This is a genomic window from Streptomyces californicus (assembly GCF_000717645.1).
GTDB classification, from domain to species: Bacteria; Actinomycetota; Actinomycetes; order Streptomycetales; family Streptomycetaceae; genus Streptomyces; species Streptomyces californicus.
Window position 1 is genome coordinate 112,226 of sequence record NZ_JNZZ01000016.1, and the last position, 115,343, is coordinate 227,568.

Annotated in this window: 88 protein-coding genes, 2 pseudogenes and 1 riboswitch (1 of these 91 cut by a window edge); of the genes and pseudogenes, 44 read left to right on the forward strand and 46 right to left on the reverse strand. The window is 73.4% G+C overall.

The window, feature by feature from the left end; all coding sequences use genetic code 11:
• Together IF19_RS0120970 and IF19_RS0120975 are read left to right on the forward strand one after the other, a co-directional pair.
• Positions 1-414, forward strand: partial view of a transglycosylase SLT domain-containing protein gene (locus IF19_RS0120970; protein ID WP_030276690.1) — the 3' portion only. It extends 222 nt beyond the left edge of the window; 414 of the gene's 636 nt are visible here — the last part of the coding sequence; its start codon lies off the left edge, out of view; its stop codon occupies positions 412-414.
• A 180-nt stretch (positions 415-594) separates the two neighbouring features.
• On the forward strand, positions 595-2,829 hold the full coding sequence (locus tag IF19_RS0120975; protein ID WP_030276691.1) for a terpene synthase family protein: 2,235 nt from the start codon (positions 595-597) through the stop codon (positions 2,827-2,829).
• A gap of 80 nt (positions 2,830-2,909) precedes the next feature.
• Here the strand turns inward: IF19_RS0120975 and IF19_RS0120980 are convergent, their stop codons facing one another.
• The 5 genes from IF19_RS0120980 to IF19_RS0121000 form a co-directional block, all read right to left on the reverse strand.
• Positions 2,910-3,410: a hypothetical protein gene (locus tag IF19_RS0120980; RefSeq protein ID WP_030116957.1), complete on the reverse strand. Its 501-nt coding sequence runs from the start codon at positions 3,408-3,410 to the stop codon at positions 2,910-2,912.
• 76 nt (positions 3,411-3,486) lie between these two features.
• Positions 3,487-4,653, reverse strand: a complete 1,167-nt coding sequence (locus IF19_RS0120985; RefSeq protein WP_030276692.1) for a thiolase domain-containing protein — start codon at positions 4,651-4,653, stop codon at positions 3,487-3,489.
• Positions 4,646-5,698: a thiolase domain-containing protein gene (locus tag IF19_RS0120990; protein WP_030121526.1), complete on the reverse strand. Its 1,053-nt coding sequence runs from the start codon at positions 5,696-5,698 to the stop codon at positions 4,646-4,648. Before IF19_RS0120990 ends, IF19_RS0120985 begins: the two co-directional genes overlap by 8 nt.
• Positions 5,699-6,646, reverse strand: coding sequence for a Zn-ribbon domain-containing OB-fold protein (locus IF19_RS0120995; RefSeq protein ID WP_030116952.1), 948 nt, complete (start codon positions 6,644-6,646; stop codon positions 5,699-5,701). It lies immediately after the preceding gene.
• Between the two features lie 37 nt (positions 6,647-6,683).
• Positions 6,684-7,484, reverse strand: coding sequence for a crotonase/enoyl-CoA hydratase family protein (locus IF19_RS0121000; RefSeq protein WP_030276693.1), 801 nt, complete (start codon positions 7,482-7,484; stop codon positions 6,684-6,686).
• A gap of 166 nt (positions 7,485-7,650) precedes the next feature.
• Here IF19_RS0121000 and IF19_RS0121005 point away from each other — a divergent pair, with 166 nt between their 5' ends.
• Positions 7,651-9,297 carry an acyl-CoA synthetase gene (locus tag IF19_RS0121005; RefSeq protein WP_030121523.1) on the forward strand — a complete coding sequence of 549 codons (1,647 nt, stop codon included), beginning with the start codon at positions 7,651-7,653 and terminating at the stop codon, positions 9,295-9,297.
• Between the two features lie 125 nt (positions 9,298-9,422).
• Here the strand turns inward: IF19_RS0121005 and IF19_RS0121010 are convergent, their stop codons facing one another.
• Entirely contained in the window at positions 9,423-10,967 is a 1,545-nt protein-coding gene (locus IF19_RS0121010) for an alpha/beta fold hydrolase (RefSeq protein ID WP_030276694.1), read from the reverse strand.
• A gap of 199 nt (positions 10,968-11,166) precedes the next feature.
• On the opposite strand from IF19_RS0121010, the gene paaK reads away from it, so the two are divergent.
• The 5 genes and pseudogenes from paaK to IF19_RS1000000138370 form a co-directional block, all read left to right on the forward strand.
• Positions 11,167-12,462 carry a phenylacetate--CoA ligase PaaK gene (gene paaK / locus IF19_RS0121015; protein ID WP_030116946.1) on the forward strand — a complete coding sequence of 432 codons (1,296 nt, stop codon included), beginning with the start codon at positions 11,167-11,169 and terminating at the stop codon, positions 12,460-12,462.
• 414 nt (positions 12,463-12,876) lie between these two features.
• Positions 12,877-14,880, forward strand: a complete 2,004-nt coding sequence (locus IF19_RS0121020; protein ID WP_030116945.1) for an ABC transporter ATP-binding protein — start codon at positions 12,877-12,879, stop codon at positions 14,878-14,880.
• A 769-nt stretch (positions 14,881-15,649) separates the two neighbouring features.
• Positions 15,650-16,471 carry a PIG-L deacetylase family protein gene (locus IF19_RS0121030; protein WP_030116944.1) on the forward strand — a complete coding sequence of 274 codons (822 nt, stop codon included), beginning with the start codon at positions 15,650-15,652 and terminating at the stop codon, positions 16,469-16,471.
• Between the two features lie 94 nt (positions 16,472-16,565).
• Entirely contained in the window at positions 16,566-17,306 is a 741-nt protein-coding gene (locus IF19_RS0121035; RefSeq protein WP_030276696.1) for a DUF6193 family natural product biosynthesis protein, read from the forward strand.
• 13 nt (positions 17,307-17,319) lie between these two features.
• Positions 17,320-17,528, forward strand: a pseudogene (locus IF19_RS1000000138370) (IS5/IS1182 family transposase); the annotation flags it as partial.
• 130 nt (positions 17,529-17,658) lie between these two features.
• Here IF19_RS1000000138370 and IF19_RS0121040 read toward each other — a convergent pair.
• Positions 17,659-18,324, reverse strand: a complete 666-nt coding sequence (locus IF19_RS0121040) for a TetR/AcrR family transcriptional regulator (RefSeq protein WP_030276698.1) — start codon at positions 18,322-18,324, stop codon at positions 17,659-17,661.
• An 87-nt stretch (positions 18,325-18,411) separates the two neighbouring features.
• Here IF19_RS0121040 and IF19_RS0121045 point away from each other — a divergent pair, with 87 nt between their 5' ends.
• From IF19_RS0121045 to IF19_RS0121065, 5 genes are all read left to right on the forward strand, one after another.
• The gene (locus IF19_RS0121045) at positions 18,412-19,896 is read left to right on the forward strand and encodes a purine-cytosine permease family protein (protein ID WP_050493850.1); all 1,485 of its coding nucleotides are present in this window, start codon (positions 18,412-18,414) and stop codon (positions 19,894-19,896) included.
• 90 nt (positions 19,897-19,986) lie between these two features.
• Positions 19,987-21,618, forward strand: coding sequence for an amidohydrolase (locus tag IF19_RS0121050; RefSeq protein ID WP_030116940.1), 1,632 nt, complete (start codon positions 19,987-19,989; stop codon positions 21,616-21,618).
• Complete coding sequence (locus IF19_RS0121055; RefSeq protein ID WP_030276705.1) at positions 21,615-22,718, forward strand: C45 family autoproteolytic acyltransferase/hydrolase; 1,104 nt, start codon at positions 21,615-21,617, stop codon at positions 22,716-22,718. The genes IF19_RS0121050 and IF19_RS0121055 overlap by 4 nt, the downstream gene beginning before the upstream one ends.
• A gap of 113 nt (positions 22,719-22,831) precedes the next feature.
• Positions 22,832-23,260 (forward strand): hypothetical protein, encoded by a 429-nt coding sequence (locus tag IF19_RS0121060; protein WP_418952721.1) that lies wholly within the window; start codon positions 22,832-22,834, stop codon positions 23,258-23,260.
• 130 nt (positions 23,261-23,390) lie between these two features.
• Positions 23,391-23,807, forward strand: a complete 417-nt coding sequence (locus IF19_RS0121065; RefSeq protein WP_030116936.1) for a hypothetical protein — start codon at positions 23,391-23,393, stop codon at positions 23,805-23,807.
• 173 nt (positions 23,808-23,980) lie between these two features.
• Here the strand turns inward: IF19_RS0121065 and IF19_RS0121070 are convergent, their stop codons facing one another.
• Positions 23,981-25,531, reverse strand: a complete 1,551-nt coding sequence (locus IF19_RS0121070) for an acyl-CoA synthetase (RefSeq protein ID WP_030276706.1) — start codon at positions 25,529-25,531, stop codon at positions 23,981-23,983.
• Complete coding sequence (locus tag IF19_RS0121075; protein ID WP_030116933.1) at positions 25,528-26,637, reverse strand: NAD(P)H-dependent flavin oxidoreductase; 1,110 nt, start codon at positions 26,635-26,637, stop codon at positions 25,528-25,530. The genes IF19_RS0121070 and IF19_RS0121075 overlap by 4 nt, the downstream gene beginning before the upstream one ends.
• Positions 26,638-26,861: 224 nt before the next feature.
• Between IF19_RS0121075 and IF19_RS0121080 the strand changes: the two genes are divergently transcribed.
• The gene (locus IF19_RS0121080) at positions 26,862-28,754 is read left to right on the forward strand and encodes a serine hydrolase domain-containing protein (protein WP_030116932.1); all 1,893 of its coding nucleotides are present in this window, start codon (positions 26,862-26,864) and stop codon (positions 28,752-28,754) included.
• Positions 28,755-28,829: 75 nt separating this feature from the next.
• On the opposite strand, the gene IF19_RS0121085 is transcribed toward IF19_RS0121080, so the two are convergent.
• From IF19_RS0121085 to IF19_RS0121095, 3 genes are all read right to left on the reverse strand, one after another.
• Positions 28,830-30,467 carry a phytoene desaturase family protein gene (locus tag IF19_RS0121085; RefSeq protein WP_199807298.1) on the reverse strand — a complete coding sequence of 546 codons (1,638 nt, stop codon included), beginning with the start codon at positions 30,465-30,467 and terminating at the stop codon, positions 28,830-28,832.
• Positions 30,468-30,594: 127 nt separating this feature from the next.
• Positions 30,595-32,772, reverse strand: coding sequence for a serine/threonine-protein kinase (locus IF19_RS0121090; protein ID WP_030276710.1), 2,178 nt, complete (start codon positions 32,770-32,772; stop codon positions 30,595-30,597).
• A 317-nt stretch (positions 32,773-33,089) separates the two neighbouring features.
• A complete protein-coding gene (locus IF19_RS0121095) occupies positions 33,090-34,604 on the reverse strand; it encodes a SulP family inorganic anion transporter (protein ID WP_030116928.1) in 1,515 nt (504 codons plus the stop codon).
• 475 nt (positions 34,605-35,079) lie between these two features.
• On the opposite strand from IF19_RS0121095, the gene IF19_RS0121100 reads away from it, so the two are divergent.
• Together IF19_RS0121100 and IF19_RS0121105 are read left to right on the forward strand one after the other, a co-directional pair.
• Positions 35,080-35,493 (forward strand): MerR family transcriptional regulator, encoded by a 414-nt coding sequence (locus IF19_RS0121100; RefSeq protein WP_030116927.1) that lies wholly within the window; start codon positions 35,080-35,082, stop codon positions 35,491-35,493.
• A gap of 149 nt (positions 35,494-35,642) precedes the next feature.
• Positions 35,643-36,638, forward strand: a complete 996-nt coding sequence (locus IF19_RS0121105) for an Acg family FMN-binding oxidoreductase (RefSeq protein WP_030116926.1) — start codon at positions 35,643-35,645, stop codon at positions 36,636-36,638.
• Between the two features lie 97 nt (positions 36,639-36,735).
• Here IF19_RS0121105 and IF19_RS0121110 read toward each other — a convergent pair whose 3' ends face one another.
• The 4 genes from IF19_RS0121110 to IF19_RS0121125 all read right to left on the reverse strand — a co-directional run bounded on the left by IF19_RS0121110 (position 36,736) and on the right by IF19_RS0121125 (position 40,320).
• Positions 36,736-37,419 carry a helix-turn-helix domain-containing protein gene (locus IF19_RS0121110; protein ID WP_030116925.1) on the reverse strand — a complete coding sequence of 228 codons (684 nt, stop codon included), beginning with the start codon at positions 37,417-37,419 and terminating at the stop codon, positions 36,736-36,738.
• 129 nt (positions 37,420-37,548) lie between these two features.
• The gene (locus IF19_RS0121115; RefSeq protein ID WP_030116924.1) at positions 37,549-38,727 is read right to left on the reverse strand and encodes an acyl-CoA dehydrogenase family protein; all 1,179 of its coding nucleotides are present in this window, start codon (positions 38,725-38,727) and stop codon (positions 37,549-37,551) included.
• 100 nt (positions 38,728-38,827) lie between these two features.
• On the reverse strand, positions 38,828-39,982 hold the full coding sequence (locus tag IF19_RS0121120; RefSeq protein ID WP_030116923.1) for a methyltransferase: 1,155 nt from the start codon (positions 39,980-39,982) through the stop codon (positions 38,828-38,830).
• 125 nt (positions 39,983-40,107) lie between these two features.
• Entirely contained in the window at positions 40,108-40,320 is a 213-nt protein-coding gene (locus tag IF19_RS0121125) for a hypothetical protein (RefSeq protein WP_030116922.1), read from the reverse strand.
• 159 nt (positions 40,321-40,479) lie between these two features.
• On the opposite strand from IF19_RS0121125, the gene IF19_RS0121130 reads away from it, so the two are divergent.
• Positions 40,480-41,031: a GH25 family lysozyme gene (locus IF19_RS0121130; RefSeq protein ID WP_030116921.1), complete on the forward strand. Its 552-nt coding sequence runs from the start codon at positions 40,480-40,482 to the stop codon at positions 41,029-41,031.
• A 264-nt stretch (positions 41,032-41,295) separates the two neighbouring features.
• On the forward strand, positions 41,296-42,117 hold the full coding sequence (locus IF19_RS0121135; RefSeq protein WP_030116920.1) for an endonuclease I family protein: 822 nt from the start codon (positions 41,296-41,298) through the stop codon (positions 42,115-42,117).
• Between the two features lie 3 nt (positions 42,118-42,120).
• On the opposite strand, the gene glsA is transcribed toward IF19_RS0121135, so the two are convergent.
• The 10 genes from glsA to IF19_RS0121185 all read right to left on the reverse strand — a co-directional run bounded on the left by glsA (position 42,121) and on the right by IF19_RS0121185 (position 54,067).
• On the reverse strand, positions 42,121-43,464 hold the full coding sequence (glsA, locus tag IF19_RS0121140; protein WP_030116919.1) for a glutaminase A: 1,344 nt from the start codon (positions 43,462-43,464) through the stop codon (positions 42,121-42,123).
• 34 nt (positions 43,465-43,498) lie between these two features.
• On the reverse strand, positions 43,499-43,993 hold the full coding sequence (locus IF19_RS0121145; protein WP_030116918.1) for a DUF1269 domain-containing protein: 495 nt from the start codon (positions 43,991-43,993) through the stop codon (positions 43,499-43,501).
• 147 nt (positions 43,994-44,140) lie between these two features.
• A complete protein-coding gene (locus tag IF19_RS0121150; RefSeq protein ID WP_030116917.1) occupies positions 44,141-45,100 on the reverse strand; it encodes a D-2-hydroxyacid dehydrogenase family protein in 960 nt (319 codons plus the stop codon).
• A 79-nt stretch (positions 45,101-45,179) separates the two neighbouring features.
• Complete coding sequence (locus IF19_RS0121155) at positions 45,180-47,567, reverse strand: phosphoketolase family protein (protein WP_030276713.1); 2,388 nt, start codon at positions 47,565-47,567, stop codon at positions 45,180-45,182.
• 43 nt (positions 47,568-47,610) lie between these two features.
• Positions 47,611-49,023: an NADP-dependent succinic semialdehyde dehydrogenase gene (locus IF19_RS0121160; RefSeq protein ID WP_030276715.1), complete on the reverse strand. Its 1,413-nt coding sequence runs from the start codon at positions 49,021-49,023 to the stop codon at positions 47,611-47,613.
• 191 nt (positions 49,024-49,214) lie between these two features.
• Complete coding sequence (locus IF19_RS0121165) at positions 49,215-49,673, reverse strand: ATP-binding protein (protein WP_030116912.1); 459 nt, start codon at positions 49,671-49,673, stop codon at positions 49,215-49,217.
• A gap of 178 nt (positions 49,674-49,851) precedes the next feature.
• A complete protein-coding gene (locus IF19_RS0121170; RefSeq protein ID WP_030116911.1) occupies positions 49,852-51,951 on the reverse strand; it encodes a xanthine dehydrogenase family protein molybdopterin-binding subunit in 2,100 nt (699 codons plus the stop codon).
• Positions 51,952-52,038: 87 nt separating this feature from the next.
• On the reverse strand, positions 52,039-53,040 hold the full coding sequence (locus IF19_RS0121175; protein ID WP_030116910.1) for an FAD binding domain-containing protein: 1,002 nt from the start codon (positions 53,038-53,040) through the stop codon (positions 52,039-52,041).
• On the reverse strand, positions 53,037-53,600 hold the full coding sequence (locus tag IF19_RS0121180; protein ID WP_030116909.1) for a (2Fe-2S)-binding protein: 564 nt from the start codon (positions 53,598-53,600) through the stop codon (positions 53,037-53,039). The genes IF19_RS0121175 and IF19_RS0121180 overlap by 4 nt, the downstream gene beginning before the upstream one ends.
• 77 nt (positions 53,601-53,677) lie before the next feature.
• A complete protein-coding gene (locus IF19_RS0121185) occupies positions 53,678-54,067 on the reverse strand; it encodes a hypothetical protein (protein WP_030116908.1) in 390 nt (129 codons plus the stop codon).
• 229 nt (positions 54,068-54,296) lie between these two features.
• On the opposite strand from IF19_RS0121185, the gene IF19_RS0121190 reads away from it, so the two are divergent.
• Together IF19_RS0121190 and IF19_RS0121195 are read left to right on the forward strand one after the other, a co-directional pair.
• Complete coding sequence (locus IF19_RS0121190; protein WP_030116907.1) at positions 54,297-54,638, forward strand: DUF6479 family protein; 342 nt, start codon at positions 54,297-54,299, stop codon at positions 54,636-54,638.
• A 194-nt stretch (positions 54,639-54,832) separates the two neighbouring features.
• Complete coding sequence (locus IF19_RS0121195; protein ID WP_030116906.1) at positions 54,833-55,645, forward strand: VOC family protein; 813 nt, start codon at positions 54,833-54,835, stop codon at positions 55,643-55,645.
• Between the two features lie 15 nt (positions 55,646-55,660).
• On the opposite strand, the gene IF19_RS0121200 is transcribed toward IF19_RS0121195, so the two are convergent.
• Positions 55,661-56,200, reverse strand: coding sequence for a DUF6328 family protein (locus IF19_RS0121200; protein ID WP_030116905.1), 540 nt, complete (start codon positions 56,198-56,200; stop codon positions 55,661-55,663).
• A gap of 274 nt (positions 56,201-56,474) precedes the next feature.
• On the opposite strand from IF19_RS0121200, the gene IF19_RS0121205 reads away from it, so the two are divergent.
• A complete protein-coding gene (locus IF19_RS0121205; RefSeq protein ID WP_030116904.1) occupies positions 56,475-56,855 on the forward strand; it encodes a VOC family protein in 381 nt (126 codons plus the stop codon).
• A gap of 76 nt (positions 56,856-56,931) precedes the next feature.
• Here the strand turns inward: IF19_RS0121205 and IF19_RS0121210 are convergent, their stop codons facing one another.
• On the reverse strand, positions 56,932-57,429 hold the full coding sequence (locus IF19_RS0121210) for a GNAT family N-acetyltransferase (protein ID WP_030116903.1): 498 nt from the start codon (positions 57,427-57,429) through the stop codon (positions 56,932-56,934).
• A 231-nt stretch (positions 57,430-57,660) separates the two neighbouring features.
• On the opposite strand from IF19_RS0121210, the gene IF19_RS0121215 reads away from it, so the two are divergent.
• Entirely contained in the window at positions 57,661-58,236 is a 576-nt protein-coding gene (locus IF19_RS0121215) for a hypothetical protein (RefSeq protein ID WP_030116902.1), read from the forward strand.
• 317 nt (positions 58,237-58,553) lie between these two features.
• Positions 58,554-58,967 (forward strand): hypothetical protein, encoded by a 414-nt coding sequence (locus IF19_RS1000000138385; protein WP_223857839.1) that lies wholly within the window; start codon positions 58,554-58,556, stop codon positions 58,965-58,967.
• Between the two features lie 103 nt (positions 58,968-59,070).
• Here IF19_RS1000000138385 and IF19_RS0121225 read toward each other — a convergent pair whose 3' ends face one another.
• Positions 59,071-59,868 carry a tyrosine-protein phosphatase gene (locus tag IF19_RS0121225; RefSeq protein WP_030276717.1) on the reverse strand — a complete coding sequence of 266 codons (798 nt, stop codon included), beginning with the start codon at positions 59,866-59,868 and terminating at the stop codon, positions 59,071-59,073.
• Positions 59,869-59,991: 123 nt separating this feature from the next.
• Positions 59,992-60,504, reverse strand: coding sequence for an SHOCT domain-containing protein (locus IF19_RS0121230; RefSeq protein WP_030116898.1), 513 nt, complete (start codon positions 60,502-60,504; stop codon positions 59,992-59,994).
• A gap of 269 nt (positions 60,505-60,773) precedes the next feature.
• On the opposite strand from IF19_RS0121230, the gene IF19_RS0121235 reads away from it, so the two are divergent.
• The 3 genes from IF19_RS0121235 to meaB are packed head-to-tail and all read left to right on the forward strand — an operon-like array spanning position 60,774 to position 65,884.
• A complete protein-coding gene (locus tag IF19_RS0121235) occupies positions 60,774-62,636 on the forward strand; it encodes a methylmalonyl-CoA mutase family protein (RefSeq protein WP_030121188.1) in 1,863 nt (620 codons plus the stop codon).
• Positions 62,636-64,861 (forward strand): methylmalonyl-CoA mutase, encoded by a 2,226-nt coding sequence (gene scpA / locus IF19_RS0121240; protein WP_030121187.1) that lies wholly within the window; start codon positions 62,636-62,638, stop codon positions 64,859-64,861. The genes IF19_RS0121235 and scpA overlap by 1 nt, the downstream gene beginning before the upstream one ends.
• A 12-nt stretch (positions 64,862-64,873) precedes the next feature.
• The gene (meaB, locus tag IF19_RS0121245; protein ID WP_030116895.1) at positions 64,874-65,884 is read left to right on the forward strand and encodes a methylmalonyl Co-A mutase-associated GTPase MeaB; all 1,011 of its coding nucleotides are present in this window, start codon (positions 64,874-64,876) and stop codon (positions 65,882-65,884) included.
• A 171-nt stretch (positions 65,885-66,055) separates the two neighbouring features.
• Here meaB and IF19_RS0121250 read toward each other — a convergent pair whose 3' ends face one another.
• From IF19_RS0121250 to IF19_RS0121260, 3 genes are all read right to left on the reverse strand, one after another.
• Complete coding sequence (locus tag IF19_RS0121250; protein ID WP_030116894.1) at positions 66,056-67,813, reverse strand: immunity 49 family protein; 1,758 nt, start codon at positions 67,811-67,813, stop codon at positions 66,056-66,058.
• Between the two features lie 139 nt (positions 67,814-67,952).
• On the reverse strand, positions 67,953-68,612 hold the full coding sequence (locus IF19_RS0121255; protein ID WP_030190088.1) for an MSMEG_1061 family FMN-dependent PPOX-type flavoprotein: 660 nt from the start codon (positions 68,610-68,612) through the stop codon (positions 67,953-67,955).
• A 44-nt stretch (positions 68,613-68,656) separates the two neighbouring features.
• Entirely contained in the window at positions 68,657-69,448 is a 792-nt protein-coding gene (locus IF19_RS0121260; RefSeq protein ID WP_030116892.1) for an ABC transporter ATP-binding protein, read from the reverse strand.
• 149 nt (positions 69,449-69,597) lie between these two features.
• Between IF19_RS0121260 and IF19_RS0121265 the strand changes: the two genes are divergently transcribed.
• Positions 69,598-70,605: an ABC transporter substrate-binding protein gene (locus IF19_RS0121265; RefSeq protein WP_030116891.1), complete on the forward strand. Its 1,008-nt coding sequence runs from the start codon at positions 69,598-69,600 to the stop codon at positions 70,603-70,605.
• A gap of 75 nt (positions 70,606-70,680) precedes the next feature.
• Here IF19_RS0121265 and IF19_RS0121270 read toward each other — a convergent pair whose 3' ends face one another.
• Positions 70,681-71,850 (reverse strand): M20 family metallopeptidase, encoded by a 1,170-nt coding sequence (locus tag IF19_RS0121270; RefSeq protein WP_030116890.1) that lies wholly within the window; start codon positions 71,848-71,850, stop codon positions 70,681-70,683.
• Between the two features lie 137 nt (positions 71,851-71,987).
• On the opposite strand from IF19_RS0121270, the gene IF19_RS0121275 reads away from it, so the two are divergent.
• From IF19_RS0121275 to IF19_RS0121285, 3 genes are read left to right on the forward strand one after another with little or no spacing between them, the layout of a single operon-like run.
• Positions 71,988-79,406, forward strand: a complete 7,419-nt coding sequence (locus IF19_RS0121275; RefSeq protein ID WP_030276719.1) for an amino acid adenylation domain-containing protein — start codon at positions 71,988-71,990, stop codon at positions 79,404-79,406.
• 5 nt (positions 79,407-79,411) lie between these two features.
• Positions 79,412-79,615 (forward strand): MbtH family protein, encoded by a 204-nt coding sequence (locus IF19_RS0121280; protein ID WP_030116885.1) that lies wholly within the window; start codon positions 79,412-79,414, stop codon positions 79,613-79,615.
• Positions 79,612-81,072 (forward strand): DHA2 family efflux MFS transporter permease subunit, encoded by a 1,461-nt coding sequence (locus IF19_RS0121285; RefSeq protein WP_030276721.1) that lies wholly within the window; start codon positions 79,612-79,614, stop codon positions 81,070-81,072. The genes IF19_RS0121280 and IF19_RS0121285 overlap by 4 nt, the downstream gene beginning before the upstream one ends.
• Positions 81,073-81,196: 124 nt before the next feature.
• On the opposite strand, the gene fes is transcribed toward IF19_RS0121285, so the two are convergent.
• Positions 81,197-82,495, reverse strand: coding sequence for an enterochelin esterase (gene fes, locus IF19_RS0121290; protein ID WP_030116883.1), 1,299 nt, complete (start codon positions 82,493-82,495; stop codon positions 81,197-81,199).
• Between the two features lie 51 nt (positions 82,496-82,546).
• The gene (fhuB, locus tag IF19_RS0121295) at positions 82,547-84,988 is read right to left on the reverse strand and encodes a Fe(3+)-hydroxamate ABC transporter permease FhuB (RefSeq protein WP_030276722.1); all 2,442 of its coding nucleotides are present in this window, start codon (positions 84,986-84,988) and stop codon (positions 82,547-82,549) included.
• A 99-nt stretch (positions 84,989-85,087) separates the two neighbouring features.
• On the opposite strand from fhuB, the gene IF19_RS0121300 reads away from it, so the two are divergent.
• The 6 genes from IF19_RS0121300 (at position 85,088) to rho (ending at position 91,314) form a co-directional block, all read left to right on the forward strand.
• A complete protein-coding gene (locus IF19_RS0121300) occupies positions 85,088-85,918 on the forward strand; it encodes a 2,3-dihydro-2,3-dihydroxybenzoate dehydrogenase (RefSeq protein WP_030116880.1) in 831 nt (276 codons plus the stop codon).
• Positions 85,919-86,014: 96 nt separating this feature from the next.
• Positions 86,015-87,220, forward strand: coding sequence for an isochorismate synthase DhbC (gene dhbC, locus IF19_RS0121305; protein ID WP_030116879.1), 1,206 nt, complete (start codon positions 86,015-86,017; stop codon positions 87,218-87,220).
• The gene (locus IF19_RS0121310) at positions 87,217-88,899 is read left to right on the forward strand and encodes a (2,3-dihydroxybenzoyl)adenylate synthase (protein WP_030116878.1); all 1,683 of its coding nucleotides are present in this window, start codon (positions 87,217-87,219) and stop codon (positions 88,897-88,899) included. Before dhbC ends, IF19_RS0121310 begins: the two co-directional genes overlap by 4 nt.
• A gap of 29 nt (positions 88,900-88,928) precedes the next feature.
• Complete coding sequence (locus IF19_RS0121315; RefSeq protein WP_030116877.1) at positions 88,929-89,561, forward strand: isochorismatase family protein; 633 nt, start codon at positions 88,929-88,931, stop codon at positions 89,559-89,561.
• On the forward strand, positions 89,558-89,797 hold the full coding sequence (locus tag IF19_RS0121320; protein WP_030727591.1) for a phosphopantetheine-binding protein: 240 nt from the start codon (positions 89,558-89,560) through the stop codon (positions 89,795-89,797). Before IF19_RS0121315 ends, IF19_RS0121320 begins: the two co-directional genes overlap by 4 nt.
• A 377-nt stretch (positions 89,798-90,174) precedes the next feature.
• Positions 90,175-91,314, forward strand: coding sequence for a transcription termination factor Rho (rho, locus tag IF19_RS0121325; protein WP_030116875.1), 1,140 nt, complete (start codon positions 90,175-90,177; stop codon positions 91,312-91,314).
• Positions 91,315-91,378: 64 nt separating this feature from the next.
• Here the strand turns inward: rho and pgm are convergent, their stop codons facing one another.
• The 5 genes from pgm to aceA all read right to left on the reverse strand — a co-directional run bounded on the left by pgm (position 91,379) and on the right by aceA (position 98,369).
• Positions 91,379-93,022, reverse strand: coding sequence for a phosphoglucomutase (alpha-D-glucose-1,6-bisphosphate-dependent) (gene pgm / locus IF19_RS0121330; RefSeq protein WP_030116874.1), 1,644 nt, complete (start codon positions 93,020-93,022; stop codon positions 91,379-91,381).
• Positions 93,023-93,238: 216 nt separating this feature from the next.
• Positions 93,239-94,306 carry a chitinase gene (locus tag IF19_RS0121335; RefSeq protein WP_030116873.1) on the reverse strand — a complete coding sequence of 356 codons (1,068 nt, stop codon included), beginning with the start codon at positions 94,304-94,306 and terminating at the stop codon, positions 93,239-93,241.
• 242 nt (positions 94,307-94,548) lie between these two features.
• On the reverse strand, positions 94,549-95,418 hold the full coding sequence (locus IF19_RS0121340; RefSeq protein WP_030276725.1) for a 3-hydroxybutyryl-CoA dehydrogenase: 870 nt from the start codon (positions 95,416-95,418) through the stop codon (positions 94,549-94,551).
• Complete coding sequence (gene aceB / locus IF19_RS0121345) at positions 95,415-97,007, reverse strand: malate synthase A (protein WP_030276726.1); 1,593 nt, start codon at positions 97,005-97,007, stop codon at positions 95,415-95,417. The genes IF19_RS0121340 and aceB overlap by 4 nt, the downstream gene beginning before the upstream one ends.
• Before the next feature lie 81 nt (positions 97,008-97,088).
• On the reverse strand, positions 97,089-98,369 hold the full coding sequence (gene aceA / locus IF19_RS0121350) for an isocitrate lyase (protein WP_030116867.1): 1,281 nt from the start codon (positions 98,367-98,369) through the stop codon (positions 97,089-97,091).
• A 394-nt stretch (positions 98,370-98,763) separates the two neighbouring features.
• On the opposite strand from aceA, the gene IF19_RS0121355 reads away from it, so the two are divergent.
• Positions 98,764-100,254 carry a short-chain fatty acyl-CoA regulator family protein gene (locus IF19_RS0121355; protein ID WP_030116866.1) on the forward strand — a complete coding sequence of 497 codons (1,491 nt, stop codon included), beginning with the start codon at positions 98,764-98,766 and terminating at the stop codon, positions 100,252-100,254.
• A gap of 93 nt (positions 100,255-100,347) precedes the next feature.
• On the opposite strand, the gene IF19_RS0121360 is transcribed toward IF19_RS0121355, so the two are convergent.
• A complete protein-coding gene (locus IF19_RS0121360) occupies positions 100,348-101,778 on the reverse strand; it encodes a prenyltransferase/squalene oxidase repeat-containing protein (protein WP_030116865.1) in 1,431 nt (476 codons plus the stop codon).
• A gap of 129 nt (positions 101,779-101,907) precedes the next feature.
• Positions 101,908-101,984: riboswitch (cobalamin riboswitch) on the reverse strand.
• 368 nt (positions 101,985-102,352) lie between these two features.
• Between IF19_RS0121360 and IF19_RS0121365 the strand changes: the two genes are divergently transcribed.
• From IF19_RS0121365 to IF19_RS0121385, 5 genes are read left to right on the forward strand one after another with little or no spacing between them, the layout of a single operon-like run.
• Complete coding sequence (locus IF19_RS0121365; protein WP_030116864.1) at positions 102,353-105,148, forward strand: prenyltransferase/squalene oxidase repeat-containing protein; 2,796 nt, start codon at positions 102,353-102,355, stop codon at positions 105,146-105,148.
• On the forward strand, positions 105,145-106,080 hold the full coding sequence (locus IF19_RS0121370; RefSeq protein WP_030276728.1) for a hypothetical protein: 936 nt from the start codon (positions 105,145-105,147) through the stop codon (positions 106,078-106,080). The genes IF19_RS0121365 and IF19_RS0121370 overlap by 4 nt, the downstream gene beginning before the upstream one ends.
• On the forward strand, positions 106,070-107,263 hold the full coding sequence (locus tag IF19_RS0121375) for an energy-coupling factor transporter transmembrane component T (protein WP_418952720.1): 1,194 nt from the start codon (positions 106,070-106,072) through the stop codon (positions 107,261-107,263). Before IF19_RS0121370 ends, IF19_RS0121375 begins: the two co-directional genes overlap by 11 nt.
• Positions 107,260-108,957, forward strand: a complete 1,698-nt coding sequence (locus IF19_RS0121380) for an ABC transporter ATP-binding protein (protein ID WP_030116861.1) — start codon at positions 107,260-107,262, stop codon at positions 108,955-108,957. The genes IF19_RS0121375 and IF19_RS0121380 overlap by 4 nt, the downstream gene beginning before the upstream one ends.
• Complete coding sequence (locus tag IF19_RS0121385) at positions 108,954-109,832, forward strand: ECF transporter S component family protein (RefSeq protein ID WP_050493852.1); 879 nt, start codon at positions 108,954-108,956, stop codon at positions 109,830-109,832. Before IF19_RS0121380 ends, IF19_RS0121385 begins: the two co-directional genes overlap by 4 nt.
• Before the next feature lie 131 nt (positions 109,833-109,963).
• Here IF19_RS0121385 and IF19_RS0121390 read toward each other — a convergent pair whose 3' ends face one another.
• Positions 109,964-110,407: a hypothetical protein gene (locus tag IF19_RS0121390; RefSeq protein WP_030116859.1), complete on the reverse strand. Its 444-nt coding sequence runs from the start codon at positions 110,405-110,407 to the stop codon at positions 109,964-109,966.
• Between the two features lie 304 nt (positions 110,408-110,711).
• On the opposite strand from IF19_RS0121390, the gene IF19_RS0121395 reads away from it, so the two are divergent.
• A complete protein-coding gene (locus IF19_RS0121395; protein WP_030116858.1) occupies positions 110,712-111,668 on the forward strand; it encodes a DUF3048 domain-containing protein in 957 nt (318 codons plus the stop codon).
• A gap of 81 nt (positions 111,669-111,749) precedes the next feature.
• Here IF19_RS0121395 and eno read toward each other — a convergent pair whose 3' ends face one another.
• Positions 111,750-113,051 carry a phosphopyruvate hydratase gene (eno, locus tag IF19_RS0121400; RefSeq protein ID WP_030276732.1) on the reverse strand — a complete coding sequence of 434 codons (1,302 nt, stop codon included), beginning with the start codon at positions 113,049-113,051 and terminating at the stop codon, positions 111,750-111,752.
• Positions 113,052-113,253: 202 nt separating this feature from the next.
• Here eno and IF19_RS0121405 point away from each other — a divergent pair.
• Positions 113,254-113,673, forward strand: a pseudogene (locus IF19_RS0121405) (MarR family winged helix-turn-helix transcriptional regulator); the annotation flags it as partial.
• 390 nt (positions 113,674-114,063) lie between these two features.
• On the opposite strand, the gene IF19_RS0121410 reads toward IF19_RS0121405, so the two are convergent.
• Both IF19_RS0121410 and IF19_RS1000000136350 read right to left on the reverse strand, forming a co-directional pair.
• Positions 114,064-114,402 carry a hypothetical protein gene (locus IF19_RS0121410; RefSeq protein ID WP_128647680.1) on the reverse strand — a complete coding sequence of 113 codons (339 nt, stop codon included), beginning with the start codon at positions 114,400-114,402 and terminating at the stop codon, positions 114,064-114,066.
• A gap of 54 nt (positions 114,403-114,456) precedes the next feature.
• Entirely contained in the window at positions 114,457-114,870 is a 414-nt protein-coding gene (locus tag IF19_RS1000000136350; protein WP_032747791.1) for a hypothetical protein, read from the reverse strand.
• Positions 114,871-115,343: the final 473 nt, after the last annotated feature.

Below are 115,343 nucleotides of genomic sequence, written 5' to 3' on the forward strand. Positions count from 1 at the left end.
AGCGCCGCCGCGAAGAAGGCCGCCGAGGCGCGCTCCGACAAGCAGGCCGCCAACCGCTCCACCGAGCGCAAGGCCGTCACGCCGAAGAAGTTCTCGAACAACCTCGACGGCTGGATCCGCGAGTCGCTCGACATCATGAAGAAGAAGAACATCCCCGGTTCCTACGAGGGACTGCACCGCAACATCATGCGCGAGTCCAGCGGCAACCCGAACGCCGTCAACGACTGGGACATCAACGCGCGCAACGGCATCCCCTCCAAGGGACTCCTCCAGGTCATCCAGCCCACCTTCGACGCCTACCACGTCAAGGGCACCCCGAAGAAGCTGACCGACCCGGTCGCCAACATCACGGCCGCCGCGAACTACGCCGCCGACCGGTACGGCTCGATCGACAACGTCGACTCGGCCTACTGAGCCACCGCGGGCCGCTCCCGGCGGCCCCCGCCGACCGCCTTCCGAGCACGCGCCGCCGCAGAGCGATCATGTGACTAATCGCCGCCGTGCGTGCTCCGTATGGCCGAAGGGTAGTGCTGCGCGGACACCACCGTTCCGCGCGTTCCCCCGCGCGGAGGCTTCTGGAAAGGCCCGACGCACATGGCACAGCCCTTCTCACTGCCGGACTTCTACGTCCCGTATCCGGCCCGGCTCAACCCGCACCTGGAGACGGCACGCACGCACACCCGGGAGTGGGCCCGCTCCATGGGAATGCTGGAGGGGTCCGGTATCTGGGAGGAGAAGGACCTGGAGGCGCACGACTACGCCCTCCTGTGCGCGTACACCCATCCCGACTGCTCGGCCGAGGCGCTGAGCCTGGTCACCGACTGGTACGTGTGGGTCTTCTTCTTCGACGACCACTTCCTGGAACTGTTCAAGCGCACGCCCGACCGCGAGGGCGCCAAGCGGTACCTGGACCGGCTGCCGGCCTTCATGCCGATGGAGCGCGGGGCGGCGCTCCCGGAGCCGGAGAACCCCGTGGAGGCGGGGCTCGCCGATCTGTGGACCCGGACGATCCCCGCGATGACGGACGGCTGGCGGGCCCGGTTCGCGGAGTCCACGGAGAACCTCCTCAACGAGTCCCTCTGGGAGCTGTCCAACATCCACGAGGGCCGCATCGCCAACCCGGTCGAGTACATCGAGATGCGCCGGAAGGTGGGCGGCGCGCCCTGGTCGGCGGGTCTGGTGGAGTACGCGGCCGGGGCCGAGGTGCCGGACCGGGTCGCCGCGTCCCGGCCGCTGCGGGTCCTGCGGGACGCCTTCTCCGACGCGGTGCACCTGCGCAACGACCTCTTCTCCTACCAGCGGGAGGTGGAGGACGAGGGGGAGAACAGCAACGGCGTGCTGGTGCTGGAGACCTTCCTCGGCTGCTCCACGCAGGAGGCCGCCGAAGCCGTCAACGATCTGCTGACCTCACGGCTGCAGCAGTTCGAGAACACCGTTCTCACCGAGCTCGGCCCGCTCTGCGCCGAGAAGGGGCTGGGCCCGGAGGAGACCGCGGCCGTGCTGGCGTACGCCAAGGGGCTCCAGGACTGGCAGTCCGGCGGGCATGAGTGGCACATGCGCTCCAGCCGCTACATGAACGGCGGCGGCGCGGGCGAGGCCGTGCCCGGCTTCGGCATGTCCGCCGCCTCGCTGCGGTTCACCCTCCGCTCGGAGACCGCGCGGGCCCGCAGCCACAGCCATGTGCCGTACCGGCATGTGGGTCCCTCGATCCTCCCGGACTTCGACCTGCCCTACACCACCACGCTCAGCCCCCACCTGGAGGGGGCCCGCGTCCGGGTCGTCGGCTGGGCGCGGCGGATGGGCATCCTCCAGGCGCAGCCGGGCGTCCCGGGTTCGCACATCTGGGACGAGGACCGGATCCGCGCGATCGACCTGCCGCTGTGCGCGGCGGGCATCCATCCGGACGCGACGCCGGACGGGCTGGACCTGTCCTCGGCGTGGCTGGCCTGGGGGACGTACGGGGACGACTGGTTCCCGGTGGTGCACGGACGCACCAGGGACCTGGCGGGGGCGCGGCTCGCGAACGAGCGGTTGTCGCTGTTCATGCCGCTGGACGGCGAAGGGACCCCGGAGCCGGTGAACGCCCTGGAGCGGAGCCTCGGCGATCTCTGGGACAGGACGGCGGGCCCGATGGACGCGGGTGCGCGGCGCGCCTTCCGTACCGCGATCGAGACCATGACCGCGAGCTGGCTGTGGGAGCTGTCCAACCAGGCTCAGAACCGCGTCCCCGACCCGGTCGACTACGTGGAGATGCGGCGGGCGACGTTCGGCTCGGACCTGACGATGAGCCTGTGCCGGCTCGGACACGGCAAGCGGGTTCCCGAGGAGGTCTACCGCAGCGGCCCCCTGCGGTCCCTGGAGAACGCGGCCGCGGACTACGCGTGCCTGCTCAACGACCTGTTCTCGTACCAGAAGGAGATCGAGTACGAGGGCGAGGTGCACAACGGAGCCCTGGTCGTGCAGAACTTCTTCGGCGTCGACTATCCGACGGGCGTGGCGATCGTGCACGACCTGATGAACTCGCGGCTGCGCCAGTTCCGTCATGTCGCCGACGTCGAACTGCCCGCGCTGTACGACGACTTCGACCTGGATGCCGAGGCGCGGGAGGTGCTGGCGGGCTATGTGCGGGAGCTGGAGCACTGGCTCGCGGGCATCCTGATCTGGCACCGGGGATGCCGCCGCTACCGCGAGGAGGACCTGCGCCGGGTCCACGGTGCGCCGTGGCACCTCGGCGGGCCGGTGGGGCTCGGTACGTCGGCGGCGCAGGTGGCCCGGCTGATGGTCCGGGAGACGGTCGGCACGGCCTCGGGCGCGTCCGGCGGATCCTGACCGGGTCCGCCACGCCTGCCGCGGCCACGGTGTGCGTGAGGCCGCCCGGAGGGGTCCGGGCGGCCTCGGGCGCGGAGGTGTCAGCCCTGCTGGAAGAGCTCCGCGGGCAGCGGCTTGAGCAGGGTGTACAGGTCGTCGGTGATCGGCCGGTCCCAGCTGGCGATGGTCACGAGGACGCCGTCGCTGCGGTCGAACTGGACGCAGGAGATACGGCTCTCGGAGAGCTTGACGCGGCGGACGATCAGCAGGTTGTCGCCCTGCATGACGGGGACGTCCTCGGTGCTGACGACCTCGATCGGCTCGTCGTTCTCCAGGGCGAGCAGCAGCTGGGCCACCTCGAAGGGGACCTGGCCCTCCTCGGTCTCGCGGGCGGGCGAGCCCTCCGGGAGGTTGCCGATGATCATCGCCGGGCCCCGGCCGCCGTACAGGTCGTACCGGAGGAAGACGCCCTGGCAGCTGCCGTCGGGGGCGGGGAGCAGACCGGCGCCGAGGTTGCCGGGCCAGTCCCCGGGGTCCATGGCCAGGACGTCGAAGTCCGGGCCCGCGGGTGTTGCGGCGCTACGGCGGCGGAGGAAGGACATGCCGCCCATGGTACGTGTCCCGGCTCACGTCGTGGAGCCGGGCCCGGCCCTCCGGAGCCGGGCCCGCCGCCTCTCCTCAGCCGGGCGGGGGCTGGGATCCCACCAGCCACATGGCGAAGAACTGCGCGCCCCCGCCGTAGGCGTGGCCGAGCGCTCGGGCCGTCCCGTCGACCTGGTGCTCCCCCGCCCGGCCCCGTACCTGGAGGGCCGCCTCGGCGAAGCGGATCATGCCGGAGGCGCCGATGGGGTTGGTGGACAGGACGCCGCCCGACGGGTTGACGGGGAGGTCGCCGTCGAGTTCGGTGACGCCCGCCTCGGTGAGCTTCCAGCCCTCGCCCTCGTCCGCGAAGCCGAGGTTCTCCAGCCACATCGGCTCGTACCAGGAGAACGGCACGTACATCTCGACGGCGTCGATCTCCCTGCGCGGGTCGGTGATGCCCGCCTGGCGGTAGACGTCGGCGGCGCAGTCCCGGCCGGCCCTCGGTGAGACGAAGTCCTTGCCGGCGAACAGGGTCGGTTCGCTGCGCATCGCCCCGCCGTGCACCCAGGCGGGCGGGTGGGGCGAGCGTGTGGCGCCGTCGCGGTCGGTGAGGACCATGGCGCAGGCGCCGTCGGAGGACGGGCAGGTCTCGGAGTAGCGGACCGGGTCCCAGAGCATGGGCGAGCTCTGGACCTGTTCCAGGGTGATGCCGTGGTCGTGGAGGTGTGCGTACGGGTTCTTCAGCGCGTTGCGGCGGTCCTTGTACGCCACGAGCGAGCCGACCGTGTCGGGGGCCCCGCTCCGCCGCATGTACGCGCGCACGTGCGGGGCGAAGAAGCCGCCCGCGCCGGCCAGCAGCGGCTGCTGGAAGGGGACGGGCAGCGAGAGACCCCACATGGCGTTGGACTCGGACTGCTTCTCGAAGGCGAGGGTGAGCACGGTGCGGTGCACGCGGGCGGCGACGAGGTTGGCGGCGACCAGCGCGGTCGATCCGCCGACCGAGCCCGCCGTGTGGACGCGGAGCATGGGTTTGCCGACGGCTCCGAGGGCGTCGGCGAGGTAGAGCTCCGGCATCATGACGCCCTCGAAGAAGTCGGGGGCCTTGCCGATCACGACGGCGTCGATGTCGCTCCAGGCCAGCCCCGCGTCCTCCAGCGCGCGGACGGCGGCCTCGCGGACCAGTCCGGCGATGGACACGTCGTGCCGGGCGGCGACGTGCTTGGTCTGGCCGACGCCGACGACCGCGACGGGCTCCTTACGCATGAGCGCTCTCCCCTTCCAGGACGGCGACCAGGTTCTGTTGCAGGCAGGGTCCCGAGGTGGCGTGGGCGAGCGCCCGGTCGGACTCGCCGCGGTGGACGCGGGCGGCGGCCTCCCCGAGCCTGATGAGCCCGGCGGCCATGACCGGGTTGGCGGCGAGCGCGCCGCCGGAGGGGTTTACGCGGACCTCGTCGCCCAGCCGCAGCGCCTTGCGCAGCACGACTTCCTGCGAGGTGAAGGGGGCGTGCACCTCGGCGGTGTCGACCGGCCGTTCGAAGGCTCCGGCACGTTCGGCGGCCAGCCGGGTGGACGGGGAGTCGGTCAGGTCGCGTACGCCGAGGGCGTGGGCCTCGATGCGGTGGTCGATGCCGCGGATCCAGGCGGGCCGCGCGCACAGGGCGCGGGCGGTGTCGCCGGCGGCGAGGATCACGGCGGCGGCCCCGTCCCCGACGGGCGGGCAGTCGCCGGTGCGCAGCGGCCGCACCAGGTGGTCGCCGGCGGGGACGTCGCCGGTGAGCTGGGCGTACGGGTTGTCGACGGCGGCGGCGCGGTTGCGGGCGGCGATCCGGGCGAGGGCGGGCTCGTCGGTGTCGCCCGCGTCGATGAGCGCCTGGGCCTGGAGGGCGGCGAGCGCGACGGAGTCCGGCCAGAGGGGGGCGAGGTAGTAGGGGTCGAGCTGCCGGGTGAGGACGTCGCGGACCCGGCCGGGCGAGGACTTGCCGTAGGAGTAGACGAGCGCGGTGTCCGCCTCGCCGGTCATGATCTTCACCCACGCCTCGTACAGCGCCCACGCCCCGTCCATCTCGACGTGCGACTCGGAGATGGGCGGGTGGGCGCCGACGCCGTCGAGCGCCATGGTGAAGGAGAAGGCACGCCCGGCGAGGTAGTCGGCCGAGCCGGAGCAGGTGAACCCGATCTCGTTGGCCCTGAGGCCGGTGGCGCCCAGGACCTCGTGGAGGACGGGCATCAGCAGGTCCACCTCGGAGAGTTCGTCGGTGCGCCGCCGGTGGGCGCTCTGGGCGAAGGCGACGATGGCGACGTCCCGCATCTACACCAGCTCCTTGTACGTGTCGTAGTCGGCGTCGGGCTCGCCGGTGGGCCGGTAGTGGTCGGGGTGGCGGACGCCGTCCACCCAGACGGGTTCGACGCGCAGGCCCATGCGCACCTGGTCGTACGGGATGCCGGCGATGCGTCCGTGCAGGGCGAGGTCGGCGCCGTCGAGGGCGATGTGGGCGTAGACGTACGGGACTTCGATGTCGAGGTTCTTCGCCTTGATGTTGACGATGCAGAACGTGGTGACCGTGCCGCGCGGCCCGACCTCGACCTGTTCGGCGGTGGCGACTCCGCAGGTGGGGCAGGCTCCGCGCGGCGGTACGTAGACCTTGCGGCAGGCGGGGCAGCGTTCGCCGACGGTGCGGCGGCCTTCGAGGGCGGCCAGGTAGGCGCTCTGGGCGCGGCCCGGTGTGTGGGTGTAGTCGAGGCGGGCCGGGGCGACGATGCCGGTGACGGGGTCGGCGAACTCCCCTGTGTGCGGTGCCGGTTCGCCGCCGGCCGCTGCGCCCTCGTACGGTTCGAAGCAGGCGATGTCGGTGATCGCCCCGGTGCGCGCGGCGGCCCAGCGGACGCGGACGCGCATGCCGGTGCGGACGCTCTCGGGCCCGGGGGCGTCGAGGGCGTGCAGGAGTGCGGTGGAGGCGCCGTCCAGGCGGACCAGCACCCAGGCGAACGGGGTGTCCAGCGGCTGATCACGGCGCGGGGAAGGGTTCCAGGCCCAGGTGGTGACGGTGCCGGTGGGGGCCACCTCGACCAGGTCGCGCAGCTCGTTCGCGGTGACGGGGTCGTACTCCACGGGCGGCACCAGCACCGTGCCGTCGTCCGTGCGGACACCGAGGACGGTGCGCTCGCGGAGCCCGGTGAGGAAGGCGCTCTGGACGGGGCCGAGGGAGCGGGTGAAGGGGAACTCGACCACCAACGGGGCGCTGAGGACGTCGGACATGGCTCTCTCCTGGTATCGGGCGCGCCGGGTCCTGGGATCAGGCGCGCCGGTAGACGGGCGAACGCTTCTCGGCGAAGGCGCGGGCGCCCTCCTTGGCGTCCTCGGTGGCGAACACCGGCCAGCCGCGCCTCAGTTCGGCGGCCAGGGCCTCGCTCTCGGTCAGGTCGGCGCCCTCGTAGACCGAGGCTTTGACGGCCTCGACGGCGAGCGGGCCGCAGGCGTTGACGCGGTCGGCGACGGCGAGGGCCTCCTCCAGTGCGGCTCCGTCGGGCACGACTCTGCCGACGAGTCCGATGGCGGCGGCCTCGTCGGCGGTGTACGAGCGGCCGGTGAGGAGCATTTCGAGGGCGTGGGTGCGGGGGATCTGGCGGGGCAGGCGGACGGTGGAGCCGCCGATCGGGAAGAGGCCCCGGCGCACCTCGAAGAGCCCGAACACGGCTCCGGCTCCGGCGATGCGGATGTCGGTGCCCTGGAGGATCTCGGTGCCGCCCGCGACACAGGGGCCCTCCACCGCGGCGATGACCGGCTTGCGGGGGCGGTGGTGGCGCAGCATCGCCTTCCAGTGGAGGTCGGGGTCGGCGGTCATCCGCTCGCGGTACTCCTCCCCCTCCATGCCGTCGCCCGCCAGCGCCTTGAGGTCCATGCCCGCGCAGAACGCCCCGCCCGCGCCGGTGAGGACGACGGAGCGGACCGTGTCGTCCGCGTCGGCCGCGAGCCATCCGTCGTACAGGCCCACGAGCATCGGCAGCGACAGCGCGTTCTTCGCCTGCGGCCTGTTCAACATGAGGACCAGCGTGGCGCCTTCGCGCCGCACGGTGAGGTGTTCCGTACCGCCCATGACCGACTCCTGTCTGCGGAGGGGAACAGGTTGCAGGAGGAGAGGACACAGTTCAATAGTTTTCTGACAGCTCGTCAGATTCTTTCGCCGCCACCCCTTCCCACTTGTGCCGCCCGGCGCTCTAATGACGCCCGTGCCGCCAGTCGCCCCGGGACCAGGAGGAACGGTGGAGTACAACCTTGCCGACCTGTTCGAGTCGGTCGTGGACGTGGTGCCGGACCGTGAGGCGCTCCTCTACGTCGACCACCCCGGTACGGGAGCGGAGCGACGGCTCACCTACGCGGAGCTGGACGCCTCGGCCAACCGGATCGCCCACCATCTCATCGACGCGGGCATCCGGCCGGGCGAGCATCTGGGGCTGCACCTCTACAACGGGGTGGAGTACCTCCAGACGGTGCTGGGCGCCCTCAAGGCCCGCATCGTCCCGGTGAACGTCAACTACCGCTACGTGGAAGAGGAACTGGTCTACCTCTACCGGGACGCGGACCTGGCGGCGCTGGTCTTCGACGGGGAGTTCGACGAGCGGGTCGCGGCGGCGGCGCCGCAGGCCACGGGGCTGCGGCATCTGATCCGGGTGGGGCCCGCGCCGACGGCCCGTACGGGACCTTCACCGGCCGCTCCCCCGGGCCCGCCGGTCGTGCCGTTCGGTGAGGCGGAGAGGTCGGGTTCGGCCGGCCGGGGATTCGCGTCCCGGTCCGGCGACGACCAGTTCATCATCTACACCGGGGGCACCACCGGCATGCCCAAGGGGGTGATGTGGCGCCAGGAGGACCTGTTCTTCTCCGGTCTGGGCGGCGGGGCGCCGACCGGTGATCCGGTGAAGTCGCCCGGCGAGCTGGCCCGGCGGGTCGCGGCGGGCGGCGAGGGGATCACCTTCTTCCCCACTCCGCCGCTGATGCACGGGACCTCCACGCTGACCGCGTTCATCGGCTTCAACTTCGGTCAACGCGTGGTCGTGCACCGCAAGTTCGTCCCCGAGGAAGTACTGCGGACGATCGAGAGGGAGAAGGTCACCAGTGTGTCGCTGGTGGGCGACGCGATGCTGCGTCCGCTGATCGACTGCCTGAAGGGGCCCTGCCGCGGCACGGACTGCTCGTCGCTGTTCTCGGTCTCCAGCTCCGGGGCCGTCATGTCGGACTCGGTGCGGGCGGAGTTCCAGGCGCTCGTGCCGACGGTGATGCTGCTGAACAACTTCGGCTCGTCCGAGTCCGGGTTCAACGGAACGGCGACCGCCGACTCGGGGCCCGAGAACGGTTTCCGGGTGCGGGTCAACGCCCGTACGGCGGTGGTCGATCCGGCGACGCACGAGCCGGTGGCTCCCGGCGAGCCGGGCCGCATCGCCCAGCGCGGGCACGTGCCGCTCGGCTACTACAACGACCCGGCCAAGACCGCCGACACCTTCTTCCACCGGGGCGGTGAACGGTGGGTGCTGCTGGGCGACATGGCGACGGTGGACGCGGACGGCATCGTCACCGTCCTCGGCCGGGGCTCCCAGTGCATCAACACCGGGGGCGAGAAGGTCTATCCGGAGGAGGTCGAGCAGGCGCTCAAGTCCCATCCGGACGTGTACGACGCCCTGGTCGCGGGCGTCCCCGACGAGCGGTGGGGCAACCGGGTCGCCGCCGTGATCCAACTGCGCGACAGCACCGGGACGTTGAGCCTGGCGGCAGTGCAGGAGCACTGCCGGAGCAGGCTCGCCGGATACAAGATCCCGCGGGCCCTGGTGCTGGCCGACCGCATCCGGCGTTCGCCGAGCGGCAAGGCAGACTACCGGTGGGCGAAGGCGGTGGCGGCGGAGGACGGACCGGCCTGAGGACCCGCGCCGTCATACGTCCGGCCCGCGATCGATGTGATCGTCGGACCCCGTGGCGCGCCGGGAACGGGACGCGGAGCGTCGAGAACGGCCCGCCGGGCGGTCCGGGGCCGACGCCCACCCGGTCAGCGCACGCCCCCGGGCCGGTCCGTGAGGCCGAACTCCCTGATCGCCGCGAGGAATTCCTCCGGCCGGTCGGTGTGGACCAGGTGTCCGGCGTCGATGGTGACCGACGTGGCGCCCGGGATGGCGCGGGTCATCCGCGCGAGCTGTTCCTGGTCGATGTGGCTGGTGGGGCCGCCGCCGATGACGAGGGTCGGCGCGGTGATCTCCGGGAGGCGCAGCGGGACGTCCGGGTCGGGGTCGTTGATCTGGGCGTCGGTGTCGGGGACGACGGGCCAGTCGAAGTCGAGGGCGCCCTCGGGGCGGACGGCGGGCGGCCTGGGCGGGTCGAGCGGGAGGAGGGGCGGGGCGTCCTCGATGACGAGCCGCCCGATCAGGTCGGGTTCGCGCTGGGCCAGGAGGTAGGCGGCGACCCCGCCCATGGAGTGCCCGACGACGGTCGCGCCGGCCAGGTTGCGGGCCTCCAGGAAGGCGTGCAGATCGTCGCGGAACGTCTCGAAGGAGTAGCGGCCGGGCCAGTCGCTCAGCCCGTGGCCGCGGAAGTCGGGGGCGTACACGTGGTGGTCGACGGCGAGGTCCCGGGCGATCCGGGCCCATCCGGCGGACGAGCCGGACCTGCCGTGCAGCAGGACGACGGGCGGGGCTCCCTCCTCGCCCCACTCGCGGTACGCCAGCCGGATTCCGCCCGCCTGGACCGTGCGGATCTCCGGGTCCAGGAACGCCGCCACCGTGCGGGCGAAGGCCCCGGGGTCGTCCAGCCAGGGGAAGTGCCCGGCGCCGCGCTGGACGGCGAACTCGGCGTACGGGAAGAGCGCGGCCAGCTCCGTGGCCCGGTCGGGGCGCGGATGGCCGTCGTACTCCCCGGCGAGGACCAGGACGGGGACGGCCGTCCCGCGCAGGGCGGCGGCCGTCGCCGCGGGGTCGAAGGCCCCTTCCTCGGAGTAGCGTGCGCGGGCCTCGGCGTTGGTCTGCCCGGCGGACGCCCCGGCGTGGGCGCGGGCCGCCTCGTCCCAGCGGCCGTAGGTGAGGGGGCGGACGGCGGGCCACAGTTCGGCGAAGGGACCGCCGGCGAGCAGGGCGTCCTGGGCGGCCCGGGCCTCGGGGTACCAGGGTTCGTCGCGGCGCAGTTCGGCGGCCTCGCGCAGGTCCTGGCCGGTCACCTCGATGCCCACGGCCCTGGTGCTCGGCGTCACGAGGGTCAGGGTCCGCAGCCGCTCGGGGTGCCGGGCGGCGTACAGCAGGGCCAGGTCCGTCCCGGCGGAGTGCGCCAGTACGTCGATCCGGTCGAGGCCGAGATGCTCGCGCAGGGCCTCCACGTCGTCGACGAGGCGGTCGCAGCGGTAGGTCGCGGGGTCCTCGGGCACGGCGGAGTCCCCGGTGCCGCGCAGGTCCAGCAGGACGAGCCGCCGACGGGCCGCGAGCCCGCCGAGGTCGCCCAGATACGCGCTCGCCCGCATGGGCCCGCCGGGAAGGCAGATGAGCGGCTCCCCCTCCCCCACCAGGCGGTAGGCGAGCGGGGTCGTGTCGTACGCGGCGAAGATCGGCATGCCCGCCATCCAAACAGGAACCCGCGGGCGCGCGCAGCGGGGTTCGCGGCGGGCTGATCGTCCGCGACCGCCGCGCGCCTCTTGCCAGCCCCCCGGGCCGCCTGAATTACTGCTTCCGGGCGGTCGACCGAATGATCGGTCGCCCCGGGCGGCCTGCGGGCCGTCCCGTCTGTCTCCCGCGCTGGAAGGAAGGGTCTCGATGACGGACATGCTGGACGCGGCGGAAAGGCTGGGCCGGGGCGAGCTGGAAGCCCTGCAACGGGAGCGGCTGCTGTCCACGCTGCACCACGCGTACACCCGTGTCCCCTTCTACCGGGCGGCCTTCGACCGGGCCGGGGTGCGACCCGAGGACTGCGCCTCGCTCGCGGATCTGGCCCGGTTCCCGTTCACCGTGAAGGCGGATCTGCGGGACAACTACCCCTTCGGGATGTTCGCCGTGCCGGAGCGGGAGGTGCGCAGGATCCACGCCTCCAGCGGCACGACCGGGCGCCCGACGGTCGTCGGGTACACCGAACGGGACCTGGACACCTGGGCGGACCTGGTGGCCCGGTCGATCCGGGCGGCGGGCGGGCGTCCCGGACACAAGGTCCACGTGGCGTACGGCTACGGGCTGTTCACCGGCGGGCTCGGCGCGCACTACGGGGCGGAGCGGCTCGGCTGCACGGTGATCCCGGCCTCCGGGGGCATGACCGCGCGCCAGGTCCGCCTGATCCAGGACTTCCGGCCCGAGATCATCATGATCACGCCGTCGTACATGCTGACGCTCCTGGACGAGTTCGAGCGGGAGGGGGTCGATCCGCGTTCGACGTCCCTGAAGGTCGGGATCTTCGGCGCTGAGCCGTGGACCGAGGGGATGCGCCGGGAGATCGAGGACCGGTTCGCCATCGACGCGGTGGACATCTACGGGCTCTCGGAGGTGATGGGCCCGGGGGTGGCACAGGAGTGCGTGGAGACGAAGGACGGACCGCACATCTGGGAGGACCACTTCTACCCGGAGGTGGTGGACCCCTTCACCGGTGAGGTGCTGCCGGACGGCGAGGAGGGGGAGCTGGTCCTCACGTCGCTGACCAAGGAGGCGATGCCGGTGATCCGCTACCGCACCCGGGATCTGACGCGGTTGCTGCCGGGGACGGCGCGGACGTTCCGCCGGATGGAGAAGGTCACCGGCCGCAGCGACGACATGGTGATCCTGCGCGGGGTCAACCTCTTCCCCACCCAGATCGAGGAGATCGTGCTCCGTACGCCCGCCGTCGCCCCGCACTTCCAGCTGCGGCTGACCCGGCACGGACGGCTCGACGCGCTGACGGTGTTCGCGGAGGCGCGGGCGGACGCGACGACCGACGAACGGGAGCGGGCCGCCCGGTCCATCGTGGCGGCGGTGAAGGACGGCATCGGGGTGTCGGTGAGCGTCGAGATCGTGGACCCGGAGTCGCTGGAGCGCTCGGTGGGCAAGATCCGGCGGATCGTGGACCTGCGGGACTCCGGCACGGAGTAGAGGCCCGGCGGCACGCGCGGCCGGCCGTGACCCGCGGGGGCAGGCCGGCCGCGCGGTCCCGCCCCGGTTCCTCCCACAGCGCCCTGCCGGGGTTCCGAACACCGCCGACCACTCGAACGTGTGGATTGAAGGACGCCCGGCCAAGCGGCCCTTGCCCCACCCGCCCCAACCGCATCGATGTTCGAGATATTCACCCGTACTGAGCCGTTACGGCCCCGGATCCGGCGCGTTCTTGGAGCACCAGTACCAACCGGCCGCCCAGACGGAGGACATCATGAACAGGGAGTCGGCCCCCGCGCGTCGCCCCGGATTCGAACAGCGGCGGCGGTCTTCGCCCGCCACCCCGACCTGCGGGGATCGGCGGTTCGACCTCCGCACGCGCCGCCCCGCACGACGGGACGCGGGGTGGAGTTCATGAGCGGCCTCGGCGATGCGGACGGTCTCCCGCCGGCTTCGCTGCCGGGGCCGCGCGGTGCGCGACTTCCGCTGCCGTCCGCCGTCGTGCCGGGCGGGCCGCAGCACGACGGCGACATCACCGACGGCCTGGAGGAAGCGTACTGGTCCGTCTACGACGGCGCCGCCGCCAAGGCGACGGTGCGGCAGCTCCTCGCACGCCTGCCCCGCATCGTGCGCCGGATCGGCCGGCTGGCCTGGAACACCGACCGGCCCGCGACGCTCGCGGTCGTGCTCCTGCAGCTCGCGTCGGCCGCGATGACGGCGTTCGGGCTGATGGCCTCGGTGGCGGTCCTGCGGGAACTCTTCGCCGAGGGGCCCACGCCGGACCGGGTGCGCGCGGCCGTCCCCCAACTCCTGGTCGTCGTCGGCTTCCTGGCCGCCCGGGCGCTCCTGGAGGCGGGCGTCGCCGTCGCGCAGGCCCGCGTGACACCGAAGATCCGTGCCGCGCTGGAGACGGAGTTCCTCACGCTGACCGCCCACGTGCGGCTGGAGATCGTCGACGACGCGGACTGGCACGACGAGGCGTACCGCGCCAACGACCGCGGACTGTTCTACGCGAGGCAGATCGTCAGCCAGGTCGTCTCCCTGGCCGCGGCCCTCCTCGGACTGGTGGGCACCGCGGGTGTCCTGGGCGTCCTCCACCCCGCGCTGCTGCCGCTGCTCCTGCTGTCCGTGCTGCCGGTCGGCGCGGCGGCCGTCCGCAGCGCCCGGGCGCGCTTCCACTCCTTCAAGCGGTGGAACGCGCTGCAGCGCAGGGTGCGGGTCTTCTCCTGGCTGCTGCTGGAGAGGGACGCCGCCGCCGAACTCCGCTCGGACACCGCCCAGGGCGCGCTGCTGGAGGAGCACCACCGGCTGACGACACGGATCGCCGAGGAGGACACCCGGCTCGGCGTGAGCTCGGCGAAGCTGTCGCTGGCGGGCCGGGCGGTCGGCGGGATCGGCACCGGCACCACCTACACGGCGCTCGGCGCCATGCTGATCGCGGGCTGGCTGCCGCTGGCCGCCGGCGCGGGCGCGGTGCTGGCCATTCAGGCCGCCCAGACCTCGCTGACCCGGCTGGTCGACGTCTCCCACCTGGTCTACGAGCACGCCATGTGGGTGGACGACCTCCTGGCCTTCCAGGAACGCTGCCGTGCGCTCCAGCCGCGCCGCAGCGGCCTGCCCGCCCCCGGGACGGTGCGGACCATCACGTTGGACGACGTGACCTTCACCTACCCGGGCAAGGACACCCCGGCGCTCAACGGCATCTCCATGACGCTGCACGCCGGACAGACGGTCGCGTTCGTCGGGGTCAACGGCAGCGGCAAGTCCACCTGCGCCCGGCTCCTGGCCGGGCTGTACGAGCCCCAGGAAGGCGGCACGGTCACCTGGGACGGTGTGAACGTCCTGGACCTGGACGCCGAGTCGCTGCAGGCCCGGGTGGGTTGCGTGCTCCAGGACCCGGTGCGCTTCCCGTTCAGCGCGCTGGCCAACCTGACGGTCTCCCGGGGCACCCTCACCGAGGCGGACCCGCGACGGGCGCTGGAGGCCGCACGGGCCTCCGGCGCCGAACAGGTCATCGCCGCCCTGCCCGGCGGCTGGGAGGCGCTGTTGTCCAAGCGGTTCCGCGGCGGCCACGAGCTGTCCGCCGGCCAGTGGGCGAAGATCGCCGTCGCCCGCGGCCTGTACAAGAACGCCCCCGTCCTGCTGCTGGACGAGCCGACCGCCAGCATGGACCCCCGCGCCGAGCACGCCGTGTACGAGGCGGTCCTGCGGGACAACCCCCGCTCGGATCAGATCACCGTGCTGATCTCGCACCGCCTGGCGAGCGTCGTCTCCTGCGACCGCGTCTTCGTCTTCGACGGCGGCCGCGTCATCGAGAGCGGCACCCACCAGGAGCTGATGAACCTCGGTGGCGAGTACGCCGCCATGTTCACGCTCCAGGCCGACGGCTACCGTGCCGAGGCCGGGGAGACGGCATGAGGCCCGGCCCCGTGGACCAGGCCGCTCCCCCGTCCCCAGCCCTCGCACCACCGACACACCGGTCATCGGCGCCGGGCCGGGAGCCGCACGGCAGTCCCGCCCGTCCGGATCTCCGCCCACCCCTGGAAAGGGCACAGCCCCTGCCGCCGCCCCGAGCGCACATCCATGGACTCGTCACCGTCCGCCTCGGCCGTCACCCCGGCGAGCGCCCCGCGTCCTGAAACCGCTGCTGGAGACACTCGCCGCCCCCTCACGGACAACGTCCCCGGCGGCGCTTCCCGGCCGCGTCACGTGTAGCGCCACCGTGCTCGACCATGAAGGACACGTGCCGCACGCACGGCACGAGGCCCCACTCCTGGACAAGGTCAACTGCCGGCTGGTGTCCCCCGACCGGGGCGCGACGTGGCGCTCCCCCGCCCCGTTGAGCCTCCTGTGGCCGATGTCCTGGTGGAGGAGCGGGTCCGATGGCGGAACAGACCGCAGGGCAGGCGGTGTTCGTCTCTCCGGCGGAACGCGGCGCACTCGATTCTCCATGGGGAACGATCGCCCTGCCGGGGAAGCGGCTGCCGGTGCGGCCCTCCGTGCCCGGAGCGGCGTCGACGTGCGGGTGGTGGCGGTCGGGCACCGGTCGCGGTCCCGCGACGGTCCCGGCCGGTGCGGTCACCGTGTGCCGCCCCGAGAACATCGGCGGCCGCGACGCGCACCGCCGACCCGGGACGGCCTCTGCCCTCCGCGTCCCGTCAGCCCAGCCTGAGGAGCCCCGTTCACCATGAGCCAACCGTCGTTGCCCTCGTTGATGGGGGTGTTCGCCCATCCCGACGACGAAAGCCTGCTGGCCGGTGGCGTGCTCGCCCGGCACCACGCCGCCGGCGCCCGCACCTGCGTCGTCACCGCCACCTGGACCCGAGCGAGCCACCGAGCCCCCGAACTCGCCGACGCCCTGGCCGTCCTGGGCGCCGGCGCCCCGCGCCTGCTCGGCTACGCCGATGCCCGCAACCCCGCCTCGGCCCCCGAGGGCGCCGTACGTCTCGTCGACGCGCCCCTGGACGAAGCCGTCGGCCGCCTGGTCGCACACATCCGCGCCCTCCTGCCGGACATCGTCATCGGTCACGACGCCTTGGGCCAGCTCACCGGGCACCCCGACCACCGGCGCGCCCACCAGGTCACCCTCCTCGCCGTCGAGGCCGCCGCCCTGCCGCACCTGTATCCCGAAGCCGGTGAGCCCTGGCAGCCGGCGGCCCTGTACGCGGCCACGCACTCGCCGTCCGGTGTGGGCCGGCTCGGCCCGCTCCTGCGGAGCGTCGGCAAGACCCTCCTCACGGTGCCGGACACGTACGTGACCACCACCGTCGACGTCTCCCCGTGGGCCGCGACGAAAATGGAGGCGATCCTCGCCCACCGCAGCGAAGCCGCCCGCGAGCGGCCCCTGCCCGGTCTGCTCGCACGCCTGCCGGAACCGGAACGCGCCGAGATCATCCGCACCGAGCAGTTCACCCGGCTCACCCCCGGGCCCGCCCCGGGCGACCCTGACCGGCTCAGTTGGCCTCTGGAGCACCTCAGCCGGCACCGGGCGGTTCCTGCACGGCCTTGACCGGGTGCTTCCGCACCTTGAATGGAGCCGCCCAGGCCGCTCGCGCGCCATCCGCCCGCCCTGGGGATCGGCGACTCGGGCACAATCAGGGACCATGCCCGCCCCTCCCGATCCCTCCGTCCTGTACCCCGACGTCGCGGCCTGCGGCAGCCTCGCCACAGCGCTCCGGGCCGAGGCGGACGGCTGCCTCGGCGCCGTCCCCGTTACGTCCCCGGACTTCGCTCCGCTGCGCCACGCGGCCGTCGCGAGCACCCTGCCGCACCGCGAGCCGCTGGCGATCAACGCCTGGTCGCACGAACGGGGGTGGTCGATCCGCGGCGAGGAGCCGTTCCAGAGCCTGGCCCTCATCGACGGCAGGACGGACGACCTGGCGGAGGTCGCGAGGGCCGCCCGAGCGTGGCACGACGGGGCGCCCCTGGACGCCATCCGACAGGCGGCGCCCTTCGTTCACCTGACCGGCCGGTTCGAGGTGCCCGACAACGATCCCGCGCGCTTGACGGAATCCGAATGGCAGGGCAAGCGCCAGGAGGCAGCCGAACTGGAGTACGCCTGGCGGGAGACGTACCAGGAGCTGGTCGAGGCCGCGCACGCCGAGCCGACGCTGCGCGTCCTCTACCCGTTCACAAGTCACTGGGCACTGCGCTTCTCGACCACCACCCGCCCGATCCTGACCGTCGTCGGACCATGCCTGAGCGCCAACGGCGACGGCACGTACGGAGTGGGCAGGGGCTTCATCAGCCAGGACCTCGGCCGATTCGCCACGGCGCAGGAGGCCGTGGCGGTCGCGGTGCGCCAACTGCCGTCCGGCCTCGGCCCGACCACGCTCGGCGGATGATCCCGACCGGCGAACGGCTCGGACCGGCGGCCCGTGCTACCGCCACCGCGAACAACCCGCTCGCTACCAGCAGTTCAACCGCGAGCACGCCCACTTCAGAGCACCCGGCGAACGTGCAGTCGCGCAGCTGAGGTCCTGGCGACGCTCCGCCGGGCCAGACGCACCACCCGACGCGTCAGCGCCATCGTCCACACTCTGTCGACCTGCGGCTGTTCAGGATGAAAGGGGCTCACCGGACGGTCCCGCCCCCTCCACCGACCGACGCTCGCTCCCCTCTCGCGTCCTGCCCACGACCGCCCCCTCGGCGCGCCGAGGCCGTGCCGCCGCACCGCGGGCCCGGCGGCACCACGCGTCACCGAGGGGTGGCTGCCGCCGGGTCGGCCGACCGGGCGAGGGCACGGAGCGTGCCGGGGGCCAGGCCGAGTCGGGTCTCGGCCGTCTCTATCGCCGCGTCGCGGATGTCCAGGCCCTCCTGCGACACATCGGCGTTCGCGTACGATCCCAGCCCGTCGACGGTGATGAGGATGTGCAGGGCCGTCCTGAGCGCGTCGTCGGTCGTGAACTCTCCGGCCCGGACGCCGTCGGCGACGAGGGTGACGAACGCGGTGCGCGTCACCGACTCCTGCGTGCTCACGGCCTGGCGCAGCGTGTCCTTGAATCTGCTGAGGTGCCGTGCGTTGAGCCACAGCCGGCTGAGGTCGAGGTAGTCCTCGTCCGCCAGGCGCACGAGGAAGCGCGCGAGCCGGTCGAGGGAGGAGAGCCCCTCCTCGTCCGACGGCAGGAGCGACTCGCGTTCCTTCGTCGTGGCGAAGGTGAACGCCTCGCTCACGAGAGCGTCCGCGACCGGGAAGTAGTGGCTGATGAGACCGGGTCGCACGCCCAGTGTGTCGGCGACACGGCGCAGCGTGACCAGCTCCAGTCCCTCCTCCAACGCGATGCGGGCGGCCGTCTGCACGATCTCCGCGCGGCGCTCCTCGGGCAGCATCCGCACTCGCTTCGACTGAGCTCTTGACGTCATGGGCCAAAGGATATTGGATCGGTGACCAATAACCTGTTGGTCGTTCGCCCAATAGCGGCAGCGTCGCCGGTATACCGAGAGGTCTCGATGACGACACACCCCACCACCTCCGCGGGAGATCTCGACGGGCACGTTTCCGAGCGTGCGGGGCATCCGGAGACCCGAGGGATCGACCTGGTCCCCGACAGCGACCGCACAGGCCACCCTCGCCAGCTCTTCGCCGTGTGGGCGGCGCCGAACGTCAGCTACCTGAGCTTCGCGGTCGGGGCCACGCTGGTCCTCACGGGGCTCTCGCTCCCGCAGGCGGTCGGGGTGATCCTCGCCGGGAACCTGCTGTGGATCTTCACCGGGACCATCGCGGCGAGCGGTCCGGTCGCCGGCACGAGCGGGTCGGTCATCTCACGTGCGTTCCACGGGGTCCTGGGCAACAAGGCGGTACTCGTCCTGACCGGCTGGCTGATCGCCGCCGCCTACCTCGCCCTGAACTGGTCGGCCGCCTCGGTCGCCGGCATCGGTCTGGCGGTCCGGATGGGTCTGCCGGACACCCCTGCCGTCGATGCGACCGTCATCTGCCTCATCGCGGGGGCGACCCTGCTGATCGCGATCTACGGGTACGCCACGATCGTCCGTCTGTACGCCGCGCTCAGCATCCTGCTGGCCCTGGTGTTCCTGGTCGTGACGGGATACGTGCTCGCCGAGGCCGACTGGTCCTACACCCCGGCGGAGCCGCTCAAGGGCACCGGGCTCGCCGTCGCGCTCGGCATCGGCTTCACGATCGTCGCCTCCACACCGCTCTCGTACAGCAACAGCCCCGATCTGGCCCGCTACCTGCCCCGCGGCAGCAGTCCGGTCGCCATCGCCGGCTGGACGGCCCTGGGCGCGTACCTGCCGAGCGTCGTCTTCACCAGCGTCGGCGCGCTCGCGGCCACCAGCCTCGACATGACCGACCCGCAAGCCGCGCTGGAGAGCATCCTGCCGGGGTGGTTCGTCCCCGTCTTCGTCATCGCGGTCGTCGTCAACACCATGGCCAACAACGGCATGACGGCCTACAGCGCCAGCCTGTCCATCCAATCGGTCGGGGTCCGCCTCGCGCGCATCCCGGCGGTGTTGACCATCGGCGTCCTCGGCACGGCCATGACGCTGTACGCGATCCTCGTCTGGGACTTCCTGACGAGCGTCAACACCATGCTTCAGCTCGTGGTCGTCGTGACCGGCCCGGCCATGGCGGTGGCCGTCACCGACCTCGTCATGCGGCGCAACCGCTACAACGGGGCGGACCTGCTCGAGCAGGAGCGCGGCGGGCCGTTCTGGTACCACCGCGGTGTCCACTGGTCCGGCATCCTCGCGCTGGTCACGGGCGGTCTCACGTCCCTGATGTGGGTGAACACCAGCTTCTGGATCGGCCCGATCGCGAAGGTCATGGGCGACTTCGACCTGGCGATCCCGTCCGGCATGGGCGTCGCCGCCGCCGTCTACTGGGCGTCGTCCCGGATCCTGCGGACCGTCCCCCGCCGCGGTGGAGCCTTCTCCGGCACCGACGTACGCCCCTCGGGTGTGTCCGGCGGCTCCTGACCCGGCCCGCCGGACACACCCCGGCCCCCGGGCCCGCCGGCCCGGGGGCGCCCCGCCACCCCCACGCAGCACGACCAGAAGGGAAGCCCCGTGTACGCCGACACCATCGTGCTGGCCGGTCACATAGAGACGCTGTCCGAGGACGCCGCCGGGACTGCGGCGAACGCGGTCGCCGTCACCGACGGCCGCATCACCGCGGTCGGCACCGCCTCGGACCTCGAACCACTGCGCGGTCCCGGAACGATCGTCCACACCTTCGAGGGCGCCACGGTCCTGCCCGGCCTCATCGACGTCCACGCCCACCCCGTATGGGGATCGATCGAGATCGGCAGGGGCGTGGACCTCTCCGGCACCGCCACGCTCGACCAGGTGTTCACGCTCCTGGCCGACGCCGCGGACCGGCAGCCGGACGACGTGTGGATCACCGGCTTCGACCTCGACGTCAACGTCTTCGACGGCGAGCCGGCCGGTGCCGTGTTCGCGGAGCGGTTCCCCGGGCGGCCGATCTCGCTGATGACGCGTGACGCGCATGCGCTCGTCGTGAGTCCCCGTGTGATCGAGCTCATCGGGCTGACCGGCCGCGAGACGTTCACCGACGCCTCGTCGGTCGCGGTCGGACCGGACGGGCGCCCGACCGGATTCGTGGTCGAGCTCCAAGCGATGGACCTGGTGTTCGACCACTACCCCGACGTGCCCGTGGCCACCGCCGCCGGATACGTACTCCATGAGCTCGACGGGCTCGCGAGCAGCGGGCTGACCGGTCTGCACGCGCTCGACTTCACCGACCCGTCCGAGGCCGTGTACCGGCACATCGAGGAGCACGGCGAACTGCCCCTGCGCATCCGCTGCTCGCCCCTGGTGCCGGCCGACTCGGCTCCCGAGGTGTGGCAGGAGATCGCCGACCTCCAGGACCGCCGCGGGCGGCTCTGGCACGTCGAAGGCGCGAAGTTCATGCTCGACGGCACGGCCGACAACGGCACCGCGTGGTTCGACCGGCCGGACATTCACGGCGAGAACCGCGAGCCCCTGTGGCGCGACCTCGACGCCTACCGGGCCGCCGTGCGGTTCTTCACCGACCGCGGCATACCGACCGCGACCCACGCCATCGGCGATCAGGCCGTCCGGTTCGCGCTCGACGTCATCGAGGAGGTCGGCCCGGCCGGCGGCGCCCCGCACCGCATCGAGCACATCGAGTCCATCCCCGACGACCTGCTGGGGCGGTTCGCCGAACTCGACGTCGTGGCGAGTCTCCAGCCCGTGCACGGAACCCGGCACACGCGCGCCGACGCCACGGACAACTGGTCGCGGCGCATCGGGCCCGACCGCGTCGCCCACGGCTGGCGCACCCGCGACCTGCTGGACCACGGCGCCGTCGTGGCACTCGGCTCCGACTGGCCCATCGGCCCCGGCGACCCGCGCACCGGCCTCGCCGACTGCCAGCTGCGGCGTCCGGTCGAGGAACCGGAGACGGCCCCCGTACAGCCGGGGCAGGCGATCTCCGCCCGCGAGGCGTACCTCGGCATGACAGCGGCGGCCGCCTACGCCGCCGGCGCGTCGGACGAACTCGGGAAGATCGCACCGGGCCGTCTCGCCGATCTCACCGTGTTCGCCACGAACCCTCTCGGCCTCGCCCCCGACGCACAGCCCGACAACGCCGTCCTCGCGACGGTGGTCGGCGGCGCGGTACGGCTCCACACGAACTGCGCGGAAGGAAACCTGTGACCCCGACGCTCATCCCCCGCCCCGAACACCGCCCGCACGTCGAGGCCGCCGCCACCGACCCGCACGACCGCGGTGTCACCCGGGGCGAGCGACTCCGTGACGGCATCCCCGCCGCGATCGAGGTGTACGACCGGCTCTTCGCGCTCGGCGGCATCAGCACCGCCCAGGTTCGACAGGACGCCGAGCGCGCCCTCGACACGATCGGGGCCTTCCGCCCCGCGGCCCACGCCGAGATCGAGGGCATCGCCCGCGGAGCCGGCGTCGAGCAGTGGCGGGTCGCCGCCCTGAACGCCCGTACGGAGATCCTGGCTCGCAGCGCCGCCGTGCCCCCGGGCGAATGCACCACGATCGTGCGCCACGGCCCCGGCTGCGAGGGTGCGCCGCGCACGTTCGGCGTCCAGACGTGGGACTGGCACGTCGAACTGAGCGCTCTGTGGCACACGCTGGAGTCGCGCGGTGGCGCCCATGACTTCGTCGGCCTGACCGAGAACGGCATCCTCGGCAAGATGGGCGTCAACAGCGCCGGTCTCGCCCTGCACTTCAACATCCTCGGACACGTCCGCGACGGCATCGGGGGCATCCCCATGCACGTGCTCGCCGCCATCGTCCTCGAAGAAGCGGGGTGCGTCGCCGAGGCCGTCGAGATCGTCCGCGGCGCGCCCCTCGCCTCGTCCGGCTCGTTCGCGCTGTTCGACGAGACCGACGCCGTTCTCCTCGACATGAGCCCCGTCGGCGTCTTCGAGACGCGCCCGGAGCACGGCACGCTCCTGCGTACCAACCACTTCCTGACTCCGGTGCCCGGCGAAGGCGAGAAGACCTGGCTCTACCAGCCGGATTCGGGTCAGCGCTACGACTTCGTGCGTGCGCGGCTGGCGTCCCGGCAGCCGCCGGCCACGGTCGACGACCTCGCGGCCTGTCTCGTGACCGGGGAGGACGAGCCGCCGGTGACCTGCCTGCCCGACCCGGACAAGCCGCTCGGCCAGCGGTGGGCCAGCCTCGCGACCATCGCCCTCGAACCCGCGACACGCACCGCCAGGATCCTCGACGGCACACCCGCCGACATCGGCTCACGCGACTGGCGGGTCCTCACGGCCGGCTGATCCACTCGCCCGGCCCGGGGACGTCGCCGCCGGAGGCCCGCGAGGTGAGGGGCCTCCCGACCTCACGAACCGGATCGGGCGCGGAGGCCAGGGGGGATGATGGTCGCGTGAGCATGATCGTGAAGTTCTTCGTGGCGCCGGACGCCACGGCAGCGGGCCTGGCCCTCGCGACCGGGCCGGGGCGGGCCTTCGAGTCGCTGTCCCTCGGCAACTTCGATCCCGAGGAAGCCGTGGTCGAGTGGGAGTGCCTCCTGGCCGGCGGCAGCTTCGAGGAGCTCGTAAAAACCGGTGAGCCCCGCATCGTCGCCGGTCAGGACAGCGACGGGTGCGTCGTCTTCGCGCTCTCGCCTCGCCTGACCACCGCACTCGCGGACGCGGGGCCCACCAGGTTGCGTGACGTCGCCGCCTCGTGGGCCCGGCTGCGTGCGGAGGACGGCGAGGCCGTCGAAACCGGGATCGCCGAGGGGATCGTGGGCGATGTGGCCGCTCTCGCCGGTAGCGCCCGGCGCCAGGACCAGAGCGTCTACTGCTGGGTCGCGTAGGAGTTCGGGTTCGGAGCCCCGCAGGAACGCCTCGGGCCGGACGCAGACCCCCGACCGGCGCCATCGGGCTGGAGCGCGGGCTGCCTGCCCGCGCTCCGCAGCCGATGAGCAGGGGCATAGCATCGCGGGCATGGGCATGCGAGAGGCCGTCGAAGGACTGGCGGAGGAAGCCGAATGGCAGATCCGCGAGCACAAATGGGTCCCGTCAGCCAACGACCGGACCGTCGCGGCGAGTGTCGCCGCAGATCTGTGCGCCGCCGCGGGCACCCCTCAGTCCCAGCGGGAACTGCCCGCGGTCACTCGGCTGGGCCACCTGCGGGAAGCACTTGCCGCCGTGGCCATCGCCCTCGCCCGCGTACACGGCCCCATGGCCTGGTTCCTCGGTGCGGCTGCCACCGCCCTCACGCCCGTCCTGCGCTGGCGTGCCGTTCCCGCCCCGCACGGTCACACCTTCGGCGCCGTCCCGCCGTCCCTCCGGCACTACGCGGAAGCCGAAGAAGCGGTCCGCCGGCTCCAGGACACCCTCACCCGCCTCGCCACCGCCTGAACCCGTCGGAGAGCACCCTGCACTCCCGGACACGCTCCGCGAACGCCGCACGGTGCCACGGAACCACGGCTCGTGCTCCCGCGCGCACGTCCCCGGAACTTCATGACGCCCGCCTGACGAGGTCGGCCCCACGCCCAGCCGCGCCCGGTCGCCCGTCCTTGGTCGCCCCCGCCTCACAGCGGTCGTTCGCGGCCCTCCCAGTACGGTGCGCGCAGCCGCCGTTTGTAGAGCTTGCCGTTGGGGTCGCGGGGCATGGCGGCGATGAAGTCGAGGGACCGGGGCCGTTTGTAACCGGCTAGCCGCTCCTCGCAGTGGGCGAGGATCGCGGCGGCGAGAGCGTCCGACGGCTCGTGGCCCTCGGCCGGTTCGACGACGGCTTTGACCTCCTCGCCCCGGTCGGGGTGCGGGATGCCGAAGGCGGCGGCGTCCGCGACGGCGGGATGGGTGAGCAGGGCGGACTCGATCTCGGCGGGGTAGATGTTGACGCCGCCCGCGATGATCAGGTCGATCTTGCGGTCCCGGAGGAAGAGGTAGCCGTCCTCGTCCAGCACGCCGAGGTCGCCGACGGTGAAGAAGTCGCCGATCCGGTGCGTACGGGTCTTGGTCTCGTCCTTGTGGTAGGTGAAGCCGCCCGTGCTCATCTTCATGTAGACGGTGCCCTGTTCACCGGGCGGGAGCCGGTTGCCGTCGTCGTCGAAGACGGCCAGTTCGCTGATGGGCCACGCCTTGCCGACCGTGCCGGGCTTCTTGAGCCAGTCCTCGGCGGTGGCGAACGCGCCGCCGCCCTCGCTGGCCGCGTAGTACTCCTCGACGCAGCTCCCCCACCAGTCGATCATGGCGCGTTTCACGTGGTCGGGGCAGGGGGCCGCACCATGGATGGCGTGCCGCAGGGAGGAGACGTCGTACCGGGCTTTCACCTGCTCGGGCAGGGCGAGCAGCCGGTGGAACTGGGTGGGCACCATGTGGGTGTGGGTACAGCGGTGCGCGTCGACGAGGCGCAGCATCTCCGTCGGGTCCCAGCCGTCCATCAGGACGAGCGGGTGGCCGATGTGCAGGGCCGCGGCCGCGAACTGGAGCACCGCGGTGTGGTAGAGCGGCGAGCAGACCAGGTGCACGTTGTCGTCGAAGGGGCGGATGCCGAAGATGCCGAGGAACCCGCCGAGGTGGGTCTCCTCGGGCTTCTTCCCGGGCAGGGGCCGGCGGATGCCGCGGGGACGGCCGGTGGTGCCCGAGGTGTAGTTCATGACCCAGCCCAGGGTGCGGTCCTCGGGCGGGGAGGCGGGGTGGCCGGCGAGCAGGTCGGCGTACGGGCGGGCGCCGGAGACGTCTCCGACGCCGAAGCGGTGGGTGGCCGGCAGCCCCGCCTCGTCGGCGGCGGCCGTCGCGGTGGCCGCGAAACGTTCGTGGGCGATGAGGACGCGGGCGCCCGAGTCGGCGACGATCCAGGCGATCTCGGGTCCGACCAGATGGTGGTTGACCGGGACGAGGTAGAGGCCGGCCTGGGCCGCGGCCAGGTAGGCGGTGAGCAGTTCGACGCCGTTGGGCAGGACGACGGCGAACGCGTCGCCCTCGCGCAGCCCGGCCGCGCGCAGGCCGTGGACCATGCGGTTGGCCTCGGCGTGCAGGCGGCCCGCGCGCCACGCCTCGCCGCCGGGGGTGACGAGGACGGTGCGGTCGGGGTCGACCGCGGCCTGGGCCCAGAAGCCGTTCGGCGGCTGGTTCATGTGTCGCTCCTTCCGGCGATGCGGTTCATGCGGGTGACGGCCCGTTCGAAGCCGCGGGTGAGGTCGTCGACGACGGCCCGGACGCTGCGTCGGCCGGTCATCCGGCCGACGATCTGCCCCACGGGTGTGCCGAGCAGCGCGCCGACCTCGTACGTCTGGATCCGGGAGACGGCCTCGGCGACCAGCAGCCCCTGCAGCGGCATGGGCAGGGCGCCCGGTCCCGCCGGGTCGTCCCAGGCGTCGGTCCATTCGGTACGGAGCTGGCGCGCGGGCTTGCCCGTGAGGGCCCGGGAGCGGACGGTGTCCCCGGAGCCGGCGGCGAGCAGTTTGGCGGTGAGCGCCTCGGAGTGCAGGTCGGCCTCCTCGGTGGTGAGCCAGAGGGAGCCGAGCCAGACGCCCTGCGCGCCGAGGGCGAGCCCGGCGGCGGCCTGTTCGCCGCTGCCGATGCCGCCGGCGGCGAGGACGGGCAGCGGGGCGACGGCCTCGACGACTTCGGGGACCAGCACCATCGTGCCGATCTCACCGGTGTGGCCGCCCGCCTCGTACCCCTGGGCGACGACGACGTCGATGCCCGCCTCCGCGTGGTGCCGGGCGTGCCGGGCGCTCCCGGCCAGGGCGGCGACGAGAACGCCGTGGTCGTGGGCGCGGGCGATGACGTCGGCGGGCGGGGAGCCGAGCGCGTTGGCGAGGAGCTTGACCGGGTAGTCGAAGGCCACGTCGAGCTGGCCGCGTGCCACCTCCTCCATCCAGCCGGTGATCCGCCAGCCGGACGTCTCCCCCTCGGCCAGCTCGGGCACCCCGTGGCGGGCCAGCAGGTCTCGGACGAACCCTCGGTGCCCTTCCGGGATCATCGCCTCGACGTCCGCCTCGGTGACGCCCTCGACCTTCTTGGCGGGCATGACGACATCGAGGCCGTAGGGCTTGCCGTCGGCGTGCCGGTGCAGGAGGTCGAGGTCGCGTTCGAGGTCGTCGGGGTCGGTGTAGCGGACGGCCCCGAGCACGCCGAAACCGCCGGCTCTGGTGATCGCCGCGGCGACCTCGGGGAACGGCGTGAAGCCGAAGATGGCGTGCTCGATTCCCAGTTGGCGGCTCAGTTCCGTCTCCATGGGCGGCAGGATGCCGCAGCGGTGCGGACGAGGGAAGAGATTTTCTGATGCTGTGTCAGATTCTTTGTGCCGCCGAACCGGCCCGGAAGGGCGGAGGCGAAAGTAGCCTCTGCGTCGGCAGGAACTTTCACTGCCCGACGAGATTTCGGAAGTTACTTTCGCGCGGCTCCGGACGTACGGGCGCGGCCCGGCGACCGGACGCCGGGCACGGGAAGGGGTTGCGGATGACCGGGGACGCGCAGGGCCGTGGACGTACGGCGGACGAGCGGGGAGGCGGAGCGGTCGCCGGGAGCGGCATCCCGCGGCGACGGCTGGGCGGCGGGATACTGGCGCTGAGCGGCGCACTCGCGCTGACGCCGATCCCGTTGGCGGGCGCGGCCCCGCGCGGCGGGCCGGACGCGGGGGCGGCGCAGGAAGCGGCCGGCACGGGAGCGGGCATGGGAACAGGGGCGCACCGGCCCACGCTGCGGCACGGGAGCGCGGCGCGCGCCGGGCTGCTCCAGGGGCCGCTGGACCAGCTCGTCCGGGACGCCGAGGCGTATCTCGCGGACTCCCCCGCGCACCCCTGGTACGCGGGCGCGGTGCTGCTCGCCGGGCGGGGCGGCACCGTGGCGCTGCACCGGCCGATCGGCAAGGCGGTGCGCTACGCGGCGTACGACGAGAAGACCGACACCGGGGTGGAGTTCCCCGCGGACCAGCAGATCCCCATGGCCGAGGACACCGTCTTCGACCTGGCGTCGATCTCCAAACTGTTCACCTCGCTGCTGGCGGTCCAGCAGATCGAGCGCGGCCGCCTGGAGCTGGAGGCGACGGTGGCCTCGTACCTCCCGGAGTTCGCCGGGGGCGGCAAGCAGGACATCACCGTCCGCCAACTCCTCACCCACACCTCGGGGTTCAGGTCCTGGATCCCGCTGTACGAGGAGCCGACCCGGGAGGGCAAGCTCCGAAGGCTCTGGGACGAGGTCCCGGCGAGCACCCCCGGCAGCGCCTACCTCTACTCCGACCTCAACCTGATCTCGCTGCAGCTGATCCTGGAGAAGATCACCGGCCGCCCGCTGGACGCCCTGCTCCGCGACGAGATCACCGTCCCGCTCGGGATGCGCCGCACCCGCTACAACCCGCCCGCCTCCTGGAAGCCGAAGATCGCGGCGACCGAGGACGCCCGGCCGCCGTGGTCCGGGATCGACCGCGGGCTGGTCTGGGGCGAGGTGCACGACGAGAACGCCTACAGCCTGGACGGGGTCGCGGGCCACGCCGGGGTGTTCTCCTGCGCCTGGGACCTCGCGGTCCTCGCCCGTACGCTCCTCAACGGCGGGGTCTACGGGCGCTCCCGCGTGCTGTCCGAGGAGTCGGTCGAGCTGCTGTTCACCGACTTCAACACCGCTTTCCCCGGCGACGAGCACGGTCTCGGCTTCGAGCTCTACCAGCACTGGTACATGGGGGCCATGGCCACACCGCGCAGTGCGGGGCACACCGGGTTCACGGGCACCAGCATGGTGCTCGACCCGACGACCGACACGTTCCTCATCGTGCTGGGCAACTCCGTTCATCCGGTGCGGAGTTGGCGCTCGGGAAGCGCACCCCGGGTGGCGACCGCCAACCAGTTGGCGCGGGCCGTCGCGGTCCGGCCGGAACGCGGGCGTACGGCCTGGTTCTCCGGGATGGCGAGCGCCACCACGGCCACGCTCACCCTGCCGGTCCTGCGGCCGCGCTCCTCCCGGGCCCGGCTGGAGTGCGCGCTGTGGTGGGACACCGAGCCCGGCTCCGACGCCCTGGTGCTGGAGGCGTCGACGGGGCAGGAGTGGCAGCCGGTGCCGTTCACCACCGTGGGCTCCGGGTCCGGCCACCACCGCCCGGCCCCGGTGCCGCACCCGACGGGCGCGGTCTCCGGCTGGTCGGGGCGGGTGTGGCACCGGCTGGACGCGGACCTGTCGGCCTGGCGCGGCGAGGACCTCCGCCTGCGGTGGCGGTACACCACGGACCGGCTGTACGTGGGGCGCGGCGCCTATGTGGACTCCGTCCGGGTGCGGGACGGGAGGGCGACGGTCTTCGACTCCGGACGGGCCCGGGACGCCGGGCGGATCGCCGCGACCGGCTGGGTGCTGTCGGCCGACTGAGCCGCGGGCGGGGCGGGGTGCCGGTGCGTTATGGGCCGGCGCCCCGTCCGCCGCCGGACGCACCCCCGGTGCCTCTCACCCTTCCAGGACCGCCATCGCCGCGTTGTGGCCGGGAACCCCGCTGACGCCCCCGCCGCGCACCGCGCCCGCCCCGCAGAGCAGCACGGTGGGGTGGGCGGTTTCCACGCCCCAGCACCCGGCGCCCTCCTCCGCGTACGGGAAGTCCTCGGCGTACGGGAAGGCGAGGTCGCGGTGGAAGATGTGGCCGCCGGGCAGCCTCAGGTCACGTTCCAGATCCAGCGGGGTCTTCGCCTCGATGCAGGGTTCGCCCCGCTCGTCGAGGGCCAGGCAGTCGGTGATCGGCTCCTCCAGATGCGCGTCCAGTTCGGCGAGGGTCGCCGTCAGCAGGGCCGCGCGGGCGGCGTCGTTGTCGGCGGCGAACAGCCGGGCGGGGGTGTGCAGGCCGAAGAGGGTGAGGGTCTGGTAGCCGCGTGCGGCGAGGTCGGGGCCGAGGATCGAGGGGTCGGTCAGCGAGTGGCAGTAGATCTCCGAGGGCGGTGCGGCGGGCATCCGCCCGGCCGACGCCTCCCGGTAGGCGTCGGCCAACTGCCCGTACCCCTCGGAGATGTGGAAGGTTCCGGCGAACGCCCGGCGGGGGTCGACGGTACGGTCGCGGAGCCTGGGCAGCCGGGTGAGCAGCATGTTCACCTTGAGCTGGGCGCCCTCGGCGGCCGGGGGCGGAGGGTCGCCGAGCAGGGCGGCGAGGGCCTGCGGTGAGGCGTTGACCAGTACGCGGCGGGCGGCGACGGTGTGTTCGGCGTCCACGGTGCGGACGGTGACCTCGGCGGTGGTCCCGTCGGTCTCGATCCGGGTCGCCTCGTGGTGGACGCGGATCTCGGCTCCGGCCGCGCGGGCGGCGGCGGCCAGCGCGTCGGTGAGCGCGCCCATGCCGCCGACGGGGACGTCCCAGTCGCCGGTGCCGCCGCCGATCACGTGGTAAAGGAAGCACCGGTTCTGTAGGAGAGAGGTGTCGTGGGCGTCGGCGAACGTGCCGATCAGGGCGTCGGTGAGGACGACCCCGCGCACGAGGTCGTCGGTGAAGGTCTCCTCGACGGCCACCCCGAGCGGTTCCTCGAACAGCATCCGCCAGGCGTCGGCGTCGCCGATCCGCTCGCGCAGCGCGCTCCGGGTGGGCAGCGGTTCGGTGAGCGTGGGGAAGACCCGGGCCGCGACCCGCCCCGTCATGGCGTAGAACCGCTGCCACGCCGCGTACTCGCGTCCGCTCCCGGTCAGCGCGGCGAAGGACTCCCGGGTGCCCTCGCCCGCGACGAGCAGCCCGGTGGGGCGGCCGTCGCGCACGGCGGGGGTGTAGGAGGAGACGGTCCGCTTGCGTACGGCAAAGTCGAGGCCGAGGTCCCGGACGATCGTGCCGGGCAGCAGGGACACCAGGTACGAGTACCGGGAGAGCCGGGCGTCCACCCCGGCGAAGGGGCGGGTCGAGACCGCCGCTCCCCCGATGGCGCCGAGCCGCTCCAGGACGAGGACGGACCGCCCGGCGCGGGCGAGGTAGGCGGCGGCGACCAGGCCGTTGTGGCCGCCGCCGACGATCACGGCGTCGTAGCGGTCCCGGGAGGGCGCCCCGGGCCCGGAGCCCGCCCGGACGGCGGGCCGGCCTGCGGGGTCGTGGGGTGCGGGGCTCTGGGGTGCGGGCATGCACCTTCGTAGCACGCCGGCCTCGGCCCCGGCCAGAGGCGACGGGCCGGGGCCCGCGCCGCCTGCTGACCGGGGCGCCTCCGGACCGTCCGGGCCCGCCTGACCCGCCGCACCTTCCCGCCCCGTCCTACGCCTGTCCGAGCCGTTCCAGGCAGTGCGCCTCGTCGTCGCGGGCGGCGAGCGTCTGGGGGTGGTCCGGGCCCAGGGTGCGGGTACGGGCCGCCGCGACCTGCCGGTACGCCCCCAGGGCCTCGCTCCACCGGCCGAGCCAGCCGAGCCCGGCCGCAACCTCCCGGCGGCTGATCACCGTGTCCGGGTGGTCGGGCCCCAGGGTGCTCTCCCGCAGCGCGCACACCGCGCGGGCCTCGGCCAGGGCCTCCTCCCAGCGGCCCAGCCGCCCGAGGTTGACGCCGAGGCCGTGGCGGGCGCGCAGCGTCTCGGGGTCGGCCTCGCCCACGGCGCGGGTGCGGTCCGCGACCAGGGAGCGGTACACCTCCAGGGCCTCCGCGTCCCGGCCGAGCCGGCCGAGGCTGATGCCCGCCTCGTAGCGGGCGGCGAACGTGTCGGGGTGGTCGGCGCCGAGGGTGGTCGCGCGGGCGCGGGCGACGTCCTGGTAGATCTCCAGCGCCTCCGCCCAGCGGCCCAGCCTGCCCAGGGTGTACGCCACCTCGTAGCGCGTGACGAGGGTGTCGGGGTGGTCCGGCCCGAGGAGGCGGGCGCGGGCGTCCGCGACCTCACGGGCGATCCGGCAGGACTCCTCCGGCCGCCCCAGCCGGCTGAGGTTGAACGCCAGGTTGTGGCGGCAGCGCAGGGTGTCGGGGTGGTCGGGGCCCATGACGCGTTCACGGACGGCGAGCACCGCTTCGTACACCTCGTGGGCCTCGGCGTGCCGGCCCAGCCGGCCCAGGGCGTGGGCCGTCGCCTGGCGGGCGGCGAGGGTCTGCGGGTGGTCGGCGCCCAGGGCGCCCTCCCGGCCGGCGGCGACCCGGGTGAACTCGCGCAGCGCCTCGTCGGCCCGGCCCGTACGGGAGAGGGTGAAGCCGATCTCGTACCGGCTGGCGAGGGTGTCGGGGTGGTCCGGACCCAGGAGGCGCAGGCGCTCGGCGGCGACCTCGCGGTGCACCTGGGCCGCCTCCGTCCAGCGGCCGAGCCGTCCGAGGTCGATCCCGGCGCTGTGCCGTTCCTCCAGCGTGGCGAGGAGGTCGGGGGCGGGCGGCCCGGCGGAGATGGAGACGAAGGTGCCGGTGTGCGGGGCGGTGGAGGCCGCGGTGGTCCACTGCCCCGTCAGACCGGCGGCCGGGTCGGGGCGTTCGGCGGGCGGGGGCGCCGAGCCGGAGGCCCGGTGGCCGGCGGTCATGGCGCGGGTCCAGGCGGGCATGGCCGTCCCGTGCGCGGCGGCCGTCTGCCCGCTCTCCGGACGGGCGACGGGCGACGGGCCGAGCGCGGGCTGTTCGCCGGTCCGGCCGAGGACGATGCGGCGGCGCAGGTCGCCCGCGTCCGCGGGCCGTTCCTCGGGCACCTTGGCGAGCAGGTCGAGGACGACGCGGTCGAAGAAGCCGGGCAGTTCGGCGCGGTGGGTGCGCAGGGGCTCCGGCGGGGTGTCGCGGTGGCCGACGAGGACGGCCCAGGCGTCCTCCTGGTCGAACGGCGGCGACCCGGTGGCGATCTCGTACAGGACGCAGCCCAGCGAGTAGAGGTCGCTCCGGTGGTCGACCTCCTGACCGCTGATCTGCTCGGGCGACATGTAGTGCGGGGTGCCCATGGCGAGGCCGGTGGTGGTGAGCCGGGAGCTCATGCCGATGTCGTGGCCGAGCCGCGCTATGCCGAAGTCGCAGATCTTCACGGTGCCGTCGGTCAGCCGCATGATGTTGGCGGGTTTGAGGTCGCGGTGGACGATGCCCCGCCGGTGGGTGTAGCCGAGGGCGTCCGCGACCTGTTCGGCGATGTCGACGACGTGCTCGACGGGGAGCGGGTGCTGCTCGTTCTCCTCCAGGAGCTGGCTCAGGTTCTGCCCGTCGAGCAGCTCCATGACGAGGTACGGGACGTCCTCGTACTCGCCGAAGTCGTGGACGACGGTGACGCCCCGGTGCTGGAGCGAGGCGGCCACCCGGGCCTCGCGCCGGAAGCGTTCGCGCAGCACGCGGGTGAACGCCTGATCGTGCTGCGGGCCCACGGGTTTGAGGCATTTGACGGCGACCTGACGGCCCAGCGACTCGTCGAGCGCGCGCCACACCTCGCCCATGCCGCCCCGCCCGATCAGCTCGATCAGCCGGTAGCGGCTCTGGATCCGCCTGGTCTCCGTCATCTCCCGCTTCCCGCCCCCGTCGTTCCCCGTCGCCCCGCCGCCCCCGCCGCGGGCACTGCGCCCTCCCCGGTCCCGTCCAGTATGGCTGCCGGTCGGCCGGGACGGTACGCGGCGGGGCGGCCGCCGGGGGGACGGAGTGGCTGGTGGGCCGCGTACCGCCCGCTCACACCGCGCCGTTGGCGGTCGGGGTCGCCGGACCTCCGGCGGCCGGGATCCGCGCGGCCCCCGCGGTCGTCACCTCCGCGCCCTGGGCCCCCGGGCCTCGCGGCTCTCGCGGCCGGGAGCGGCGCCGGACCGGGCCCCGTGCTCGCGTACGGTCAGTGCTCGGCGGCGAGTTCGCCGGTGAGACGTCCGTGGAGGCGTGCGCTCGGGTCGTTGAGACCGGTGATCTCGACGGTCTTGCCGCGCCGGGCGTACTTCGCGCCGATGGCGTCGAGGGCGGCGACGGACGAGGCGTCCCAGATGTGGGCGGCGCTGAGGTCGATGACGACGTGGTCGGGGTCGTTCGCGTAGTCGAACCGGCCGACGAGGTCGTTGGACGAGGCGAAGAAGAGCTCTCCGGTGACCCGGTGGACGACGGTGGCGCCGTCGGGTCCGGTGACGCTGGTGACGTCGGCGAAGCGCGCGACGCGCCGGGCGAAGACGACCATGGCGGTGACCGATCCGACGACGACGCCGATGGCGAGGTTGTGGGTGGCCACGACGCAGACGACGGTGATCACCATGACCGCGATCTCCCCGGCCGGCATCCGCCGGAGCGTCCCGGGCGCGACGGAGTGCCAGTCGAAGGTCGCGAAGGAGACCATGACCATCACGGCGACCAGCGCGGCCATCGGGATGTCGGAGACGATCGGGCCGAAGGCGACGCACAGCACCATGAGGAACGCGCCCGCCAGGAACGTGGAGAGGCGGGTGCGGGCGCCGGAGACCTTCACGTTGATCATGGTCTGGCCGATCATGGCGCAGCCGCCCATCCCGCCGAAGAGGCCGGTGACGATGTTGGCGATCCCCTGCCCCACGGACTCGCGGGTCTTGTTCGAGGGGGTGTCGGTGATGTCGTCGACCAGCTTGGCGGTCATCAGCGACTCCATCAGTCCGACCAGGGCCATGGCGAACGCGTACGGGGCGATCGTCGTCAACGTGTCGAGGGTGAAGGGCACATCGGGGAGTCCCGGCGCCGGAAGCGAGGACGGCAGCGCGCCCTTGTCGCCGACGGTCGGCACGGCGATGGCGGCGCCGACGGTGATCGCGGTGAGGATGACGATGGAGACGAGGGGGGCCGGCACGACGGTGGTGATCCGGGGGAAGAGCACCATGAGCGCCAGGCCGCCGGCGATCAGCGGGTAGACCGCCCAGGGGACGTCCCGCATCTCGGGGACCTGCGCCATGAAGATGAGGACGGCGAGCGAGTTGACGAAGCCGACCATCACCGATCGCGGGATGAACCGCATCAGCTTCGCCACACCGAGCACCCCCAGCACCACCTGGAAGAGGCCCGCGAGGATGACGGCGGCGACGAGGTGTCCGAGGCCGTGCTCCCGGTTGAGCGGGGCGATCACGAGCGCGACCGCCCCGGTGGCGGCGGAGATCATCGCCCGTCGGCCGCCGACGACAGCGATCGTCACGGCCATGGTGAAGGACGCGAACAGCCCGAGCGCCGGATCGACGCCCGCGATGACCGAGAACGAGATCGCCTCGGGGATCAGCGCCAGCGCGACGACCAGACCGGCCAGCACCTCGGTGCGCCAGACCTTCGGATCGGCGAGCCAGTCGGGCTTCAGTCCGCGCAGCCGCGCGGCCGGGGAGAGCGAGGGGGTGGTGAGGGACGACAAAGGAGGAGGACCTCATCCTGGGTGGGGCGCGCCCGGCCCTCGGGCGGACACGCGGAGACGGCGGGGTGCCGGACAGCCCCCGTGGGAGGGACCCCGCACTCGGAACGGAGAGCCCGGAGCGGGCGGTGGGGCCCGTACCGTCCCGGCCGCGGTCACGCGCGCGACCGGGGCGTCACGTAGCTGCGGCGGGCACGGCGGCTGCGGGGGTCACGGCGGGCAGGGGGCGGCGACGGGCGTCATGGGCTCGCGCACGCTCGTCTCCTGCGACAATCGGAAGGTCGCCGGGGGCGACACCGCGCTCCGGCACGACGGGCAGCGGTACGCCGCCTCGCCACCGGCAACTCTACCCTGACGTAAGGGTAGAGATGGACGCCGGTGCCGCGATGGGGCTCCCGTCCCGCGGCGGCGTCCCGAGGCGGCCCGAGTACGGCCCGGGGACGTTCCGGGGAGACGAAGAGAGACCAGGGGCACGGGCGTGGACGGCAAGCACATGCAGATCGGCGAGGTCGCCGCACGGACCGAGCTCTCGCTGCGCACCATCCGCCACTACGAGGAGACCGGCCTCGTGACGCCCTCCGCCCGGTCCCAGGGCGGGTTCCGCCTCTACACGGAGACCGACGTCGCCCGGCTCATGGTCATCCGGCGGATGAAGCCGCTCGGTTTCACCCTGGACCAGATGCGCGACCTGCTCGACGCCACCGACCGGCTGGACGGGCCGGGCCCGCTCCCCACGGAACAGCGCGAGGCGCTGCTGGCGCGGGTGCGCTCCTATCAGCGGGACGCCGCCGAGCAGGTCGGCAGGTTGCGCGTCCAGCTCGCCCGGGCCGAGGAGTTCGAGGCCGCCCTCCGCGCCCGCGCGGAGGGGGAGGCCCCGGCGGACCGACCCTAGACCCCGCCCCGCTCCGGGCGTGCGCGCGCCCGGAGGCTCCTGGGACAATGTCGGCAGAGGCCGCCGGGCGCGCTCACGACGGCCGGGCACGCGCGTCCGGGACCCTGCGTCGGCCCACCGCACGACGACCGGCAGGAGGCGGGAAGACGATGTCCACGACCGAAGACCGCGTCACCGCGATCGTCCCCTCGCTCGTCGAGGAGGCGGTGACCGCGCCGTCCATGCACAACGCGCAGCCGTGGCGGTTCCGCCACCGCGCCGGCACCCGCCTCCTCTCCCTGTACGGCGATCCGGAGCGCACGCTGCCGGTGGGCGACCCGGACCACCGGGCCCTGCACATCGGGTGCGGGGCGGCGTTGCTGAATCTGCGGGTGGCCGCCGCGTACCACGGGTGGCGGGCCGTCCCCGAGCTGATGCCCGATCCGCTCGACCCGTGGCGCCTCGTCGACGTCGTGCTGGAGGAGGACAGCGGGACCACCGACCCCGGGTTGGCGGATCTCCGGCCCGCCGTCGCGCGGCGGCACACCAGCCGGTTCCCCTTCTCCCCGGAACCGATCGCCCCCGAGATCCTGGACGGGCTCGGCGCCGCGGCTCTGCTGGAGGGGGGCCGGCTGATCGTGCCGGGGAGCTGGCACGCCGACGCCGTCATGGACCTCGTGCACGACGCGGAACTCTTCGAGTCGGCCAGTGACGCGATGCGGGCCGAGATCGTCACCTGGACCCGCACCGGCCGGGCCGGCGAGGGCCCCGCCACCGAGGGCGTCCCGTCCTCCGCGTTCGGCCCCCGCCAGCACGGGACGTCCGCCCCGGCGCGGGACTTCGACGTCACGCACAGCGCCCCGGACCGGGCGGCGGCCGCGTTCGAGGAGCGGCCGCAGACGGCGCTGCTGTGCACCGAGGCGGACCTGCCGGAGGACTGGCTGCGGGCCGGCCAGAGCGTGGAGCGGGTGCTGCTGCAGGCCACGCTCGACGGTCTCGCGACCTCGATGATCTCCCAGCCCCTCGAATGGCCCGAGCTCAGGGACCTGGCGCGCGATCCGCGCTCCCGGACGGGCTTCGTGCAGATGGTGTTCCGGTTCGGCTACGGCCCCGCGGGGACGGCCACGCCCCGGCGGCCGGTCGCGGAAGTCCTCGACATCGTCTGAGCCGGGCGTCGCACGGCGGGGGCCCGACGTGAAGCCGACCGGGCCCTCGGCGACACCGCCCCGGCCCGGTGTGGCGCCGTCCGGGCCCGCCGCGTGCTCAAGGCCCGTCGGTGTCGCCCGGGGCGTCGGGAACGACGATCCTGCGCCCGGTGATCCGCCGGGGCACGAGGACCATGACATGCCGGCGTTCCGGTCCCGCCCACGGGGTCGCGTACGCGGCCTCCCGCAGCCGGCGCGCGGCCTCCTCGTCGGTCACGGCGTGCACGGTTCCGACGAGCAGCACGCTCCAGCCCTTGCTGAAGGCGTCGTCGATGTGGTCGGCCTCGAAGGCGATCTCCGTGTCGGCGGCGTCCGCCAGCGGGGAGCCCTCCGCCGTGCCGAACACCACCTCGCCCTCGCTCACCTGGTAGTTCATCGGCAGGAGGACCGGCCCGTCCGCCGTGGAGAGGGCGATCCGGCCCACCCCGTGGTCGCCCAGCAGCGTCCAGCACATCGCCTCGTCGAGTTCGACCATACGGGCGCGTCGGGCGCCCCGGCCCGCGCCGGACGGCAGGTCGACCTCCCCGCCCGACAGCTCCCGCACGGTGGTCTCCAGCGCGTCGGCCAGCCGGAGCATGAACCCGACGCCCGGCGTGGCGGACTGCTCCTCGACGTACTCGATGTAGCCGGGCGCGGCGCCTGCCCGCAGGGCTACGTCCTGCCGGGAGAGTCCGAGCTGGAGGCGGCGCGCCGCGATGCGCCGGCCCAGGTCGCCGCCGGCCGGATGCGGTGCTGAGGCCATCGCGGGGCTCCTTACTGATCGAGGTGCGTGTCCCCCAGCGCTCACGCTAGCCAGGACCGGGAGCGCACGCAGCACGGACGTCCCGGGCGGCCCCGATCCGGCCGGCCCCGCGGAACGGCCCGCACCGGCTCACCGCCGCACGCGGGGCATCCCGAGCCCGATCCAGGCGATGATCTCGCGCTGGATCTCGTTGTTCCCGCCGCCGAAGGTGAAGATCACGGCGGAGCGGTAGCCGCGTTCCAGTTCGCCGTGGAGCACCGCGCCGGCCGAACCCTCCTTGAGGGCGCCCGCCGAGCCCACGACCTCCATCAGCCAGGCATAGGCGTCCCGGCGGGCCTCGGAGCCGTAGACCTTGACCGCCGAGGCGTCCTGGGGGGTGAGGGTGCCGTCCTGGACCGCGGTGACCATCTGCCAGTTGAGGAGCTTCATCGCGTCGAGGCGGGTGTGGGTGCGGGCGAGCAGGGCGCGGACCCAGCCGAGGTCGATGACCCGGCGTCCGTCGGCGAGCTCGGTGCCGGCCGCCCAGCGCTGGACGTCGCGCAGGGCGCGGATCGCCATCGTGCCGTGGGCGGCGAGGGTGACGCGTTCGTGGTTGAGCTGGTTGGTGATGAGGCGCCAGCCCTGGTTCTCCTCGCCCACGCGGTGGGAGACCGGGACGCGGATGTTCTCGTAGTGGCTGGCGGCCGTGTCGTGCGAGGCGAGGGTGTTGATCAGGGTGCAGGAGTAGCCGGGGTCGCCGGTGGGGACCAGGAGCATGGTGATGCCCTTGTGCGGCGGGGCGTCGGGGTCGGTGCGGACGGCGAGCCAGACCCAGTCGGCGGTGTCGCCGTTGGTCGTCCAGATCTTCTGGCCGTTGACGACGTACGTGTCGCCCTCGCGCACCGCCCGGGTCCTGAGAGCGGCCAGGTCGGTGCCCGCCTCCGGTTCGCTGTACCCGATGGCGAAGTCGATCTCCCCGGAGAGGATGCCGGGCAGGAAGCGGGCCTTCTGCTCCTCGGTGCCGAATCGCATGATCGTCGGGCCGACGGTGTTGAGCGCCATCAGCGGCAGCGGTACGCCGGCCTGGGCGGCCTCGTCGAAGAAGATGAACTGTTCCATCGGGGTCAGCCCCCGGCCGCCGTACTCCTCCGGCCAGCCCACCCCCAGCCAGCCGTCGGCGCCGAGCCTGCGGACCGTGTCGCGGTAGAAGCGCTTCTGGGCGGCGGGCTCGGCGTACCGGGCGTAGGCGTTGTCCGGCACCAGGGTCGCGAAGTAGGCGCGCAGTTCGGCTCGTAACCGTTGCTGCTCGGGTGTGTATGCGAGGTGCACGACCCCTCCAGAGTCTCGCTTCGGCGCCGTCCGTGTGCGGCGGCGCACAGAGTAGAACCTGTTGCAAGAATCTGGAAGGGCCGGGGCGCGCGGCGCCGTCTCAGCGCTTGACGGCCCGCAGGACCACGAACTTCGGATCGCCCGCGACCGTGGTGCAGTTGCCGAAGATCCGGCGGAGATGGGTGTGGTAGGAGAGGTGCCGGTTGCCCACGACCCACAGCTCGCCGCCCTGGCGCAGCGCCGTCCGCGCGCCCGTGAACATCGCGCGGGCGGTCGCGTCGGTGGTGGCCAGGTGCGAGTGGAAGGGCGGGTTGTTCAGCACCAGGTCCACGCTGCCGGGGGCCAGGTCCGTGAGCCCGTCGCCGACCAGGAAGTCCGCCTCCGCCCCGTCGGGGGCGCCGGCCCGGAAGGTCTCCTCGGCGGAGGCGACCGCCCCGTAGGACTCGTCGACGAACGTGATGTGCGCGTCGGGGTCGGCGAGGGCGGCGGAGAGCCCGAGGACGCCGTTGCCGCAGCCGAGGTCGACGATCCGGGCGGCCCCGCCCCGGGTGGGCAGGTGCTTCAGGAAGAAGCGGGTGCCGATGTCGAGGCGGTCCGCGCAGAAGATCCCGGCGTGGTTGACGACGGTGCGTCCGGAGGCGGGGCCCACGTCGGCGGGCAGCTCGTACCGGTACGGCCAGGGGCTCGGCGTACGCGGCAGGGCGGGGTCCGGGGTGGCGAAGATCAGGCGGGCCTTGCGGACCGCGAGGGAGGTGCGGGTCGGCCCGATGATCCGTTCGAAGAGCTTGAGCGTGGAGGTGTGGACCTCCTTGACCATGCCCGTGCCGATGACCACGGTGTCCGCGTGGACGGCGGGGGCGACGCGGTGGAGCTGGTCCTCCAGGAACGCCAGGGACTTGGGCACCCGGACGAGGAGGACGTCGATCCGGTCGGGCGGGGTGTCACGGGAGGACAGCAGACCCACCGCGTCGCGGTCGAGCCCGTTGCGGGCGAGGTTGGCGAGCGTGGCGCGCCGGCCCAGGTAGGAGTCGCCGATCTGCACCGGGCGGTGCGCGGCCAGGGCGGTGGCGAGCGCTCCCCACCGGTCCCCCACCACGGCGACGGTCCCCGAGAGGTCGACCGGGCCCGTTTCGGGGTCCGCCAGCTCCTGGAGCAGATAGGTGTCGGCGGCGTCCCACGCCTGGAAGGGGTCGCGCGGGTGCTCGGGGAAGCGGGCGAGTTCGAACGTGCCCTGCGGGGTCGTCAAGCGGTTCATAGGCCACTCAGGCTAGCCGAGGCGGCCGGAGGCGCCCCACACGCTCTCCGGCCGCCCGGCCGCCGTCACCTCGGCGTACGGCTCCGCCCGCCCGTCCGCCGGGTGGCTCCGGGCTTCGCGGGCCGTCAGGGCAGTTGCTTGTCGATGGCCGAGCGTCCTTCGTCGGCCAGCTTGCGGCGGGCCCATTCCAGGTTCTCCGGGGTCAGATCGCGTCCGGAGGCGAGTACCAGGTCCTCCGGGCTCGGCCGGTCGCTCGCGCCCGTGTGCAGGAGCCGGTCGGGCGTGACGCCGTCCGGTCCGGCCAGGGCCTCGGATACGGTTTCGGGCTCTTCGCTCATGCCGCCTCCTCGTCCTTGCGGCAATTCTCGCTCCCCCGGGACCCTGCCGCATCCGAGGAGGACACGGCCGCTACCCGGAAGAGTGAATCAGCCCTTGCGGGGCCCGGGGTGTGGGCAGGAGAGGGACGTTATCGCTCCCTTCCTCCCGAGGCGGTGCCCATGCTCCACGGTGTCGACGTCAGCGCCTATCAGCCCTCCTACGACACGGACGGTGTCGATTTCGTCCTGATCAAGTCCACCGAAGGCCGCACCTACGTCAATCCCCACCTGGACGCCCAGGTCAAGCGGGCCCGGGACGCCGACTGCGTCGTCGGCTTCTACCACTTCCTCTGGCCGGGGAACGTGTCGGAGCAGGTCGACCACTTCCTGGACAGGACGCCCGAGAAGGCGGGCGACCTGCTGGCGCTGGACTGGGAGCAGACCGGTGGCGGGACGCGCGCGAGCAACGCCGAGAAGGACCGTTTCATCAAGGCGGTGAAGAAGGAGCGCCCCGGCCACCGGGTCCTGCTCTACTGCAACCGCGCCTTCTGGCTGGGCCACGACACCACCGGTTACGCGGGCGACGGGCTGTGGATCGCCGACTACGTCGCCGCGGGCAAGCCCCGGATCGAGGCGGACTGGCGCATCCACCAGTACACCGACGACCCGCTCGACAGGAACGTCGCCGACTTCGGCTCCGTCCGGGCGCTGCGCGAGTGGGCCGCCGGATAGCCGTCGCCGAACGCCCGCCGGACGTCCCGCTCCGGCCGCCGGGACCGGCGGGACCGCCGGGGAGCCAGGGCTCCCCGGCCCCGGTTCCGGGGGCTCCGCCACCCCCAATCTTGACCTGCACATGATAGGTACACCGTGTTCACACGTGCGGCACGGTGCCTGTGGAAGGCTCCCGGCTGACCACCTACCGCACGGCCGCCGCGCGAGCACCCCGCACCGAGGGGGCCCGCTCGCGGCGTCCGCGTTACGGAGAGGACACCCCACATGTCCCGTCGTCTCTCGTTCTACGCGCGTCCACTCCTGGCCGCCGCAGCCGCCGTCACCGTCCTGTCGGGCACGGCCGCCGCAGCGCCGGTGGACACCCCGCCCGGCCGTCACACCGCCCTCGCCGCCGCCCTCGACGACACGTACTACCAGGACGCCGTCGGCAAGACCGGCGCCGAACTCAAGGCGGCCCTGCACACGATCATCAGCGACCAGACGAAGCTCTCCTACAGCCAGGTGTGGGACGCCCTCAAGGCCACCGACGAGGACCCCGCCGACTCCTCCAACGTCATCCTGCTGTACACCGGGCGCTCCCAGTCCAAGAACGACAACGGCGGGGGCTCGGGGCAGTGGAACCGGGAGCACGTCTGGGCCAAGTCGCACGGCGACTTCGGTACGGCGACCGGCCCGGGCACCGACATCCACCACCTGCGCCCCGAGGACGTGCAGGTCAACTCCACGCGCGGCAACAAGGACTTCGACAACGGCGGGAGCGAACTGGGCGACGCGCCCGGCAACTTCACCGACGGCGACTCCTTCGAGCCGCGCGACGAGGTCAAGGGCGACGTCGCCCGCATGATCCTCTACATGGCGGTCCGGTACGAGGGGAACGACTCCTTCGCCGACCTCGAACCCAACGACCAGGTGGACAACGGGTCCGCGCCGAGGATGGGCAAGCTCTCCGTCCTCAAGCAGTGGAGCCAGGAAGACCCGCCGGACTCCTTCGAGAAGCGCCGCAACGACGTCATATTCGAGCGGTTCCAGCACAACCGTAACCCCTTCGTCGACCACCCCGAGTGGGTCGGCTCCATCTGGCAGTAGAGGTCAGTCCTCACCGGCCAGGGCCCGCGCACGCCCCGCCACGGCATCCTCGCGGGTGGCGTGGCGGGGCAGGTCCCGGCCGGTCCGCTCCCGTACGGCGTCGACCGGCCCGAGCAGGTCCTTCGGGTCGACCACGGCCGCGCGCCGCCCGTCGGCGGTGAACCGGGCGAGTCCGTTGTGCAGCATCCCCCGGGCCACGGAGTCGATCGCGGTGACGTCGTGCAGGTCGAGCACGACCGGGCCGCCGTCAGGGCCGGACTCGTCCAGGGCGTACAGCACGCGTTCGGCGGCGGTGAAGTCGATGGCCCCCTGTGCGGCGACCACGCCGACCCTGCCGCGCAGCCCTCGCTCCCCCGAGGGCGCCGAGGGCAGGTCGTCGGCGGTGGTGACGAGGGTGACGGTGGAGCCGGGGAGCGCGGGGTTGAGCATGAGGTGGAGCCCGTACCGCCGCGACATCGCCTCCAGCGCCGCGTGGCCGCGCACCGAGCCGCCGGTCGCGTCCAGCGGCGGGCTGTACGTCGCCACCCCGAAGCGGGCCGGGCCCACCGCGATGAGCCCGCCCGAGACGCCGCTCTTGGCGGGCAGCCCCACGCGCAGGAGCCAGTCGCCGGAGCCGTCGTACATGCCGCAGGTCGCCATGACGGCGAGGACCCCGGCGGCGACCTCGGCGGAGACCACCCGCTCACGGGTCACCGGATTGACCCCGCCGTAGGCGAGGGTCGCGGCCATGGTGGCGAGGTCGACGGCGGTGACGCGGATCGCGCACTGGCGGAAGTAGCGGTCGACCGCCCGGACCGGGTCGACGGGCAGGGTGCCGGTGGAGCGGATCAGGTAGGCCAGGGCGCGGTTGCGGTCGCCGGTCGCCGATTCGGAGGCGAACACCTCCTCGTCCACGTCCAGTCCACGTCCGGCGAAGCGGCCCAGGCAGTGCAGGATCCGGTCGAAGGCGGGTTCGTCGGGGGTGTCGGGGACCAGGGCGGTGGTGACGATCGCGCCCGCGTTGACCATGGCGTTGGCGGGCCGGCCCGTACCGGGTTCCAGGCTGATGGCGTTGAACGCCTCGCCGCTCGGCTCGGCGCCCACCCAGCGGCTGACCTCGTCGAGGCCGAGCGCGGAGAGCGCGAGGGCGTAGACGAAGGGTTTGGAGACGGACTGGAGGGTGAAGGGGACCTCCGCCTCGCCCGCGCTGTAGCGGTGTCCGTCCATGCTCACCAGGGCCAGCCCGAAGGCGTCGGGGTCGGCGAGGGCGAGCTGGGGGATGTAGTCGGCCGGCCTCCCCTCCCGTACGGCCGCGAACCGTTCGCGCAGCCCGGCCAGCGAGTCGGTCACGGCGTCGGCGGCGCTCACCGGGCGGACCCCGTCGGACGGGGCGGCACGGCGCTCACGCCGCCTCGTCGCCGAAGACGTCGCGGAGCCTGGCCTCGCGCTCGGTGTCCAGGTTGCTGTGGAGGAGTTCGGCGCCGTCGCCGGGCAGCCGGGCGGCGATCCGCTCGGGCACCTCGTCCATGCTGAGGAGGAACAGCGCCGAGGTCCCCGGGGTCACCTTCTCCTTGACCTCGGCGATGAAGTCGTCGTCGATGCCGACGTCCGCGAGCTTCCCGCCGAGCGCTCCGGCGGCCGCCCCGACGGCCGCGCCCAGCAGCGGCATGAGGAAGATCAGTCCGAAGAGCATGCCCCAGAAGGTGCCGCTGAGGGCCCCGGCGCCGACGAGGTCGAGGAGCTGCTTCGTACGGGGCTTGGCCCGGTCGGCGGGCCAGCTGACCACCGCCGCGTCGAGGATCCTGATCAGCCCCTCCTTCTGGAGGGCCTTCAGCGTCTCCTCGGCGCTCTCCGCGCCCTCGGCCGTCGTGAACTTCCACACCGTGAGCGTGGACATCGCGCACCCTCCCGCACACCAGAGAGACAATTCGCTCATATTAGGACGAAAAGCCGAGCGGTGGCGTGTCGGCCGGGTGGAGTCCCGCGGTTCGCGGGCCGGGAAGGAGGCGTCGCGGCGGAGGCCGGGGCGGGACCGGGCCGCCCGTCAGCCGAGGCGGCGGACCGGCTGTCCGTCGAGGAACGCCCGGATGTCCTCCACCGCCTGCCCGTAGTACGTCTCGTAGTTGGCGCGGGACACATAGCCCAGGTGCGGGGTGGCCAGCAGCCCCGGGGCCGTACGCACCGGGTCGTCGGCGGGGAGCGGCTCGGTGTCGAACACGTCGGTCGCGGCGCCGGCGATCACCCCGTCGCGCAGGGCGGCGAGCAGGGCGTCCGTGTCGACGACGGCGGCCCTGGAGGTGTTGACCAGGTACGCGGTCGGGCGCATCCGGGCGAGTTCGGCGGCGCCGATCAGCCCCCGGGTCCGGTCGCCGAGGGCCAGGTGGACGGAGACGAAGTCGCTCGCGGCCAGCAGTTCGTCCCGGGACGCGGCGAGCCGCACCCCGACCTCGTCGGTCCGCTCCTTCGTGAGGTTCTGGCTCCAGGCCAGGACGTCCATGCCGAAGGCGAGGCCGATCCGCGCCACCCGGCCGCCGATCTTCCCGAGCCCCAGGAGTCCGAGCGTCCGTCCGTGCAGATCGGCCCCGAGCGTGGACTGCCAGCGCCCGCCCGTGCGCAGGGCCTCGTTCTCGGGGACGATCCCCCGGGCGAGGCCGAGCAGCAGGGCCCAGGTCAGCTCGACGGGCGGGGTGACGGAGCTGGCGGTGCCGCAGACGACGACGCCGTGCCGCCGGGCGGCGTCGAAGTCGATGGCGGAGTTACGCATGCCGGAGGCGACGAGCAGCCGCAACCGGGGCAGCCGGGCGAGCAGTTCGGCCGGGAACGGGACCCGCTCGCGCAGGGTCACCACGATGTCGTAGCCGGCCAGGGCGGCGGCCGCCTCGTCCACCGAGGCCAGGTGCTCGGTGAACGTCACGATCTCGACGTCGTCGGTCACGGGCGACCAGTCGGTCACGGTGGCGGACACCGACTGGAAGTCCTCGATGACGGCACAGCGCAGCTTCATGGCAGCCTCTCTCCGGCCCGGCAGGATCACCGTCCATGATCGCGCACCGCTCCCCCGCGTCCGCCAGGCCCGCGGCCGGTCAGCCGCCCCACGTCCACTCCGCGACCTCCGGCAGGTCCGTGCCGTGTTCGCGGATCCAGGCGTGGTGGCGGGTGCGGGCGTCCGCCATCTCCTGGCGCAGCGCGACGGCGCGGACGCCGAGGCCGGGCACCCGGTCGATGACGTCCATGACCAGCCGGTAGCGGTCGAGGTCGTTGCGGACGACCATGTCGAACGGGGTCGTCGTGGTGCCCTCCTCCTTGTAGCCGCGCACATGGAGGTGGGCGTGGCCGGCCCGGCGGTAGGCGAGCCGGTGGATCAGCCACGGGTAGCCGTGGTAGGCGAAGACGACCGGCCGCTCGCGGGTGAACAGGGCGTCGTACTCGGAGTCCGGCATGCCGTGCGGATGCTCCGTGTCGGGCATCAAGCGCGCGATGTCCACGATGTTCACCACTCGGACGGCGAGCTCCGGCAGGTGACGGCGGAGCAGATCGGCCGCGGCCAGGGTCTCCTGGGTGGGTACGTCCCCGGCGCAGGCGAGGACCACGTCCGGTTCCCGGGTGCCGTCCTCGGTGCCGGCCCACGGCCAGACCCCGGCGCCCCGTGCGCAGTGGGCGCGGGCCTCGTCGAGGGTGAGCCAGTCGAAGGTGGGCTGCTTGCCGGCGACGATCACGTTGACGTAGTCCCGGCTGCGCAGGGCGTGGTCGGCCGCCGAGAGCAGGGTGTTGGCGTCCGGCGGGAGGTAGACGCGGACGACCTCGGGGCTCTTGTTGAGGATGTGGTCGACGAAGCCGGGGTCCTGGTGCGAGAAGCCGTTGTGGTCCTGGCGCCACACGTGCGAGGTCAGCAGGTAGTTGAGTGAGGCGATGGGGCGCCGCCAGGGCAGCCGGCGTGAGGTGCGCAGCCATTTGATGTGCTGGTTGACCATGGAGTCGACGATGTGGGCGAACGCCTCGTAGCTGGAGAAGAGTCCGTGCCGCCCGGTGAGGAGGTAGCCCTCCAGCCAGCCCTGGCAGAGGTGTTCGGAGAGCACCTCCATCACGCGACCGTCGTGGGCGAGGTGTTCGTCGGTGGGCAGGGTTCCGGCCTGCCACGCCTTGCCGGTGGCGTGGTAGAGGGCGTCGAGCCGGTTGGAGGCGGTCTCGTCGGGGCCGACCACGCGGAAGTCCCTGCGCCCGGCGGTCGCGGCCATGACGCTCTCCAGGAGGCCGCCGAGCACCTTGGTCGGTTCGTGGAGGGCGGTGCCGGGCCGGTCGACGGGCACGGCGTGGTTCGCGAGATCGGGCAGCGGGAGGTCGCGCAGGAGCCGCCCGCCGTTGGCGTACGGGGTGGAGCCGAGGCGGGCCTCGCCCTCGGGCACACAGGCGAGGACCTGCGGGGTGGGGCGGCCTTCGCCGTCGAACAGTTCCTCCGGCCGGTAGGAGCGCAGCCAGGCTTCCAGTTGCCGCAGGTGCTCCGGGTTGTCGCGGACGCCGGAGAGCGGGACCTGGTGGGAGCGCCAGGTGTTCTCGACGGGGAGGCCGTCGACCTCCTCGGGTCCGGTCCAGCCCTTGGGGGTGCGCAGGACGATCATGGGCCAGGGGGGCCGTTCGGTGACGCCGTCCTCGCGTGCCGCCCGCTGGTGGGCGTCGACGCGGTCCAGGGCGGTGTCCATGGCGGCGGCGAGGGCGCGGTGGACGGCGGCCGGGTCGTCGCCGGTGACGAACAGCGGGTCGTGCCCGTAGCCGCGCAGCAGCCGGTCCAGTTCCTCCTCGGGGATCCGGGCCAGGACCGTCGGGTTGGCGATCTTGTAGCCGTTGAGGTGGAGGATCGGCAGGACGGCCCCGTCGTGGACCGGGTCGAGGAACTTGTTCGCGTGCCAGGACGCGGCGAGCGGCCCCGTCTCCGCCTCGCCGTCGCCGACCACGCAGGCGACGAGGAGGTCCGGGTGGTCGAAGGCGGCGCCGTAGGCGTGGGCGAGGGAGTAGCCGAGTTCGCCGCCCTCGTGGATGGAGCCGGGGGTCTCGGGTGCGACGTGGCTGGGCACGCCGCCGGGGAAGGAGAACTGCTGGAACAGCCGCCCCATGCCCGCCGCGTCGCGGCCGACGTCCGGATACGTGTCGGAGTAGCTGCCCTCCAGCCAGGAGTTGGCGAGGACGGCGGGGCCGCCGTGGCCGGGTCCCCAGACGCAGAGGGCGGACCGGCTGCGCCGCTTGATCACCCGGTTGAGGTGGGTGTGGACGAGATTGAGCCCCGGCGAGGTGCCCCAGTGGCCGAGCAGCCGCGGCTTGATGTCCTCGGGGACGAGCGGCCGGGTCAGCAGGGGGTTGTCCATCAGGTAGATCTGGCCGACGGCGAGGTAGTTGGACGCGCGCCAGTGCGCGTCGAGCGCGGCGACTTCGTCGTCGGTCAGGGAGGTGGGGGCGGAGGCGGTCGGGGTGTCGCTCACGGAGGAGGTCTCCTCGTCGGCCGACGGTGGGCGGGCCGGGTTCTCAGGACTCCTCGGGCCCGTACCAGAGGGTGGTGACGTTGCAGAACTCGCGGATGCCGTGGTCGGCCAGCTCGCGGCCGTAGCCCGAGCGCTTGACGCCGCCGAAGGGCAGGGCGGGGTGGGAGGCGGTCATCCCGTTGAAGAAGACTCCGCCGGCCTCCAGGTCGCGGGCGCAGCGCTCCTGTTCGCCGGCGTCGCGGGTCCAGACGTTGGAGCTGAGGCCGAAGGGGGTGTCGTTGGCCAGGTGGACCGCCTCGTCCAGGTCGGCGACCCGGTGGAGGGTGGCGACGGGGCCGAAGGTCTCCTCCTGGTGGATGCGCATGGCGGTGGTGATGCCGGCGAGCACGGTGGGCTCGTAGAACCAGCCGTTCTCCAGGCCGCCGCCGAGCTTGTCGGGCCGCCGTGCGCCGCACAGCACCTCCGCGCCGCGTTCGACGGCGTCGTCGACGAGTTCCTCCAGGTCGGTGCGGCCCTGCTCGGTGGAGAGCGGGCCGACGTCGGTGCCCTCCTCCAGCGGATCGCCGACGGTCAGGGCCCGCATGCCCTCGGTGAACCGTTCGGCGAACTCGTCGTACACGTCGGCGTGGACGATGAACCGCTTGGCGGCGATGCAGGACTGCCCGTTGTTCTGGACGCGTGCGGTGACGGCGGTGGCGGCGGCCTTCGCGACGTCGGCGGAGGGCAGGACGATGTAGGGGTCGCTGCCGCCGAGTTCCAGCACGGTCTTCTTGACCTCGTCGGCGGCGGTGGCGGCGACGGAGCGGCCCGCCGGCTCGCTGCCGGTGAGCGTGGCGGCGGCGACGCGCGGGTCGCGCAGGACGGCCTCGACGTCGCCCGAGCCGATCAGCAGCGTACGGAAGCAGCCGGCGGGGAAGCCCGCCCGGTGGAAGAGGTCCTCCAGGTACAGCGCGGTCTGCGGGACGTTGGAGGCGTGCTTGAGCAGTCCGACGTTGCCCGCCATGAGCGCGGGGGCGGCGAAGCGCACGACCTGCCAGAGCGGGAAGTTCCACGGCATCACGGCGAGGACGACGCCGAGCGGCCGGTAGCGGACCAGCGCGCGGGAGGCGCCCGAGTCGTGGACGTCGTCGGCATCCGGGTGCTCGTCCGCGAGCAGCCCCTCGGCGCGGGCGGCGTACCAGCGCATCGCCTTGGCGCACTTGGCCGCCTCCGCGCGGGCCGCCGCGATGGGCTTGCCCATCTCGACGGTCATGGTGCGGGCGATGGTGTCGCGGTCCTCGTCGAGGAGGTCGGCGGCCCGGTTCAGCCAGGCCGCGCGCTGTTCGAAGGGGGTGGTGCGGTACTGGCGGAAGGTCTCCGCGGCGGCGGTGATCCTGCGTTCGGTCTCATCGTCGCCGAAGGCGTCGAACGTCCTGATCAGTTCGCCGTTCGCGGGGTTGACCGTCGCGATGGGCATGGCAGTGGCCTCCTTGCATCGGTACTCCGACCGTGCCGCGCCGCACCGGTGTGCGCAACGCGGCCCGTTCCTCCTCCGCACGTACCCGGCCGGCGCGGATCATGCCTGCCGGGGGCGCCCCGCCTGTGCGGCGGGGGCTTCCGGGGCACGTTCCGCGCCGGCCGGTGGTGCCGGACCGCCCCTCCGGGCGGTCAGACGAGCGCCGGGAGCGGAAGCTCGCGCGCGGTGCGGACGCCGGGGAGCGGCGCGTACGGGAGCAGTCCCGCCGTCCGGGGCGCCTCGGCGTAGCGGGTGAACCAGACCACCTTGCCGTCCGCGGTCCGGCAGGTGCCCCAGCTGTCGCTGAGGGCCATCACCCGGCTGAGTCCGCCGCCGGACGGCAGCAGCCGGGGCATGCGGGTGCTGTCGTCCGCCACGGACACGGTCACGCGCCGCCCGGTCCAGCGGAGTTCGACGACGCAGGCGTTGTCGTCGCCGACGTGCCGGTGGACGTTGGCCAGGAGTTCGTCCAGGGCCCGGCCGACGGGCCGGACGTGCAGGTCGAGGCTCCAGTGGCGCAGGTGTGCGGCGACGATCCGCCGCACACGCGGAACGCGTTCGGCCCACACCTGCAGTTCGACCGAGCGGTGCCGGTCGAGTGGAACGGTCATCGTCGAGGCTCCTCATCACAAGGCCCACGTGCTCCCCGCCGTACGTCACCCCGTCGCACGAACGACCCCCGAACACGAAGCGTGAGCACTGGTCGCTTCTGGGTCACTCATCAGGGTGAGCGCGGTACGCCGGACGCGCAACAGCTGGGCCGTCCGTGCTGGTGGGAGGGGTGCCCGGTCACAGGAGGTAGGGCAGCAGGGCGTCCGGGGTGAGGGGCAGTTCGCGCAGCCGGGCGCCGGTGGCGTGACGGACCGCGTTCCCGATGGCGGCGGCGGTGCCGACGATCCCGATCTCCCCGATGCCCTTGCTCCCCATCGGGTTGAGGTGGCGGTCGTCCTCCTCGATCCAGTGCGCCTGGATGTCGGCCGTGTCGGCGCAGACGGGCACGTGGTAGGCGGCGAGGTCCTTGGCGGTGAAGTCGCCGAAGACCGGGTCGGTGCCGCAGCCCTCGGTGAGGGCCATGCCGATGCCCATGACCATGCCGCCGGTGAACTGGGAGCGGGCGGTGCGCTCGTTCAGGATGCGTCCTGCGGCGTAGACCCCGAGGAGGCGGCGTACGCGCACCTCGCCGGTGACGGCGTCGACGGCGGTCTCGGCGAAGTGGGCTCCGAAGGCGTGGCGGGCGTAAGGGGACTCCTCGCCTGCCTCCCGCTCGGTGTCGGCGGTGGTGGTGATGCCCTCGGGCGGCAGGGGCCCGGTGTGCTCCGCGAGCCGGGCGGCGAGATCGGTGGCGGCCCGGTGCACGGCCCAGCCCCAGGAGGCGGTGCCGGAGGAGCCCCCGGCCAGCGGGGCGGCGGGCAGCTCGGTGGAGCCGATGTCGATCCGGACGGTCTCGGGGGCGACGCCGAGCGCGTCGGCGGCGATCTGGGCGAGCACGGTGCGCGCCCCGGTGCCGATGTCGGTGGCGTTGACCCGGATGTGCGGGGAGCCGTCCGGTGCGGCGTGGGCGCTCGCGGTGGACGGGGAGACGAGGACGGGGTAGGTGGCGGAGGCCACCCCCGTGCCGATGAGCCACCGGCCCTCCTGGCGCGCGGCGGGGCGCGGGTCGCGGTCGTGCCAGCCGAACCGTGCCGCGCCCTCGCGCAGACAGGCGGCGAGGCCCCGGCTGCTGAAGGGGCGGCCGCTGTCCGGTTCGGTCTGCGGGTCGTTGCGCAGCCGCAGCTCCACGGGGTCCAGGCCGAGCGCGGAGGCGAGTTCGTCCATGGCGGACTCCAGCGCGTACATCCCCGACGCCTCCCCGGGGGCGCGCATCCAGGAGGGGCTGGGGACGTCGAGGGCGACCACCCGGTGGCCGGTGCGGCTGTTCGGCGAGGCGTACATGACGCGGGCGGGCACGGCGGCCTGCTCGACGAACTCCTTGACCGTGGAGGTCCGGGTGACCACCTCGTGGCTGACGGCGGTGAGCGTGCCGTCCTCGTCGGCGCCGAGCCGGACCCGCTGGATGGTGGGGGCCCGGTGTCCGACGACCTCCGCGAGCTGGGCGCGGGGGAAGCCGAGCTTGACGGGTCGGCCGGTGTGCCGGGCGGCCATCGCGGCCAGCACCGCTTGCGGGCGGGTGGTGCCCTTGGAGCCGAAGCCGCCGCCGACGTGCTCGGAGACCACGGTGATCCGGTCCGGGTCGAGCCCGAACGCCTGGGCCAGGCTCTCGCGGACCTTGGTGGCGCCCTGGCTGGAGTCGTGGACGGTGAGGTGGCCGTCCTCCCAGACGGCGGTGGCGGCGTGCGGTTCCATGGGGTGGTTGTGCAGTGCGCTCATCCGGTACGTGGCGTCCACCTGGACGTGCGAGGCGGCCAGGGCCCTCTCCACGTCGCCCCGCACCCGGAGGGCGGGTTCGCCGCCGTTGGCCTCGTCGGGCGTGTAGAGGCCGGGGTGGTCCTCGGTGAGGGTGACGTCGTGGGGGTCGCGCTCGTACTCGATGTGCAGGGCCCCGGCCCCGGTACGGGCCGCTTCGAGGCTGTCGGCGAGCACGAGGGCGATCGGCCAGCCGTGGTGCGGGACCCTGTCGTCCTGGAGCACCGCGAGGATCGGGTCGTCGGGCTCCCGCAGCGCGGGCGCGTTGTCGTGGGTGAGGACGGAGTGGACGCCCGGTACGGCGAGGGCGTCCACGGCCCGTACGGCGGTGACGCGTCCGGCCGCGATGGTGGCCGGAACGGTCCAGGCGTACAGGCATCCGGCGGGGGTGCGGTCGAGCGCGTAGCGGGCGGTTCCGGTGACCTTGTCCCGGGCCTCTCTGCGGACGACGGGCGCACCGGGGAACTGCGGGGCTTGCGTGGTCATGGCGTTGGGTCCTCGGGGTCGGCGGGGCCTGCGGCGCGTACGACGGCGCGTCGCGCGGGCTGGGTGCGGGGGTGGCGGTGGGCGCGTTCAGGCGGTGGGCGCGGGGCGGCGTTCGGCGAGTTCGCCGAGCACGTCGAGGGCGAGGCGGAGCGCCAGGTCCACCTTGAAGGCGTTGTCGCTCAGCGGCCGCGCCTCGGCCAGTTCCGCGATCACCGCGTGCTGGAAGGCGGCGGGGGTCGCCGGGGCGTCACGCAGCTCCGCCTCGGCGCGGCGCGCCCGCCACGGCCGGGGGGCGACGCCGCCGAACGCCAGGGTGGCGTGTTCCACCCGGCCGTCCGCCACGCGGAGGGTGGCGGCGACGGAGACGAGCGCGAAGGCGTAGCTGGCCCGGTCGCGGGCCTTGCGGTAGCGGGAGGCAGCGCCGGGCGCCGGCGGCGGGAGCACCACCTCGGTGATCAGCTCGCCGGGCCGGATCACGGTGTCCTGGTCGGGGTTCTCCCCCGGCAGGCGGTGGAACTCGGCGACGGGGACGGTCCGTTCGCCCTCGGGTCCGACGAGCACCACGGTCGCGTCGAGCGCGGCGAGGGCCACGGCCATGTCGGACGGGTTGGTCGCCACGCACTCGGGTGAGTACCCGAGGATCGCGAGGTCCCGGTTGGATCCCTCGTACGCGGGGCAGCCGGAGCCGGGCACGCGTTTGTTGCAGGGCTTGGAGACGTCCTGGAAGTAGCGGCACCGGGTGCGCTGGAGCAGGTTGCCGCCGGTGGTGGCGGCGTTGCGGAGCTGGCCCGACGCCCCGGCGAGCAGCGCCTGGGAGAGTGCGGGGTAGCCGCCCGTCACGTCGGGGTGGGCGGCGAGGTCGCTGTTGCGGACGGTGGCGCCGATGCTCAGACCGCCCTCGGCCGTCCGGGCCACCCGGTCCAGCGGCAGTCCGGCGATGTCGATGAGGGCGCCGGGCGTCTCCACGCCGAGCTTCATCAGGTCGACCAGGTTGGTGCCGCCGCCCAGGAAGCGGGCGGCGGGGTCGGCGGCGCGGAGCCGGACGGCCTCGTCGGTGGAGGCGGGGCGCACATAGCCGAACGGTTTCACGCGATCACGTCCTCGATGGCTTCGACGATCCGGGGGTAGGCCCCGCACCGGCAGAGGTTGCCGCTCATCCGCTCCCGGATCTCCTCGGCGTCCAGCGCGACCGCTCCGGCCGCCGCGGTGTCCGGCTCCGTGGCGTGGGAGGGCGCGCCGTCGGCGGCTTCGCGGAGCATGCCCACGGCCGAGCAGATCTGGCCCGGGGTGCAGAAGCCGCACTGGAGGGCGTCCCGCTCGATGAAGGCGCGCTGCAGCGGATGCAGTTCCTCGCCGTCGGCGAGCCCTTCCACGGTGGTGATCGCCGAGCCGTTCCGGGCGACGGTGAGCTGCAGGCAGCTGTTGACCCGTCGGCCGTCGACCAGGACCGTGCAGGCTCCGCACTGGCCGTGGTCGCAGCCCTTCTTGGCTCCGGTGAGCCCGAAGTCCTCACGCAGGGTCTCCAGGAGCGTGCTGCGGTGGTCGACGGTCAGCGACGTTTCCTCGCCGTTGACGCGCAGCGTCACGGCGGAGCGCCGGTCGAGGACCGGTTCGGGTTCGAGTTCCGCTCCGAGAGCGAGGGAGTCCATGGGCGCGCCTTTCGCTTCGCCGCCGGGCGGGGTCCCGCCCGGCGGCCGTGGTGCCGGTCGTGTCCTCGTACGGGGCGTCAGCGGTTCTCCAGCCGCAGCCGGACCTCCTGCTCCTGGTCCCCGGCGGCCGTGCCGACGACGCTCACCGCGAAGGCGCCGCCCAGGTGGGTGCGCAGCCGGTCCACGGCCCGGTAGCCGCCCTGGGCCTCCACCGTGACCGGTGCGGTGAGCCGGGCCGGGCCGGCCCCGGTGCTCGGCTCGGTCACGTCGACGGTGGTGACCCAGACGTCCGGCCGGGGCCCGGCGGAGGCTTCGGGGGTCTCGCCCATCGGGTGGTCGGAGGCGAACGCGGCGGTGAGCACGTCGAACACGGTCCGCGCGTCCTGTGCGTCGCAGCGGCTGAGCGAGACCACCACCTCCCGGTCCGCCGGGTGGTCGTCGCCGTGCTGGTCGGGGGTGCTGTTCACCGTGGTTCCTTCCGCTGGGTCGCCGGCTTTCGGGGCCCCTCCAGGCTCACCCCGTGCCCCGCCGACGGCGACACGAAAGGCGTCCGAAAGGGGCCTTGATCTCCCGGAGGGCGGGCAGGAGGGCTGTTCCGGCCTCCGGCTCTGAAACGCGTTTCCCCTGAGATACCCATAAAACATGAATTGCTGTGAACAGCCGACTGATGACCATCCGGCGGGGTATGCGCTAGACATGGATGTTCTCAACGCAGTCAATGCGGCCGAATTTCCGGTCGCGGCCCCGCTCGCGGACGGCACGGGGGCCCTCGGGGTCGTCCTGCCCGTCGTGGCGCTGGCCGTCGTCGCCCTGCTGATCGGCGGTTTCATCCTCAGCAAGCGCAAGCACGACGCCGAGCCGCCCCCGCCGAAGCCGCACGAGCAGCCGGAGAGGCCGGAGCAGCGCACGCACATCGAGCAGCACGAGCCGCACTCCTCCGACCGGTTCCCCGAGGACGGCCACGCCCTGTCCCCGTACGAGCTGAAGGACCACGGCAACGGTCCGCTCCCGCCCGACGAGGAGCGGCCGCGCGGCTGATCGGACCGGCTCGCGACGGCCGCCCACGCGGTCGCCGGCCCGTCTCGACGAGCCTTCCTCGACATCGCGAAGTCCCTCCCCGGAGCGCACCGGGGAGGGACTTCGCGTTTGCGGGACCGGGCGGGGCGGTCGACGCTGGTTGCTGGACCGCAGCGGCCGGGCAGGACGCCGCTGCCCGGAGAAGGCAGTGGACGATGACCGGAAGCGATCCCCGTACGGCCTCCTCGGCGGCTCCGCTGACCGGACCGGCCGCGCCGTGCTGGGTCACCCTGATGACCCGGAACCTGGAGAGGGCCCAGCGGTTCTACGGGCAGGTGCTGGGCTGGTCGTTCCGGCCGGGGCGGCTCGGTGCGGACTTCTCGGTCGCCTTCCGGGGCCAGATCCCGGTGGCGGGGCTGTTCGCCGTCTCCTCCGCCTACCAGGTCGCGGTGGCGTGGACGCCGTACTTCGCGGTGGAGGACGCGAACGTCGCCGCGTCCCGGGTGCGGGAGCGCAGCGGCACCGTGGCCGTGGGGCCGCTGACGCTCGGGAAGGGGCGCGGGGTGCTGGCGTCGGACCGCGACGGGGCGTCCTTCGGCCTCTGGCAGCGCACCGAGCCCTCCACGTCGCCGCCGGCCCCGGCCGACCACGCGCACGCCTGGCTGCGGCTGCGGACCCGCGACGCCTTCGACGCGGCGATCTTCTACGGCGAGGTGCTCGACTGGGCGAGCGGGCGCCCCGGGGCCTGCGACGTGGCCTACGAGGGCGACGAGGTGATCGTGCGGTGCTCGGGGCATCCGCTGGCCCGGATCAGCTCGGGGGCCGTGGAGGCCGCGGCCGATCCGCTGGTGCGCCCGCACTGGCAGGTGCAGTTCCCGGTGGCGGATCTGGCGGCGACGGTGGCCGCGGCCGAGGAGCACGGTGGCGCGCTCGTCGAGGACCGTACCGGCTTCGGGGGTACGGAGGTCGCGCTGCGGGACCCGGACGGCGCGCTGTTCGCCGTCACCGACGTGCCCAGTCCGGCCTGACCGGCGCGCGGCCGGTCAGGTCCGGCCGGAGGCGCCGGTCGCGCCCGCCTCGTCGTCCGCCTCGTCCTCGCGCGGGCCGGAGCGCCCCTTGGCGATGGCCCAGAGCGGGAAGAGGAACCAGCAGGCCAGGAACCACAGGGCCATCACGCCGACCAGCCACAGGGCCACCTGGTTGTGCAGGGCGACGCGCATGATCAGCAGCAGCGTCGAGCACATCGTGCAGAAGAGCAGCACCAGGCCGAGGACGGTCATCCGGGAGGCCCAGATGACCGTCTGCGGCTTCATCCGGCGGCCGGTCAGGAGCCGGTGGTAGGAGACGGGGCCGATGAGCGTCGCGGCGGTCGCCGCTCCGAGCATCACGGTCACCACGTAGATGTCCCGGTCGACATGGGCCAGGTCCTCGAACCGGGACTGGAAGACCACAGCGAGGAGGAAGCCGAAGAGGATCTGCACCCCGGTCTGCGCGACGCGCAGTTCCTGGAGGAGTTCGGTCCACTGCCGGTCCGCCCGCTCCTCCTGGGTCTCTTCCCGGCCTCTGCCATGGGTCTCCGACATCGACGCTCTCCTTCTTCTCCGCACGACCGGGCACACTGGCACACCCGTTCGACCTGGGGCTACTGGTGCCCAGGAGGAGCACGGCCAACCCCACCGCGTGCGGGCCGCCGCATCACACGCGCACCCGTCGGTTCCGCGTGTGCCCAGACGTCCGGTGAAATCGCGCGCGGGAACGTCGACGGCCCTTTAGGATCACCGCAGGGCATCGCGCGTCGGTCACCGTCCGGGTGAGGCGTGGAGGTGGCCCGTGAGATGCCCTTGGAGGCATTCCACCGTGTCGGTCGAGTTGAATCACACCATCGTCCATTGCCGGGACAACCGCGAGTCCGCCGCCTTCTTCGCGGACCTGCTGGATCTGACGGTCGGGGAGGAATGGGGCCCGTTCGTCCCGGTCGTCCTCGCCAACGACGTCACTCTGGACTTCGCGACCGTCCCCGCCGCGTCGATCGCGTCGCAGCACTACGCGTTCCTGGTCTCGGAGGCGGAGTTCGACGCCGCGTTCGCGAGGATCCAGGCGCTGGGAATCGAGTTCTACGCCGATCCGCAGCGCACGCTGCCCGGCGAGATCAACCGCAACGACGGCGGCAAGGGAGTGTACTTCCCCGATCCCAGCGGCCACTGGCTGGAACTGATCACCCGTCCGTACGGCGGCTGAACGGCCTTCGGGACAGACCGACGGTACGGAGAGAGGGCCCGGTCGCCACACGCGGCCGGGCCCGCGCCGTGCGGGTTCAGCCGACCCGGAGCAGGAGTTCGGGCCGGTCCCACCGCACCGCGGGCGGATCGGCCCGGACCGTGCCGACGGGTTCGGCGCCGATGCTCCGGTAGAAGCCCTCGGCGGGCGGGTGGGAGACGATCCGGACGCCCGCGAGCCCGGCGGCACGGGCCTCCTCGCGCAGATGGGCGGCGAGGAGACGGCCGATGCCGCGCCCCTGGGCCTCGTCGGCGACGAACATCAGGTCCAGCTCGGGCGGGTCGAGGACCAGCGCGTAGAACCCGAGGACCCGGTCCGTCGTGTCGTCCGCGGCGACGAAGACCCGGTGCGCCTCGATGTAGTCGGGCCCGACCCGGTAGCCCTCGACCATCGACGCGTACGGTCCCTCGTACGCGCGCGAGGTGCGGACCACCCGCGTCAGCCGCCCGGCGTCGCCCGCCGCGGCACGGCGGACCGTCACGCCCGGGCTCCGCCGGGCGCGTCCGCCCCACCGTCCTGACCTGTGCGTTCCCATACGGCGAGTATGCGCCACGGTGCCGCGGTGCGGCCGGGCGGGCCGTCCTTCCCCGCTCCGGCGGCGCCCGGTCGCGTCCGGACCGAAGCGGGCTGCCTCGAACAGCGATCCGGGGGTACACGAACTCCTGCACGCAGCCCGGCGACTGTCGCCGGGCCCGGACCGAGAGGGGCTGACCACTGTGCGACAGCAGAGCTACGTACCGGCCGACGAACGTTGGGGGCGGTAGCCGTGACGACAGCGATCATCATCGTCGCCGTGGTCGTCGTGGCGGCCATCGCCGCGTTCCTGCTGCTGCGCGGGCGCACGGCCGGCGGCCGGGGACTGCGCAGCCGTTTCGGACCGGAGTACGACCGGGTCGTCGCCCGGCACGGCGGTGACACCAAGGCGGCCGAGCTGGAGCTCGACGACCGGGTGAAGCGGCACGGTCACCTCGAACAGCGCCCGCTGACCGAGGAGGCCCGCGCCCGCTACGCCGCCCGCTGGGCGAGCGCCCAGGAGCTGTTCGTCGAGTCGCCGGAGCGTTCGCTGGCGGAGGCCGACACGCTGCTGGCCGATCTGTCGCGGGAGCGCGGCTTCCCGGCGGGCGACGACTTCGACGAGCGTACGGACGCGCTGTCGGTGCACCACGCCGCACACGTCCAGGGCTACCGGCGGGTGCACTCCGCGGGGAGCGGGCACGCGAACACCGAGGAGATGCGGGAGGCACTGATGGATGCCCGCGGTCTCTTCGAAGCGCTCCTCGCGGACGGCGGGTCGCAGCGTGAACACGGCAACGGGCATCTCGTGAAGGGACACGGCGCATGACGCAGGCACCGAACGACAGGACGAACCCCGCCGGCGGCCCCGGCCTTCCGGAGGGCGCCGGGCCGATCGACACGGGTACGCCCGTCCGGCGGCCGGCCGCGTCCGAAACGGCTCCGAGGACCGTCACGGGCAGGGAGAAGGCGGCGGAGCCCGCGGCACCGCCCGCCGCTCCGGCTCCGGGCACCGGGTCCGGGCCCCACTCCCCCGCCCCGCACGCACCCGGTCCCGCGACCGACACCCAGCCCCCGCACGCACCGGGGTCCGCGGCCGACGGCGCCGCACCGCCCCCGCACGCCCCGGAGCCCGGGACCGGCCCCATGACGCCGGACGCGGGCGCCCCGGTCCCCCTCGACCACACCGGGGCGACGGACCCGAGGACCGCGACCGGCCCGGCAGCCCCGGGCAGCGGTCCGGGCGCCGCGCACGGCCGCGCCGAGGGGGGCGCACGCGGCGGACACTCCCTGTTCGCCCCGGAACAGCGGGAGGCGTTCGCCGCCCGGATCCAGCAGGCCGTCACCGGTTTCGTGGAGGACCCGCACCAGGCCGTCCGGGACGCCGACGCCACGTTCGAGGAGGTCGTCGCGGACCTCGGCGCCGCCCTCCAGGAGCGCGGCCGGAAACTGCGTGCCGGGAAGGGCGAGGACGCCACGGGCACGGGGGCGGAGACCGAGGACCTGCGGATCGCGCTCCAGCACTACCGGGACCTGACCGAGCGGCTCGTCCACCTGTAGGGCGCGTCCGCCGCTGTCCGGAGCGGACGAAGGGGCCGGTGCGGCCAGGGGATTCCTGGCCGCACCGGCCCCTTCGCGCGGTCGGGGGCGGCCGGCGTCCGGCTCAGCCGCTGATCACCAGGCCCTCGCGCAGCCGCTCCAGTACGGCGCCCGGCACGCGCAGTCCGTCGCGTACGTAGCCCTCCAGGCCGCCCCACCGCTCGTCCATGGCGTCGAGGGCCGCGTCCAGGTAGCGGGGGCGGACCTCGATGACGGCCGCGGCGACGGCGGGGTCTCCGCCGCCGTCGAGGAACCGCGCCACCTGCGGGGCGAACGCCGCCCGTACGGCGGGGTTGACGCCGAGGAAGTCCGCGCGGACGGTGGCGCGAGGCGCCCCGAGGATCATCAGCAGCACGGCGGCCGCCCAGCCCGTGCGGTCCTTGCCCGCCGTGCAGTGGAAGAGCAGCGGGCGGGCGCGGGGGTCGGCGGCGGTCTCCAGGAAGGCCCGGTAGGCGGCTGCCGCTCCGGGCGAGAGGACCATCTTGCGGTAGGTGTCGGCGAACAGTTCCTCGGCGCGGCCTCCGCCGAGCGCCCGCCGCGCCCCGTCCGGGTCGGCGAGCAGGGATCGCAGACGGGAGGGCGCGACGCCCGGGTGGTCGCCGAGCACGTCGGCGACGAAGAGCCGGGAACGGTGCGGCAGCCGGTCCGGGGCCCAGCGGCGCTCGTCCGCGGTGCGCAGGTCGACGACGGTGCGGATGCCGAGCGCGGCGATCGCCCGGTCGTTCTCCGGGTCCAGTTCGCTGAGCTGGCCCGAGCGGAACAGGGCGCTCTGGCGCACCCGGCGGTCACGGCTCAGGGCGATGCCGCCCAGGTCGCGCAGATTGACAACGGTGGAGGCCACAACGGTCCGGGCGGTCTGCACGATGAACTGCCTCTTTCCCCGGGGGAATCCGGGAATCGCACGGGTCGGGATCGGCGTCGAGCGTCGGATGACGGCGTCGCGCCCGGGAGCGGCGCTCTGGCGTCCCGGCGGCGTCGGACCGGGTCAGTCGGACAGGAGTCTGGTCTTCTGCTCCACGAACTCCTCGTCGCTGAGGATCTCGCGCTTCCACAGGTCGGCGAGGCGCTCCAGCCGGTCGATGATGTCGTCACCGGCCGTCTCCTCGGCCCCGTCCCCGGAGCCGAGGCGTTCGTGGGCGACGAAGGAGCCGCCCGCCTCGCGGACCGCGCGGGCGGCCTCCGTGGTCCACAGGTCCTCCCGCACCACGATCGCGGCGGTGTCGCCGGGCGGCACACTGCCGTCGATCCGGTCGAGGTCGCGCGGGGTCAGTGCCACGGCCTCGCCGCCGTCCGGGTCGGTGGGGACGACTCCCCCGGCGTCCAGGTCCCGCAGCGGCACCTGGGCCGGCGCACCGCCCCCGGTCCGCCGGACGAAGGCCAGATCGGCGGGGCGTACGGCTCCGGACGCGACGGCTCCGGCGAGCGCGGGGGCGATCGTCCCGGTGAAGCCGCTGCCGGGAAAGGCGATGACGAGGTACTCCACAGGTCCGACAGCCACGGTCGCGTCCTCTCCGTGTCCCGGCGGCCGCGGGCGCGCCGGGGTGGATACGGGCATTCCAGTAATCACATAACAAGTCGGGAAACTCAGCACATAATATGCATCACCGGTCTGATTCATTCCGATGTCGCGGCCCGTCGTGTTGCCCGTCACCCGGCGGCCGAACCGGTTACGCGACCGTGTGTAAAGGATCAAGTGCATCTCCGCGAGGGCAAGGTCACAGCCCGTGCCCCTGCTGCTCGTTCCGCGCCCTGCCCTAGCATCTGACCATGACGGTCCAGCCTGCTGACGGGCTCTCTCCGGCCGCCGCGTTCCCCGACCCCTCCCATGACCAGTGGCAGAGCCTCGTCGAAGGCGTACTGCGCAAGTCGGGTAAGGAAGTCTCGGGCTCGGCCGCCGAGGACGCCCTGTCCACCACACTGGAGGACGGGCTCACCACCCGCCCTCTCTACACCGCGAACGACGAGTCTCCCGACACCGGCTTCCCCGGCTTCGCCCCCTTCGTACGGGGCAGCAGGGCCGAGGGGAACGCGGCGGGCGGCTGGGACGTGCGCCAGCGCCACGCCCTCACCGACCCCGCCCGGCTCAACGAGGCGCTGCTCGGCGACCTGGAGAACGGGGTCACCTCGCTCTGGCTCGGCGTGGACGGCCCGGCAGGCGTCCCCGTCGAGGGACTGGCCCGGGCGCTGGACGGGGTGTACCTGGATCTCGCGCCGATCGCCCTCGACGCCCCGGCCGACCTGGACGGCGCGGCGAGCGAACTGCTGCGGCTGTACGAGGAACGGGGTGTCGCCCGGCACGAGGCGCGCGGCACGCTGGGCGCCGACCCGCTCGGCCACGAGGCGCGGACGGGCGTCGAGGCGGACCTCGCCCCGGCCGTGCGCTGGGCCCAGCGGTGCGACGCGGAGTACCCGGAGCTGCGGGCCGTCGCCGTGGACGCGCTGCCCTATCACGAGGCGGGCGGCTCGGCCGGGGAGGAGCTGGGGCTCTCGCTGGCGACGGGCACCGCCTACCTGCGGGCGCTGACCGGTGCCGGGATGAGCGTGGAGGCGGCCTGCGGGCAGCTGGAGTTCCGTTACGCGGCCACCGCCGACCAGTTCCTGACGATCGCCAAGCTGCGCGCGGCCCGCCGGCTGTGGGCGCGGGTCGCCGAGGCGTCCGGGGCCCCCGCCGCCGGAGCGCAGCGGCAGCACGCGGTGACCTCGCCGGTGATGATGACGCGCCGCGACCCGTGGGTGAACATGCTGCGCACCACGCTGGCCACGCTGGGCGCGGGGGTGGGCGGCGCGGAGTCCGTGACCGTGCTGCCGTTCGACCACGCACTGGGCCTGCCCGACGCGTTCGCGCGCCGCATCGCCCGCAACACCTCCACGATCCTCATCGAGGAGTCGCACCTGGCCCGGGTCGTCGACCCGGCGGGCGGCTCCTGGTACGTGGAGCGGCTGACCGACGAACTGGCCGCCGCCGCTTGGGCGTTCTTCCAGGAGACCGAGCGGGCGGGCGGCTTGCCCGCCGCCCTGCGCTCGGGGATGGTCGCGGAGCGGCTGGCCGCCACCTGGGCGGCGCGCAGCGCGAAGCTGGCCCGCCGCAAGGAGCCGATCACCGGGGTGAGCGAGTTCCCGATGCCCGGCGAGCGCGCGGTGGAGCGGGAGCCCGCGGCCGACCCGTACGCCGGGGCGCCCGGCGGTCTGCCCAGGGTCCGTCGCGACGAGGCGTTCGAGGCGCTGCGTGCCCGGTCGGACGCGCACCTCGCGGCGACCGGGAGCCGTCCGAAGGTGTTCGTGGCCGCGCTCGGTCCGGCCGCCGCGCACACCGCGCGCGTCTCGTTCGCCGTCAACCTCTTCGGGGCGGGCGGGATCGAGGCGGTGCACGAGCCGGTGTCGGTGGACGCGCACACGGCCGGCGACGCGCTGAAGTCCTCCGGGGCGTCGGTCGCCGTGCTGTGCTCGTCGGACGCGCTCTACGCCGAGCAGGCGGCGCCGGTGGCCGGTGCGCTGAAGGCGGCGGGCGCCACGCGGGTCTTCCTCGCCGGCCGGCCCGGCGAGTACGCCGACGTCGACGCACACGTCTTCGCGGGCTGCGACGCGGTCGCCGTTCTCACCTCCGTACTCGACCGTTTGGGAGTGGCGTGATGCCGACCTCGCCCACGGACCGGACATCCTCCGTTCCCGATTTCTCCGACGTTCCGCTCGTCTCCGAGGCGCCCGCGGCCGGTTCGGCCGAGGAGTGGCTGGCGGCCGTGACGAAGGCCGCCGACGGCGCCGAGGCCCCGCTCTGGGAGACGCCCGAGGGCATCACGGTCAAGCCGCTCTACACCGGTGAGGACCTGGAGGGCCTGGACGCGCTGCACAGCTATCCGGGCATCGCCCCGTACCTGCGCGGGCCCTACCCGACGATGTACGTCAACCAGCCCTGGACGATCCGCCAGTACGCCGGATTCTCGACGGCCGAGGAGTCCAACGCTTTCTACCGGCGCAACCTCGCGGCCGGGCAGAAGGGCCTGTCGGTCGCCTTCGACCTGCCCACCCACCGGGGGTACGACAGCGACCACCCCCGGGTGACCGGTGACGTCGGCATGGCCGGGGTGGCGATCGACTCCATCTACGACATGCGTCAGCTCTTCGACGGCATTCCGCTGGACCGGATGTCGGTGTCGATGACGATGAACGGCGCGGTGCTCCCCGTGCTGGCGCTGTACATCGTGGCCGCCGAGGAACAGGGCGTGCCGCCCGAGAAGCTGGCCGGGACCATTCAGAACGACATCCTCAAGGAGTTCATGGTCCGCAACACCTACATCTACCCGCCAACGCCCTCGATGCGGATCATCTCCGACATCTTCGCGTTCACCTCGCGGAAGATGCCGCGCTACAACTCCATCTCGATCTCCGGCTACCACATCCAGGAGGCCGGGGCGACGGCCGATCTGGAGCTGGCGTACACGCTGGCCGACGGGGTGGAGTACCTGCGCGCCGGGCGTGAAGCGGGCCTGGACGTCGACGCGTTCGCGCCCCGCCTGTCGTTCTTCTGGGCGATCGGGATGAACTTCTTCATGGAGGTCGCCAAACTGCGGGCGGCCCGGCTGCTGTGGGCGCGCCTGGTCAAGCAGTTCGACCCGAAGAACCCCAAGTCCCTCTCACTGCGCACCCATTCGCAGACGTCGGGCTGGTCGCTCACCGCGCAGGACGTGTTCAACAACGTGACGCGCACGTGTGTGGAGGCGATGGCGGCGACGCAGGGGCACACCCAGTCGCTGCACACCAACGCGTTGGACGAGGCGCTGGCGCTGCCCACCGACTTCTCGGCGCGGATCGCCCGCAACACCCAGCTCCTGCTCCAGCAGGAGTCGGGCACCTGCCGGGTCATCGACCCGTGGGGCGGCAGCGCGTACGTGGAGAAGCTGACGCGGGACCTGGCGGAACGGGCCTGGCAGCACATCGAGGAGGTCGAGGCGGCCGGCGGGATGGCGAAGGCCATCGACGCGGGCATCCCCAAGCTCCGGGTGGAGGAGGCGGCGGCGCGGACGCAGGCGCGGATCGACTCCGGCCGGCAGCCGGTGATCGGCGTGAACAAGTACCGGGTGGAGAGCGACGAGCAGATCGACGTGCTCAAGGTCGACAACTCCTCGGTGCGCACCCAGCAGATCGAGAAGCTGCGCCGGCTGCGCGAGGAGCGCGACGAGACGCGGTGCCAGGAGGCGCTGCGGGCGCTGACGGCCGCCGCCGAGCGCGACCCGGGCCCGGACCTGGAGGGCAATCTGCTGGCGCTGGCGGTCGACGCGGCGCGGGCGATGGCCACGGTCGGCGAGATCTCGGACGCGCTGGAGAAGGTGTACGGGCGGCACGCGGGCCAGATCCGTACGATCTCCGGTGTGTACCGCAAAGAGGCAGGAGAGTCCCCTTCCGTGGACCGGACCCGCGCGCTGGTCGACGCGTTCGAGGAGGCGGAGGGCCGCCGGCCGCGCATCCTGGTCGCCAAGATGGGCCAGGACGGCCACGACCGGGGGCAGAAGGTGATCGCCACGGCCTTCGCCGACCTGGGATTCGACGTGGACGTCGGTCCGCTGTTCCAGACGCCGGGCGAGGTGGCGCGGCAGGCGGTCGAGGCCGACGTGCACATCGTGGGCGTCTCCTCGCTGGCTGCGGGGCACCTCACGCTCGTACCGGCGCTGCGCGAGGAGCTGGCCGCCGAGGGCCGGGAGGACATCATGATCGTGGTGGGCGGGGTGATTCCGCCGCAGGACGTCGAGGCCCTGCACGAGGCGGGCGCCGCGTCGGTCTTCCCGCCGGGGACGGTGATCCCGGACGCGGCCCACGACCTGGTGACGCGGCTCGGCGCCGCGCTCGGCCACGAGCTGTGAGCCGCTGACCGGATGGCTGCCAAGATCGACATCGACAGTTATGTGCAGGGAGTGCTCGACGGGAAGCGGGCGTTCATCGCCCGCGCGATCACGCTCGTCGAGTCGACGCGGGCCGAACACCGGGTGCTGGCGCAGGAGTTGCTGAGCCGGCTGCTGCCGCACGCGGGGGCGGCCCGGCGGATCGGGATCAGCGGGGTGCCGGGCGTGGGCAAGTCCACGTTCATCGACGCGCTCGGCACCATGCTCACGGGGCTCGGCCACCGGGTGGCGGTGCTGGCGGTCGACCCGTCCTCCAGCCGTACGGGCGGCTCCATCCTGGGTGACAAGACCCGGATGGAGCGCCTGGCGGTGGATCCGGCCGCCTTCGTCCGCCCCTCCCCCACGGCGGGCACGCTGGGCGGGGTGGCGAAGGCGACCCGGGAGTCCATCGTGGTGATGGAGGCGGCGGGGTACGACGTGGTGCTGGTGGAGACGGTGGGCGTCGGGCAGTCGGAGACGGCGGTGGCCAACATGGTCGACACGTTCCTGCTGCTGACGCTGGCCCGTACCGGAGACCAGTTGCAGGGCATCAAGAAGGGCGTCCTGGAGCTGGCGGACGCCATCGCGGTGAACAAGGCGGACGGCCCGCACGAGCGCGACGCGCGTTCGGCGGCGCGCGAACTGGCGGGCGCGCTGCGGCTGATGCATCCGGCGGACGCCGCGTGGACGCCTCCGGTGCTCACGTGCAGCGCGCGCGAGTCGCTGGGGCTCGACACCCTGTGGGACCGGCTGGAGCAGCACCGTACGGTGCTGGAGTCGACCGGCCGGCTGGCGGCCAAGCGGCGCGACCAGCAGGTGGACTGGACCTGGTCCATGGTCCGGGACGAGCTGCTGGACCGGCTGCACAGCCATCCGGCGGTGCGGAAGCTGGCGCCGGAGCTCGAACAGCGGGTCCGGGAGGGCACGTTGACGGCGACGCTGGCGGCCGAGGAGATCCTGGGCGCGTTCCGCGACGGTACGTCCCACGCGGGCGGGGCCGGCTGAGCGCGTCGGCGCGACGCGTGCCGTGCGTACCGAGGGGCCCGTGGCGTACCACGGGCCCCCTCGGCTCGTTCCGATGCCCCGCGCCGGGCGGTGGGGGCGTCGCGTGGGGCGGGCCGCCCGGTCGGCCGCGGCCGGTCACGTGCGCGGCGCCGGAAGGTTTCGCCCGCGCGTTCAGAAGGGTTCGGCCGCCTGCAGAAGCCCCTTCGGGAGGTACGCGGAGTCGACGCGGATCTCCCAGCCGCGACGGCGGGCGTGACAGGCCAGGGCGAGGGCGTCGAGGTCGACGGCGGCGTCCGGGTCGTCGGCCCGGTCGGCGACCTGGTAGTGGGCGCGGTGGGCTTCGAGCGCGTCGGCCAGGGCCAGGTTGAAGCTCTCCTCGTCGCCTTCCACGAGCTGCGACAGCAGGACGGCCGGCGGCATCGCCCAGCCCCAGTCCCTGGCCTTCTCGGCCTGGCGCAGGGCCTGTTCGGCCGCGGCTTCGCAGTCCGTACCGGTGAGGTAGGCGTGCAGGGCCTCGCGGTAGGCGCTGAAGGCGGAGCCGTCCGGGGCGGTGTACGTCGGGCCGGTGAGGACGAGGGGCGCGAGGTCCTCGCGCGAGCCGGTGATGAGGGCGAAGGCGGTGGCGGTGTGCCAGGGGCCCGGTCCGGTCTTCTCGCCGCGCTGGGCCCGGTAGCGCAGGGGACGGCCGTCGATGACGACCTCGACCTCGGCGCCCGGCTCGGCCCGCGCGACGCGGAACAGCGCCGCTCCCATCTGCGAGGCGAGGCGGACGTTGCGGAGCTGCTCGTCCGTCACCGTGCCGGAGACGCCCGAACGCCACTTGAAGAGGCGCTCCTGGTCGCCCATGGCGCGCCCGAGCCGCCAGAGGGCGTGGGGCTCCTCGCCGCCGGCGGCGAGAAGCTCCGTGACGTGCTCCTCGTACAGGGCCTCGGCCTTCAGGTGCACCGTCCAGGAGAAGGCCGGCCGTTCCACGGTCAGCGGGCCCGCCGCGAGCGCGGCCACCGCGTCCGGCCGCCGGTCCCGGCCGAGTCCGGCGACCCGCGGGCCCCGGGTCTCGAAGCCGGTGACCAGGGCGTGCGGGAGGTAGTCGGTGCGGACAGCGGGCGACCAGCCCAGCGTCCGGTACGCGAGGGCGGCGAGGGCCAGGGGGACGAGCGGGAGGAGGCTGCCGGGCGTGGCGGAGGCGCTGTGCAGCGCGGCGTGCCGGGTCAGGAGGTCGGCCAGTGCGGTGTCGAAGGCGTCCCGGTCCTCCGCGGCCAGGGCGCGCAGCGCGTGCAGCGCCGCACCGCCCGGCCGGGCGGGCAGCGGCTCGCCGGTCTGCTCGGCGCGGGCGCGGACCCGGTCCAGGGCGGCGTCCACGGCGGCGAGCTTGGCCGCGGCGCTCGGCGGGTAGTCCTCCTCGTCGCCCGTGTCGTCCAGGACGACGGCCATCAGCCCGGTGGCGAGTTCGCCGACGGGGGTGCCCCGGGTCTGTTCGACGAACTTGTCCCGGGCGAAGCGGAACGCCTCCCCGTGCCAGGAGGCCCGGTCCCTGAGCACCGCGAGGCAGAGCGCGTCGGTCCACTCCCCGGCCGTGACGCTCTCCTCGGGGGCGTCCTCGCCCCGGTCGTAGCTCATGCCGAAGTTCACGTAGTCCAGGAAGACCTGGAAGCCGCAGTGGGGGTGGTAGGCCGCGTAGGCGACGGCGCCGGCCGCCGCCTCGGAGGCGTCCTTGAGGACGGCCCTGGCCTCCGCCGTGTCCAGGTCGGGCGTCTCGACGGACAGGGCGCCCAGATAGTCCAGGAACTCGTCGGCGATCGCCTGCCACGCGTAGGTGCTCATGCGCCCGCCCTTGGACATGGACCGCACCTGACCGCCGATGCGGTGGGCGAAGTCCTCCCTGGCCGCCGACACGGCGGCCCCGGACACCTGATGACGTTCTACGCGCATGACGACTGCCCCGCTCCTTGATCGAACCTGGGGGACAGCCTAGGGAATCTCCCCCGCGTTCCGGCCACGGGCACTTCGGGTGCTGGACCTTCGGGCCGCCGAGCTTCGGCCGCCGGAGCCGCCCGGCGGCCGGACCGCCTTACTCGTAGCGGTACTTCAGCGATTCCGCCTCCGTCCGCTCGATGTCGGCGATCGTCAGCTCCGGCATCCTCAGCTGGGCCAGCGTCACTTCGGCGGAGGTCGGCTGGGCGTCCGCCGGCAGCCACTGCTCCGGCTTCCACGCCCCGCCCCGCATGAGGGACTTGGGGCAGTGCGGGTAGACCTCCTCGATCCCCACGACCAGGGCGGCGGCCGGAGGCTTGCCCACGGCGGTCAGCCGGTCGAGCAGCTCGGGGCGGGTGGAGACGCAGGCGCGGCCGTTCACCCGGAGCGTCGTGGTGCGGCCGGGGACGAGGAAGAGGAGTCCGGCCCGGCCGGTGGCGATGACGTTCTGGAAGGTGTCCAGGCGCTTGTTGCCGGTCGCGTCGGGAATCGCCACCGTGCGGGAGTCCAGGACGCTGACGAATCCGGCGGGGCCGCCGCGCGGTGAGACGTCGCAGTTCCCCTCGGCGTCGGCGCTGGAGATCAGGACCAGCGAGGAGCAGGCGATCAACCGCCGGGTCTGGTCGGTGAGTTCGGTCATCTGCTTGCGTACGGCGGCGGCACTGGGCAGTTCGTAGGCCCGGCGCAGCGCCTCCTGGTCCGAGAGGGCGTCGGTTCGGAGCGAGTCGAAGGCACTGCCGGCCAGGGATGTCGTCATGCGCCAGACCCTAACGACCCGGCCGACGCGCTCCCCCGCCCGGGTCAGACGCCGACGGCGGGCACGCTCACCTTCGGCACGACGACCGGTGCGCCGTCGGAGGCCGCGGTGAGGATCTCCGCCTCGATGCCGTACAGCTCCTGGACCAGCGCGGCGTCCACGGTCTCCCGGGGCGGGCCCGAGGCGACGATCCGTCCGGCGCGCATGGCGACCAGGGTGTCGGCGTACCGCGCGGCCGCGGCGAGGTCGTGGACGACCATGACGATGGTGCGGCCCTGCGCGGCGACCTCGCGCACGAGGTCCAGGACCTCGACGGCGTGGCCGATGTCGAGGGCGCTGGTGGGCTCGTCGAGCAGCACGACGGGGGTCTCCTGGGCGAGGGACATGGCGAGCCAGCAGCGCTGGCGCTGGCCGCCGGAGAGCTGGTCGAGGCGGCGTCCGGCCAGAGCGGCGGTGCCGGTGGCCTCCAGGGCGCGGGTGACGGCCTCCTCGTCCTCGTGGGACCACTGGCGGAACAGGCCCTGGTGCGGGTGGCGTCCGTACCGCACGAGGCCGGCGACGGTGACCGCCTCGGGGGCCTGCGGGGCCTGCGGCAGGAGGGCGATGCGGTGGGCCGCGTCGCGCTGGCGCATCTTCCAGACGTCGGCGTCCCCGACGAAAACGGTGCCGGAGCGCGGCTGGTGGAGGCGGGCCATGGAGCGCAGGAGGGTCGACTTGCCGCAGCCGTTGGGGCCGACGATCGCCACGACCCGGCCGGAGGGGACCGTCAGATCGACCTGGTCCACGGCGGTATGACCGGCGTATCCAGCGGTGAGCTGTTCGACACGGATTTCCACGGGGACCGGCCTTTCCGAAGGATTTGGACACCACTTTGCCCGATGTGGCTAAAGTAAGGCTAACCTTAGCTCGCTTGCGAGCCGACGGGCGCATCCACGCGACCGTACGGCCGTCGCCGCTTCATGTCCCGTTGAATCCGGAGCCCTTGATGAACCTGCACCGCCGCCCCGCCCGCACCGCCGCCCGAAGAGCCGCTCAGGCCGTCGCCGCCCTCGGGGCGGCCACCCTGCTCCTGACGGCCTGCGGCTCGGACTCCGACTCGGGCAAGCCCTCCGGGGACAAGGCGGGCAAGGCGGACTCCGCCTCCTCCGCGACCCGTACGGTCAAGGACGCCACCGGCAAGGCCGTGGAAATACCCGCGCAGCCGAAGCGCATCGTCACACTGACCCAGGAGGACCTGGACGCGGTGCTGGCGCTGGACATCGAGCCGGTCGGCATCACCAACGGGCAGGGCCTGGACAAGCCCCCGGCCTACCTCGCCGACAAGGTCGAGGGCGTCAACATCGTCGGCAACCTGCTCCAGCCGGTGATGGACAAGGTCGTCGCCGCCAAGCCCGACCTGATCCTCGCCGGCGACATGCAGGACGAGCAGGTGCTCAAGCAGCTGCGGGAGATCACTCCGGCCACGCTGGTGACGATGGCGCCGACCGACGACTGGAAGCTGTTCTTCCGGGGCGTCGGCAACGCCGTCAACAAGCTCGACGCGGCCAACAAGTTCATCACCGACCACGAGGCCGCCGCCAAGGCGGCCGGGGAGAAGCTCGGCGCGAACAAGGGCGCCGAGGTCTCCATCGTCCGCTGGAACCCGGACGGCCCGAGCTGGATGGAGAACAAGCAGTTCGCCAGTGGCGTCGCCCTGGAGATGGGCCTGAAGCGGCCCGCGTCGCAGAACAAGGACGGCAACGCGCACACCCCGTCGCTGAGCCTGGAGAAGATCAACGAGATCGACGGCGACTGGCTGTTCCTGTCGACGCTGACCTCGGACGGCGAGAAGGCGCTCAATGACGTCCAGTCCAAGCCCGCCTACAAGGAGCTGGGCGCCGTCAAGAAGGGCCACGCGGTGACCGTCGACGGTTCGGTGTGGTCGACGCGCGGCGGCCCGCTCGCGGCGGACGTCGTCCTGAACGACTACGTCAAGGCGCTCTCGGCCAAGTGACCTCCGGGTGACGGCGACGCCGTGCGGCCCGGACCGGATGCCCCCGGTCCGGGCCGCACGGCTTCGGTCCCGCTGTCAGATCCTGGCTGCCGCGAAGTCGGCCGCCGTCCACGCCATGCCCACCGCCCCGTCCAGCAGCGCCTGTTCGGCCGCCGGGGAGAGCGCCGCCTCGGCGAACGCGGCCTCGTGCGGCCCGCAGGCACCGCCGCTGATGTCGAGCACCGGGTGGATGGAGGGCACCGCGTGCGAGACGTTGCCCATGTCGGTGCAGGCGAACGGCGGGCGCTCGACCGGTTCGGCGCGGCCGAGCTCCCGGGCGTTGGCACTCCAGAGGCCGATCAGCTCCGGATCGCCCCGGAAGTCGAGGTAGTCGGGTTCGGGGCGCTCCAGCTCCACTTCGCAGCCGGTGGCGAGCGCCCCGGCACGGAAGCAGTCCTCGACCCGCTGCCGCAGCTCCCGCAGGTCCTCGGCGGCCAGGGCCCGGATCTCGTAGGTGGCGGTGGCCCGGTCGGGTATCGCGTTGGGCGCGGTCCCGGCAGCCGTGGTGATGCCGTGCACCCGCCACTGCGCGGGGAGTTGCTGGCGCAGCAGGCCCAGGGCGACCTGGGCGACGGTCAGCGCGTCGGCGGCGTTGCGGCCCTCGTGCGGGTTGAGGCTGGGGTGCGCGGCGCGGCCGGTGTACGTGACGTCGAGGGTGCCGAGCGCGAAGGAACGGAAGTCGGCCATCTCGAACGGGCAGGGGTGCACCATCATCGCGGCGTCCACCCCGTCGAACGCACCGGCGTCCAGCAACAGCGCCTTGCCCGCGCCCCGTTCCTCGGCCGGGGTGCCGATCACGCGTACGGTCAGGCCGAGTTCGTCCGCGTACGGGGCGAGGCCGAGGGCGGCGCCGACTCCGGCGGCGGCGATGAGGTTGTGTCCGCAGGCGTGGCCGAGGCCGGGCAGGGCGTCGTACTCGCAGGCGATGGCCACGGTCACGGGCCCGGAGCCGATGGTGGCGCGGAACGCGGTGTCCAGGCCGTGGGCGGGGGCGGTGACGTCGAAGCCGTGTGCGGCCAGGAGTCCGGCGCACCGCGCGGCCGACCTGTGCTCCTCGAAGGCGGTTTCGGGCTCGGCGTGCAGGCTCCGGCTCAGCTCCAGCAGAGCCGGGGCGTGACCCTCGACCGCCTCCCGCACGGCGGCCCTGAGCGTGCGCGACCGCTCGTCGGCCGCCGTCTCCGGGTGAGGGACTGCGGGGACGGTCATGGGTGCTCCTTGCGTTCTGGACCGGCTCGGGGCGGTCGCCTGCACTGCCGGAAATAGGTTAACTTAGCCTTACCTAAGTGTGCGCCGTGGGCTCAACAGCCCGGTGTCCGTTGTCCTTCAGGGGAGTCGTCACCCACATGCATGAGCGTTTGAACCACCCGGCCAGCTCCTCGGCGGCGGACCCCGAGCGCGCGCCCTCCCCGGATATCCCCCTGCTCAGCGCCCAGTCGGGCATCTACTACGCGCACCAGCTCGCCCCGCGATCCACAGTGCTCAACACGGCGGACCTCGTCGAGATCGACGGGCCGCTCGACGCGGACCTGTTCACGGCGGCGCTGCGGCGGGCGGTGGCCGAGGCGGAGACGCTCGCCGTGCGGGTGTCCGAGAGGAACGGTGTTCCCGTACAGCGGGTCGTCCCCGCCGAACCCGTGGTGCACCGGCTGGAGTCGACCGAGGCGGAGGCCGAGGCGTGGATGCGCCAGGACCTGGCCCGCCCGGTGGACCTCGCCGCCGACGGGGCGCTGATGACGCAGGCCCTGTTCCGGATCGGCGAGGAGCGCCACTTCTGGTACCAGCGCGTGCACCACATAGCCGTCGACGCCTACGCGCTGTCCCTCATCGGGCAGCGCGTCGCCGAGCTGTACCGGGCGCTGGCCGCCGGGGAGCCGCTGCCCGAGGGCCGGTTCGCCCCGCTGAGCGAGCTGACCGGGCAGGAGGCGACGTATCTCGCCGGCGAGGAGTACACGGCCGACCGGGCGTTCTGGACCGCGCGCATGGCGGGCGCGTCCGTCTCCGTGCCGCACCGCTCCCCCGCCCCCGGGGACGCGCCGCAGGGCGGACCGCTCCACCTGGTCGCCGACCTTCCCGCCGCGGCGCTCGACCGGCTGTCCTCGGCGGCACGGGCCGCGAAGGCGACCTGGGCCGAGCTGGTGGTGGCCGCGACCGCCGGTCATCTGCACCGGATCACCGGCGCCGACGACGTGGTACTGGGCCTGCCGCTGACCAACCGGCGGGGCCCGGCGGCCCTGCGGACCCCGGCCATGACGGTGAACGTGCTGCCGCTGCGGATCGCCGTGCGCCCGGCGGACACCGCCGCCGAACTGCTGCGACGGGTGGTTCTGGAGATCCGGGAGGTCCGCCGCCACCAGCGCTATCCGCAGGCGGACCTGCGCCGCGATCTGGCCCTGGAGTCGGCCGCGACCCCGCTGACCGGGCCGCTGGTCAACGTCAAGCCGTTCGACGGCGCGCTGGACTTCGCCCGGGCCACCGGCACCGTGCGCAATCTCGCGGCCGGCCCCGTGGAGGGTCTCGCCGTCGGCGCGGCCCCGGGCCCGGACGGGGGCCTGCGGCTCACGGTGGACGCCGACCCCGCCGCGTACGGTCCGGCGGATCTCGCGGCCCACCAGGACACCTGGCTGCGCTACCTGGACGGTCTCGCCGAACTGCTGCTGACCGACCCGCGGCGGCCGATCGGCACGCTGGACCTGCTCACCGACGACGCGGTGCACGAGGCCACGTCCGGCCGGACCGAACCCGCCGCCGCGCTCCCCCTCCCCCGGTCGTTCACCGCTCAGGCGGCCCGGACCCCGGACGCCGTGGCCGTGCGGTCCACCGCGGCCGGCACGTTCCGCGGCGCCGGCCCGGGGGCGGAGCCCGCGCCCGGCCCGCGTGCGGACCGGTCGGCGGGCGCGGCCGATGGCGCCGTCGCCGCCGGGGCCCGGCTCACCTTCGCCGAACTGGACGCGGCCTCCGACCGGCTGGCCCGGCTGCTGGCCGGACGCGCCGCGCAGGAGAGACCGGGCCTCGCCGGGGGCAGCGGCGGCACCGTGGCGCTCGCACTGCCCCGGACCGCCGACATGGTCGTGGCGCTGCTCGCCGTGCTCAAGGCGGGTCTGGTCTGCCAGCCGCTCGACCTCGGCCACCCCGCCGCCCGGACCCTCGCCGTGCTGGAGGACGCGCGGCCGCTGTGCGTGATCGGCACGGAGGCGACGCTCGGCGCGCTGCCCGACCACGGGCTCCCGGTCGTCGCCCTGGACTCCCCCGCCACGGCCGACGCCCTGGCCGCCTGCCCCGAAGGACCGCTGCCGGGCGGTCCCGCACCGGCGGACCCCGCCTATCTCATCCACACCTCCGGTTCCACCGGCCGCCCCAAGGGCGTGCTCGTCAGCCACGCCTCACTCGCCAACCTCTGCGCCGGGCACGGCACGGACCACATCGCCCCGGCCGTCGAGCGGACCGGCCGGCAGCGCCTCCGGGTCGCGCACAGCGCCTCGTTCGCCTTCGACGCGTCCTGGGACCCGCTGCTGTGGATGGTCCACGGGCACGAGCTGCACCTGCTGGACGACGCCGCTTACCGGGACCCGGCGGCTCTCACCGCGTACGTCGACGCGCACCGGATCGACTATCTCGACGTCACTCCCTCCTATGCCGAGGCTCTGCTCGCCGAGGGCCTGCTGGACGAGGGCCGCCACCACCCGGCCCATCTGGTGGTCGGCGGGGAGACCGTTCCCCCGGCCCTGTGGGAGCGGCTGACCGAGGCCGCGGCCGTGCACCCGGTCAACCTGTACGGGCCGACCGAGACGACGGTCGACGCCTACTACTGGGTGCCCGGCGCCACGGCCGCCGAGCCGGACGGCCGGCCCGTGCGCGGCTCGCGCGTCTACGTCCTGGACTCCTCCCTGCGTCCCGTGCCCGCCGGCGCGACGGGTGAGCTGTACGTGGCCGGGGCCTGTCTGGCCCTCGGCTACCTGGGCCGCCCCGACCTGACGGCGGAGCGGTTCGTCGCGGACCCCTTCGGCGCGCGGCACGGGGACGCCGGGGGGCGGATGTACCGCACCGGCGACCTGGTGCGCCGCCGTGCGGACCACACGCTGGAGTTCCTCGGGCGCGGCGACGACCAGGTCAAGATCCGCGGCTTCCGCATCGAGCTCGGGGAGATCCAGGCCCGCCTGGCCGCCCACCCCCGGGTCGCCGCGGCGGCCGTCATCGCCCGCGACACCGGCCACGGCAAGCGGCTGCTCGCCTACGCCGTCCCCGTGCGGGCCAAGCGGGACGCGCCGACGGGAGCGGAACGGGCGGCCGGGGGCGACACGGCCCCGCCCACCCCCACCGACCTGCGCGAGCACCTGGCCGCGGCCCTGCCCGAGCACATGGTCCCCGCGACCGTCACGCTCCTGGACGCGCTGCCCCGTACCGCCAACGACAAGCTCGACCACCGCGCCCTGCCCGACCCCGACCCGCTCGCCCTCACCGGAGCCGGTCAGGGCGGGACGGACGACGGGCCGCACACCGAGATCGTGCGCGGGATCTTCGCCGACGTGCTCGGCATCGCCGAACCCCCGGCCGCCGAAGCGGGCTTCCTCGACCTCGGCGGGCATTCGCTGCTCGCCGCGCGGCTGGCCGCCCGCCTCCGCGAGCACTTCGGCGTGCCGATGGGCATCGCCGACGTCTTCCGGCACACCACCCCCGGCGCCCTGGCCGCGCTGGTCCGTACCCGCGCCGGAGCGGCCCTCGCCTCCGTACCGCTCTCCCCCGTGCCCCGCACCGGCCCCCTCCCCCTCTCCCCGGCCCAGCAGCGGCTGTGGTTCCTCCACCGCCTCGAAGGCCCCAGCCCGACCTACAACATCCCGCTCGTCCTGAGCGTCAACGGCCCGCTCGACCGCGAAGCGCTCCAACTGGCCCTGCACGATCTGGCGGAGCGTCACGAGACACTGCGCACCGTATATCCGCCCACTGACAACGCCTCGGGTGCGGCGGCCGACGGCGGCGCGGACGACAGCCCCCGTCAGCACATCCTCCCCGCCGACGACCCGGCGGCCCGCCCGGTGCTGCGCCTGGCCGAGCCCGGCAGCGACCTCACCGAGGCCGTGCGGTACTGCTTCGACCTCGCCACCGAGCCCCCGCTGCGCACCGTGCTGTTCAGCGAGTCGCCGGACCATCACACCCTCCTCCTGCTGCTGCACCACATAGCGGGCGACGGCGCCTCCACCACCCCCCTGGCCCGGGACCTGGCCACCGCCTACACCGCCCGCGCACAGGGGCGCGCACCGGAATTCGCACCGCTGGCCGGCCAGTACGTGGACCACGCCGCCCGGCTCCAGTCGCTCCTGGGCTCCCCGGCCGAGCCCACCGCGCTCGCCGAGGCCCAGCTCGCCCACTGGCGGCAGGCGCTCGCGGGGCTGCCGGACCAGTTGGAGCTGCCCACCGACCGGCCCCGGCCGCCCGTCGCCACCTCGGCCGGCGACACCGTGCCCTTCGCCCTGGACGCCACGGCGCACGAGGCGCTGCGCCGGCTCGCGCGGGCGCACGGGGCGACCGTGTTCATGACCGTGCAGGCCGGGCTCGCCGCCCTGCTGACCCGGCACGGCTGCGGCACCGACATCCCTCTCGGCACCCCCGTGGCGGGCCGCGACGACGACGCCACCGCCGGGCTCGTCGGCTTCTTCACCAACACCGTGGTCCTGCGCACCGACACCTCCGGCGACCCGGCCTTCGGCGATCTGCTGGACCGGGTGCGGGCGACCACGCTCGCCGCCTACGAGCACGACGCGCTCCCCTTCGACCACCTGGTGGAGGCGCTCAACCCGCCGCGCTCGCTCTCCCGGCACCCGCTGTTCCAGGTGATGCTGGCCTGGCAGTCGATCGCGGACGAGCCCGTCCCCCTCGACCCGGAGACCGTCGCGCGGCTGACCGCCGTGCCGTCCGGCACCGCGAAGTTCGACCTGACCCTCAACGCGGGCGAGCTGCCCGGCGGCGGGATCGGCGGCTTCCTGGAGTTCCGCACCGACCTCTTCGACCGGTCGACCGCCCAGGCCCTGGCCGACCGGCTCGCCCGGCTGCTCACGGCCGCGGCCGGACACCCCGGGACGCCCGTCGGCCTGCTCCCGGTACTCGGCGACGACGAGGTCCACCGCGCCCTGGTCGAGGCGAACGGCGTCCCCGAGGACCGCCCGGTGCCGCTCACCCTGGCCGAGGTGTACGGGGTCGCCGCGCGCCGGCACCCGGAGCGGACGGCGGTGAGCTGCGGCGACGAGACCCTGACCTACGCCGAACTTTCCTCCCGGGCGCAGTCGTTGGCGCGGCTGCTGGCGGCCCGGGGCATCGGTCCCGGTTCGATCGTGGCGCTCGCGCTGCCGCGCTCGCCGGACCTGGTGGCCGGACTGCTCGCGGTGTCGCTGGCGGGGGCCGCGTATCTCCCGATGGACCCGGACTACCCGGCGGACCGGCTCGCCTACATGCTGGAGGACGCCCGGCCGGCCGCGCTGATCACGGACGCGGCGACGGCGGGGACGCTGCCGGCGCACGAGCTGCCGCTGATCACCGTGGACGAGGCGAGGGGCTTCCCGGACGGGCCGCTCGGCCAGGCGGACCGCACCCGGCCGCTGACCCCGCAGGACCCGGCGTACGTCATCTACACCTCCGGGTCGACCGGCCGGCCCAAGGGCGTCGTGGTCACCCAGCACAATGTGACGCGCCTGCTGACGGCGACCGAGCACTGGTTCTCGTTCGGTCCCGAGGACGTGTGGACGCTCTTCCACTCCTACGCGTTCGACTTCTCCGTGTGGGAGCTGTGGGGCGCGCTGCTGTACGGCGGCCGGGTCGTCGTCGTCCCGTACACGACCAGCCGTGACCCGCACGCCTTCCTCCGGCTGCTGGCCGACGAGCGGGTGACCGTCCTCAACCAGACGCCGTCCGCCTTCTACCAGCTGGCCGCCGCCGACCGGGAGGCGCCGGGACACGAACTGGCGCTGCGCTACGTGGTGTTCGGCGGTGAGGCGCTGGAGCTGGGGCGGCTGGCGGACTGGTACACGCGGCATCACGAGAACGCGCCGACCCTGGTCAACATGTACGGCATCACCGAGACCACGGTCCATGTCTCCTACCTGGCGCTCGACCGGGCGACGGCGGCCTCCGCGGTCTCCAGCACCATCGGGGTCAACATCCCCGACCTGCGGGTCTACGTCCTGGACGACCGGCTGCAGCCGGTGCCGCCCGGGGTGACCGGTGAGATGTACGTGGCCGGCGAGGGGGTGGCGCTCGGCTATCTGGGCCGCCCGGACCTGACGGCGGGGCGCTTCGTGGCCGACCCGTTCGCGCACCTCTTCGGGGAGAGCGGCAGCCGGATGTACCGCTCCGGCGACCTCGCCCGGCGGCGCGCGGACGGCACGCTGGAGTACTTCGGCCGGGGCGACCAGCAGGTCAAGATCCGCGGCTTCCGGATCGAACTCGGCGAGATCGAGGCCGTGTTGGCCGATCACCCCGAGGTCTCCGATGTGGCCGTCGTGGTCCGCGAGGACATGCCCGGCGACAAGCGGCTGGTCGGCTACGTCGTTCCCGCGCCGGACACGGAGCCGGTCCCGGCGGCTCTGCGCGAGCACGCCGCCGCCGCGCTGCCGGTGCACATGGTGCCCTCGGCCGTGGTGGTGCTGGAGCGGCTGCCGCTGACCGGCAACGGCAAGCTGGACCGCAAGGCGCTGCCCGCGCCGGGCGTTTCGGTGACCGCCGGGGGCCGCGCGCCGCGCACGGTCCGCGAGGAGCAGCTCTGCTCGGTCTTCGCGGAGGTGCTGGGGCTGCCGTCCGCCGGGGTGGAGGACAACTTCTTCGACCTGGGCGGCCATTCGCTGCTCGCGGTGCGCCTGGCCGGGCGGATCAGGTCGGCGTTCGGCGTCGAGGTGTCGATCGGCACGGTCTTCCAGGCGCCCACGCCCGCCGCACTGGACGCGGCGCTGGACGTCTCGCGCGAGGAGGACCCCCTCGACGTGCTGCTGCCGCTGCGGCCCGCCAGGCCCGGTGACCGTTCCCCGCTCCACTGCGTGCACCCGGCGGGCGGTCTGAGCTGGTGCTACGCGGGTCTGATCCGCCATCTGCCCGCCGATGTGCCGATCTACGGACTCCAGGCCCAGGGCGTCGGCGGGGCGACGGCGGACGAGCCGCTGCCCACCACGCTGGAGGAGCTGGCCGCCCACTACGCGTCCCGGATCCGCGAGGTCCAGCCGGAGGGCCCCTACCGGCTGCTCGGCTGGTCGACCGGCGGGATCATCGCGCACGCGATCGCGGCGGTGCTGCAGGAGGCGGGCCAGGAGGTCGAGTTGCTCGCCGTCCTGGACGCGTACCCCGCCGAGGGGTTCCGCGACCTGCCGGTGCCCGACCGGGCCGAGGCCCTCGAATCGCTGCTCACCATGGGCGGTTACGGTCCCGACAGCCTCGGGGACAAGGAGCTGAACACGACGAACGTGGTGGAGGTGCTGCGCCGCGAGGGCTCCCCGCTGGCCGCGCTCTCCGCCGCGAAGATCGAGGCGCTCGGCGAGGTCTACCTCAACACCAACGACCTCGTACGCGCCTACGACCACCGGGTGTTCCAGGGCGACGTGCTGTTCTTCCGGGCCACGGTGGACACCATCGACGACACGCTGACGCCGGAGACCTGGACCCCTTACGTGAGCGGGCGCATCGACAACACGAACGTCGCCTGCTCGCACAAGGACATGACCCTGCCCGAGCCGATCGCGCACATCGCGCGCGTGGTCGCCGACCGACTGACCGAGCTGGAGAAGTGACACCGATGAGCGACGCACCCGCCAACCCCTTCGACGCGGACGGGGAGTTCCTCGTCCTGACCAACGCGGAGGGCGGGCACTCGCTGTGGCCGCTGTTCGCCGCGGTGCCCGAGGGCTGGTCGACGGCTCACGGTCCGTGCGACCGGCAGGACGCGCTGGACTGGATCTCCGCGCACTGGGCCGGTCCCGTCGCCGCCCCCGCGCGGTGAGCGGGCTGCTGATCCGGCCGCGGATACGCCCCCGGGTCGCGGTCGTCCTCGTCTACACGGCCGCGATGTGCATGAACGGCCTGGACTCGACGATCGTGAACCCGGCGCTCTACACGATCGCCGGTGATTTCGACCGTCCGCTGTCGGCGGCGAACACCGTGGAGACCGCCTTCCTGGTGGCGCTCGCGGTGGGGCTGCCGGTGGCGGGCTGGCTGGGCGACCGGTTCGGGACGAAGCGGGTGTTCCTCGGCGCGCTGGCCGCGTTCACGCTCGCCTCGGCGGTCTGCGGCCTGGCTCCGGACCTCGCCACGCTGGTGGTCGCCCGGGCCGTACAGGGCCTGGCGGGCGGGTTGTTGACACCGGTCGGGATGACGTTGCTGTTCCGGGCGTTCCCGCCGCACGAGCGGATGAAGCTGGCGAAGGTGCTGATCGTGCCGACGGCGCTGATGCCGGCGCTCGGTCCGCCGCTGGGGGGCCTGCTCACCGAACACCTCTCCTGGCACTGGCTGTTCTTCGTGAACGTGCCGATCGGCGCGGCGGCCGTCCTGCTCGGCGTCCTCGGTCTGCGCGAGCATGTCGAGGGCCCGGAGGGGAAGTTCGACACGGTCGGCTTCTGGCTGGCCACCCCGGCGCTGGGGCTGCTGACGTACGCGCTGGGCTTCGGCCCCTCGCAGGGCTGGACGAGGCCCGCCGTCGCCGTGAGCGCGGTGCTGGGGTCCGTCCTGCTGGTGGCGGCGGTCGTGCATCAGACGCGCGCGAGGACGCCGCTGCTGAAGCTGCGGCTGCTCGCCGACCGGGTGTACGGGTCGGCCTCCGCGCTCGCCGGGGTGACCGCGGCCGGGCTGATGGGCGTGCTGTTCGTCTTCCCGCTGCTCTACCAGGCGAGCCTGGGCGCCTCGGCGCTGGACGCCGGGCTGAGCGTGTTCCCGGAGGCGGTGGGGCTGATGCTGGCCTCGCAGGTGGTGGACCGGCTGCTGCCCCGGCTCGGCCCCCGGCTGCTGACCGTGCCGGCGCTGCTGGTGGCCGCCGCGGTCTTCGGGGCGCTCGCCGTGCCCGGGGTGGCGGAGAACGCGTGGAGCGTGCGCGGGCTGATGTTCCTGATCGGGCTGGTGCTGGGGACCGCGGTGCTGACCGTGCAGATCTCCGGGTTCGAATCGATCGGACCGGCGGACATGGGGCAGGCGATGGGCCTGTTCCAGATCGTCCGCACCCTGGGCGGCGCGCTCGGGATAGCCGCCTGCGCGGCGGTGATCGGGGGCGGTCATGTGACGGAGACCGTCGACCCGGGCCCGTACCGTACGGCGGTCTGGGTGACGGCGGGGCTGGTGGCGGCCGGGGCGCTGATCGCGCTGCGGCTGCCGCGCGAGGCCCCGCAGCCGCCGCCGTTCGACGACGAGGACGCCCCGCCGCCCGGCGAGGGGTCCGCGGCGGACGAGGCTCCGGCGGTCAAGGGCTGAGGACGCGCGGAAGGGGCGGGGCGGCATCCGGAGAGGGTGCCGCCCCGCCCCTGTTCCGTGCGGGACGTGCGGGACGTGCAGGACGTGCGGGACCTGCGGGACGTGCGGGACCTGCGGGCGCCGGTCAGCGGCCGCCGAGCAGGTCCACGAGCCCGTCCGCCAGGCCGCCGCGCCAGCAGGCGTAGTCGTGCCCGCCGTTGAACTCGCCGTAGCGGACGTCGTAACCGCGGGCGCGCAGCACATTGCGGAGCCTGCGGTTCTCCCCGAGGAGCATCCACTCCTGGAGACCGACCTCCAAGCGCAGTGTCACCGGCCTCCGTTCGGCCCACGCGTACTGCCCGGTGAGCCATTCGCCGCCGCGTTCGTCGTCGGGCCACCAGAAGGAACCCGACTGGGAGAGCGCGAGGCCGAAGCGGTCGGGGCGCCGGAAGGCGGCGAACGCGGCGGTGAGGCCGCCCGCGCTCTGTCCGGCGATCGCCGTGCGGGCGGCGTCCGCCCCGGCCCCGTACTCCCGCTCGGCCCAGGGCAGGAGGGTGTCGGCGAGCCAGTCGACGAACGGGCCGCTGCACGCGAGGTCGTCCATGCGCCGCCCCATGGTGTCGACCAGGATCGCCACGGTGGGCGGCAGCTCTCCGTCGGCGTGCAGGTTGTCGAGGATGTCGCCGACACCGAGGACCGGCCCCCACATCTCGCCGTCGAGGAGCACGGCGAGCGCGTACGGTCGGCCGTCCCGGTGGTGGCCGGGCGGCAGGTGGACGGTGATCCGGCGGCCGTCGACCTCGGCGTCGAGCGTGCGCCCCCGCTCGGCTCCGTCGCGCCGTGCGATGCGTGACTGCGGCGGGGAGTCGGGGAGTTCGAGTACGGAGGCCGGGTTGCGGCCGTCCCGGGAGGGCAGCGGCACACGGGTGTTGAGCGGGTCGGGTTCGGCGCGGTCGAGGACCTGGAGCCAGGCGGCCCGGTCGGCGCGCAGGGCGTCCTCGCGGCTGCCGTCGGTCGCGTGGAACTGGTACGAGGCGCGGTGGTCGGCCCGCAGCCGGTGGCTGATCGCCCAGACGCCGGTGCCCTCGATCCGTTCCATCAGGTGCGGGGCGAGGTCGCCGGCGTGCCGGTCCTTGTCGGTGACCGTGTGGACGAGCGCCAGGACGTGGGTGGCCGGGCGGGAGGGCTCCTCACGGCGGACGAAGGTGACGAGCCGGTGGTCGGGGTCGCCCTCGGGGTCGGGTTCGACGAGCGGGGTGCCGGTGGCCGCCGCGTACCGCCAGAACGCCTCCTCGGCGCCGGGATCGCCGCCGCGGACGTCCGCGAGCAGCGTACGCAACAGGGGGCTTCGCACGGCGGGTTCCTCCGGTGCGGCAGATCCGGCGGACAGCGCTTCCGCGGATACGGGTGGCGGCGGCGGGTTCCTGCGCGGCGGGTACGTCATGGGTGTCTCGGTCTTCCTGTACGTGGGGTCCGGTACGGGGGTGGCGGTCCGCTACACGCGGGTGGCGGCCGAGCGGCCGAGCAGCACCCAGAGCAGGAAGGGGCCGCCGAGGACGGTGGTGACGATGCCGACGGGGAGTTCGGCGCCGTCGAGGACGATGCGGCCGAGGGTGTCGGCGGCGACGACGAGGACGGCTCCGGTGAGCATGGAGCCGACGAGCGGGACGCGCAGGGGCCCGGCGAGCCGGGAGGCGATGACCGGGGAGGCGAGCGCGACGAATCCGACGGGGCCGCAGATGCCGACGGCGAGGCCCGCGAGGGCGACGGCGAGGAGCAGGGAGAGGGTGCGGACACGGCCGGGGGCGGAGCCGAGCGAGGAGGCGGTGGCGTCGTCGAAGCGCAGGACGCCCAGGTGCCGGGCGACGACCAGGCTGACCGGCACCAGGACGACGAGCCCGATGAGGACGGGGACGGCGACGGAGTAGCTGCGCCCGTTGAGGCTGCCCGAGGTCCAGACGTACAGCGAACTCGCGGAGGAGAGCGACCGGCGGGAGAGGACGACCTGGGTGATCGCGGAGGCCAGGGCGGACATGGCGAGGCCGACGACGAGGACGCGGTAGCCGCGTTGGCCGAGGCCGCCGGAGACGGTGGTGACCACGACGACGGCGACCAGGGCGCCGATCGGCCCGGCCCACCAGGCGCCGAAGGACCCGGTGGCGCTGAGGGTGACGGAGAGCAGGACGGCGGCGGTGGCGCCGTCGTTGACGCCGAGGAGTTCGGGGGTGGCGAGGCGGTTGCGGGCCAGGGTCTGGGTGAGGCAGCCGGCCAGGCCGAGGGCGGCTCCGGCGGTGAGCCCGGCGACGATCCGGCCGAGGCGGAACTTCTGGACGAGCAGCACGTCGAAGCGGTCGCCCTGGCCGAACACGGCGCGGAAGGTGCGGCCGACGCCCATGTCGCTCTGGCCGGCGTGGGCGGAGAGGACCACGGCGACCAGGAGGGCCCCGGCGAGGGCGAGGGCGGCGAGGGCGGCGCGCCGGGTGACGAGGAGGGAGAGGGGGCCTCGGCGCAGGACCAGGGTGTCGGCCGGGGCGACCCGCGGTTCGCCGGTCTTCGGCGTACGGCGGGCGGGGCGCGGCAGGGCGAGCCGCAGGCGGCGCGGGCGGTCCGGGGCGCGCTCCTCGGTGGCCGGTTCCGTCATACCCATCGAGGCCAGCTGCTTGGAGCGGACGATGGCGATGAGGACGGGTGCGCCGATGAGGGCGACGATGACGGAGACGGGCGCCTCGAAGGGGCGGGAGACCACGCGGGCGGCGATGTCCGAGACGGTGAGGACGCAGGCTCCGATGAGCCCGGCGAGCAGGATGCGGGCGGCCAGCCGGGTGCCGGCGAGGGCGCGGGCGAGGAACCCCGCGAGCAGCCCGAGGAAGGAGATGGGCCCGGCGAGGGCGACGGCCGCGGCGGTCAGGAGGGTGACGCCGACGGCGACGACGGTGCGGATCACGGGGGGCCGGTGGCCCAGGCCCCGGGCCAGGTCGTCCCCGAGCGCCAGGGCGGAGAGCGGGCGGGCCACCAGGAGGGCGATGAGGAATCCCAGGGCGAGGACGGGGGCGAGGCGGCCGAGTTCGCCGAAGCCCTCGACCCCCGCGAGGGAGCCGAGGACCCAGAAGCGGAATCTGTCGTAGGTCTCCGCGGAGTTGACGATGATGACGCTGGTGAGCCCGCCGAAGGTGGCGCCGAGCGCCGCACCGGCGAGGACCAGGCGCATGGGTGAGCCGCCGCCGCGTCTGCCGGATATGAGGAGGACCAGACCGCTGGCGACCACCGCGCCCACGAAAGCGCAGACGAGATAGGCGTAACCGGAATCGAAGCCGAGAAGCGCGATGCCCGCCACGACACCGAGCGACGCGCCCGCGTTGACGCCGAGGAGTCCGGTTTCCGCCAGCGGGTTGCGCGTGACCGCCTGGAGGAGGCAGCCGGCGACGCCGAGGGCGGCGCCGACGAGCAGCGCGGTGAAGGTGCGCGGCAGGCGGAGATCGCCGACGACGAGGGAAAGCCGGGCGTTGTCGCGCGCGCCGTCGCGGCCGAGCAGGTAGTCCAGGACGCCGCCGGGGCCGACCTCGCCCGCGCCGATGGAGAGGGAGAGGGCCGTCAACAGCAGGACCGCGAGGGCCAGTCCGGCGACGGCCACCACCACGGTCCGCCCGCGCGGGTCGGCCGGGGTACCGCGCCCGCCGGCCGGGGAGAGGGAGCCGCCGGGACCCTCGGCCGGAACACGGGAGCCGTCGGGGAGAGCGGCCGCGCCGTCGCGGACGGGCGGGCGCCCCGGGGACCCGCCGGCTTGCGGTGTCGTCCCGCTTTCGGCTCCCGGGGACGCCTCCTCCCGTCCGGCGGTGGCGGCCGCCGCGGTCCGGTCGGCTTCGCCTCCGTCCAACTGAACGGTCGAGGGGTCATGTTCGGGAGCCGAGGCCGTGGCCCCCGTGCGCGGCGTTTGCATAAGGTGAGGCTAGCCTAAGTAGAAATCGACGGCTCGACACCTTCTGGGCGGTCGATGCAATTTAGGCTACCCTTACCTAACACCCGGAGGAGGTTGCTCATGCCTGAGCACATACCGGGCAGAAGCGGCGAGTTCACCGGCCGCACTGCTCTGGTCACCGGTGCCGCACAGGGCATCGGCGCCGCGGTCGCCGACCTGCTCGCCACCCTCGGCGCGCGCGTGGCCGCCACCGACCGGGCCCCGGCCGGCATCGAGGCGCTGGCCGCCGAGTGGGCCCTGAACCAGGAGAAGACGCCCGAGGGCGAGCGCTCGTCCGGCAGCCTGGACCCGTATGTGATGGACGTCACCGACCGGAGTTCGGTGGAGAGCACCGTGGCCCGGGTCGAACGCCAACTGGGCCCGGTCGACGTTCTGGTGAACGTGGCGGGCATCCTGCGCACCGGGCCGGCGGCCGTGCTCTCCACCCAGGACTGGGCGGACACGTTCGCGGTCAACACCACCGGCGTCTACCACGTCTCCCAGGCCGTGGCCCCGCTCATGGCGGCCCGCGGATCGGGAGCGGTCGTCACCGTCGGCTCAAACGCCGCCGGGATCCCCCGCACCGGCATGGCCGCCTACGCCGCCTCCAAGGCCGCCGCCGCCATGTTCACCAAATGCCTGGGGCTCGAACTCGCCCGCAGCGGCGTCCGCTGCAACGTCGTCGCGCCCGGCTCCACCGACACGCCGATGCAGCGCGCGCTGTGGAACGATCCGGGCGCCGCCCGGCGCGTCGTCGACGGGGATCCCGCGACGTACCGCACCGGCATTCCGCTCGGCCGGATCGCCGACCCCGGGGACATCGCGGAGACCGTGGCGTTCCTCGCCTCGGACCGCGCCCGCCACATCACCATGCAGGAGCTGTACGTCGACGGCGGCGCGACCCTGCGCTGACCGCACGTCCGCCCCTCTCCCCTTCCTTTTCACCGGCCTTCACCTCCCATCCAGCCCCCCGCACCCGCTGACGGGACCATCGAGAATGGAGTTCCCGTGTCGACGGCACCCCAGGTCGCCACGCACACCGACCCGGCCGATCAGGCCCACCCGGCCGTAGGAGCGGCCACGTCACTGCTGGACGCCTACGCGCCCGGCGACCACTTTCTCGCCACCCCCGGACGCACCCTCCTCGCCAGGGGCCCCGGCCTCGAAGTCCCGCACGACGAGAGACCGTTGACCGCCCGGGTGGACGCCGCGCTCGCCTCGGCGGTCGCCGCCGGCCAGAAGGCCCCGGTCGTCATGGGCGCCATCCCCTTCGACCACACCGCCCCGGCCGCCCTCAGCGTCCCGGGATCGGTGCGCGGCGCTCCGCCGCTCGCCTCCGACCCCCTCGTCGCACTGCCCGCGAGCGCCCCCTCGGCCGGCGACTGGCGCATACGGCAGGTGCCCGAGCCGGAGATCTACGGCAAGGGCGTGGCCGCCGCCGTGGAGCGCATGTGGCGCGGCGAGTTCAGCAAGGTCGTCCTGGCCCGCACGCTGGAACTCACCTCGGACGCGCCGCTCGACCTGCCCGCGATGCTCCAGCGCCTCGCCCGCCGCGACCCCTCGGGCTACACCTTCGCCCTGCCGACCGGCCCCGGGCGCACCCTCATCGGCGCCAGCCCCGAACTGCTCGTCTCCCGCCAGGGGTCGCGCGTCGTCGCCAACCCGCTCGCCGGCTCGACCCCGCGCAGCCCCGACCTCGCCGAGGACGTGCGGCGGGCTGCCACGCTCCTGGAGTCCGTCAAGGACCTCCACGAGCACGCCGTCGTCGTGGACGCGGTGCACCAGGCCCTCGCCCCGTACTGCGCGGAGCTGACCGTCCCGGCGCGCCCGACCCTCATCCGCACCGCCACCATGTGGCACCTGTCCACCACGGTCACCGGCACCCTCGCCTCGCCCGACGCCTCGGCGCTGGAGCTGGCCTGCGCGCTGCACCCGACGCCCGCCGTCTGCGGGACGCCCACGCAGACGGCCCGTCAGGTCATCGCCGAGACCGAGCCGTTCGACCGCGGTTTCTTCACCGGTATGGTCGGCTGGGGCGACGCCGACGGTGACGGCGAGTGGGTCGTCACCATCCGCTGCGCCGACGCCGAGGAGCGCACGCTGCGGCTCTACGCCGGAGCGGGCGTGGTCGCCGCGTCCGAACCCGAGGCGGAGACCGCCGAGACGGCGGCCAAGTTCCGCACCTTCCTGAGCGCCGTGGGAGCCGAGCTGTGAGTGAGCGAGCGGCGCCCGTCTGGCCCGCCGAGTTCGCCGAGAGGTACCGGGCGGCCGGCTGGTGGCGCGGGGAGACCTTCGGGGAGATGCTGCGGCAGCGCGCCGAGGCCCACCCGGACCGGATCGCGATCGTCGACCCTGTGGCGGGGAGCCGGTGGACGTACGCCGATCTCGACCGGCGCGCCGACCGGCTGGCGGCGGGACTCCTCTCCCGGGGCATCGCCAAGGGCGACAAGGTGGTGGTGCAACTCCCCAACATCGCCGAGTTCTTCGAGGTGATCTTCGCCCTGTTCCGGATCGGCGCCCTGCCGGTCTTCGCGCTGCCGGCGCACCGCGAGAGCGAGATCACCTACTTCTGCGAGTTCACCGGGGCGGTGGCCTACGTCGTCGCGGCCGAGCACGGCGGGTACGACTACCGCGCGCTGGCCGCCAAGACCCGTGCGAACGTCACGACGCTGCGCCATGTGTTCGTCGCCCAGGGCGACCCCGGGGAGTTCGAGGCGCTGTCCGAGGTCGCCGAGGAGCCGGTCGGCTACGGCGGGCCGCGCCCGGACGATCTGGCCTTCCTCCAGCTCTCCGGCGGCAGCACCGGCGTGCCGAAGCTGATCCCGCGCACGCACGACGACTACATCTACTCGCTGTGGGGGTCCAACGAGATCTGCGCGGTCGACGAGAACAGCGTCTACCTGTGCGTGCTGCCGGCGGCTCACAACTTCCCGCTCTCCTCCCCCGGTTCGCTCGGCACGCTGTACGCCGGAGGCCGCGTCGTGCTGTGCCCGGCGCCCGCGCCCGAGGTGGCGTTCCCGCTGATCGAGCGCGAGGGCGTCACCATCACCGGGCTGGTGCCGCCGCTGGCCCTGCTCTGGACCGAGGCCGCGCCCGGCACCGCGCACGACCTCAGCAGTCTGGACGTCCTGCTCGTGGGCGGCGCCAAGTTCAGCGAGGAGGCGGCGCGGCGGGTCCGTCCCGCTCTCGGCTGTACGCTCCAGCAGGTGTTCGGCATGGCCGAGGGGCTGGTCAACTACACCCGTCTGGACGATCCGGTGGAGACGATCGTCACCACCCAGGGGCGGCCCATCTCGCCCGACGACGAGATCCTGGTCGTCGACGACCAGGACCGGGAAGTCGCCCCGGGCGAGACGGGCCATCTGCTGACGCGGGGCCCGTACACCATCCGGGGCTACTGGAACGCCCCGGAGCACAACGCCCGTTCGTTCACCGAGGACGGCTTCTACCGCACCGGCGACATCGTGCGGATCACCGAGAGCGGCCACATCGTCGTCGAGGGCCGCGCCAAGGACCAGATCAACCGGGGCGGCGAGAAGATCGCGGCCGAGGAGGTCGAGAACCACATCCTCGCCCACCCGGCCGTGCACGACGCCAACGTGGTGGCCGAGCCCGACCCGTATCTGGGCGAACGCGTCTGCGCCTATGTGATCCTGCGCTCGGGCGCGGGTCCGCTGAAGGCCGTGGCGATCAAGCGGTTCGTACGCGAACGGGGTCTGGCCGCCTACAAGGTGCCCGACCGGGTCGAGTTCGTGGACGTCTTCCCGCAGACCGGCGTGGGCAAGGTCTCCAAGAAGGACCTTCGCAACGCCGCCGCCCGTACGGGCGCGTCCTCCGCTCCCCCTGCCCCGTCGCCCGTACCGGCGCCCGCCCCCGCCGCCCCGTCCCACTGAACGACTCCCCGAACGGAACCCTCTCCACCATGGCTCTGCCCGCCATCGTCCCCTACCCCATGCCGGCCGCCGACGAGCTGCCCGCCAACCGGGTCGACTGGACCGTCGATCCCGCGCGTGCGGTGCTCCTCGTCCACGACCTGCAGAACCACTTCCTGTCGGCGTACGACCGCGACGCCTCTCCGGTGCCCGAAATGCTCGCTCATGTGGCCGAGTTGAAGAAGGACGCCGCGAGGCTGGGCGTGCCGGTGCTCTACACCGCGCAGCCCGGCGGCCAGAGCCCCGAGGAGCGCGGGCTCCAGCAGGACTTCTGGGGCCCCGGCCTCCCGGCCGACGAGCACCTGGCCGCGATCGCGGACGAGGTCGCCCCCGACGCGGACGACACGGTCCTCACCAAGTGGAAGTACAGCGGATTCGTCCGCACCGACCTGCTGGAGCGGCTGCGCGAGCAGGGCCGCGACCAGATCGTCATCACGGGCGTCTACGCCCACATCGGCGTGCTGATGACGGCGTGCGACGCCTGGATGCAGGATATCCAGGCGTTCGTGGTGGCCGACGCGGTGGCCGACTTCTCCGCCGAGGACCACGCGATGGCGCTGCGGTGGGCGGCGGGCAAGTGCGCCGTCGTCACCACCACCCGGACCGTCTTCGAAGGGAAGTGACCGCTGTGGCGCTCACGCTCGAACAGCTGCGTGCCGATGTCGCCGACATCCTCGGGGAGGACCCCGAGGAGATACCGGTCGACGAGAACCTGGTCGACTACGGCCTCGACTCCGTCCGGCTGATGTCCCTGGCCGCCGCCTGGCGCCGCGACCACGGCGTCACCGTGGAGTTCGCCGACCTCGCCGAGCGGCCCGCCCTGGAGTCCTGGGCCCCGCTGCTGGGCGTCACCGGCTGACGCTCCGGCCCCGCGGACCGTCCGCGGGGCCGGTCCGCCGCCACCGAGGGCGGTGGGAACCCGGACACCGGGTTCCCACCGCCCTCGCCGCGTGTCCGGCGCGTCCCGAGACGTACGTCCGACGCGCACAGCCGCGCACAGCCGCGCGAGTGGTACAGTGCGATGAGCACATGTGCATGCCCGCTCTTTCCGGGCACCGGTGCTTTTCCTCTCCACCGCTGTCGCGCCCGTCCTTTCCGACCGGCGATCCAGCGTCTCTCCAGCGTTGCCGCTGTCTCTCCGGCCCGGGCTCCCATGCCCCGGTGCGTGGCGTGATGTCCCGCCGCCCTCCGCGTCGCCGGCCCCTCGTGCGCCTGTCCGCGAAAGGACCCCCTCCCATGACCACCACACTCGAACACCCCGCGACCCGGGAGCAGCGCTCCGTCCGGGTCGCCGGCCTCCTCGACACCACCGACTACGGGCCCGGCACGCTCCGCGTCCGCGGCGGTCTCCCCTCCCCCGACGACGTCCGGGTGCCGCTTTCCCTGATCCGCCGCCACGGGCTGCGCAGGGGCGACGCCGTCGAGGGGGACTGCGACCGGCCGCGCGTCCTCACCGCGGTCCACCGCGTCGGCGGGGCCGCTCCGGAGGCCCTGCGCGGCCGCCCCCGCTTCGGCGACCTGACGCCGGTCCACCCGCACGAACGGCTGCGGCTCGAAACGCCCCGCGGCGGGCCCGCCCCGCGCCTCCTCGACCTGGTCGCGCCCGTCGGCAAGGGGCAGCGCGGGCTCATCGTCGCGCCGCCCCGGACCGGGAAGACCGTGCTGCTGCAACAGGTGGCCGCATCGGTCGCCGCGAACCATCCCGAGGCGCACCTGATGGTGGTGCTGCTCGACGAACGGCCGGAGGAGGTCACGGACATGCGCCGCTCGGTACGCGGCGAGGTGTACGCGTCGACCTTCGACCGGCCCGCGAAGGAGCACATCGCCCTGGCCGAGCTCGCGGTCGAGCGCGCCCGGCGCCTCGTCGAGCAGGGCCGGGACGTGGTGGTCCTGCTGGACTCCCTCACCCGGCTGTGCCGGGCCCACAACAACGCGGCCCGCGCGGGCGGCCGGACGCTGAGCGGCGGTGTGGACGCCGCCGCTCTGGCCGGCCCCAAGAAGCTGTTCGGCGCGGCCCGTTGTGCCGAGGAGGACGGTTCGCTGACCATCCTGGCGACCGCGCTGGTGGAGACCGGCTCGCGGGCCGACGACTTCTTCTTCGAGGAGTTGAAGAGCACCGGGAACATGGAGCTGCGGCTGGACCGTTCCGCGGCCGACGCCCGGATCTTCCCGGCTCTCGACATCGCCAGGTCCGGCACTCGCCGGGAGGAGCTGCTGTTCGGCCGGGCCGAGTTGGCCGCCGTACGGGCTCTGCACCGGGCCCTGGCGACGCAGGACGGCCCGGCCGCCCTCCAGGTGCTGCTCGACAAGGTGCGGCGGACCCCGGACAACGCGGCGTTCCTGCGGAAGGTGCTGCCGACGGTGCCGGACGCCTGAGCCGCCTCCGGACGAGCCGGGTGGCCTTCCTCCCGCGTGGCGCGGGAGGAAGGCCACCCGTGTGTCAGGCGCCGCCCAGTGCCTCGGAGACGAGGGCCTGGGCCTCCTCCTGGACCCGGGCGAGGTGGCCGGGGCCCTGGAAGCTCTCCGCGTACACCTTGTAGACGTCCTCGGTGCCCGAGGGGCGGGCGGCGAACCACGCGCTGTCGGTGCAGACCTTGAGGCCGCCGATCGGGGCCCCGTTGCCGGGCGCCTCGGTGAGGACGGCGGTGACGGGTTCCCCGGCCAGGGTGTCGGCCTTGACCTGCTGGGGGGAGAGCCTGGCCAGGACCGCCTTCTCCTCGCGGCCGGCGGGGGCGTCGATACGGGCGTAGGCCGGGTCGCCGAAGCGGTCGGTGAGCCGCCCGTAGTGCTCGGAGGGGGTGGCGTCGGTGACGGCGGTGATCTCGGAGGCGAGGAGGGCCAGCAGGATGCCGTCCTTGTCCGTGGTCCAGACCCGCCCGTCGCGGCGGAGGAAGGAGGCCCCGGCGGACTCCTCGCCGCCGAAGCCGAGGGTGCCGTCGTACAGCCCGTCCACGAACCACTTGAAGCCGACCGGGACTTCGACCAGCGTGCGGCCGAGGTCGTGGGCGACCCGGTCGATCATGGACGAGGAGACCAGGGTCTTGCCGATGCCGGTCCCGGCAGCCCATCCGTCGCGGTGGGTGTAGAGGTAGTCGATGGCGACGGCCAGGTAGTGGTTGGGGTTCATCAGGCCGCCGTCGGGGGTGACGATGCCGTGCCGGTCGGCGTCGGCGTCGTTGCCGGTGGCGATGGCGTACGCGTCGCGCTGCTCGATGAGCGAGGCCATGGCGTGCGGGGATGAGCAGTCCATGCGGATCCTGCCGTCCCAGTCCAGCGTCATGAACCGCCAGGTGGGGTCGGCCAGCGGGTTGACGACGGTGAGGTCGATCCGGTGGCGCTCCGCGATCCGTCCCCAGTAGGCGACGGACGCGCCGCCGAGCGGGTCGGCGCCGATCCGGATGCCCGCGTCCCGTACGGCGTCGAGGTCGAGCACGGAGGGCAGGTCGTCGACGTACGCGGTGAGGAAGTCGTGGCGGCGGGTGGTGTCGGCCGCCAGGGCGCGGGCGTAGGGGATCCGGCGGACCTCGCCGAGTCCGGCCTCGATCAGGGCGTTGGCCCGGTCCTGGATCCAGGAGGTGGCGTCGGAGGCGGCCGGTCCCCCGTTCGGCGGGTTGTACTTGAAGCCGCCGTCGGCGGGCGGGTTGTGCGACGGGGTGACGACGATGCCGTCGGCCAGGTGCTCGGTGCGCCCCTGGTTGTACGTGAGGATGGCGTGCGAGACGGCGGGGGTCGGGGTGTAGCCGTCCTCACTGTCGATGAGGGCGGTGACTCCGTTGGCGGCGAGCACTTCCAGCGCGGTGACCCGGGCCGGTTCGGAGAGCGCGTGGGTGTCCGCTCCGAGGAACAGCGGCCCGTCGGTGCCCTGACGGGCGCGGTAGTCGCAGATCGCCTGGGTGGTGGCGGCGATGTGGTCCTCGTTGAACGCGGCGGCGAAGGCGGAGCCGCGGTGGCCGGAGGTGCCGAAGGCGACCCGCTGGGCGGGCTCGGCCGGGTCGGGGTGGAGGGCGTAGTAGGCCGTCACCAGGCGTGCCACGTCGACCAGGTCTGCGGGCTGTGCCGGGTGACCGGCCCGTTCGTGCACCATCGAGGTCTCCTCGTACGTCTTCGTCGTCGGCCGGCCCGCGGGGGACGGGGCCGGCGCACCGGGGAGACGATCACCCGGTCCGTAGCCGATTCTGCTCTCTCGGCCGCTCCGGTGCGCGACCGGTTCACGCCGTCCTCGTGTCGCCCCGGCCGGGAACGGCGCCGCGCCCCCGGTCATCGGCGGACCGGGGGCGCGGGGTGGGGGGTGGAGGATGGCTCAACGGCCCTGGAGGGCCTTGACGTTGTCGCCGAAGGTCCAGTTCCGGGAGCCGTCCCAGTTGAGGGACCACGTCATCAGCCCCTTGAGGGAGCCGTTGTAGCGGTTCCACGCCTGGGAGACGAGGGAGGGGGACATGTGGCCGCCGCCGGCGCCGGGCTGGGCGGGCAGGCCCGGGACCTGCTTGTCGTAGGGGACCTTGATGGTGGTGCCCTGGATGACGAGCCCCTTGTTCAGGCAGTCGGTCTGGGCGGTGAAGCCCGCGACGGTGCCGGCGGAGTAGGAGTCGCCGGAACAGCCGTACATGCTGCCGTTGTAGTACTGCATGTTCAGCCACCACAGGCGGCCGTTGTCGGCGTACTTCTTGATGACCGGGAGGTACGCGCCCCAGATCGAGCCGTAGACGACGCTGCCGCCGGTGACGTACGCGGTCTCGGGGGCCATGGTGAGGCCGAAGTTCGGCGGCATGGCGGCGAGGACGCCGTCGATGATGCGGATGAGGTTGGTCTGCGACGGCGAGAGCTGGTTGATGGAGCCGGAGCCGACGAGGCCGGTCTCGATGTCGATGTCGATGCCGTCGAAGTTGTACTTCTTCAGGATCGGGACGATCGTCGCGACGAACCGGTCGGCCACGGCGCTGGAGCTGAGGTCGATCCCGGCGGTGGCGCCGCCGATGGACATGAGCGTGGTCAGACCGGACGCCTTGGCCTGGCACATCTCGGCGGGGGTGGCGACCTTGACGGTGCTGTCCATGCCGTCCTCCCAGAGGACGGTGCCGTCGGAGCGGATGACGGGGAAGGCCGCGTTGATGACGTTGTAGCCGTGCTGGGTGATCCGGGGGTCGGTGATCGGGATCCAGCCGAGCGGCGGGTGGACGCCGTTGGCCGCGCCGTCCCAGTTCTCCCAGTACCCCTGGAGCACCTTGCCGGTGGGCTTCGACTTGACCGCGCAGGTCTCGGCGGCGGCGGCGCTCGGCTCCGCGGCGCGGGGCGGCGCGGCTCCGACCAGCATCGGTACGGCGAGCGCCGCGGCCAGAGCGAGGCCCAGCAGTCGTGGTGCACGTCCCATGGTCCGTATGTCCTTCCTGCCCGGGTCCGCCGCGACGGCGCGAAAGGTTCGCCCCGACCCGCCCTGTGTCGTGACCCTGCCAAACCGTAGAATGGTCCAGACCTTCGGTCAAGAGGTCTGGACCAAACCGGTGGTGGCGTGCGCCGGACACCGCGTCGGGGCGGTCAGCGGCACAGTCAACCGCTTCCCGCCCCGTCCGCCGCCGGTCGCGGCCCCTCAGCCGCGACCGGAACCCGGGCCCCTCAGCCCCGGTCGTAGGTGTGGAACCCGCGCCCGGCCTTCCGGCCGAGCAGCCCGGCCTCCACCATCCGCAGGAGCAGCGGCGGCGGGGCGTACAGCGGTTCCTTGAACTCGTCGTACAACGAGGCGGCGATGGAGGCCACCGTGTCGAGGCCGATCAGGTCGGCGAGCTTGAGCGGCCCCATCGGGTGGGCGCAGCCCAGCTCCATCCCGGCGTCCACGTCGGCCGCGGTGGCGAACCCGGACTCGGCCATCCGGATCGCGGAGAGCAGGTACGGGATCAGGAGCGCGTTGACGACGAATCCGGCCCGGTCCCGGGAGCGGACCACCGTCTTCCCGAGGACGGTGGTGGCGAACTCCTCGGCGGCGGTCAGCGTCTCGGCCGATGTGTGCAGCGAGGTGACCACCTCGACCAGCGGGAGGACCGGCACGGGGTTGAAGAAGTGCAGTCCGAGGACGCGGTCGGCGCGCTGGGTGGCCATGCCGAGGCGCATGACGGGGATGGCGGAGGTGTTGGTCGCCAGGATCGCTTCCGGGTCCTCGACGATCTTGTCGAGGGCGGTGAAGACCTCCGTCTTGGCGGCGGCGTCCTCGACGACCGCCTCGACCACGAGCCGGCGGTCGGCCAGGTCGTCGAGGCTGCCGGTGAAGGTCAGCCGGCCGAGGGCATCCTCCGCGGAGAGCCGGTCGAGCTTTCCCCGTTGGACGGCCCGCTCCAGGGAGACCGCCACGCGTTCGCGGGCCCGGTCGGCGGCGGCGCGGTCGGCCTCGCAGACGATGGTGTCCAGCCCGGCGCGGGCGCAGACCTCGGCGATCCCGGCCCCCATCCGGCCGCCGCCGACGACGCCCACCCGGGTGATGGCGGCGCTCATCCCCGCACCGCCGGACGGCCGACGAGGCGGCGGGCGTACGCCTCGGTGGTGAAGAAGGCGGGCAGCTCCCTGCCGAGCGCGGTGCGTTCGAAGAGGTCGCGGACCTGGTCGAGCTGGGCCCAGGGGCACGTCGCGCCGAGCGCGGCCAGTTCCTCGTCGAGCAGCCCGAGGACCGTCTCGCGGTCGACCGCCCGGTGCTTGAGCCACTGCCAGATCTGGACCCGGGCGATCTCGGCGGTGGCCGCGTCCTCCATCAGCCCGTTGAGGGCGACGGCTCCCTGTCCGCGCAGCCAGGCGTCGTAGTAGCGCAGAGCGACGGCTATGTTGTAGCGGACGCCTTCCGGGGTCGGGCGACCCGCCGTGCGGCGGACGGCGACGAGGTGCTCGGCGGTGATGTGGACGTCGTCGCGCGTGCGCTCCAGCTGATGCGGCCGTTCGCCGAGCACCTCGTCGAAGACCGTCCGGCAGACCGGGACGAGCCCGGGGTGGGCCACCCAGGATCCGTCGAAGCCGTCCTCCGCCTCCCGCTCCTTGTCCAGCCGGACCGTCGCCAGGGCGGCTTCCCGGGCCGCCGGTTCGCCGCCGGGGAGCTGGGCGGCCATCCCGCCGATGGCGTGCGCGCCGCGCTTGTGGCAGGTGCGGACCAGGAGTTCGGTGTACGCCCGCATGAACGGGGCGGTCATGGTGACGGTCGCCCGGTCGGGGAGGACGAAGTCGGGGCGGTGCGCGAAGTTCTTGATCAGGCTGAAGAGGTAGTCCCAGCGGCCCGCGTTCAGTCCGGCGCTGTGCTCGCGCAGTTCGTAGAGGATCTCCTCCATCTCGAACGCGGCGGTGATCGTCTCGATGAGAACGGTGGCGCGGATCGTCCCCCGGGGGATGTCCAGGAGGTCTTGGGCCAGGAGGAAGACGTCGTTCCAGAGCCGGGCCTCGTACCGGTTCTCCAGCTTGGGGAGGTAGAAGTACGGTCCGCTGCCCGCGTCGATCTGACGCCGGGCGCAGTGGAAGAAGTAGAGGCCGAAGTCGACGAGCGCGGCGGGCACGGGACGGTCGTCGACGACGAGGTGCTTCTCGGTGAGGTGCCAGCCGCGCGGCCGGACCATGATGGTGGCGGGCCGGTCGGTGAGCCGGTACTCCTTGCCGCTCGTGGTGGTGAAGTCGATGCGGCGGTCGATGGCGTCGATCAGGGTCAGCTGCCCCCGGACGATGTTCTCCCAGGTGGGCGAGGTGGCGTCCTCGAAGTCGGCCATCCACACCTGGGCGCCGGAGTTGAGCGCGTTGACCGCCATGGAGCGCTCGGGCGGGCCGGTGATCTCCACCCGGCGGTCGGTCAGACCGGGGGCGGGGCGGGCGACTCGCCAGTCGGGGTCGTCGCGGATCGGCCTGGTGGCCCGGGAGAAGTCGAGCGGGGTCCCGCCGCGCAACAGGGCGGAGCGGCGGCGGCGCTCGGTCAGCAGGTCGAAGCGGCGGGCGGTGAAGGCCGCGTCGAGGCGGCCGATGAAGTCGAGGGCCTCGGGGGTGAGGACCTCCTCGTGCCGGTCCCCCGGTGCGCCGAGGACCTGGACGCGGCCGGTCGTGGCAAGGGTGGTCATGCGGTTCTCCTCAGCGGGGTGCGAGCGGGGGCGGCGGCCCCGGTCGCGGGGGTTCGGCGCCCCCGCGACCGGACGGGACCTCTAGTGGAACTGCTCTTCCTCCGTGGAGCCGGTCAGCGCCGTGGTGGAGGAGGCCGGGTTGATGGCGGTGGAGACCTGGTCGAAGTAGCCGGTGCCGACCTCGCGCTGGTGCTTGACGGCGGTGAAGCCCTGCGCCTGGGCGGCGAACTCCCGCTCCTGGAGGTCGACGTAGGCGGTCATGCCCTGCTCGGCGTAGCCGCGCGCCAGGTCGAACATGGCGTGGTTCAGGGAGTGGAAGCCGGCCAGGGTGATGAACTGGAAGCGGTAGCCCATCGCGCCCAGCTCCCGCTGGAACTTGGCGATCTGGTCGTCGTCCAGCGCGGCCCGCCAGTTGAAGGAGGGCGAGCAGTTGTACGCGAGCATCTGGTCGGGGTGCTCGGCGTGGATCGCCTCGGCGAACTCGCGGGCCTGGGCGAGGTCCGGGGTGCCGGTCTCGACCCAGATGAGGTCGGCGTACGGGGCGTAGGCGAGGCCGCGCGAGATGACCGGGGCCATGCCGTTCTGGACCCGGTAGAAGCCTTCGGCGGTCCGGTCGCCCGTGATGAACCGCGCGTCGCGCTCGTCCACGTCGCTGGTGATGAGGGTGGCGGCGAGGGCGTCGGTGCGGGCCACGACCAGGGTCGGGACGTCCGCGATGTCGGCGGCGAGGCGGGCCGCGTTGAGGGTGCGCACGTGCTGGGCGGTGGGGACGAGGACCTTGCCGCCGAGGTGGCCGCACTTCTTCTCGGAGGCGAGCTGGTCCTCGTAGTGGATGCCCGCCGCACCGGCCTCGATCATCGCCTTGGTCAGCTCGAAGGCGTTGAGGGGTCCGCCGAAGCCCGCCTCGGCGTCGGCGACGATCGGGGCCAGGTAGTCGGTGGTGTCGCCCGCGTCCTCGGCGGTGGCGATCTGGTCGGCGCGCAGCAGGGCGTTGTTGATCCTGCGGACCACGCTGGGCACCGAGTTGGCCGGGTAGAGGCTCTGGTCGGGGTAGGTGTGGCCGGCCAGGTTGGCGTCGGCGGCGACCTGCCAGCCGGAGAGGTAGATGGCCTGGAGGCCGGCCTTGACCTGCTGGACGGCCTGGCCGCCGGTCAGCGCGCCCAGCGCGTGGATGTAGTCCTGCTCGTGGAGCTGACGCCACAGCCGCTCGGCGCCGCGCCGGGCGAGGGTGTGCTCCTCGCGGACGCTGCCGGAGAGCCGGACCACGTCCTCGGCACTGTAGGTGCGCTCGATGCCCTTCCAGCGGGGGTCGCTCTCCCACCGCCGGGCCAGCTCTTCCGCCGTCGTCCTTGCCTGCGCCATGGCGTGTCTCCCGAAGTCGTGGTCGATCGAACGGGTCGATCGAGCGGGTCGTGCGTGTGAAGGATGCGAAGCCACGTCATCGGGTGACGCGACCTCGGGCCGCGGCCCACCGGACCTCCGAGGCGGAACGGTAAGCAATGCGCCCGGCGAACCGGCCGAGAACCCGAGGAGAACGACGTCAGGGCATGAAATCGCGCTCGGGGCCTCGGACCGGAGCCGGTGTCCGGTGGGCCGCTGCACCAACTCTGACAGTGGCACTGAGTGCCATCAACGGGGTACGGATGCCAAGTTCTGCGAATCTTCCCGTGCGTTTTGCCAAGGTTGCGAAGGGTCCTCCCGGTGCATGCGCCGTTAAGGTCATCGATAGGTCGACGATGCCGGGGAGGGCGACGGGGTGAGCAGGACCTACGCGGGAGCGCGGTTGCGCAGGCTGCGCGAGGAGCGCGGCCTGAGCCAGGCGGAGCTGGCCCGGATGCTGGCGATCTCGCCGAGCTATCTGAACCAGATGGAGCACGACTCGCGCCCGCTGACGGTGCCCGTGCTGCTGCGGCTGACCGAGGTCTTCGGAGTGGACCCCGGCTTCTTCTCCGAACGGGACACCACCCGGGTGCTGGCCGATCTGCGGGAGGCGCTGGCCGACGAGGTGGGCGCGGCACGGGTCTCGGCCGCCGAACTCTCCGAGCTGGCCTCGCGGCTGCCGGGGGTGGCGAAGGTGCTGCTCGACCTCGGTCGGCGCAACCAGGCGCTGACGGGCCGGCTCGCGGAGGCCGCCGAGCTGCGGGGCGGCGGCAGCGACCTGCCGCGCTCCCCGCACGAGGAGATCCGCGAGTTCTTCTACCGCCGTCAGAACTACCTCCACGAGGCGGACCTGGCGGCGGAGGAACTGGCCGGGGAGATCGGGGTGCGGCCCGGCGAGGTGGTGCGCGCGCTGGCCGCGCGGCTCACCGAGCGGCACGGCGTCCGGCTGGCGACCGCCGCCGAACAGCCGGGGGCGCCCGGTCCGGAGCGGCGCCGCGCCCGTCCCGCCGGCGACACCCGCCGGACCACGCCCCGGCGGGCGGGCGCCGGGCGGCTGCACCACTACGATCCGGACGCCCGGGTGCTGTATCTGTCGGGCCGGCTCCGGCCGGGCCAGCAGGCGTTCCGGATGGCGACGCAGCTCGCGCTGCTGGAGTACGGCGACGAGATCGACCGGCTGGCCTCGGAGGACTACGCCGAGGGCTCCGCGCCCCGGCCGCTGGCCCGGATCGGGGTGGCCAACTACTTCGCCGGTGCGCTGGTCCTCCCGTACCGGGCCTTCCACGCGGCGGCCGAGGAGGTGCGCTACGACATCGAGCGCCTCACCGACCGGTTCGGCCTCGGGTACGAGACGGTCTGCCACCGGCTGTCGACGCTCCAGCGGCCCCGGCTGCGCGGGGTGCCGTTCTCGTTCGTCCGGGTCGACCGGGCGGGGAACATGTCGAAGCGGCAGTCCGCGACGGGGTTCCACTTCTCCCGCGCGGGCGGCACCTGCCCCCTGTGGAACGTGTACGAGGCGTTCGCCGCGCCGGGGCGGATCCACGTCCAGATCGCGGCGATGCCGGACGGGCAGCGCTATCTGTGGACGGCGCGGGCGGTGACCCGGCACCGGGGCGGCTGGGGCGAGCCGGGCAAGACGTTCGCGATCGGGCTGGGGTGCGAGATCCGGCACGCCGGGCGGCTGGTCTACTCCGACGGGCTCGACCTGGACAACGCCTCGGCCGCGACGCCGATCGGGATGGGCTGCCGGATCTGCGAGCGCCTCGACTGCCCGCAGCGGGCGGTGCCGCCGCTGGGGCAGCCGCTGGCCATCGACGAGAACAGCAGCACGTTCGTGCCGTACCCGGTGGAGGGGACGCCCTCGTAGGCGTACGGACCCGGTGGGAGCCGACGGCCGCGCGGGCGCCCGGACCGGTGAGGGGCGCCCGCGCGGGCGCGGCCCCTCACCGGGCGGCGCGGGTCAGGAGTAGCGCAGGGCGATCGTGTCGCCGACGCCGATCACCTTGCCGCGGGCGGCCCCGGCGAAGGCGGAGCCGTCGACGGACACCTTCCAGGTCGCCGATCCGGCGTTGGCCTTCCCGTTGACGGACGTGATCGTTCCGGTGCCGGAGGCGGGGACGACGGAGGTCACGCAGCCCGCCGGGGTGGACCCGCCCGTCGCGGCGGCCAGCACGTCGCCGAGGGTGGTGGTCGTTCCGGTCGGGGTGAAGGCGACCGAGCAGACCTTCAGGGCCCCGGTCCCGTCGTCCACGGTGAGCGCCAGCTTCGTCGCCGTACCGGACGTGAAGCCGCCCGCCGCGACCCACGTGGGCGCGCCGGAGGTGACCGGGGTGGGCGGGGCCGCGGTGAACCCGCCGCCCGCGACGGCGCGCAGGGCGTCGAGCGAGGAGTAGGCGGACGGGGCGGTGTCGGAGGGCTGGTACTTGAAGCCGCCGCCCGGGTTGTACTGCTGGGCGATCAGGAAGTCGACGGGGGTGCGGCCCGCCGGGGTGAGGAAGTCGCCGGTCTGCGGGTTGATGCCGCACGCGTTGAGCCCGGAGACCGCCCAGCCGTTGGAGCTGGTGTTGATGCCGTACAGGGCGTTGAACGCACCGGAGGTGTTGACCAGCTTGCTCTTGAGGAACGCCTTGGCCTGGAGGATGTCGGGGTCGGTGTTCGGGACCCCGGAGACGCAGAGCGCGGCCATGGAGGCCCCGGTCATGTCGACGTCGCCCGGCTTGGCGAGTTCGGTGGCGTTGCCCTCGGCCTTGGCGTAGGTCCAGCCGCCGTCGTCGTGCTGGTTGGCCCGGACCCGGGTGACGATCTTGTCGACGAGGGCCTGCGGGACGCGCTGGCCGCCCGCCTGCGTTCTCGCGCCGCCCAGGGCGAGGGCGGCGAAGACGGTGCCGTTGTAGTTGGCGGACGAACCGAAGTAGCCGGCTTCCGCGTTCTGCCAGTAGCCGTAGATGTCGGCGATCAGGTTGCGGGAGGCGGAGACCCGGGCCGGGTCGATCCCGGCGGCGTACGCGTTGAGCGTGCCGCGCTGGTAGTCGGTGACGACGGGGGTGGCCGAGGGCCAGCCGGGGGTGGCGAGCAGGTTGCGGTAGACGGTGCGGGCGTTCTTGGTGGCGTCGCCGCCCGGGGTGACGTCGACGGCGGCCGTTCCGGCGGCGGCGAGCGCGCTGAACGCCCACTCGTTGGAGAGCCCGGATCCGGCGTACGAACCGTCCGCCGCCTGGAGGGTCTTGACGTACGCCACCCCGTTGGTCTTCGAGGTGGCGATCTGGGCCGGGGTGGAGGTCGCGGCGGCGGGCAGCGCCGTGAGGGCGAACGCGCCGAGGACGGCGGGCGCGACGAGGGCGACGCGGCGCGGCGTACGGAAGGCGGGGCGGGAGGGGACAGAACGGGGCATGTGCCTGCTCCTGAGGTGAGAGGCGCACGGCACCGCGCCGCCTCCCGTCCGCACGGGGCGGGGCAGGCTGGATGGGGTGGCCGGCGCCCGGACGCGTGGGTACGGCTTCTGCTGGAACCATCGCCGTCTGGGCATTCGGGCTCGGGAACGGCCCCCTGCCGTCCCACACCGCTGCGCGTCAGCCCCGGATTCGCACCGGGTTCCCCCCCTACGGCAGGCCAGGACGCTACCCGAGGCGGCACGGGCGCGCCAGAGAAGCCCGGGGCGTACGCCGGAGCGTCCCCGAACGAGACACGGACCGCCTTGACGGCCTCTTCGAAGGCGTGTTCCAATCCGCCTGATACGCACTCATCCCCAGGGGAAGCCGGTCGAAGTCCGGCGCTGACCCGCAACCGTGGGCCCGCATCACGCGGGCGAGCCGGAATGCCTGGGGCCAGGATTTTCAGCGAGAAACGCCGTCGCGGACTACGGCGTGGTTCGAACAGCTCCCCGTGGGCGGTCCCTTGCGCGGCCGTGCCCCGCGCCGGGGGCCTTCTGCCACGCGGGGCCCGCCCGGAGGACACGAGGGGCCGTGGTGGGGACCGCACAGCAACAGGACCGGCACGTCGGGAAGAAGAGACTTCTGTCGCTGATCTCGGCGGCCGCCGTGACGTTCGCCGCGAGCGTGGCGTTCGTCACCGGCACGGGCCCGGCGGCGGCCGATCCGGTCGACCGGTGCACGTCCACCAGGGGCGCGATCGTCGCGGTGGACTTCGGGCCGTTCGGCGGCGGGGTGGTACGCGGCTGCGACACGACGCCGACCACCGGCTACGACCTGCTCCACGAGGGCGGCTTCACCACCGAGGGCACCCAGCACGACGGCGACGGCTTCATCTGCCGGATCGGTACGAGCGCCTTCAACTCCGGTAAGCGGTACCCGACCCCGGCGACCGAGGACTGCGTCCTCACCCCGCAGGCCAGCTCCTACTGGTCGTACTGGATCGCCTCGCCCGACGAGGAGACCTGGTCCTACAGCCCGTTGGGCGCGATGAGCCGCAAGCCCAAGGCGGGGGACGTGGACGCCTGGGTGTTCGGCGCGACCGACATCGGCGGCTCCACCGGCCGCCCCTCCTTCACCCCCGACGAGGTCCGCGCGAGCGGTGGGGCGACGCCCACGCCGACCGACGGGTCGACCGGCCCCGGAGTGCCCGCCGGGAAGATCGACGTGCCCGCCGCCGGCCGCTGGGTGAGCGACCAACTGCGCGACGGCACGGCCGTGGTGGACGAGGGGGCCGAGTCGCCCAACGACCTCCTCACCACCGAGGCCCTGTACGCGCTCGCGGCGGCGAACGGCAAGGGCGCGGCCCTGGACAAGGTGGCCGCCCATCTCACCACCCGCGTCGTCCCGTACGCCTACCCGAACGGGACCGACGCGGCCCCGGACGCCACGGCGGCGGCCCGGCTCGCACTGGCCGCGGTGATCACCGGACGCGACCCGCACGACGTCGGCGGGCGGGATCTGCTCGGCGACCTGGTGAAGCACGTGTGCCCGGCGGGCCCCGACGCGGGGAGCCCCACTCCCGGCTGCACGGGCAAGGGCGACTTCCACGGCGCGACCAACACGGACGGGCAGGCGCTCTCCGTGCTGGCGCTGCTGCGCGGCGCGGTGGAGCCGCCGGCCGCGACCGTGACCCGCCTGGCCCAACAGGCGTGCCCCAACGGGTCGGTGAGCAGCACCTTCATCCGCCCCGGGGAGAACTGCACGGGCGACCCGATGAGCACCGCCCTGGTCGCGCCGGTGCTCAAGGCGGTGGGCGGGCACGACGCCGCCGTCACGAAGGCGCGTACGTACCTCAGGAAGGCGCAGTCGGAGACCGGCGCGTTCCTGGCGTACGAAGGCGCACCCGCCGCCTCGGTCACCACCACCGCCTACGCGGCGCAGGCGTTGCGCGCGCTCGGTGAGACCAAGGCGGCGGACGCGGCGGTCGCCTGGCTCTCGCGGGAGCAACTGGACGGCGGCGGCTTCGGGTTCGACGCGGGGGACACCGAGCCCGCGCTGTACGCGACGGTCCCCGCCGTGCTCGCGGGAGCGGGCGTCGACCTGGTCTCGCTGGTCGCGAAGGACCCCGAGCCCAGCCGCCCGCCGACCACTCCCGCTCCCCCGGCGACCGGCTCCGCCACCCCTCGGCCGACGCCCCGCCCGCCGGGTGCGGGTCCGGACCTGAAGAAGGGCGTCGCCTTCCTGACGCGCCCCTCGAACCTTCTGCAGGGCCGCTACTACGACGACGGCACCAGGAAGGGGCGGGCGGAGTTCGGCATGACGATCGACGGGGCGTACGCCCTGGCAGCGACCGGACACGACGACAACGCGCTGCGCACGATCGTGGACTTCCTCGCGGACGGCGGCAAGGACGGCACGGGCCGGACGGTGCACGACTGGTCCGGCATCGGGACGAAGTACGCCCAGGGCGGCAGGATCGGCAAGGCGGCCCTGCTCGCCCAGGCCGTCGAGCGCGACCCGCGCGACTTCGGCGGCCGTGATCTGATCGCCGCGGTCACCGACGCCGTGTGCGAGAAGCCGAGCACCGCCCCCGACAAGAGCTGCCCGGCCGAGGGCGCCTACACCTACTCCCCGTCCGTCTTCGCCCAGTCCCTGGGGATCCTCGCGCAGGTACGCGCCGGCGAGGAGAAGGCCGCCGAGGCTCCGATCGCGTATCTGGCGAGCCTCCAGCACGACTCGGGCGCCTGGCCCAGCCTGATCCCCTCCACCGGCGACTCGGACGTGGACTCGACCGCCATGGCCGCGATGACCCTGGACCTCGTCCCGGGCGACGCGCACGCGCCCGCCGTGGACAAGGCGCTGGCCTGGATCGCCGGCCGGCAGCTTGCGGACGGCGGCTTCCCCGGGGCTTCCGGAAACTCGGTCAACTCCGCGGGTCTCGCCGTGCAGGGGCTGTCCCTGGACGCGGAGAAGTACGACGCGCAGATCACGAAGGCGCTGAAGTTCCTCACCTCGCAGCAGAACAAGGACGGCGGGTTCAACGTCGCGAAGAACGGCCAGCGGGGGTCCGACATCCGTGCCTCGGCGCAGGCGGTCGGCGGGGCCACCGGCATCTCCTTCGGCGTCCTGTCCCGCAGTCTGGAGGGCACCACCCCCAACCCGGTGCCGTCCTCCTCGGCCCCGGTGATCGTCACCCCCGGTGAGAACGGCGGGAGCGGCATCGTGAACGCCGACGGACCCGGCGGCGGGGGTGGGGACGGGGGCAGCCTCGCCTCGACCGGCGTGCAGGCCCTCGCCCTCGCCGCCGCGGCAGCGGTGCTGGTCCTGGCGGGCCGGCTGGCGGTCGTGGCCGCCCGCGACCGGCGTACGGCGGCGGGTGGTCAGCGGTGAGCACGCTCCCTGCCCGCGCCCTCGCACGGGCGCTGGCCGTCCTCGGGCTGACCGGTGCGGCGCTGCTGGCCCCGGCGGCGCAGGCGTCGGCGGCCCCGCAGCCGATCGGCCGCTGCACCACCTCGTCCGGCGTGGTGCTGGCCGTCGACTTCAGCCACTGGGGCGGCCCCGTCTACCGCTCCTGCGGGACGACGCCGACGACCGGCTACGAGCTGCTCAACCAGGGCGGCTGGCGGACCACCGGCACCGGGCACGACGGTCCCGCGTTCATCTGCCGGATCGGCTACAGCGGGCACCAGGGCGGCAAGCAGTATCCGACGCCGAAGCAGGAGGACTGCGTCCTCACCCCGCCCGCCTCTGCCTACTGGTCGTACTGGCACGCCGATCCCGGCGAGAACACCTGGGAGTACAGCCAGCTCGGCGCGATGAGCTACCGGCCGCGGCCGGGCAGCGTGGACCTGTGGATCTTCGGCGGCACCGACATCGGCGGCACGAAGGGCCGCCCCACGGTCACCCCGGACCAGCTCCGTGCGCACAACGCCCGCCCCACGGGCGTCGATCCGGCGCCGAAACCGAAGCCGAAGCCCGATCCCGCCCGCACGGAGTGGCGGCCGGGCGCGGGCGGCGGTGGCGAGACCCCGCCTCCGGCCGCCCCCTCCGAGAAGCCCTCGGCGTCCGCGTCGCCCTCCGCCTCCGCGAGCGCGTCGCCGTCCGCCTCCCCCACCCCCTCGCCCAGCCCGTCCGGTTCGGCGAGCGGGACGGCGGTGGCCGCGCCCGGGAAACGAGTGACGGTGGTGGACGACGCTCCCCCGGCGGCCGACGCGGAGCACGACTCCGGGTCCGTCCTGCCGGTGGCGGCGACGGCCGGGCTCGTGGTGGTCATCGGCGGCGCGGCCGTGTTCGCCGCGAAGCGCCGCCGCCGTGAGCAGTAGCCCCCGCGTGGCCCGTACGCGGCCGTCGGCCACAGGGCCGGCGGCCGCCCCGGCGCCGGACACGGGCGGCCGTCGGCTGCCGCGCACCCTGCACCCGGTGGCCTGGTGGATCTGGGCGCTGGCGCTGGCCACGGCGGTCAGCCGGACCAACAACCCGCTGCTGCTCTTCCTGGTCCTCGCGGTGCTGGGCTACGTCGTCACGGTGCGCCGCACCGAAGCCCCGTGGGCGCGCGGCTTCGTGTACTACCTCTACCTGGCGCTGACGGTGGTGACGATCCGGGTGGCCTTCCGCGCGGTCTTCGCCACCGGGATGCGGCCGAGCGACCACTATCTGTTCTCCCTGCCGCACATCCCGACGCCCGACTGGTACGCGGGCATCCAGCTCGGCGGCCCGGTCTCGCTGGAGGCGCTGCTGTCGGCCGCCACGGACGGGCTGCGGCTCGCCTGCATGCTCTGCTGCATCGGCGCGGCGAACACCCTCGCCAACCCGAAGCGGGCGCTGCGGGTGCTGCCGGGCGCGCTGTACGAACTGGGCGTCGCCGTCACCGTGTCGATCAGCGTCGCCCCCCAACTGGTGCAGAGCGTGCAGCGGGTGGCCCGCGCCCGGCGGCTGCGGGCCGGAAGCCGCAAGGGGCTCCGGGCGCTGCGGGGGATCGTGGTCCCGGTGCTGGAGGACGCGTTGGAGCGGTCGCTGCGGCTCGCGGCGGCGATGGACTCGCGGGGCTACGGCCGGGCCGGTTCGGCGACACCGCGTTCGCGCCGGCTGACCGGAGCGCTGATGCTGCTGGGCATGTGCGGGCTGTGCGCGGGGGCGTACGGCCTGCTCGACCCCTCCGCCCCCACCCTGCTGGGGCTGCCCGCGCTGGCGGCGGGTTCGCTGCTCTGCCTGGGCGGGCTGCGCCTCGGCGGGCGGCGGGTGACGCGGACGACGTACCGGCCCGACCCCTGGCGGTTCGCCGATTGGGCGGTCGCCTCCTGCGGGGTGCTCTCCGCCGTTCTGCTGTTCGTCAACGTGGGTTACGACCCGGCCGAGCTCAACCCGTTCATCGAGCGGCTGAGCTGGCCGACGCTGCCGATCGTCCCGGCCGCCGCGATCCTGCTCGCGGGCGCGGCCGGATTCCTGGCCCCGCCGCCGGGCCCGACCACCCCGCACGCCGTGCGACGCACCGAGGAAGCCGCATGATCACCTTCGACCAGGTGTCCGTCGTGTACGACGGCGCCGACCGGCCGGTCCTGCGGGACGTGAACCTGAGCGTCGACGAGGGCGAACTGTGCCTCGTGGTGGGCCATACGGGGGTCGGCAAGTCGACGTTGCTGGGCGCGGTCAACGGCCTCGTCCCGCACTTCACCGGCGGCACCCTGTACGGCTCGGTCACGGTGGACGGCCGGGACACCGCCGACCACCCGCCGCGTGAACTCGCCGATGTGGTGGGCGTGGTGGGCCAGGATCCGCTGGACGGCTTCGTGACGGACACGGTCGAGGAGGAACTGGCCTACTCGATGGAGCAGTTGGCGATCACGCCGGCCGTGATGCGCAAGCGGGTCGAGGAGACGCTCGACCTGCTGGGGCTGGCGGACCTGCGCCACCGGGCGCTGCACGAACTGTCCGGCGGGCAGCAGCAGCGCGTGGCGATCGGCTCCGTGCTCACCGCCCATCCGCGGGTCCTGGTGCTGGACGAGCCGACGTCCGCGCTCGATCCGACGGCGGCCGAGGAGGTGCTGGCCGCGGTGACGCGGCTGGTCCACGACCTGGGGGTGACGGTGCTGCTGGCGGAGCACCGGCTGGAGCGGGTGGTGCAGTACGCCGACCGGGTCATCCATCTGCCGGGGGACGGCCTGGTGGTCGCGGGTGAGCCGTCGGAGGTCTTCGAGGCGTCGTCGATCGCCCCGCCCATCGTCGAGCTGGGCCGGGCGGCGGGCTGGTCGCCGCTGCCCCTGTCGGTGCGCGACGCCCGCCGGGCCGCCCGCCCGCTGCGGACCGCGCTGGCCGGCGTCACGCCCGCGCCGGTGCGGCCGGCGCCGGCCGCGCCGGGCGCGGACCTGCTCACGGCCCGGGGGGTCACGGTGGCGTACCGGGGCGTTCCGGCGGTGCGCGAGGTGGACCTCGGACTGCGGGCCGGCGAGGTCACGGCGCTGATGGGCCGCAACGGCTCGGGCAAGTCCTCGCTGCTGTGGACGCTGCAGGGGTCGGGCCCCCGGACGTCCGGGACGGTACGGGTGGCCCCGGGCGGGCCCGGCGCCGCCGGCCCCTCGAAGGACGGCGACCCGAAGAAGCTGCCCGCCGCCGAGGCCCGGCGCCTGGTGGGGCTGGTGCCGCAGACCCCGACCGATCTGCTCTACCTGGAGAGCGTCGAGCAGGAGCTCGACCAGGCCGACGCCGAGTCCTGGGGCGGCTCCAGCAGCGGAGCGGAGGGGGCCGACGGGGCGGGCGCGCCGTCCGCCCGCGCCCTGCTCGACCGGCTGGCGCCGGGTATCGACGGCGCCACGCACCCGCGCGACCTCTCCGAGGGCCAGAAGCTCGCGCTGGTCCTCGCGATCCAGCTGACGGCCGCCCCCCGGGTCCTGCTGCTGGACGAGCCGACGCGCGGACTCGACTACCGGGCCAAGACCCAGCTGATCGCCATCGTCGACGAACTGGCGGGCGAGGGGCGGTCGGTGGTGGTGTCCACCCATGACGTCGAGTTCGCCGCACGGGCCGCCGACCGGGTGGTGGTGCTGGCCGAGGGCGACATCGTCGCGGACGGCCCCACCGCCGAAGTGATCGTCGCCTCCCCCGTCTTCGCCCCACAGGTGGCGAAGATCCTCTCTCCGCTGCCGTACTTGACGGTCAGTCAGGTGACCTCCGCACTTCCGGGCAACGGGGAGGAGGACGCGTGAAGGCCCTCCCCGACCTCACCGAGCGCTCCGCCGGGGCCGTCCGCATCGCCCCCCGCGCGGGGGTGGTGATCACGATGGCGGCGTTCCTCGGACTGGTCGCGTTCTTCTGGCCGTTCGTCGTCGCCCCGGGCAAGCTCGGCGCGAACTACGCGCCACCGCTGATCTTCGGTGTGCTGCTGGTCCTCGTCCTGTGCGTCGTCATCTCCGAGATCGCGGAGGGCGGGATCAACTCCAAGGCGCTGGCGATGCTCGGGGTGCTCTCCGCCGTGAACGCGGCGCTGCGTCCGCTCGGGGCGGGGACGGCGGGCATCGAGACGGTCTTCTTCGTCCTCGTCCTGGCGGGCCGGGTCTACGGTCCCGGCTTCGGCTTCACCCTGGGCTGCACCTCGCTCTTCGCCTCCGCGCTGATCACCGGCGGAGTCGGGCCGTGGATGCCGTACCAGATGTTCGGTTGCGCCTTCGTCGGCATGCTCGCCGGACTGCTGCCCCGGGCGACCGGCCGCCGCGAGGTGCTGATGCTCGCCGTGTACGGCTCGCTCTCGGGCTACCTCTTCGGGTTCCTGCTGAACCTGTCCTTCTGGCCGTTCTCGCTGGATCCGGGCAGCTCCATCGCCTACCTCCCGGGGCTGCCGTTCACCGAACAGTGGCAGCGCTACCTGGCGTTCGACGTCGCCACCTCGTTGGGCTGGGACACCGGACGGGCCGTCACCAACTTCGTCTGCATCACGCTCGCGGGCCCCGCCGTGCTGACCACGTTCCGCCGCGCCGCCCGCAAGGCACGCTTCCGGGCCCCGGTCCGCTTCGCCGCCCGGAGCGGACCGGCGGCCGCCGACCGGGCGCCGGGTCCGGCCAGGGGTGATTCCCGTGCGCTGTGACCGCCCCGTGTTCCCTTCCGGCCCTGAAGAGGTCACGGCGCGGCTCGAAACGTCGACGGGGCGGTGGCTCGTACCGGAGGAGTCGTTCCGCGCGGCGGTGCGTCGTGGTGGTCCGCCGGGGCCCGGACCGGTCAGGCGTCGCCCGGTCCGCGCCGGGGCGTGGACCGCACGCCGTCGTCGACCCACTGGGCCATGATCACCGGGGCGTTGTAGTGGCCGCCGCTGATCGTGTTGTGGTTGATCGCCACGGCGGGGCCGGAGTACTGCTGGGGAGCCAGCTCCTCAAGGACCGCCCGCAGCTCTTCCGCGGCCGCCGGATCGGCGCGCAGCGTGCGGCGGAGCCGGTTGCGCCACGCGGCCTCGATGTCCGCGGCCGCCTGCTGGTCGCCCTCGGCACGGGCGGCCGTCAGCTCGGCGCGGGACTCCTCCAGCTCGGCGTCGATCACCTCGTCGCCCTCGCCCCGGCCGAGCACCCTGGCCAGGCGCCCCCGCACCTGCGACCACGCCTCGGTGGCCATCAGCCCCACGAAGGTCGTCGCCCCCGACGCCGCCAGTGCCGTCAACTCGGCTTCCACCGGACCCCCTCCGCCTCGCCTGTCGCGCTGTACGGGTCGCATCACCCGACGCTGGTGCAACCGTAGAGAGGGAAGAGCCCCGGTGGAAGCGGAATCGGGGCGCGGCGGGGAGCAGTTCCGGCCAAGTCGGCCGAACCGCAGGGGTGGGAGTGTCCATCGCCCGCGCCGCCCGTCCGTCCGCGCCCGGTACGGCTCGGCGCGCGCCGGTGCGCTGGTGCGCGTGATCGTGGATGATGGTCGGGGGCCGCGGCCCGGCGGCGATGCGCTGCCACCACCGGCCGATGTTCCCGGAAGGGCGTTCGCCATGTCCGCAGTCGGAATGAAGAGGTCGGCCGGGGCCCTGTGCGCCGCCCTGCTGCTGGCCGTCACCGCGGGGTGCACGGACGGGGGCGGCTCTCCCCGCGACAGCTCGCCCTCCGACCGGTCCGGCCGGGTGCTGGCCGTGAAGATCGACAACGTCGCGCCCGCCCGGCCCCACACCGGTCTGGAAAAGGCCGACGTCGTCTACGTCGAGCAGGTGGAGGCCGGGCTGAGCCGGATCCTCGCCGTCTACTCCTCCGCCCTGCCGCCGGCCGTCGGACCGGTGCGCAGCGCGCGGGAGACCGATCTGGAGCTGCTGCGGCAGTTCGACCGGCCGACGCTGGCCTTCTCGGGCGCCCAGGGCAGGCTGCTGCCGGTCATCGACCGTGCGCCGTTGGACGCCGTGCCCCCCTCGAAGGCGCCGGGGGCGTACGTCCGCGGTCCGGACCGCCCCGCTCCGCACAACCTCTACCTGCGACCGGAGAAGATCCCGTTCGAGGCCACGGGGGTGGACGCCGTGGAGGCCCTGGGACTGGAGAGGGGCGCGGCGCCCTCCGGCGGGGAGCGCGAGGACAGCCGTACGGTGCGCTATCCGTCGGCGTCCGTGACGTTCACCTGGTCCTCCGGGCGCGACCGCTGGCTGGTCTCGCTGGACGGGTCCCCGGCCCGGACGAGCGAGGGCGGGCGGCTCGGGGCCGGCACGGTCGTCGTCCAGGACGTGACGGTGCGGCCCTCCGACTTCCGCGACCGCTCGGGGAACATCAGCCCGTTCACGGAGACCGTGGGGTCGGGGGACGCGGTCGTCCTGCGGGACGGCCGGGCCTACGACGTGCGCTGGTCGCGGCCCTCGGCGGACGCGGACACGGCGTACACCGCCCCCGACGGGCGGCGCGTCGATCTCGCGGACGGGCCGCTGTGGATCCTGTACGCGCCGCGCGAAGGCTCCGCGACGGCCCGCTGAGGCGGGCGCAACCCCCCGCCGGGGGCACCCCCGTTCCCCGTCCCCGGGGCGGGCGCGCCCGGCGGCGCGCCCGCCCGGCGGTCAGGAGCGGGACAGCAGTGCTCCGCCGGCGTACCGCGCCGATTCGCCCAACTCCTCCTCGATGCGGATGAGCTGGTTGTACTTGGCGGTGCGGTCGGAACGGGAGAGCGAACCGGTCTTGATCTGACCGCAGCCCGTCGCGACCGCCAGGTCCGCGATCGTGGTGTCCTCCGTCTCGCCGGAGCGGTGGGACATCACCGCGCTCCAGCCCGCACGCCGGGCGGTGGCGACCGTGGCGAGGGCTTCGGTCAGAGTCCCGATCTGGTTGACCTTCACGAGGACCGAGTTGCCGACACCGGTGCGGATGCCCTCGCGCACCTGCGCCTCGTCCGTGCAGAACACGTCGTCGCCGGTGAGCTGGCAGCGGTGGCCGACGCGCGAGGTCAGCTCGCGCCAGCCGTCCAGGTCGTCCTCCGCCATCGGGTCCTCGACGGAGACGACCGGGTACGCGTCGATCAGCTCGACGAGGTAGTCGACCTGCTCGGAGGGGGTGCGGCGGACGCCCTCGCCGGTGTACACGTACGCGCCGTCGCGGAAGAACTCCGACGAGGCCGGGTCCATGACGATGCCGATGTCCTCGCCGGGCCGGTAGCCGGTGCGCTCGACGGCGCTCAGGACGAAGTCGAGCGCCTCCTCGGCGGTACGGAGCGCGGGCGCGAAGCCGCCTTCGTCGCCGACGCCGGTGGCGTGCCCGGCGGCCAGCAGGTCGCGGCGCAGGGTGTGGAAGATCTCGGAGCCCATGCGGACGGCTTCCGCGAAGGTCTCCGCGCCCACCGGCGCGATCATGAACTCCTGGAAGTCCAGCGGATTGTCCGCGTGGGCGCCCCCGTTGAGGATGTTCATCATCGGCAGCGGGAGCAGGCGGGCGTCGGCGCCGCCGAGGTGGCGGTAGAGCGGCTGCCGGTGGGAGGCCGCGGCGGCCTTCGCGGCGGCGAGCGAGACGCCGAGGAGCGCGTTGGCGCCGAGCCGGGACTTGCCGGGCGTCCCGTCGAGCGCGACGAGCGCCGCGTCCAGCCCCGCCTGGTCGTCGGCGTCGCGGCCCACGACGGCGTCCGCGATCTCCCCGGCGACGTGGGAGACCGCGCGGTCCACGCCCTTGCCGTGCCACCGACCGGCGTCCCCGTCGCGCAGTTCCACCGCCTCCCGTGCGCCGGTGGAGGCGCCGGAGGGGACTGCGGCGCGGCCGAGGGAACCGTCGGCCAGCCGGACATCGGCCTCGACGGTGGGGTTGCCCCGGCTGTCGATGACGCGGCGGGCGGTCACGGACCGGATGGTGGTGGACTCAACTGCTGCGGGAGCCATGGAAGGTCCTTTTCGTCGTCCCATGCCGCGGCACTCTTGCGACAGCGCCGGCGCGAACCGCGACAGGGAAAACTCTACAGCATTGCTGTTCAGATTGACTGTGCAGTTTAGCTGCGCAGCCCTGCTGTGCAGTCCGGCAGGGCGGTCCCGTAGCCGCGGCCACCTGCGCGGACGCGTCGGCACGCACGGGTTAAAGTGCCCTATGCCGACCCCGGAACCCGCCACCGTCGCCGCCGACCTGCGTATCGCCATGGGCAAACTCGCGCGGCGCGTGAAGCAGGAGGACCGGATCCCGCACGGACAGGTCGCCGTGCTGGGCGTCCTCGACCGGGACGGGGCCATGACCACCAGCGACCTCGCGGCGGACCAGCGCGTACGCCCCCAGTCGATGGCCCGCGCGGTGGGGCTCCTGATGGACCAGGGCCTCGTCGTCCGCCGGGCCCACCCGACGGACGGCCGCAAGTCCCTCGTGGGCCTCTCCGAGGCGGGGCGGGCCGCACTGGAAGCGGAGCGCGACCGCCGGGCCGACTGGCTCGCACGGGCCATCGACCTCGAACTCAGCCCGGAAGAGCAGGAGTTGCTCGCCCGCACCGCCACCTTGATGGAACGCCTCGCCGCGCACCAAGGGCTGCCCCGCGCCGGAAATAGCGCCTCCATGGACGCGAAACGCTTTGCGTTGAGGCCCGTTGACGGCTCCTGAGTGATCCGGCGGGAGAGGCGCGGACCTGGACGCCGGACGCGCGGGAGACCGTGCGATCGTCGGCGGGAGGAACCCCGTGGGTACTCAGCCAGCCCGTCGGCGAAGTCCGCCGCATTTCTCGAGCCGGACACGCCTGCACCACCCGTCTTGGCGTCGACCGCACCCCAGGCGACCTTCCCCGACATCCGGGGTGCAGGAGATACGCCACCGGTTCCATCCGGTTCGGGCCCGCAAACCGTGCCCCCGCAGCCGTGCCGTAGCACCTGCGGCGCACGAGGTCGTGGGGCGCGGAGGGAAATCAACCAGCTGAAGTCAACTGACGACACGGATCAGGAAAGGGTCCATATCGTCGTCGAGGTCAACGGCTTGGAATCCGGCGGACCCAAGAACGGAGATAAGGGTTGCGCGCATGTGGTCATTCACGAAGCCATGGTTCTGGAGAGTGCACCCATGGTCCCCTTCTTGGTGGACGCTCTCCATCACGGCACTGGCGAAGTCATGTGCGACGCTCCACCAGACGAAAACCCCGCCCTCCAGGCCTTCACTCGGGTCGACCGAAAGCAGGACGCCCCGCAGGTCTCCCTGGTTCCGGCCCTCCTGATGCACCGTAAATCCGGCCGCCTCCAAGGCGTCGCAGACTTTGCGGGCCAACTGCTCCCGGGTACGCAACTCAGTCTCAGCTCAGGCGGAACCCGGAAGAGATGATCAGGGATCACATCCCCTGACGTGGACCGCTTTCCCGTAGGAGTGCGCGTCCGCTCTTTCCACGTCGAACCCTGCTGACGCGAGGATCTTCAGAATCGTTTCACGCATACAGGTCTGAACATTCTCGTAGTGGCGGACCTCCTGGGGGAGGTCCGAGGGATCCACGCCGCTCGCGAGAATCTCAACGATTTCGGATGTGAATTCCTCGCGAGTATTCCATTCCACGAGAACACCACCATCAGCCAGATGATCGACTCTGACGTTCACTCCGGACTCACCCTCCGAGGAATCTTCCCGACACACGGGAAGTCCTGTCTGCTTCAGTGCGTCACGGGCTTTTCCAGCCAGTTCCGTGCGTCGACGCATGACATCAGGTGCGGCTTTCGGTGGCAGATCGAAATCGTGCTGGCTCATGTGCCCTTCCTTACGTGCTGCTGGTCTGTCGATGACCGCATCAGGCGACCCACGCCCGCCTTCGATGAAACCCGCAGGTCCCTGGCTGGTGGGGGTCAGTGATCGTCCGGGAGAGCGTTGGGACCGCACCATGGCCGAAGTCGAGTGGGCGCTGCTGCGGCTCAGTAGCACCGCCGGCCGGCCAGGAAACGGCCGTACCCTACAGTGTCTCGCCCCCACCTCCACGACCGACCGGAGGCATGTCCGACAGCTCCGGGCCCCGCCATCGGAGCGCCGCGGCTCAGGTGTCGGCGGCGCCGAACGCGCGGGCGGAGTCGTCGCGCCTCACCGCCCGCTTCGGGCTGTCCAGCACGGTCCCGACCTGGACGCGCGGGATGTCGAAGCCGATCGGCTCTCGCGCGTCGTCGACTGCGTACGGGAGGCCGGGGAGCGGCCCCGGGCGACCGGCCGGGTCGCCGAGGTCTTCATCGGTC

Coding starts and splice junctions, on each gene's coding strand:
- IF19_RS0120975 (WP_030276691.1), top strand. CDS start 595: ATGGCACAGCCCTTCTCACTGCCGGACTTCTACGTCCCGTATCCGGCC.
- IF19_RS0120980 (WP_030116957.1), bottom strand. CDS start 3,410: ATGTCCTTCCTCCGCCGCCGTAGCGCCGCAACACCCGCGGGCCCGGAC.
- IF19_RS0120985 (WP_030276692.1), bottom strand. CDS start 4,653: ATGCGTAAGGAGCCCGTCGCGGTCGTCGGCGTCGGCCAGACCAAGCAC.
- IF19_RS0120990 (WP_030121526.1), bottom strand. CDS start 5,698: ATGCGGGACGTCGCCATCGTCGCCTTCGCCCAGAGCGCCCACCGGCGG.
- IF19_RS0120995 (WP_030116952.1), bottom strand. CDS start 6,646: ATGTCCGACGTCCTCAGCGCCCCGTTGGTGGTCGAGTTCCCCTTCACC.
- IF19_RS0121000 (WP_030276693.1), bottom strand. CDS start 7,484: ATGGGCGGTACGGAACACCTCACCGTGCGGCGCGAAGGCGCCACGCTG.
- IF19_RS0121010 (WP_030276694.1), bottom strand. CDS start 10,967: ATGCCGATCTTCGCCGCGTACGACACGACCCCGCTCGCCTACCGCCTG.
- paaK (WP_030116946.1), top strand. CDS start 11,167: ATGACGGACATGCTGGACGCGGCGGAAAGGCTGGGCCGGGGCGAGCTG.
- IF19_RS0121020 (WP_030116945.1), top strand. CDS start 12,877: ATGAGCGGCCTCGGCGATGCGGACGGTCTCCCGCCGGCTTCGCTGCCG.
- IF19_RS0121030 (WP_030116944.1), top strand. CDS start 15,650: ATGAGCCAACCGTCGTTGCCCTCGTTGATGGGGGTGTTCGCCCATCCC.
- IF19_RS0121035 (WP_030276696.1), top strand. CDS start 16,566: ATGCCCGCCCCTCCCGATCCCTCCGTCCTGTACCCCGACGTCGCGGCC.
- IF19_RS0121040 (WP_030276698.1), bottom strand. CDS start 18,324: ATGACGTCAAGAGCTCAGTCGAAGCGAGTGCGGATGCTGCCCGAGGAG.
- IF19_RS0121045 (WP_050493850.1), top strand. CDS start 18,412: ATGACGACACACCCCACCACCTCCGCGGGAGATCTCGACGGGCACGTT.
- IF19_RS0121060 (WP_418952721.1), top strand. CDS start 22,832: ATGATCGTGAAGTTCTTCGTGGCGCCGGACGCCACGGCAGCGGGCCTG.
- IF19_RS0121065 (WP_030116936.1), top strand. CDS start 23,391: ATGGGCATGCGAGAGGCCGTCGAAGGACTGGCGGAGGAAGCCGAATGG.
- IF19_RS0121070 (WP_030276706.1), bottom strand. CDS start 25,531: ATGAACCAGCCGCCGAACGGCTTCTGGGCCCAGGCCGCGGTCGACCCC.
- IF19_RS0121075 (WP_030116933.1), bottom strand. CDS start 26,637: ATGGAGACGGAACTGAGCCGCCAACTGGGAATCGAGCACGCCATCTTC.
- IF19_RS0121080 (WP_030116932.1), top strand. CDS start 26,862: ATGACCGGGGACGCGCAGGGCCGTGGACGTACGGCGGACGAGCGGGGA.
- IF19_RS0121085 (WP_199807298.1), bottom strand. CDS start 30,467: ATGCCCGCACCCCAGAGCCCCGCACCCCACGACCCCGCAGGCCGGCCC.
- IF19_RS0121090 (WP_030276710.1), bottom strand. CDS start 32,772: ATGACGGAGACCAGGCGGATCCAGAGCCGCTACCGGCTGATCGAGCTG.
- IF19_RS0121105 (WP_030116926.1), top strand. CDS start 35,643: ATGTCCACGACCGAAGACCGCGTCACCGCGATCGTCCCCTCGCTCGTC.
- IF19_RS0121110 (WP_030116925.1), bottom strand. CDS start 37,419: ATGGCCTCAGCACCGCATCCGGCCGGCGGCGACCTGGGCCGGCGCATC.
- IF19_RS0121120 (WP_030116923.1), bottom strand. CDS start 39,982: ATGAACCGCTTGACGACCCCGCAGGGCACGTTCGAACTCGCCCGCTTC.
- IF19_RS0121125 (WP_030116922.1), bottom strand. CDS start 40,320: ATGAGCGAAGAGCCCGAAACCGTATCCGAGGCCCTGGCCGGACCGGAC.
- IF19_RS0121130 (WP_030116921.1), top strand. CDS start 40,480: ATGCTCCACGGTGTCGACGTCAGCGCCTATCAGCCCTCCTACGACACG.
- IF19_RS0121135 (WP_030116920.1), top strand. CDS start 41,296: ATGTCCCGTCGTCTCTCGTTCTACGCGCGTCCACTCCTGGCCGCCGCA.
- IF19_RS0121145 (WP_030116918.1), bottom strand. CDS start 43,993: ATGTCCACGCTCACGGTGTGGAAGTTCACGACGGCCGAGGGCGCGGAG.
- IF19_RS0121150 (WP_030116917.1), bottom strand. CDS start 45,100: ATGAAGCTGCGCTGTGCCGTCATCGAGGACTTCCAGTCGGTGTCCGCC.
- IF19_RS0121160 (WP_030276715.1), bottom strand. CDS start 49,023: ATGCCCATCGCGACGGTCAACCCCGCGAACGGCGAACTGATCAGGACG.
- IF19_RS0121165 (WP_030116912.1), bottom strand. CDS start 49,673: ATGACCGTTCCACTCGACCGGCACCGCTCGGTCGAACTGCAGGTGTGG.
- IF19_RS0121170 (WP_030116911.1), bottom strand. CDS start 51,951: ATGACCACGCAAGCCCCGCAGTTCCCCGGTGCGCCCGTCGTCCGCAGA.
- IF19_RS0121180 (WP_030116909.1), bottom strand. CDS start 53,600: ATGGACTCCCTCGCTCTCGGAGCGGAACTCGAACCCGAACCGGTCCTC.
- IF19_RS0121190 (WP_030116907.1), top strand. CDS start 54,297: ATGGATGTTCTCAACGCAGTCAATGCGGCCGAATTTCCGGTCGCGGCC.
- IF19_RS0121195 (WP_030116906.1), top strand. CDS start 54,833: ATGACCGGAAGCGATCCCCGTACGGCCTCCTCGGCGGCTCCGCTGACC.
- IF19_RS0121200 (WP_030116905.1), bottom strand. CDS start 56,200: ATGTCGGAGACCCATGGCAGAGGCCGGGAAGAGACCCAGGAGGAGCGG.
- IF19_RS0121210 (WP_030116903.1), bottom strand. CDS start 57,429: ATGGGAACGCACAGGTCAGGACGGTGGGGCGGACGCGCCCGGCGGAGC.
- IF19_RS1000000138385 (WP_223857839.1), top strand. CDS start 58,554: ATGACGCCGGACGCGGGCGCCCCGGTCCCCCTCGACCACACCGGGGCG.
- IF19_RS0121235 (WP_030121188.1), top strand. CDS start 60,774: ATGACGGTCCAGCCTGCTGACGGGCTCTCTCCGGCCGCCGCGTTCCCC.
- scpA (WP_030121187.1), top strand. CDS start 62,636: ATGCCGACCTCGCCCACGGACCGGACATCCTCCGTTCCCGATTTCTCC.
- meaB (WP_030116895.1), top strand. CDS start 64,874: ATGGCTGCCAAGATCGACATCGACAGTTATGTGCAGGGAGTGCTCGAC.
- IF19_RS0121250 (WP_030116894.1), bottom strand. CDS start 67,813: ATGCGCGTAGAACGTCATCAGGTGTCCGGGGCCGCCGTGTCGGCGGCC.
- IF19_RS0121255 (WP_030190088.1), bottom strand. CDS start 68,612: ATGACGACATCCCTGGCCGGCAGTGCCTTCGACTCGCTCCGAACCGAC.
- IF19_RS0121265 (WP_030116891.1), top strand. CDS start 69,598: ATGAACCTGCACCGCCGCCCCGCCCGCACCGCCGCCCGAAGAGCCGCT.
- IF19_RS0121270 (WP_030116890.1), bottom strand. CDS start 71,850: ATGACCGTCCCCGCAGTCCCTCACCCGGAGACGGCGGCCGACGAGCGG.
- IF19_RS0121275 (WP_030276719.1), top strand. CDS start 71,988: ATGCATGAGCGTTTGAACCACCCGGCCAGCTCCTCGGCGGCGGACCCC.
- IF19_RS0121280 (WP_030116885.1), top strand. CDS start 79,412: ATGAGCGACGCACCCGCCAACCCCTTCGACGCGGACGGGGAGTTCCTC.
- fes (WP_030116883.1), bottom strand. CDS start 82,495: ATGACGTACCCGCCGCGCAGGAACCCGCCGCCGCCACCCGTATCCGCG.
- fhuB (WP_030276722.1), bottom strand. CDS start 84,988: ATGCAAACGCCGCGCACGGGGGCCACGGCCTCGGCTCCCGAACATGAC.
- IF19_RS0121300 (WP_030116880.1), top strand. CDS start 85,088: ATGCCTGAGCACATACCGGGCAGAAGCGGCGAGTTCACCGGCCGCACT.
- IF19_RS0121315 (WP_030116877.1), top strand. CDS start 88,929: ATGGCTCTGCCCGCCATCGTCCCCTACCCCATGCCGGCCGCCGACGAG.
- rho (WP_030116875.1), top strand. CDS start 90,175: ATGACCACCACACTCGAACACCCCGCGACCCGGGAGCAGCGCTCCGTC.
- pgm (WP_030116874.1), bottom strand. CDS start 93,022: ATGGTGCACGAACGGGCCGGTCACCCGGCACAGCCCGCAGACCTGGTC.
- IF19_RS0121335 (WP_030116873.1), bottom strand. CDS start 94,306: ATGGGACGTGCACCACGACTGCTGGGCCTCGCTCTGGCCGCGGCGCTC.
- IF19_RS0121340 (WP_030276725.1), bottom strand. CDS start 95,418: ATGAGCGCCGCCATCACCCGGGTGGGCGTCGTCGGCGGCGGCCGGATG.
- aceB (WP_030276726.1), bottom strand. CDS start 97,007: ATGACCACCCTTGCCACGACCGGCCGCGTCCAGGTCCTCGGCGCACCG.
- aceA (WP_030116867.1), bottom strand. CDS start 98,369: ATGGCGCAGGCAAGGACGACGGCGGAAGAGCTGGCCCGGCGGTGGGAG.
- IF19_RS0121360 (WP_030116865.1), bottom strand. CDS start 101,778: ATGCCCCGTTCTGTCCCCTCCCGCCCCGCCTTCCGTACGCCGCGCCGC.
- IF19_RS0121380 (WP_030116861.1), top strand. CDS start 107,260: ATGATCACCTTCGACCAGGTGTCCGTCGTGTACGACGGCGCCGACCGG.
- IF19_RS0121395 (WP_030116858.1), top strand. CDS start 110,712: ATGTCCGCAGTCGGAATGAAGAGGTCGGCCGGGGCCCTGTGCGCCGCC.
- eno (WP_030276732.1), bottom strand. CDS start 113,051: ATGGCTCCCGCAGCAGTTGAGTCCACCACCATCCGGTCCGTGACCGCC.
- IF19_RS1000000136350 (WP_032747791.1), bottom strand. CDS start 114,870: ATGAGCCAGCACGATTTCGATCTGCCACCGAAAGCCGCACCTGATGTC.